The sequence below is a fragment of the Streptomyces sp. NPDC043876 genome, from assembly GCF_056435825.1.
Genome location: NZ_JBWKDV010000003.1, coordinates 785,930 through 899,312, shown reverse-complemented (window position 1 = coordinate 899,312; position 113,383 = coordinate 785,930). Strand labels below are relative to the sequence as shown.

General features: G+C 70.7%; 107 protein-coding genes and 1 pseudogene (2 of these 108 cut by a window edge). 51 read left to right on the top strand and 57 right to left on the bottom strand.

The window, feature by feature from the left end; genetic code table 11:
• A protein-coding gene (locus tag AC0693_RS13575) for a carbohydrate binding domain-containing protein (protein WP_478801815.1) crosses the window boundary here: on the bottom strand, positions 1–653 show its start. Its footprint begins 2,776 nt before the window's first position; 653 of the gene's 3,429 nt are visible here — the first part of the coding sequence; it begins with the start codon at positions 651–653; its stop codon lies off the left edge, out of view.
• 431 nt (positions 654–1,084) lie between these two features.
• On the opposite strand from AC0693_RS13575, the gene AC0693_RS13570 reads away from it, so the two are divergent.
• Positions 1,085–1,912: a class I SAM-dependent methyltransferase gene (locus AC0693_RS13570; RefSeq protein WP_478801814.1), complete on the top strand. Its 828-nt coding sequence runs from the start codon at positions 1,085–1,087 to the stop codon at positions 1,910–1,912.
• Between the two features lie 55 nt (positions 1,913–1,967).
• Here AC0693_RS13570 and AC0693_RS13565 read toward each other — a convergent pair whose 3' ends face one another.
• From AC0693_RS13565 to AC0693_RS13530, 8 genes are all read right to left on the bottom strand, one after another.
• Positions 1,968–2,387, bottom strand: a complete 420-nt coding sequence (locus AC0693_RS13565; RefSeq protein WP_478801813.1) for a gas vesicle protein K — start codon at positions 2,385–2,387, stop codon at positions 1,968–1,970.
• The gene (locus tag AC0693_RS13560) at positions 2,377–2,595 is read right to left on the bottom strand and encodes a gas vesicle protein (RefSeq protein ID WP_469334512.1); all 219 of its coding nucleotides are present in this window, start codon (positions 2,593–2,595) and stop codon (positions 2,377–2,379) included. The genes AC0693_RS13565 and AC0693_RS13560 overlap by 11 nt, the downstream gene beginning before the upstream one ends.
• Positions 2,592–3,437: a GvpL/GvpF family gas vesicle protein gene (locus AC0693_RS13555; RefSeq protein WP_478801812.1), complete on the bottom strand. Its 846-nt coding sequence runs from the start codon at positions 3,435–3,437 to the stop codon at positions 2,592–2,594. Before AC0693_RS13555 ends, AC0693_RS13560 begins: the two co-directional genes overlap by 4 nt.
• Positions 3,434–3,838 (bottom strand): gas vesicle protein, encoded by a 405-nt coding sequence (locus tag AC0693_RS13550; protein WP_468469353.1) that lies wholly within the window; start codon positions 3,836–3,838, stop codon positions 3,434–3,436. Before AC0693_RS13550 ends, AC0693_RS13555 begins: the two co-directional genes overlap by 4 nt.
• The gene (locus AC0693_RS13545) at positions 3,835–4,107 is read right to left on the bottom strand and encodes a gas vesicle protein GvpG (RefSeq protein ID WP_478801811.1); all 273 of its coding nucleotides are present in this window, start codon (positions 4,105–4,107) and stop codon (positions 3,835–3,837) included. Before AC0693_RS13545 ends, AC0693_RS13550 begins: the two co-directional genes overlap by 4 nt.
• 94 nt (positions 4,108–4,201) lie before the next feature.
• Positions 4,202–4,918, bottom strand: a complete 717-nt coding sequence (locus AC0693_RS13540; RefSeq protein WP_478801810.1) for a GvpL/GvpF family gas vesicle protein — start codon at positions 4,916–4,918, stop codon at positions 4,202–4,204.
• A gap of 3 nt (positions 4,919–4,921) precedes the next feature.
• A complete protein-coding gene (locus AC0693_RS13535; protein WP_468469359.1) occupies positions 4,922–5,392 on the bottom strand; it encodes a gas vesicle structural protein GvpA in 471 nt (156 codons plus the stop codon).
• 29 nt (positions 5,393–5,421) lie between these two features.
• The gene (locus tag AC0693_RS13530) at positions 5,422–5,796 is read right to left on the bottom strand and encodes a gas vesicle protein GvpO (RefSeq protein WP_478801809.1); all 375 of its coding nucleotides are present in this window, start codon (positions 5,794–5,796) and stop codon (positions 5,422–5,424) included.
• 196 nt (positions 5,797–5,992) lie between these two features.
• Here AC0693_RS13530 and AC0693_RS13525 point away from each other — a divergent pair, with 196 nt between their 5' ends.
• A complete protein-coding gene (locus AC0693_RS13525; protein WP_478801808.1) occupies positions 5,993–7,243 on the top strand; it encodes a histone protein in 1,251 nt (416 codons plus the stop codon).
• 3 nt (positions 7,244–7,246) lie between these two features.
• Positions 7,247–8,302 carry an SRPBCC family protein gene (locus tag AC0693_RS13520; protein WP_478739280.1) on the top strand — a complete coding sequence of 352 codons (1,056 nt, stop codon included), beginning with the start codon at positions 7,247–7,249 and terminating at the stop codon, positions 8,300–8,302.
• Between the two features lie 101 nt (positions 8,303–8,403).
• On the opposite strand, the gene AC0693_RS13515 is transcribed toward AC0693_RS13520, so the two are convergent.
• Both AC0693_RS13515 and AC0693_RS13510 read right to left on the bottom strand, forming a co-directional pair.
• Positions 8,404–8,577, bottom strand: a complete 174-nt coding sequence (locus AC0693_RS13515) for a CsbD family protein (RefSeq protein WP_468469367.1) — start codon at positions 8,575–8,577, stop codon at positions 8,404–8,406.
• A 243-nt stretch (positions 8,578–8,820) separates the two neighbouring features.
• Positions 8,821–9,021, bottom strand: coding sequence for a hypothetical protein (locus AC0693_RS13510; protein WP_469318402.1), 201 nt, complete (start codon positions 9,019–9,021; stop codon positions 8,821–8,823).
• 126 nt (positions 9,022–9,147) lie between these two features.
• Here AC0693_RS13510 and AC0693_RS13505 point away from each other — a divergent pair, with 126 nt between their 5' ends.
• Positions 9,148–11,973 (top strand): tetratricopeptide repeat protein, encoded by a 2,826-nt coding sequence (locus tag AC0693_RS13505; RefSeq protein WP_478801807.1) that lies wholly within the window; start codon positions 9,148–9,150, stop codon positions 11,971–11,973.
• Between the two features lie 109 nt (positions 11,974–12,082).
• Here AC0693_RS13505 and AC0693_RS13500 read toward each other — a convergent pair whose 3' ends face one another.
• Both AC0693_RS13500 and AC0693_RS13495 read right to left on the bottom strand, forming a co-directional pair.
• On the bottom strand, positions 12,083–12,487 hold the full coding sequence (locus AC0693_RS13500; RefSeq protein WP_468469373.1) for a PPOX class F420-dependent oxidoreductase: 405 nt from the start codon (positions 12,485–12,487) through the stop codon (positions 12,083–12,085).
• Positions 12,488–12,678: 191 nt separating this feature from the next.
• Complete coding sequence (locus tag AC0693_RS13495) at positions 12,679–13,905, bottom strand: serine hydrolase domain-containing protein (protein WP_478801806.1); 1,227 nt, start codon at positions 13,903–13,905, stop codon at positions 12,679–12,681.
• A 217-nt stretch (positions 13,906–14,122) separates the two neighbouring features.
• Between AC0693_RS13495 and AC0693_RS13490 the strand changes: the two genes are divergently transcribed.
• Positions 14,123–14,893 carry a MerR family transcriptional regulator gene (locus tag AC0693_RS13490; RefSeq protein WP_478801805.1) on the top strand — a complete coding sequence of 257 codons (771 nt, stop codon included), beginning with the start codon at positions 14,123–14,125 and terminating at the stop codon, positions 14,891–14,893.
• A 70-nt stretch (positions 14,894–14,963) separates the two neighbouring features.
• Here AC0693_RS13490 and AC0693_RS13485 read toward each other — a convergent pair whose 3' ends face one another.
• Entirely contained in the window at positions 14,964–15,734 is a 771-nt protein-coding gene (locus tag AC0693_RS13485) for a TetR/AcrR family transcriptional regulator (protein ID WP_478801804.1), read from the bottom strand.
• Between the two features lie 87 nt (positions 15,735–15,821).
• Here AC0693_RS13485 and AC0693_RS13480 point away from each other — a divergent pair, with 87 nt between their 5' ends.
• Positions 15,822–16,211, top strand: coding sequence for a VOC family protein (locus AC0693_RS13480; protein WP_468469381.1), 390 nt, complete (start codon positions 15,822–15,824; stop codon positions 16,209–16,211).
• 109 nt (positions 16,212–16,320) lie between these two features.
• On the opposite strand, the gene AC0693_RS13475 is transcribed toward AC0693_RS13480, so the two are convergent.
• The 4 genes and pseudogenes from AC0693_RS13475 to AC0693_RS13460 form a co-directional block, all read right to left on the bottom strand.
• Positions 16,321–16,599 carry a hypothetical protein gene (locus AC0693_RS13475; RefSeq protein WP_478801803.1) on the bottom strand — a complete coding sequence of 93 codons (279 nt, stop codon included), beginning with the start codon at positions 16,597–16,599 and terminating at the stop codon, positions 16,321–16,323.
• Complete coding sequence (locus AC0693_RS13470; RefSeq protein ID WP_478801802.1) at positions 16,596–17,081, bottom strand: hypothetical protein; 486 nt, start codon at positions 17,079–17,081, stop codon at positions 16,596–16,598. The genes AC0693_RS13475 and AC0693_RS13470 overlap by 4 nt, the downstream gene beginning before the upstream one ends.
• A 16-nt stretch (positions 17,082–17,097) precedes the next feature.
• A complete protein-coding gene (locus AC0693_RS13465) occupies positions 17,098–17,880 on the bottom strand; it encodes a DUF4328 domain-containing protein (protein WP_478801801.1) in 783 nt (260 codons plus the stop codon).
• Between the two features lie 693 nt (positions 17,881–18,573).
• Positions 18,574–18,964 (bottom strand): annotated as a pseudogene (locus AC0693_RS13460) (GNAT family N-acetyltransferase); the annotation flags it as partial.
• A gap of 336 nt (positions 18,965–19,300) precedes the next feature.
• Here AC0693_RS13460 and AC0693_RS13455 point away from each other — a divergent pair.
• Positions 19,301–20,332, top strand: coding sequence for a serine hydrolase domain-containing protein (locus tag AC0693_RS13455; protein ID WP_478801800.1), 1,032 nt, complete (start codon positions 19,301–19,303; stop codon positions 20,330–20,332).
• A 196-nt stretch (positions 20,333–20,528) separates the two neighbouring features.
• On the opposite strand, the gene AC0693_RS13450 is transcribed toward AC0693_RS13455, so the two are convergent.
• On the bottom strand, positions 20,529–20,720 hold the full coding sequence (locus AC0693_RS13450; protein WP_478801799.1) for a hypothetical protein: 192 nt from the start codon (positions 20,718–20,720) through the stop codon (positions 20,529–20,531).
• A gap of 173 nt (positions 20,721–20,893) precedes the next feature.
• Between AC0693_RS13450 and AC0693_RS13445 the strand changes: the two genes are divergently transcribed.
• Positions 20,894–21,040: a hypothetical protein gene (locus tag AC0693_RS13445; RefSeq protein ID WP_468469393.1), complete on the top strand. Its 147-nt coding sequence runs from the start codon at positions 20,894–20,896 to the stop codon at positions 21,038–21,040.
• Between the two features lie 361 nt (positions 21,041–21,401).
• Here AC0693_RS13445 and AC0693_RS13440 read toward each other — a convergent pair whose 3' ends face one another.
• The 3 genes from AC0693_RS13440 to AC0693_RS13430 all read right to left on the bottom strand — a co-directional run bounded on the left by AC0693_RS13440 (position 21,402) and on the right by AC0693_RS13430 (position 24,700).
• Positions 21,402–22,412 carry an HTTM domain-containing protein gene (locus tag AC0693_RS13440; RefSeq protein WP_478801798.1) on the bottom strand — a complete coding sequence of 337 codons (1,011 nt, stop codon included), beginning with the start codon at positions 22,410–22,412 and terminating at the stop codon, positions 21,402–21,404.
• A 55-nt stretch (positions 22,413–22,467) separates the two neighbouring features.
• Entirely contained in the window at positions 22,468–23,235 is a 768-nt protein-coding gene (locus AC0693_RS13435; protein WP_478801797.1) for a DUF5819 family protein, read from the bottom strand.
• Positions 23,236–23,389: 154 nt separating this feature from the next.
• The gene (locus AC0693_RS13430) at positions 23,390–24,700 is read right to left on the bottom strand and encodes an ice-binding family protein (protein ID WP_478801796.1); all 1,311 of its coding nucleotides are present in this window, start codon (positions 24,698–24,700) and stop codon (positions 23,390–23,392) included.
• Positions 24,701–25,066: 366 nt separating this feature from the next.
• Between AC0693_RS13430 and AC0693_RS13425 the strand changes: the two genes are divergently transcribed.
• Both AC0693_RS13425 and AC0693_RS13420 read left to right on the top strand, forming a co-directional pair.
• Positions 25,067–25,927 (top strand): helix-turn-helix domain-containing protein, encoded by an 861-nt coding sequence (locus AC0693_RS13425; RefSeq protein WP_478801795.1) that lies wholly within the window; start codon positions 25,067–25,069, stop codon positions 25,925–25,927.
• Between the two features lie 997 nt (positions 25,928–26,924).
• A complete protein-coding gene (locus AC0693_RS13420; protein ID WP_469318388.1) occupies positions 26,925–27,083 on the top strand; it encodes a hypothetical protein in 159 nt (52 codons plus the stop codon).
• Positions 27,084–27,380: 297 nt separating this feature from the next.
• Here AC0693_RS13420 and AC0693_RS13415 read toward each other — a convergent pair whose 3' ends face one another.
• Complete coding sequence (locus tag AC0693_RS13415) at positions 27,381–27,674, bottom strand: STAS domain-containing protein (protein WP_478801794.1); 294 nt, start codon at positions 27,672–27,674, stop codon at positions 27,381–27,383.
• A 365-nt stretch (positions 27,675–28,039) separates the two neighbouring features.
• Here AC0693_RS13415 and AC0693_RS13410 point away from each other — a divergent pair, with 365 nt between their 5' ends.
• Together AC0693_RS13410 and AC0693_RS13405 are read left to right on the top strand one after the other, a co-directional pair.
• Positions 28,040–28,468 carry an ATP-binding protein gene (locus AC0693_RS13410; protein ID WP_468469407.1) on the top strand — a complete coding sequence of 143 codons (429 nt, stop codon included), beginning with the start codon at positions 28,040–28,042 and terminating at the stop codon, positions 28,466–28,468.
• Between the two features lie 162 nt (positions 28,469–28,630).
• Positions 28,631–29,092, top strand: a complete 462-nt coding sequence (locus AC0693_RS13405) for a hypothetical protein (RefSeq protein WP_478801793.1) — start codon at positions 28,631–28,633, stop codon at positions 29,090–29,092.
• Between the two features lie 60 nt (positions 29,093–29,152).
• Here the strand turns inward: AC0693_RS13405 and AC0693_RS13400 are convergent, their stop codons facing one another.
• Together AC0693_RS13400 and AC0693_RS13395 are read right to left on the bottom strand one after the other, a co-directional pair.
• Complete coding sequence (locus AC0693_RS13400; protein ID WP_469318385.1) at positions 29,153–29,524, bottom strand: STAS domain-containing protein; 372 nt, start codon at positions 29,522–29,524, stop codon at positions 29,153–29,155.
• On the bottom strand, positions 29,521–30,891 hold the full coding sequence (locus AC0693_RS13395) for a PP2C family protein-serine/threonine phosphatase (protein ID WP_478801792.1): 1,371 nt from the start codon (positions 30,889–30,891) through the stop codon (positions 29,521–29,523). The genes AC0693_RS13400 and AC0693_RS13395 overlap by 4 nt, the downstream gene beginning before the upstream one ends.
• Positions 30,892–31,400: 509 nt before the next feature.
• Here AC0693_RS13395 and AC0693_RS13390 point away from each other — a divergent pair.
• The 3 genes from AC0693_RS13390 (at position 31,401) to AC0693_RS13380 (ending at position 34,579) form a co-directional block, all read left to right on the top strand.
• The gene (locus tag AC0693_RS13390) at positions 31,401–31,586 is read left to right on the top strand and encodes a hypothetical protein (protein WP_478801791.1); all 186 of its coding nucleotides are present in this window, start codon (positions 31,401–31,403) and stop codon (positions 31,584–31,586) included.
• 76 nt (positions 31,587–31,662) lie between these two features.
• Entirely contained in the window at positions 31,663–32,817 is a 1,155-nt protein-coding gene (locus AC0693_RS13385; protein ID WP_478801790.1) for a hypothetical protein, read from the top strand.
• Between the two features lie 526 nt (positions 32,818–33,343).
• Entirely contained in the window at positions 33,344–34,579 is a 1,236-nt protein-coding gene (locus AC0693_RS13380; RefSeq protein WP_478801789.1) for a PP2C family protein-serine/threonine phosphatase, read from the top strand.
• Here AC0693_RS13380 and AC0693_RS13375 read toward each other — a convergent pair.
• The gene (locus tag AC0693_RS13375) at positions 34,576–35,142 is read right to left on the bottom strand and encodes a VanZ family protein (RefSeq protein ID WP_478801788.1); all 567 of its coding nucleotides are present in this window, start codon (positions 35,140–35,142) and stop codon (positions 34,576–34,578) included. The two genes, AC0693_RS13380 and AC0693_RS13375, sit on opposite strands and share 4 nt — an antisense overlap.
• 484 nt (positions 35,143–35,626) lie before the next feature.
• Here AC0693_RS13375 and AC0693_RS13370 point away from each other — a divergent pair, with 484 nt between their 5' ends.
• Entirely contained in the window at positions 35,627–36,664 is a 1,038-nt protein-coding gene (locus AC0693_RS13370) for an RICIN domain-containing protein (protein WP_478801787.1), read from the top strand.
• A 294-nt stretch (positions 36,665–36,958) separates the two neighbouring features.
• Entirely contained in the window at positions 36,959–38,152 is a 1,194-nt protein-coding gene (locus tag AC0693_RS13365) for a tetratricopeptide repeat protein (RefSeq protein WP_478801786.1), read from the top strand.
• Between the two features lie 46 nt (positions 38,153–38,198).
• Here AC0693_RS13365 and AC0693_RS13360 read toward each other — a convergent pair whose 3' ends face one another.
• The 7 genes from AC0693_RS13360 to AC0693_RS13330 form a co-directional block, all read right to left on the bottom strand.
• On the bottom strand, positions 38,199–41,804 hold the full coding sequence (locus tag AC0693_RS13360) for a CHAT domain-containing protein (RefSeq protein WP_478801785.1): 3,606 nt from the start codon (positions 41,802–41,804) through the stop codon (positions 38,199–38,201).
• 49 nt (positions 41,805–41,853) lie between these two features.
• Positions 41,854–42,801, bottom strand: a complete 948-nt coding sequence (locus AC0693_RS13355) for a hypothetical protein (protein ID WP_469334444.1) — start codon at positions 42,799–42,801, stop codon at positions 41,854–41,856.
• Positions 42,802–42,808: 7 nt separating this feature from the next.
• Positions 42,809–43,219, bottom strand: a complete 411-nt coding sequence (locus AC0693_RS13350) for a hypothetical protein (RefSeq protein WP_469318374.1) — start codon at positions 43,217–43,219, stop codon at positions 42,809–42,811.
• Between the two features lie 385 nt (positions 43,220–43,604).
• Positions 43,605–44,432, bottom strand: coding sequence for a DUF3626 domain-containing protein (locus AC0693_RS13345; protein WP_478801784.1), 828 nt, complete (start codon positions 44,430–44,432; stop codon positions 43,605–43,607).
• Positions 44,433–44,686: 254 nt separating this feature from the next.
• Positions 44,687–44,890 (bottom strand): cold-shock protein, encoded by a 204-nt coding sequence (locus AC0693_RS13340; RefSeq protein WP_283453811.1) that lies wholly within the window; start codon positions 44,888–44,890, stop codon positions 44,687–44,689.
• 250 nt (positions 44,891–45,140) lie between these two features.
• On the bottom strand, positions 45,141–45,479 hold the full coding sequence (locus AC0693_RS13335; RefSeq protein ID WP_469318372.1) for a helix-turn-helix domain-containing protein: 339 nt from the start codon (positions 45,477–45,479) through the stop codon (positions 45,141–45,143).
• An 889-nt stretch (positions 45,480–46,368) separates the two neighbouring features.
• Entirely contained in the window at positions 46,369–47,166 is a 798-nt protein-coding gene (locus AC0693_RS13330) for a maleylpyruvate isomerase family mycothiol-dependent enzyme (RefSeq protein ID WP_478801783.1), read from the bottom strand.
• Positions 47,167–47,345: 179 nt separating this feature from the next.
• Here AC0693_RS13330 and AC0693_RS13325 point away from each other — a divergent pair, with 179 nt between their 5' ends.
• The 3 genes from AC0693_RS13325 (at position 47,346) to AC0693_RS13315 (ending at position 49,312) form a co-directional block, all read left to right on the top strand.
• On the top strand, positions 47,346–47,882 hold the full coding sequence (locus tag AC0693_RS13325) for a GNAT family N-acetyltransferase (protein ID WP_469318371.1): 537 nt from the start codon (positions 47,346–47,348) through the stop codon (positions 47,880–47,882).
• Positions 47,883–47,986: 104 nt separating this feature from the next.
• Entirely contained in the window at positions 47,987–48,478 is a 492-nt protein-coding gene (locus tag AC0693_RS13320) for a MarR family winged helix-turn-helix transcriptional regulator (protein ID WP_469318370.1), read from the top strand.
• A 486-nt stretch (positions 48,479–48,964) separates the two neighbouring features.
• Positions 48,965–49,312 carry a transglycosylase family protein gene (locus tag AC0693_RS13315; protein WP_478801782.1) on the top strand — a complete coding sequence of 116 codons (348 nt, stop codon included), beginning with the start codon at positions 48,965–48,967 and terminating at the stop codon, positions 49,310–49,312.
• Positions 49,313–49,485: 173 nt separating this feature from the next.
• Here AC0693_RS13315 and AC0693_RS13310 read toward each other — a convergent pair whose 3' ends face one another.
• Complete coding sequence (locus AC0693_RS13310) at positions 49,486–50,355, bottom strand: alpha/beta fold hydrolase (protein WP_478801781.1); 870 nt, start codon at positions 50,353–50,355, stop codon at positions 49,486–49,488.
• 329 nt (positions 50,356–50,684) lie between these two features.
• Between AC0693_RS13310 and AC0693_RS13305 the strand changes: the two genes are divergently transcribed.
• Positions 50,685–51,623 (top strand): helix-turn-helix domain-containing protein, encoded by a 939-nt coding sequence (locus tag AC0693_RS13305; protein ID WP_478801780.1) that lies wholly within the window; start codon positions 50,685–50,687, stop codon positions 51,621–51,623.
• A gap of 151 nt (positions 51,624–51,774) precedes the next feature.
• Here the strand turns inward: AC0693_RS13305 and AC0693_RS13300 are convergent, their stop codons facing one another.
• Both AC0693_RS13300 and AC0693_RS13295 read right to left on the bottom strand, forming a co-directional pair.
• Positions 51,775–52,425 carry a fasciclin domain-containing protein gene (locus tag AC0693_RS13300; protein ID WP_469318366.1) on the bottom strand — a complete coding sequence of 217 codons (651 nt, stop codon included), beginning with the start codon at positions 52,423–52,425 and terminating at the stop codon, positions 51,775–51,777.
• 93 nt (positions 52,426–52,518) lie between these two features.
• A complete protein-coding gene (locus AC0693_RS13295) occupies positions 52,519–54,123 on the bottom strand; it encodes a molybdopterin-dependent oxidoreductase (RefSeq protein WP_478801866.1) in 1,605 nt (534 codons plus the stop codon).
• An 828-nt stretch (positions 54,124–54,951) separates the two neighbouring features.
• On the opposite strand from AC0693_RS13295, the gene sigK reads away from it, so the two are divergent.
• From sigK to AC0693_RS13250, 9 genes are all read left to right on the top strand, one after another.
• The gene (sigK, locus tag AC0693_RS13290; protein WP_478739225.1) at positions 54,952–55,539 is read left to right on the top strand and encodes an ECF RNA polymerase sigma factor SigK; all 588 of its coding nucleotides are present in this window, start codon (positions 54,952–54,954) and stop codon (positions 55,537–55,539) included.
• Positions 55,536–56,285, top strand: a complete 750-nt coding sequence (locus AC0693_RS13285) for an anti-sigma factor (RefSeq protein ID WP_478801779.1) — start codon at positions 55,536–55,538, stop codon at positions 56,283–56,285. Before sigK ends, AC0693_RS13285 begins: the two co-directional genes overlap by 4 nt.
• 168 nt (positions 56,286–56,453) lie before the next feature.
• Positions 56,454–57,713 (top strand): NAD(P)/FAD-dependent oxidoreductase, encoded by a 1,260-nt coding sequence (locus tag AC0693_RS13280; protein WP_478801778.1) that lies wholly within the window; start codon positions 56,454–56,456, stop codon positions 57,711–57,713.
• Between the two features lie 59 nt (positions 57,714–57,772).
• Complete coding sequence (locus tag AC0693_RS13275) at positions 57,773–58,456, top strand: DUF1365 domain-containing protein (RefSeq protein ID WP_469318484.1); 684 nt, start codon at positions 57,773–57,775, stop codon at positions 58,454–58,456.
• 89 nt (positions 58,457–58,545) lie between these two features.
• On the top strand, positions 58,546–59,787 hold the full coding sequence (locus AC0693_RS13270) for a class I SAM-dependent methyltransferase (RefSeq protein ID WP_469318362.1): 1,242 nt from the start codon (positions 58,546–58,548) through the stop codon (positions 59,785–59,787).
• Complete coding sequence (locus tag AC0693_RS13265; RefSeq protein ID WP_478801777.1) at positions 59,784–61,070, top strand: class I SAM-dependent methyltransferase; 1,287 nt, start codon at positions 59,784–59,786, stop codon at positions 61,068–61,070. The genes AC0693_RS13270 and AC0693_RS13265 overlap by 4 nt, the downstream gene beginning before the upstream one ends.
• Positions 61,067–61,888 (top strand): DUF1295 domain-containing protein, encoded by an 822-nt coding sequence (locus AC0693_RS13260; RefSeq protein WP_469318360.1) that lies wholly within the window; start codon positions 61,067–61,069, stop codon positions 61,886–61,888. The genes AC0693_RS13265 and AC0693_RS13260 overlap by 4 nt, the downstream gene beginning before the upstream one ends.
• A gap of 2 nt (positions 61,889–61,890) precedes the next feature.
• On the top strand, positions 61,891–62,619 hold the full coding sequence (locus AC0693_RS13255) for an alpha/beta fold hydrolase (protein WP_478801776.1): 729 nt from the start codon (positions 61,891–61,893) through the stop codon (positions 62,617–62,619).
• A gap of 45 nt (positions 62,620–62,664) precedes the next feature.
• Positions 62,665–62,970, top strand: a complete 306-nt coding sequence (locus AC0693_RS13250; protein WP_478801775.1) for a cupin domain-containing protein — start codon at positions 62,665–62,667, stop codon at positions 62,968–62,970.
• Between the two features lie 25 nt (positions 62,971–62,995).
• Here AC0693_RS13250 and AC0693_RS13245 read toward each other — a convergent pair whose 3' ends face one another.
• The 7 genes from AC0693_RS13245 to AC0693_RS13215 all read right to left on the bottom strand — a co-directional run bounded on the left by AC0693_RS13245 (position 62,996) and on the right by AC0693_RS13215 (position 73,148).
• Positions 62,996–64,759, bottom strand: a complete 1,764-nt coding sequence (locus AC0693_RS13245; protein WP_478801774.1) for a glycoside hydrolase family 35 protein — start codon at positions 64,757–64,759, stop codon at positions 62,996–62,998.
• A gap of 54 nt (positions 64,760–64,813) precedes the next feature.
• Positions 64,814–66,766: a glycoside hydrolase family 5 protein gene (locus AC0693_RS13240; protein WP_478801773.1), complete on the bottom strand. Its 1,953-nt coding sequence runs from the start codon at positions 66,764–66,766 to the stop codon at positions 64,814–64,816.
• A gap of 410 nt (positions 66,767–67,176) precedes the next feature.
• Complete coding sequence (locus tag AC0693_RS13235) at positions 67,177–68,184, bottom strand: LacI family DNA-binding transcriptional regulator (protein WP_478801772.1); 1,008 nt, start codon at positions 68,182–68,184, stop codon at positions 67,177–67,179.
• Positions 68,181–70,013 (bottom strand): glycoside hydrolase family 36 protein, encoded by a 1,833-nt coding sequence (locus tag AC0693_RS13230; protein WP_478801771.1) that lies wholly within the window; start codon positions 70,011–70,013, stop codon positions 68,181–68,183. The genes AC0693_RS13235 and AC0693_RS13230 overlap by 4 nt, the downstream gene beginning before the upstream one ends.
• 2 nt (positions 70,014–70,015) lie before the next feature.
• Positions 70,016–70,846: a carbohydrate ABC transporter permease gene (locus AC0693_RS13225; protein ID WP_478801770.1), complete on the bottom strand. Its 831-nt coding sequence runs from the start codon at positions 70,844–70,846 to the stop codon at positions 70,016–70,018.
• Positions 70,843–71,793: a carbohydrate ABC transporter permease gene (locus AC0693_RS13220; RefSeq protein WP_478801769.1), complete on the bottom strand. Its 951-nt coding sequence runs from the start codon at positions 71,791–71,793 to the stop codon at positions 70,843–70,845. The genes AC0693_RS13225 and AC0693_RS13220 overlap by 4 nt, the downstream gene beginning before the upstream one ends.
• Positions 71,790–73,148, bottom strand: a complete 1,359-nt coding sequence (locus tag AC0693_RS13215) for an ABC transporter substrate-binding protein (protein ID WP_478801768.1) — start codon at positions 73,146–73,148, stop codon at positions 71,790–71,792. Before AC0693_RS13215 ends, AC0693_RS13220 begins: the two co-directional genes overlap by 4 nt.
• 215 nt (positions 73,149–73,363) lie before the next feature.
• On the opposite strand from AC0693_RS13215, the gene AC0693_RS13210 reads away from it, so the two are divergent.
• The 6 genes from AC0693_RS13210 to AC0693_RS13185 all read left to right on the top strand — a co-directional run bounded on the left by AC0693_RS13210 (position 73,364) and on the right by AC0693_RS13185 (position 78,433).
• The gene (locus AC0693_RS13210; protein WP_478801767.1) at positions 73,364–75,388 is read left to right on the top strand and encodes a hypothetical protein; all 2,025 of its coding nucleotides are present in this window, start codon (positions 73,364–73,366) and stop codon (positions 75,386–75,388) included.
• Between the two features lie 144 nt (positions 75,389–75,532).
• A complete protein-coding gene (locus AC0693_RS13205) occupies positions 75,533–76,294 on the top strand; it encodes a MerR family transcriptional regulator (protein ID WP_478801766.1) in 762 nt (253 codons plus the stop codon).
• 109 nt (positions 76,295–76,403) lie between these two features.
• Positions 76,404–76,652, top strand: coding sequence for a hypothetical protein (locus AC0693_RS13200; RefSeq protein ID WP_469318353.1), 249 nt, complete (start codon positions 76,404–76,406; stop codon positions 76,650–76,652).
• 101 nt (positions 76,653–76,753) lie between these two features.
• Positions 76,754–77,491 carry a dienelactone hydrolase family protein gene (locus AC0693_RS13195; protein WP_478801765.1) on the top strand — a complete coding sequence of 246 codons (738 nt, stop codon included), beginning with the start codon at positions 76,754–76,756 and terminating at the stop codon, positions 77,489–77,491.
• Between the two features lie 153 nt (positions 77,492–77,644).
• Positions 77,645–78,106 carry a hypothetical protein gene (locus AC0693_RS13190; protein ID WP_469318351.1) on the top strand — a complete coding sequence of 154 codons (462 nt, stop codon included), beginning with the start codon at positions 77,645–77,647 and terminating at the stop codon, positions 78,104–78,106.
• A gap of 48 nt (positions 78,107–78,154) precedes the next feature.
• The gene (locus AC0693_RS13185) at positions 78,155–78,433 is read left to right on the top strand and encodes a hypothetical protein (protein WP_478801867.1); all 279 of its coding nucleotides are present in this window, start codon (positions 78,155–78,157) and stop codon (positions 78,431–78,433) included.
• Between the two features lie 89 nt (positions 78,434–78,522).
• Here the strand turns inward: AC0693_RS13185 and AC0693_RS13180 are convergent, their stop codons facing one another.
• On the bottom strand, positions 78,523–79,593 hold the full coding sequence (locus AC0693_RS13180; RefSeq protein ID WP_478801764.1) for a hypothetical protein: 1,071 nt from the start codon (positions 79,591–79,593) through the stop codon (positions 78,523–78,525).
• A 212-nt stretch (positions 79,594–79,805) separates the two neighbouring features.
• Between AC0693_RS13180 and AC0693_RS13175 the strand changes: the two genes are divergently transcribed.
• The 3 genes from AC0693_RS13175 to AC0693_RS13165 all read left to right on the top strand — a co-directional run bounded on the left by AC0693_RS13175 (position 79,806) and on the right by AC0693_RS13165 (position 83,231).
• Positions 79,806–80,237 (top strand): MarR family winged helix-turn-helix transcriptional regulator, encoded by a 432-nt coding sequence (locus tag AC0693_RS13175; RefSeq protein WP_469318483.1) that lies wholly within the window; start codon positions 79,806–79,808, stop codon positions 80,235–80,237.
• 64 nt (positions 80,238–80,301) lie between these two features.
• Positions 80,302–81,621, top strand: coding sequence for an aldehyde dehydrogenase family protein (locus AC0693_RS13170; RefSeq protein ID WP_478739200.1), 1,320 nt, complete (start codon positions 80,302–80,304; stop codon positions 81,619–81,621).
• A gap of 353 nt (positions 81,622–81,974) precedes the next feature.
• The gene (locus tag AC0693_RS13165; protein WP_478801763.1) at positions 81,975–83,231 is read left to right on the top strand and encodes a phospholipase D-like domain-containing protein; all 1,257 of its coding nucleotides are present in this window, start codon (positions 81,975–81,977) and stop codon (positions 83,229–83,231) included.
• Positions 83,232–83,241: 10 nt separating this feature from the next.
• On the opposite strand, the gene AC0693_RS13160 is transcribed toward AC0693_RS13165, so the two are convergent.
• Positions 83,242–84,483 (bottom strand): FAD-dependent monooxygenase, encoded by a 1,242-nt coding sequence (locus AC0693_RS13160; RefSeq protein WP_478801762.1) that lies wholly within the window; start codon positions 84,481–84,483, stop codon positions 83,242–83,244.
• A gap of 123 nt (positions 84,484–84,606) precedes the next feature.
• Here AC0693_RS13160 and AC0693_RS13155 point away from each other — a divergent pair, with 123 nt between their 5' ends.
• From AC0693_RS13155 to AC0693_RS13145, 3 genes are all read left to right on the top strand, one after another.
• Entirely contained in the window at positions 84,607–85,311 is a 705-nt protein-coding gene (locus tag AC0693_RS13155) for a TetR/AcrR family transcriptional regulator C-terminal domain-containing protein (RefSeq protein WP_478801761.1), read from the top strand.
• 444 nt (positions 85,312–85,755) lie between these two features.
• Positions 85,756–86,319: a PadR family transcriptional regulator gene (locus AC0693_RS13150; RefSeq protein ID WP_478801865.1), complete on the top strand. Its 564-nt coding sequence runs from the start codon at positions 85,756–85,758 to the stop codon at positions 86,317–86,319.
• Positions 86,320–86,340: 21 nt separating this feature from the next.
• Positions 86,341–87,321: an NADPH:quinone reductase gene (locus AC0693_RS13145; RefSeq protein WP_478801760.1), complete on the top strand. Its 981-nt coding sequence runs from the start codon at positions 86,341–86,343 to the stop codon at positions 87,319–87,321.
• 89 nt (positions 87,322–87,410) lie between these two features.
• Here the strand turns inward: AC0693_RS13145 and AC0693_RS13140 are convergent, their stop codons facing one another.
• Positions 87,411–89,123 (bottom strand): carboxylesterase/lipase family protein, encoded by a 1,713-nt coding sequence (locus AC0693_RS13140; RefSeq protein WP_478801759.1) that lies wholly within the window; start codon positions 89,121–89,123, stop codon positions 87,411–87,413.
• 106 nt (positions 89,124–89,229) lie between these two features.
• On the opposite strand from AC0693_RS13140, the gene AC0693_RS13135 reads away from it, so the two are divergent.
• Entirely contained in the window at positions 89,230–90,165 is a 936-nt protein-coding gene (locus AC0693_RS13135; RefSeq protein WP_478801758.1) for a MerR family transcriptional regulator, read from the top strand.
• A gap of 333 nt (positions 90,166–90,498) precedes the next feature.
• Here AC0693_RS13135 and AC0693_RS13130 read toward each other — a convergent pair whose 3' ends face one another.
• Positions 90,499–92,004 carry a cryptochrome/photolyase family protein gene (locus AC0693_RS13130; protein WP_478801757.1) on the bottom strand — a complete coding sequence of 502 codons (1,506 nt, stop codon included), beginning with the start codon at positions 92,002–92,004 and terminating at the stop codon, positions 90,499–90,501.
• Between the two features lie 34 nt (positions 92,005–92,038).
• Positions 92,039–94,078 carry a glycosyltransferase family 4 protein gene (locus tag AC0693_RS13125; protein WP_478801756.1) on the bottom strand — a complete coding sequence of 680 codons (2,040 nt, stop codon included), beginning with the start codon at positions 94,076–94,078 and terminating at the stop codon, positions 92,039–92,041.
• A 156-nt stretch (positions 94,079–94,234) separates the two neighbouring features.
• Here AC0693_RS13125 and AC0693_RS13120 point away from each other — a divergent pair, with 156 nt between their 5' ends.
• The 6 genes from AC0693_RS13120 to AC0693_RS13095 all read left to right on the top strand — a co-directional run bounded on the left by AC0693_RS13120 (position 94,235) and on the right by AC0693_RS13095 (position 102,510).
• Positions 94,235–95,557: a glycosyltransferase gene (locus tag AC0693_RS13120; protein WP_478801755.1), complete on the top strand. Its 1,323-nt coding sequence runs from the start codon at positions 94,235–94,237 to the stop codon at positions 95,555–95,557.
• 423 nt (positions 95,558–95,980) lie between these two features.
• Entirely contained in the window at positions 95,981–97,534 is a 1,554-nt protein-coding gene (locus tag AC0693_RS13115; protein ID WP_478801754.1) for an alpha-L-arabinofuranosidase B, read from the top strand.
• Between the two features lie 250 nt (positions 97,535–97,784).
• A complete protein-coding gene (locus AC0693_RS13110; RefSeq protein WP_469316923.1) occupies positions 97,785–98,729 on the top strand; it encodes a helix-turn-helix transcriptional regulator in 945 nt (314 codons plus the stop codon).
• Between the two features lie 125 nt (positions 98,730–98,854).
• Positions 98,855–99,748, top strand: coding sequence for a dioxygenase family protein (locus AC0693_RS13105; protein ID WP_478801753.1), 894 nt, complete (start codon positions 98,855–98,857; stop codon positions 99,746–99,748).
• Positions 99,749–100,085: 337 nt separating this feature from the next.
• Positions 100,086–100,721, top strand: coding sequence for a VOC family protein (locus tag AC0693_RS13100; RefSeq protein ID WP_478739178.1), 636 nt, complete (start codon positions 100,086–100,088; stop codon positions 100,719–100,721).
• Between the two features lie 1,090 nt (positions 100,722–101,811).
• Entirely contained in the window at positions 101,812–102,510 is a 699-nt protein-coding gene (locus AC0693_RS13095) for an alpha/beta fold hydrolase (protein ID WP_468469526.1), read from the top strand.
• An 80-nt stretch (positions 102,511–102,590) separates the two neighbouring features.
• Here the strand turns inward: AC0693_RS13095 and AC0693_RS13090 are convergent, their stop codons facing one another.
• Positions 102,591–102,785, bottom strand: a complete 195-nt coding sequence (locus AC0693_RS13090) for a DUF5708 family protein (protein ID WP_478801752.1) — start codon at positions 102,783–102,785, stop codon at positions 102,591–102,593.
• Positions 102,786–103,397: 612 nt separating this feature from the next.
• On the bottom strand, positions 103,398–103,991 hold the full coding sequence (locus AC0693_RS13085) for an MBL fold metallo-hydrolase (RefSeq protein WP_469316916.1): 594 nt from the start codon (positions 103,989–103,991) through the stop codon (positions 103,398–103,400).
• A gap of 92 nt (positions 103,992–104,083) precedes the next feature.
• Between AC0693_RS13085 and AC0693_RS13080 the strand changes: the two genes are divergently transcribed.
• Together AC0693_RS13080 and AC0693_RS13075 are read left to right on the top strand one after the other, a co-directional pair.
• The gene (locus tag AC0693_RS13080; RefSeq protein WP_478801751.1) at positions 104,084–105,040 is read left to right on the top strand and encodes a GlxA family transcriptional regulator; all 957 of its coding nucleotides are present in this window, start codon (positions 104,084–104,086) and stop codon (positions 105,038–105,040) included.
• Positions 105,041–105,095: 55 nt separating this feature from the next.
• Complete coding sequence (locus tag AC0693_RS13075) at positions 105,096–105,560, top strand: hypothetical protein (protein WP_478801750.1); 465 nt, start codon at positions 105,096–105,098, stop codon at positions 105,558–105,560.
• A gap of 201 nt (positions 105,561–105,761) precedes the next feature.
• On the opposite strand, the gene AC0693_RS13070 is transcribed toward AC0693_RS13075, so the two are convergent.
• The 7 genes from AC0693_RS13070 to AC0693_RS13040 all read right to left on the bottom strand — a co-directional run.
• The gene (locus AC0693_RS13070; RefSeq protein ID WP_478801749.1) at positions 105,762–106,289 is read right to left on the bottom strand and encodes a hypothetical protein; all 528 of its coding nucleotides are present in this window, start codon (positions 106,287–106,289) and stop codon (positions 105,762–105,764) included.
• Between the two features lie 121 nt (positions 106,290–106,410).
• A complete protein-coding gene (locus AC0693_RS13065; RefSeq protein ID WP_478801748.1) occupies positions 106,411–107,979 on the bottom strand; it encodes an RICIN domain-containing protein in 1,569 nt (522 codons plus the stop codon).
• A 181-nt stretch (positions 107,980–108,160) separates the two neighbouring features.
• The gene (locus tag AC0693_RS13060) at positions 108,161–109,039 is read right to left on the bottom strand and encodes a MurR/RpiR family transcriptional regulator (protein WP_478739164.1); all 879 of its coding nucleotides are present in this window, start codon (positions 109,037–109,039) and stop codon (positions 108,161–108,163) included.
• A gap of 112 nt (positions 109,040–109,151) precedes the next feature.
• Positions 109,152–110,468 carry a cyanophycinase gene (locus AC0693_RS13055; protein ID WP_478801747.1) on the bottom strand — a complete coding sequence of 439 codons (1,317 nt, stop codon included), beginning with the start codon at positions 110,466–110,468 and terminating at the stop codon, positions 109,152–109,154.
• Positions 110,469–110,544: 76 nt separating this feature from the next.
• Entirely contained in the window at positions 110,545–111,762 is a 1,218-nt protein-coding gene (locus AC0693_RS13050) for a M20 family metallopeptidase (RefSeq protein ID WP_478801746.1), read from the bottom strand.
• Positions 111,759–112,520 (bottom strand): amino acid ABC transporter ATP-binding protein, encoded by a 762-nt coding sequence (locus tag AC0693_RS13045; RefSeq protein WP_469316944.1) that lies wholly within the window; start codon positions 112,518–112,520, stop codon positions 111,759–111,761. The genes AC0693_RS13050 and AC0693_RS13045 overlap by 4 nt, the downstream gene beginning before the upstream one ends.
• Positions 112,520–113,383 carry the 3' portion of an amino acid ABC transporter permease gene (locus tag AC0693_RS13040; RefSeq protein ID WP_478801745.1) on the bottom strand. Its footprint extends 96 nt past the window's final position, so the window shows 864 of its 960 coding nt (coding positions 97–960); its start codon lies off the right edge, out of view; the stop codon is at positions 112,520–112,522. The genes AC0693_RS13045 and AC0693_RS13040 overlap by 1 nt, the downstream gene beginning before the upstream one ends.

The window sequence follows — 113,383 nt, the reverse complement described above, 5'->3', positions numbered from 1 at the left end:
GTGCCGATGCTGACGGTCTTCTTCACCCAGTCGGTACAGGCGGCTTCCATCGCGACGCCGGGCACGGTGGTCCAGGTGCCGCCGTTGGGCGCGTAGTGCAGGTCGTAGGCCGACCAGTTGCGGGTCTTGGTGAAGTAGTAGACCGTGGCGCTCGCGCCCGTGTCGCTGCCGCCGTTGTCGCTCGGGCCGAGACCGGGGCTCGAACTTGGCTTGCCGGTAAAGCCGTTGCCCACTCCGCAAGGATCACTGTGGGCGACCACGCCGTCCTTGACCAGCACGGTGCCGGTGCCCAGGTCGTAGTTCTTGCCGCCGTTGTTGTCCCAGGTCCCGGAGCCGTTGTTGAAGGTGGCCTTCAGCCCCGTGGCGGAGCCCAGGTCGACGGTCTTCTTCACCCAGTCCCTGCACGCCGGCACCATTGCGGTGCCCGGCACGGTGGACCAACTGCCGCCGTCCGGCGACCAGTGCAGGTTGTACGCAGACCAGTTGTGGGTCTTGGTGTAGTAGAAGACGGTGGCCGTGTTGTCGCCGGCCGTGGCCGCCGCGGTCGCGGTGGTGCCGAGCGGGGAGGTGCTCAGCAGACCGGCGGTGAGCGCCGCAGCCGCGGTCACCACGACGACTATGGGGCGGCGCCGGGGGCGTGTTCGTCTGGTCAAGGGACTGTCCCTCGGTCATGCCGCAGGCGGTGGGGAACTGCCTCGCGGCAGGAGTGGGTGGGGGGAGCCTTGCGCAAGTTCACGAAAGAACTTCCAGGAGGTTACTGACGCATGAGAAGGCTGTAAAGACTCCGCGACGACGGTCCCTCCTGCCGCCACGGGCCCCCCGGAGCAAGGGACTTGGTGGCCTTCACCCTCCCGCACTCTCCGCTTCCGCGCCGAAGGTGAAGGGCGGGGCAGGCCGAGAGGGTGGCACCAAGGAAAGCCGTCGACCGGCCCGGCTGCGTCCGTGGCCACTCCATGTCTGACCCGGCCGACAGGAGTGGGTGCGTGCATCAGCTTGCCGCCCGCATCGGGTGAGCACGAGTGCGATGGGAAGGGGCGCTACGGGGAGCCCGGCCGATCCGGCGGGACGGGGGGGTGAGCAACGCTTGTGGCACCGGATCAACGAGGGCGCGCAGTGGGCCCGCAGCAAGCAACGGTGGGACGCCGTCAACGACGGGTTCAACCAGCCCCTCCTGGACGCCGAGGCCATCTCGGAAACCGACACCGTCCTGGACGTCGGGTGCGGGGCCGGCCGCACCACCCGCCTCGCAGCCCGCCGCGCCGCCCTTGGCCGGGCGCTCGGGCTCGACCTGTCGGGATCCATGCTGGCCAAAGCTCGCGAGAGCGCCCTTCACGAAGGGGTGGAGAACGCCTCCTTCGTACAAGGCGACGCCCAGACCCACCCCCTGGAGTTCAAGGGGTTCGATGCGGTCATCAGCCGGTACGGCATGACCTTCTTCAGCGATCCCGTCGCGGCCTTCACCAACCTCCACCGCGCGCTGCGCCCCGCCGGCCGACTGGCCTTCATCTGCGCGGCTGGGGCCGAGAGCAACGAATGGCTGGCGGTGCCGGCCTCGCTCAAGGGCATCCTGCCGCTCGGCGACCTCGGGAAGCCCGGGGGTCCCGGCATGTTCTCCCTCACCGATCCCGACCGCATCCGCGAGCTGCTCGACACCAGCGGATTCGCCGATGCCGACGCACGGCGCATCGAGGCACCGGGGAGGTGGGGCATCGACGCCGCGGACGCCGCGGCGTTCCTGCTGGACTCCGGACCCGGACGGCACCTGCTCGACCAGGTGCCCCAGCCCAAGCAGGACGAGGCCCGCCAGGCACTGACGGCCGCCCTGCAACGCCATGAAGCGGACGGCGCGGTGCGGCTGCGAAGCAGCGCCTGGCTGGTCACCGCTACGCGCCGTGGGGCCGCGCCGCGCTGACACCGGCGGCGGGCTGCTGCCGGTCGAAGGAGCCGCCGGCGTGGCGGTCGCGCGGTCAGTCACGGGGTGGAAGGAGCGGGCCCAGGGGGCCGAGGTCGAGGTTGAGGTCTTCCAGGGCGTAGCCGTGCTCGGCGCACAGGTCGGAGAGACGGTCGTGGAGCGCCAGCAGGGTGGCACCGAGTTCTTCTTCCTGTTCGTCGGTGAGGTCGCCGGCGTCCACGCGCCGCAGGGCTTGGCGTTCGATGAGCTGGCGCAGGAGCTCGACGACGGTGAGCACGAGCTTGAGGAGGTCCTCGCCTACCGTGTCGGGGCTGGTGTGGAGGCGCCGCGCAGGGCTGGGCGGCGCTCCTGATGGGGTGGCGGGTGCCTGGACGAGGCGGAAGGCCTGGTCGAGGTGGTCGCCGATGTCGTGGACGCGTCCGGCCGGCGGCGGTGCCGGGTCTGGGCCCGGGGCTGGGTCAGGGTCAGAGGTCATCACGGTGACCGGCCGGCTCGGGGGCGGGTGTTTCGGAGCTGACGGAGACGATGAGGGCGCGCAGGGAGATGCGGACCAGATCGATGTCGGCGATGGACAGGACGATGTCGCCGGTCAGGACGACTCCGCCGCTGAGGAGCCGGTCGAGGAGGTCCACGAGGGCGACCTGGCGGCCGGGCAGGGGCTCGTCGTATCCGCTGAGGGTCATGGGGGCGGCACCTGGGCGCCGGCCGGGTCGGGGGCATCGGGCGGTGCGGCGAAGGAGTAGGGGGCCCATGGTCCGGTGACCTCGATACGCAGGCCGGGGAAGTCGCGGGCGAGGTCCGCGATGGCCCTCCTGAACTGCTGGGCCTCGCTGTCGGGTATGAGGTAGGCGTCGTTGAGGACGTTCTCCTGGGTACCGGTGAGGGCGCCCCGCTGGGGTGCGTGGCGCACGCGCCGGGTGGTGTGGTGCGCGGCGATGGCTTCGATGGCAGCGGCGGCGTCCTGTGCTTGCTGGTAGGCGGCTTCGCGGCTGTGGTGCTGGCTTCGTCGGGCCCGGAGGTACGCCTTGCCCGGGCCGGTGGGCGGGGTGCCCTCGGGCGGCCGGGCGGGTCCGGGAGACGCGGGGGGCAGCAGGTAGACCTTCACGCCGTACTCGGTGTGGGCGCGCAGCTGGTCCAGGCGCTGGGCGAAGGCGGGCTGCCGGGTGGTGAGGGCTTGGCGGGCGCGGTGGTCGTCCTGGTAGACGGTGGCCAGGCGCAGGGGCAGGACGGTCGCCCGCGCGGCGACGGCCTGGACGACCTCGTGGTGGGTACGGGCGACGTGCTCCAGCCACTCCAGGTCCTCGAAGTGATCTTTGAGGGCCGTTTCGTTGAAGTCGCGTTCGGGAACGTCGCCCACGACGAACGCGACCGGCCGGGGCCCGGTGGCGGGGCTCGCGCCGGGCTCGGGGGGCAGGAGGCGCAGCGGTGTTCCGCCGATGCCGTGCAGAGCGGGGAGCGCGGCTTGGAGGGCGTCGGTGGGATGCGCGGCGGCGTAGACGTAGGTGAGGGTGCCCGGGGTGTTCACGGCGCGCTCCCCCGTCGCCGGCCGGCCGGTGGTTCTTCGTCCGGGGCGGCTGTGTCCTCGGCGGGGTCGAGCCGCCCGCGCAGGGCGTCGAGTTCGGCGCGCAGTCGCTTGTTTTCCTGTTCCAGAGGGCTGCCGGTGTGGCGGGAGGAGAGGGAGGGGTCGTGTTCCCACCAGTCGATGCCCATCTCTTTCGCCTTGTCCACGGAAGCGATCAGGATCCGGAGTTTGATGGTCAGCAACTCGATGTCGAGGAGGTTGATGCGGATGTCCCCGGCGATGACGATGCCCTTGTCCAGGACCCGCTCCAGGATGTCGGCGAGGCTGGAGGACGCGTTCTGCCCGTACGGCATCGGCGCGCGGGAGGCGAAGGATCCGGGTCGGCCGGGCAGCGGGTCGGTCATGGTGGCACCTCCTCGTCGCGCTCAGTCAGCTGCCTGCGGAACTGCGAGATCTCCGTCAGCCGGTTGATGAGTTCGTCCTCCTCCCGGTCGAAGGTCTCCTCGTCGATTTCGCCGCTGAGCAGTTGCTGCTCCAGCTCGGCGAGACGGCGCCGGATCGGTGCGGGGTCGTAGTACTCCTCCTCGGCCTGCTCCACGACGCGCTGGGCGACCCAGGTGACGGCGCGCACGGGCGCTACGGGGAGCGTCAGCAGGTAGGTCAGCAGTCCCATGGGTCTGGCCTCCCTTCCCGCCCGGTGGACGGCTCGGCCCAGTGGACGGCTTGGCCCGGTGGACGGCTCGGCTCGGTGGACGGCTCGGCTCGGGCTATACGAAGCTGTAGGGCGGCAGCGGCCCGGAGAAACGCAGGTCGATGCCGTCGGCGACCTCCCGGGCGATGTCGGCTTCGGCGGTGCGCAGGCGGTCCTCGTTCTCGTCGGGGACGAGCAGCGAGAGGTTGAGGAAGTCGCTGCCGGAGGGCGCGCGGACGAGGTGTTCGCGGGCCAGCGGGGCGAAGGCTTCGGTCAGGCCGGCGGCCAGGGCCTCCTGGCGGCTCTGGACCTCGCGGGCCACCATTTCACCCAGGGCGAGCTGTGTGCCCGGATCGCGGTCTCCGCCGCGGATGCGTTCGTTGAGGTCACGCGCCTGGGGCAGGTCTTCGAGGATGTCCCGCAGCAGGGGCGCCTCGTCGCTCTGGGAGGCCCGGACGTGGTACTCGGCGCAGCCGTCGAGTCGCGCGAGGGCCGCCAGGTAGCCGTCGGCGTCCTCTCGGAGGGCCTGGGAGACGGCGAGGTCGTCGGGGGCGGTGTACCCGAACTGCAGGGGCAGGACGGCGCCGTCCGCCATCAGCCGTTCCTGGACTTCCTGGTGTGCCATGAGGTCGCGGCGTTTGGGCCGGATCTCCTCGGTGATGTCACTGACCACCGCGCACAGCGGGCCTGCGGTGACCGTCCGCAACGGGGACGGCTCCGCGCCGACGCTGTGGGCGCCGTCGAGGCGGCGGGGGTGGTCCTCGGCGATGATCGAGTACACGTAGAGGGGCATCCGTCACTCCTTTTCCCGCCGTGCCGTGCGCCGGACGGGGGGACGCCGTCGCCGGGGCGCCTCCTCTCTCTCCTCTTCCTCTTCCTCTTCCTGGTCAGCCGCTCGCGAGGAGGACTTGCCGGTCAGGGAATCGCTCACGGCTTCCACGGCCCCGCTGAGGGCTCCCTTGCTCTTGCCGTGAGCGCCGCCCTCCATGACTTTGCCCATGACGTCGGGCAGCTGGGCGGGGGCCTTTCGGCCCGCTTCGAGGTCGAGACGGTTACAGGCCTCGGCGAAGCGGAGGTAGGTATCGACGCTGGCCACCACGATCCGGGCGTCGATCTTGATGAGTTCGATGCCCACCAGGGAAATGCGGACGAAGACGTCGATGACCAGCCCGCGGTCGAGTATGAGTTCCAGGACGTCGTAGAGGGTTCCCGTGCCTCCCCCCTGCCCCCGTGCGACGGGGCTGCCGCCCTGCGGCACCATGGTCATGGCGTCTCCTTCCGCCGGCCGGACCGAGGTCAGGTCAGCCGGTCGATCATGCCGCGGCTGTAGCGGCGGGTCCGTTCGTAGGAGATCAGCTCGCCTTCCTCGTCCAGAGCGACCCGATAGCTGGCCATCACGCTGGTCGTGTCCGGGATGCGCTCCAGCTCCACGACCTCCACCTGCGCCACCCAGCCGTCGTCGGTCGGTTTGAGCGAGGAGACCGAGTCGGGGAAGCGGCCCAGGAGTTCGGCGAGCTGCTCGGCGGCCGCACGCATGGCCACGGCCGCTCCTCGCGTACCCGCGGGACGCCGGGGCGCACCGCGCCGGGGCGAGTTGCCGTCCTGCTCCCTGCCTTCGCCGACACCTCGCGAGGAGGCCCGCCGGGGGCGTGTGGGTTCCGCTGCGGCCATATGCCCCTCCCTTGGGGAGACGGCCTCACAGAAACTAGAATGTCACCAAATCAAGGTATTAGTCCCATATCGGGGGCAGGAGCTTTCCGAGGCGGCCCCGGTTGGACCCCTTTCTCTTGGCGGGCGGCGAGACCGTCGCGATCCGCTGTCCGCGGGCGACCCATCAGTCCGTATGCGCCCTGCAAAGGGGATGATCATGGAGGACACCAGCAAGATCGCGCTGGCCGCCGCCGTCGCCGGAGGCTATCTGCTCGGCCGTACGAAAAAGGGCCGCCTCGCGTTCAGTGTGGCGACCTACCTCGCCGGCCGGCGGTTCGGGCTCGAGCCCGGCCAGCTGCTGAAGGAAGGCGTTTCCCGGCTCAAGGAAATGCCCCAGTTCGCCGAAGTCGGCGAGCAGCTGCGCGGCGAAGCCCTCGACGCGGGCCGCCAGGCACTCGCCACCGCGGCCAACCGCAAGCTCGCCGACCTCGCCGGCAGCCTGCACGAGCGCACCCTCGGCCTCTCGCGCGGCGGCGACGGCGGACGGGGGGACGACGAGGAAGACGAGCAGGACGAAGACCAGGAGCCTTACGAGGACGAGGACGAGGACGAGGAGCCTTACGAGGGCGAGGGCGAGGGCGAGGACCCGGAGGCGGACGAGGAGCCGTACGAGGCCGAAGAGGCCGGGGATTACGAGGACGAGGGCGGCTACGAAACCGAAGAGGAGGACGCGGACGAGGAGGAGGGCGAGGAGGAGCCTCCCCCGCCCACGCGTCGGACGCGTTCGGCAGCCCGTACCCGCGCCGCGGAGGAAGGACCGGAGGACGAGGAAGAAGCCGAACCGGAAGACGAGGAGGAACCGGTCGACGACGACGAGGAACCGGAGGAGGACGAGGACGAAGAGCCTCCCCCGCCGCCGCGCCGCACCCCTCCCGCCTCCCGTAGACACGACGGCGAGAGCGCCGCCCCCGCCCGCAGGGCCGCGTCGAGGCCTTCTCCGGGAAAGAAGGCCGCCGCTGAGAAGAAGCCCTCCGAGCCCGCGAAGAAGGCGACGCCCGCCCGGCGGACCGGGACGAAGAAAGCGGCTCCCGCGAAGAAGGCACCGGCGAAAAGTGCGGCCCCGCCCGCGAGGAAGACGCCCGCGAGGAAGACGTCCGCGAAGAAGACCGCGCCGCCACCGGCGAAGAAGGCGGCCACGAAGAAGACCGCGGCCAAGAAGGCGACCGCAGAGCGGCCCGCGTCGAAGGCCGCGCCCGCCAAGAAGGGTTCCGCCTCCAGAAGCGCTCCGTCCAAGGCGGCCGCGAAGAAGGCCCCCAGCAGCCCGCCGCGTAAGAAGGCCTCAGGCCAGAGCCCTGCGCGTAAGAGTGCTGCTGCCAAGACCGGCGCCAAGAAGACCGCCGGCCGCAGCCAGGCCCGTCCGGCGGCCGCCAAGAAGACCACGGCCCGCAAGCCGTCCACGCGGAGGTAGGTCATGGCAACCTCAGACCGCAGCAAGTCACCGGAGCCGCCCTCCGGGATGGACCAGCTGATGAAGGAGCTGGGCGGGTTCCTCGCCGCCCAGGCCGACCAGTTGGCGGACAAGGCCACGGACAAGCTCTCCGGCCTCACCGACCAGCTCTACGACGTCGCCGACAACGGTGGCACCCTCTCCGACGTCGCCGGCATCGGCGGCCGTCTCGTGCAGGGCGACTCGCCCCTGAAGGCCATCGCCGGACAGAAACTCGGCAAGCTCAAGGACAAGGTCACCGAGGCCTTCGGCGGCGGCAAGGGCAAGGGCCGCAAGAGCGGCGGCGGCAAACTGATGAACATCGCCGAGGTGCTCGACGTCGGCCTCCCCTTGCGTACGGTCTACGACCACTGGACCCAGTACGAGGACTTCAGCGGGTTCGCCAAGGGCGTTCGCAGCGTGTCTCGCGGAGACGACACCACCAGCGACTGGAAGGTCAAGGTCGGCCCCTCCACCCGTAGTTGGAAGGCCACTGTCCAGGAACAGATCCCCGACGACCGCATCGTGTGGTCGTCCGAGGGGGCCAAGGGCACCACCCGCGGCTGCGTCACCTTCCACGAGCTCGCCCCGTCTCTGACCCGCATCGTCATCGTCGTGGAGTACTACCCGTCCGGCTTGTTCGAGAAGACCGGGAACCTCTGGCGCGCCCAGGGTCGTCGTCTGCGCCTGGACCTGAAGAACTTCCTGCGTCACGTCATGCTCACCAACGACGAACCGGAAGGCTGGCGCGGCGAGATCCGTGACGGCGAAGTCGTCCAGACCCACGAAGAAGCCCTGGAGGAGGAACAGTCCGAAGAGGGAGAGGACGGGGACGAGGACGAGGACGGGGAGTACGAGGGCGAGGACGGCGACGCCGAACAAGACGACGATGAGTACACGGACGAGGAAGAGGACGAGGAACCGCCCGAAGAGGGTGAGGAAGACGAGGCCCGGTACGACGACGCGGAGGACGAGGACGAAGAGGAGGACGAAGAGCAAGAGCCGCCGCCCCGGCGACGCCGACACCGCGCGCCCGCTTAGCGCGCACGCAGAGGCACCGCGTGCATGAGGGCCGGCGGAGCGCTCCCGCCGGCCCTCAATCCTGTGTCACCTGACCACCAGGTCGTACGGCGAACCTCGCATTAGTGCTTGAGTGCATCCTTGCCCTTTTGCACTGCCTGCTTGGCGTCGCCCAGCGCCTGCTCTCCGCGCCCCTTGGCTTCCAGGCTCTCGTTGCCCACCGCCTTGCCCGTCGTTTCCTTCACCTTGCCCTTGGTCGCCTTCGCGGCGTTCTTGACCTTCTTGCCTGCGCTCATGCCCTCTCACCTCCGCGCTTGATCACGCGTGGCATACGACCCTGCCGGGCACCTGCCCGGCCGCTTGCCCCATGCACATAGCGGGCTAATTCTACTCAAAGCGCGCCGACTACGCAGCTCTCTCGGCCGCTGGACCCGGGCAGCGACCGCAGAGCGAGCAGGGTGACGATCACCGGCGACGCGCCGACTGCCTCGGCCCGTACGGGTCGAGCCGGGGGCACGTTCGCCGTTCCTCAGGTCAGTTCACGTCATGACCGCGGCCAGGGCGCCGGTGACGGCGGCGGCCAGGGTCAGGAACGCCGCGAACGCAGCGGCGGCGCGCAGGCAGGCGGCCGGGTAGGTCGCACCGTCCAAGCGGGCCAGTTTCCCCGCCGCCGCGGCGACGGCGAGGGCGCCGATCAAGATCAGGCAGATCGTGAAGAGCACCACCGTCAGAGCAGACATATCGAACTCCTCGCAAAGACACACCGGTTGATGGCCCGACCCTCTCGAATCGGGTGTGCGACGGGGTTCGGCCAGGCAATGATGAACACCGCTGAACAAGGGCGTGCACATCGGCCGGGGGAAAACATGAGCGTCGCCGACGAGATGCCGGAGCCAGTCGAGGGGGCCGGCACGGCGCTGTCCCGCTTGCAGGCGCAGCTGAGGAGGGCGTTGGCCTCGACGGGCCAGACGGTGGCCTGGCTGGCGCGGCGGTCCGGGCTGGGGCGTACGAGCGTGAGCAACGCCCTGAACAAGCCTTTCGTTCCGACCGAGCGGACCGTGGCGGGCATGGCAGGCGCGTTGCGGCTCGACGTGGACGGGCTGCTGGACCTCAGACAGCAGGCCGAGGAGGCCCTGTCGGGCGCCCGGGCGGTGCCTTTCGGGCGGGTCACGGGGGCCCGGCGGTCAGCGGGTGGCGGGGGCGCGGCGGCCACCACCCCGGGTCTGCTGGTGGGGGCGCCGCCGCGGGCCGCATCGGCGTTCCAGCCGCGCGAGGGGCTCCGGGCACGCATCGATGCTGCCCGTGCGGGGGGCTCGGTGGTGTTGACGCAGGCCAGGCGGGCGTCAGCGGGGGTGCTGTCGGGGATGGGTGGGGTCGGAAAGTCCCAGCTCGCCGCCCAGTACGCCCACGAAGCCGTCGCCGAGGGAACCGGGCTGGTGGTGTGGGTCCCGGCCGGCGAGAGCGCTCAGATCATCGCCCTCTATGCACAGGCTGCCCTGCGGGTCGGGGCACCCGGGGCGGGCGGGGAGGACCCCGAGCAGGACGCGCGGGCGTTCCTGGAGTGGCTGGCGACCACGGACCGGTCCTGGCTCGTCGTACTGGACGACGTCAGTGACCCGGGCGTCGTCGGCCCGTGGTGGCCGCCGGCCCGACCCGGCACCGGGTGGACGCTGGCCACGACCCGCCTGCACGACCCGCGCCTGACCGGCGGCGGACGCAACCGCATCGACATCGACGTATACACCCCCCAGGAAGCCACCGACTACCTCCGGGAACGGGTCACCACTGACGGTGGAAGGCACCTTCTGGACGGGCGGGAGGACGAGATCGCCCGCGTGCTCGGCCACCTCCCGCTCGCACTGGGCCACGCCGCCGCCTACCTCCTCGCCGAGGAACTCAGCTGCTCCCAGTACCTGACCCGCCTGGCCGACCGGGCGCTGCGGCTGGACGACGTCCTGCCGGAGTGGGCGGACACCGAGGGCTATCAGCGGCAGGTCGCCGCGGCCCTGCTCCTCTCCCTGGACGCAGCCGAACAAGCCGGCCCCGATGGCCTGGTCCTTCCCCTCGTCCGGTTGCTCGCGCTTCTCGATCCCAACGGCCACCCGGAAGCCCTCTGGACGACCCCGCCCGTCACCTCGTTCCTCACCGCGACCCCGGGTCAGGGCGACAAGACGCCGACCACGGCGGAAGACGTGGTGCGCGCCCTGCGGGTTTTGCGCCGGTACGCGCTGATCACCACCGACCCGCACGCCACCCACCGTCAGATCCGCATGCACGCCCTCACCGGCCGCGCCGTCCGCGAAGCCACCCCCACCAGCAGGCAACCCGACCTCGCCCTCACCGCCGCCGATGCCCTGGTCGCGCTCTGGCCACCCACCGATCAGCCGCGGGAGCTCGCGCAAGCACTGCGCGCCAACGCCACCACGCTGCTCCAGCACGCCGGGAATCAGCTCTGGCAGGGCGGCATGCACCCGGTGATCCTCGTCAACGGAAGCAGCCTCAGCTCCGGCGGCCTGCACCATGACGCCCACAGTTACTGGACGTCCATCACGGAAACGGCCACGCGAGTACTCACCACGGACCACCCCGACACCATCAGCGCCCGCGCCCACCTGGCCACCACCTACAGCGACCTCGGGCGCCACCGCGACGCACTCACTCTCAAGGAGGCCGTCCACGCGGCCTGCGAACGCCGCTTCGGGCCCGCCCACCCCGACACCATGAACGCCCGCATCAATCTCGCGACCGCCTACCACCGACTCGGGCGCCACCACGACGCACTCGGCCTCCAAGAAGCCGTCCGCATCGACTCCGAACACCTCTTCGGGCCCGACCACCCCACCACCCTGCACGCCCGCGCCAACCTCGCCGACACCTACCGCAGCCTCGGGCGCCACCACGACGCACTCGCCCTCGAAGAAGCCGTCCACGCCGCCTTCGAGCGCCGCCTCGGACCGGACCACCCCACCACCCTCCACGCCCGCGCCAACCTCGCCGCCGGATACCACCACCTCGGGCGCAGCCACGAAGCGCTCGCTCTCCTGCAAGCACTCCTCGCCGACCGCGAACGTCTCCTCGGGCCCGACCACCCCGACACCATCAGCACCCGCGCCAACCTCGCCGCCACGTACAGCGGCCTCGGACGCCACCACGACGCACTCGCCCTCCAGGAAGCCGTCCACGCGGACCTCCAACGTCTCCTCGGGCCCGACCACCCCGACACCATCAGCGCCGGCGCCAACCTCGCGGTCACCTACAGCGGTCTCGGACGCCACCACGAAGCGCTCGCTCTACTGGAATCCGTCCACGCCGACTCAGAGCGCCTGCTCGGACCCGACCACCCCGACACCCTCCACAGCCGTGCCAATCTCGCCGCCGCCCATCACCAGCTCGGGCACCACCACGAAGCACTCGCCCTGCTGGAAGTCGTGCACGCCGACTCAGAGCGCCTCCGCGGGCCCGACCACCCCGACACCCTCCTGGCCCGTGCCAACCTCGCCGTCGTTCTCAGCAGCCACGGGCGTCACCATGACGCGCTCGCACTCCTGGAATCCGTCCACGCCGACTTCGAACGCCTTCTCGGCCCCGGCCACCCCCACACCGTCAACGCCCGTGCCAACCTCGCCACCGCTCATCACCAGCTCGGGCGCCACCACGAAGCTGCCCGCCTGCGGGGGAAGCCGGCTCCTTAGCACCCGTGGGAGGGCGTGCACTCGCCGAAGCCATCGCGGGCCTACCGGTCAGCTGGGGGCAGGGCTGCCGCCAGCCGAGCACTGGCAGCAACCCACCCGCACTAAACCGTCAGAGGCCTCCCACGACCTTGTGCGGCTTGATCCTCACGATCACGCGGTCCGCATCGTTGGCCGAAGCCGGGTTGAACTCCGCGTACCTCTTGCCGGTGTACTTGAGCGACAACGCGTCGATCAACTCACGGCCGGGATCGGCGGTCACTTCCGCGATACCGCGGATCTCGGCATAGGTGTACGGCGCATCGGCGGGCTGCGCCACGACACTGACCCGGGGGTCGCGGGTGAGGTTCTTGTACTTCTGGCGGTCGACAGTCGTGGAGAACAGAACATCGCCACCGTCCCGCATGACCCACACAGGGGACACCTGAGGACTGCCGTCCGGCTGGAGGGTGGCAACGGTGATGAAGACGGGCGAGTCCAGGAGCGTCTTCAGCTGGTCGGACAGTTCTGCAGGCATGGTGCTCTCTCCCTGATGTCAGGATGACCCCTGAACGGGCCCGGGCGGTACGCGTACCCGATTCTGCGCCAGCGCACCATCCACCACCGCCATTCCCCCACCCGCGCGTCGCCGCCCAAGACTGGGATGAACGCGCTGGGCGTCGCTACCGTTGCGGCGAACGGCACGCCGAGGACCGGTCGAGCTCGTTGTCAGTCGATGGCCTGGTAGAGGGTGGTCCAGAAGTCGCTCATGGCACGCGGGGAATCCGGGGTGGACAGTCCGACCTGGGTGAGGAGGACTCCGGTGAGTTGGTTGGTCCTGTCTGCGTAGGCGGTGGTGCCGGTGCCGCCGAACCAGCCGAACTGGCCGATGGGCGTGTAGTCCCCGCGGTAGGTGCGCACCGCCATCCCGAAGCCCCAGCCGCCGTTCGCCCCCTGGCCGGACGACAGGTGGGCCACGTTGCTGAACATGGCGTCCCGGGCGGCCATCTGCTGGGGTGTGAGGCGGTTGGTGGTCATCAGCTCGACGGCGGCCCGGGACAGGATCCGTTCGCTGCCGTGCATCCCGTGGTTCAGCAGCATCTGGAAGTAGGCGTGGTAGTCGTCAGCGGTGGAGACCAGTCCGCCGCCGGCGCCCTGGAACGCGGGAGGCGTGCTGGACCTGCCCCCTGCCGCCTCGTCCCAGACGAGGAACTCGCCGGTCCGCGGGTCGGGCCCGTACAGCGGCGGCAGGCGGTCGATCTTTTGGGCGGGAACGTGGAAGGCGGTGTCCTTCATCCCCAGCGGGTCGAGAATGCGTGTGCGCAGGAACGTCTCCAGCGACTGTCCTGTGACCCTGGAGACGAGCACCCCGACGACCTCGTTGCTGAGGTCGTACTGCCATCGCACTCCGGGCTGGTACTGCAGCGGCAGTTCGCCGAGGCGGCGCATCCATTCGTCCGGTTCGGGGGCCGGCCCGGATGCCACGCTGTAGTCGAGACGCTCGAAGGTCGCGGCCCTGATCGGGGAAGTCATCGACTCGAAGTCGACCCCGAGGCCGAACGTGGAGTTCAGCAGGTCCCGTACGGTGATCGGCCGGTGGGCCGGCACGGTGTCGTCCAGGGGGCCGTCGGGCCGCTTCAGCACCTGTCGGTCGGCGAGTTCGGGCAGCCACGGGTCGACGGGGTCGTCCAGTCGCAGCCGGCACTCGTCGAGCAGGATCATCGCCGCCGCCATGGTGACCGGCTTGGACGTGGATGCCATCCGGAAGATCGTGTCGCGGCGCATCGGCGCGCCACCGTCATGACGCATCGTCCCGATCGCTTCGACGTGCGTCTGACCGCCGCGGCTGACGAGGGCGACGAGGCCGGGAATCCGTTGGGACTCGACGTGCTGTGCCAGCACGTCGCGCAATCGGCGCAGCCCTGCGTCGGAGAAGCCGCTGTTGCCTGTTTCCATGATGAATCTCCTGTTCAGGGGGTGGTTCTCACGGCGGCCCGGTGGCTGCCCGGCCCTTCGAAAGGCCTTGAGCAGAGCCTGCAGCCTTGACCCAAGGTCAAGGTCAAGGTCAACCCCGCGCGCTATCCTCAATCCGGTGATCATCCGGACCTCTGGGCGGTCACCGACGCGGTGCACCAGACCGCTGCCACCCGCGACCCGGAGGTGTGCCGAGCCGATGACAGACGGACTCACGATCGGTCAGGCGGCAACGTTCGTCGGTGTCACGATCAAAACGGTGCGGCACTATCACCGGCTCGGCCTGGTCGCCGAGCCTGAGCGCGACCGCTCCGGGTACCGTCGTTACCGGTCGGATGCTCTGTACCGGCTGGTCCAGGTCCGGACCCTGGCCGCGGCAGGCGTGCCGCTGGCCGAAATCGGTGGCCTTCTCGACGCCGATCCCACGACGTTCGCCGCCACCCTGGACAACGTCCACCAGCAACTGACCGAACGGATCGACGACTTGCTCGCGCGTCGCGACAGGCTCCACCGTCTCGACCACGGTGACCGCGCCCTGTTGCCCGACCGCGCCTGCGCGGTCCTGGAACGGCTCGCCGAACTCGACTTCGATCCCGCCTACGTGGCCGGCCAACGCGAGGCTCTGGTGCTGGCCCGGGCACTGGTCCCGGAGATCTTCGACAGCTTCCTCACCCTGCTCGAACACTCCCTGGCCGACCCCGAGTCCGTCGAGCTGACCAAGCGCGGTTGGGATGCGAGGGCCTGGGATCCGGACGACCCCCGGATCGCGGAGCTGGCGTCCACGCTTGCCGACAAACTCCTGACCCGACGGGCGCTGCTGACCATGCCGGCCGGGTTTCACCACCAGTCCGACATCACCTCTCGGTACGCACTGGTCAACCAACACGGGCAGTCACCGTCCATCGCCCGGTTGAACGCACTGGTAGAGGCGAAGCTGCGCGTGGCCGGTATCACCGTTCCGGGTCGGTGAAGGCCGCCGGCAGACCAGGGTGACGTCGATAACCGGGCCGTCCAGGGCGCCGCTGCGTTGAACTCGATTTCTACGCGTCTTCGCTTCGGTCGATCAGGGCGGCGAGGGCGTCGAGGACGCGTTGCAGGCCGAAGGAGTAGGCGTGGGCGGGGTCGTAGGCACTGTTGTGTGCGGCGCCTGCGGCTGCACCGACGCGGACGGCGGTGGGGTAGACGTTCTCGTCGAGGACCCGGGTGAGGAGCGGGGCGTTCAGCTCCCACCATTGCTGGTCGTTCAGGGCGCTGTCGTGCTGTGCGGCTCGGGCGTCGCCGGCGGCGCGGGCGCAGGCCTGCACGAAGGTCAGCAGGTGGGTGAGGCAGTCGTCCATCTCCACGTCAGTGAGGCCGAGACCGTCGAGCCCGGAGAGTTCGTGCTCGTACTTCGCCATCTGCCCCGGTCCCAGCGGCGGGCGGACGGTGGAGACGGCCGCGGCCCACGGGTGGCGTTCGAAGAGGGCTTTGTTCTCCTCGGCGATGGCGGTGACGCGCCGGCGCCAGGGCTGTCCCGTGGTGTCGGCGCGCGGCATGCGGGCGTAGGCGGCGTCGAGCATGAGGTCGAGGAGTTCGGCCTTGCCGGGGACGTAGGTATACAGCGTCATGGGCACGACGCCGAGTTCCTTGGCCACCCGGCGCATGGTCACCGCGTCGAGGTCTTCGGCGTCGGCGACGGCCGTGGCGGCCTCGACCACCGCGTCGATGCTCAGCGCCCGCCTCGGTCCTCGGCGGGGGTCGGCGGAGGTGTCGCGCCACAGCAGCTGCAGGGTGCGGGCTGGGTCGCCTGAGCTCGTTCGTTCCGTTGGCACGGGGCCATCCTCTCGCATCACTACTCTGTACGGTGTACATTGTACGACGTACAGAGAATGTGCTCAGTGGATCTCGGAGGAGCTTTGATGAAGATCACCTCAAGTGCCGTGTCGCTCAACGTCGACGATGTCCCCGCATCCAGCGCCTTCCTCATCGAGCACTTCGGGTTCCGCGAGGAGATGGCCGCCGACGGCTTCGCGTCCCTGACGCGCGACGACGCCGGCATGAATGTCATCTTTCTGCGGCGGGGGCTGGACAGCCTCCCGGCCGACCAGCGCGACGAGCACGCCGCCGGTCTGATCCTCGCCTTCGTCGTGGAGGACCTCGAAGGCGAGCTGGCGCGCCTGCGCTCCGAAGGCGTCGCGATCACCATGCCGCTGACCGACGAGGAGTGGGGCGAGCGCGCCTTCCAGGTCCGCGACCCCAACGGCGTCATCGTCCAACTCGTCGACTGGAACGCACCCACCAGCAGCTGAGCTTGCCGTTGCCACACTGACCGGACATGTCGGCCTCGGGGTACGGACGCCGCCGCGCGCCCGGACCCCGTTCGTCCCGGTCGGGTCGTGCTCGACTCGCCGGACGCACTCAGCCGAAGCGCTTGATCCTGGGGAACGTCGCGGTGGTGTCGACGTAGTACTTGCGGACCAGCGGGCCGAAGCCGCCCTCCTCGTCACCGAGGACCATCGACGTGACGACCCCCGGGCTCTTCGCCGCGGTGAACTCCTCCGGCTTCGTCTCGGGCTCCCCCGCGACCAGCGCCTTCCACGCCGCCCGGGACTCAGCTGTGGCGCTGACATCCGGGTCGAGGCCCAGGTAGTAGACCCGGTCGTCGGCGTCCTTCCCGACGGCCAGGAAGACGATCACGTGGAATCCGCTGGTGAACTTGCTCTTGGCCCGCCCACGCGCTCGGCCGGACCGTTGACGTACACGGCGCGCCCGGACTTGAGGGCCCTGTCGATGCCGGTCCACGCAGCGGAGGCACTGAGCACCGAGCCGAGGTCGGCGGGCATGAAGAGCCCGCCCTCCCCCGGGCTCAGCAGAGCGCCGACCTGCTTGGCGCGCCCCTGGCAGTTGCTGTCGGCCCCACCTGAAACCCACGGTGATGCACGGAACGTACCCACGAAGACGCGGAGCATGAAGAGCCCGTGGCGAACAAGTCCGCGCCCGCGGGCCGCCGAGACCACACGGCGTGACCGCCCGGGTTGTGCGCGGCTGTTGGCTTGGGTGGCGGAGCCGTGGGCGACGGCGGCCGACTTCACCGCCTTGCAGGCGTCCCCGTAGGCGGGGACTGAGACCTGGCCGGCGACGGCGAGAGCCGTGCCGCTCTGGTCGCGAATCTGGTCCACGCGGTGGGCCAGCAGGTCACGCTCGCGCGTACGGGCCCTCGGTCGCCATCGTGTTCTGCATCGCCGTCAGCCTGCGGACGAAGAGGACGGCCAGTACGCCGGCGATCACGGTGACCATATCAGCGGCGATCCCGAGCGCTCCTGCCGACAGCAGCTCGTCCACGGTATCGGCCGCCGCGTAGATCTTACTGAAGACGCGGCCCACGATCGCCGCGAGAACCCAGACAAGCCACCAGGACGTCAGCAGGGCGGCGGGCGCCGTGCGGTCGGAACCGTCGGGGCCGCGCTGGGTGCTGGCCCGCCAGGTCTGCCGCGCGATCCGGTGGGGCAGGAACAAGTTCGCCACGGGGACGAACCAGGCGCCTACGGCCCAGCCGCGGCCCAGGGTGAAGCCGTCAGGGCGAAAGACGCTGCCGTTGCTGCGCACACGGTGGAACCAGATGATGAAGACGACGACCGTGGGCAGCATGATCAGAACCTGGAGCACCCCGGCCAGGATGGTGAGCGCCGGAGACAGGCCCAGTTCGAGGTCGTCGAAGTGGGTGTCTCCGTCGAACCCCTGCAACCACAACTGTTCGTAAGCGCCCGCGCCGGCGGAGAAGAGGTGCACCGCCGCTGCGGCCCCGAGCAGCCAAGTCAGGGCCGTCGCAAGGCCCTTCGGGGAGCGCAGCACAGCCTGGGGGACCGGCGGAGCCGCGTAGAAAGGGCCGCCCGGGTAGGGGTGGCCCTGCTGAGGAGCCCCGTATGGGTCCAGGCCCGGCTGCGGAGGCGGCTGTGAGCTGGGCGCGCTGAAGGACATGACGGTGGACCCCCCAAGGGAATGGATGACATGCAGACGGCCCCCACCCGGCAGGCGGGGGTCCCGGCGAAAATATGCCGGTCCTCTACCCGGCGTCCACAGGATATCCGCTGGTCAAAGCTGGTGGAGGTCCGCGGTCCGGCCGCCCCCGCGCAGAGGGGGACCCGGTTCGCCTCGGTCGCCTTCACCCCGGCACGCACCTGGTGACTGCAGAGCCCGCGTGATGGGCTCCCCCGTTGCACACAACTCCTGGTTGCGGCACAGGCAGGAGCTGCGGCGTGCTGCCGCGGCTCGTGTGCGCCCAGAAGCACGGGTCTGCCAGGGGAGAGCTCAAGTCGCGCGCCCGGTAGGCACGACAAGGCGCGGGTGGTGCTTCGCTCAGTACGGGAGGGTGCTGCTCCAAAACACTGTCGCCGCACTTTTCACGCGTCGCCGACCCAAGGGGTCCTGCTGTCAAGCGCCGTACGGGACCGGATGCGGCGGAGTAAACAGAGCCGGATTCGAACCGGCGTCAGACCCCCTTGTAGGGGAGCGCGTCGACCACTGCTCCACCTGCCCCCGCCATCAGGCTCATGAGGCGGCTAGCCGACCTGTACCAGTCCTCACTCGACTGGAACCACCCGGCAGGGGGCGAGGGCTGGACGGTCGAGGGCCGGAGGGCTGAGTTCGGTGTCAGTCAGGACTGACACCGGTTCAGCAAGGGCACGTCACATCGGGAGAGAGAACAAACGCACGCACTGGCCCTTGAGGCCAGCAGGCGTTGGCGTGCAGGGGCGTCACCATGGTCCGCAGCGGCATGGTCACCAACCGGTTTTCGGGCTGTTCGACGTGCACCTCCTGGTCGAGCGGGGTGCCATCCGAGGCGCTGGTACAAGGGCGCGAGCGCAGGCCGGCAGAACAGGAGTGCGTGGTGAGGACCCATGGCACGAGCATGGGCGAGTACAGCTGCGACGACGCGTCGTGCCAGCCCCCGGCCTTGCATGTCGGGTGCGACGGCCACTCCGCCGACGCCCACCACTTCTGCCTTGACCGCGCCGATCGCGACGGGCAGCCGTAGCAGGCCGGCGTGTGCCACAAGCCGCCCGGCCATCATGGAAGTCTGTAGACGCCGTCGAACCCGCCCCGAGCAGCTCGTACATGATCACCACCGCATCGAGCACCTCAACGCGCGACGGGTGGTCATCAAAATAGGTTGGTTGGCGGTTGGCCAGGCTTTGATCCGACCCCCACCGCGGTACCCCGAGGGAGATTGGCGCTGCGTTCAGGGGTGGTTCAGGGTGATCACCCATGATCGGCAGGAGGTGCGGAGGCGAAGGTTGGTCCAGCGCGGGTACCGCGCTGATCCGAGCGCCCGCCCCGTACTCAGGAGCCACCGATGACCACTCGTCCCCGCGCTGCCCGCCGTCTCAGCGTCACTTGCATGGCCTTGGCCGCACTCGCCACCGGTCTGGCTGCCGCCCCCCATGCCACGGCCTCGACCACCACGCACACCTCCCCCAAGGACACCCGCGGCGCGACCGCGGTCCGGGCGTTGCTGGCCACCCTGCCGGACGAGGTGACGGACGCGGCCGTGGTGCGGGTGGCCGGCGGGGGCACGCGTAGCCTCTACACCGGGACGGCCGGAGAGGTGCAGGCGGGCGGCCGCTTCCCGGTGGGCAGCATCACCAAGGTCTTCACCGACGCCGTGGTGCTTCAGCTCGTCGCCGAGCACCGGATCGGCATCGACGAGCCCGTCCGCCGTCACCTGCCCGAGCTGCTTCCGGCGAGCTACGCCGCCGTGACGGTACGCCAGCTCCTGGACCACACCAGCGACCTCCCCCGTCCGGCCCGGGTGCCGCTCGGCCCCCGCGAAGTGGTGGCCGCCTCCTTCGCGGAGGACGCGGCGAGCCACCCCGGACGCGTCCCGGCTCCGGGAACCATCCAGCAGTACAACGGGCTGAACAGCTTCGTCGCCGGGCTGCTCGTGGAGGCGGTCACCGGGCGCTCCTACGCCGATGAGCTCGACCGCCGGATCCTGCGCCCGCTGACCCTGCGCAGCACCGGGCTCTCCGAGGACCCGACCATCGCCTGGGCCTGGTCGGAGGGCGGCCTGACGTCCACCCCCGGTGACCTCGACGCGTTCCTCAAAGCCGTGCTCGGCGGGCGGCTCCTGCCTCCGGCCCAGCAGCGGCACCTCTTCGAGGTACCCGCCGTCCCCGGCGCCGCAGAGAACACCAGCTGCCCCACCAGCGCGGCCTGTTTCAGTGCCGGCGGCCTGATGGGAATCGAGCTGAACGGAACGAAGATCTGGGGCAAGACCGGCTCCAGTGGCGGCTGGACGAGCGGCGTCTTCGCAAGCACCGATGACCATCGCCGGACGGTCTACACCCTGCGGCCCAACGCCCAGGCCACACCGAAGCAACAGCGCGCCCGTGTCGTGGAAGTGGTCAAGGCGGCCCTCACCACCCACTGAGGATCTCCGCCTGCTGTCACCCCAGGCGGAATCCCGGTCACAAAATTCGCACCGCACAGCAAGCGGACCCTGACCGGTGGGCACGTGCGCTGCCCGGACGCCTACTCCTGCGCACCTTCCAGCGGCCCGCGCCCGCCTGGAACCTCGTTGCCATCGGCGTCGGAGACCGTAGCGAACCACGAGGTGGCCCAGATGGTTATCCGGTTCGGCTCATGGGCCGTCCCGAAGGGGTGGTCGTCCCAGTCACCAGCATCGGCACGGGGTTGCCCAGCTTCTGAATGGCCTCATGGCTGAAGTCCCCGGCCTCGGGCATGTTCTTCACCAACGGCGCAGTGAACCGCTCGGCCGGGGTGGGATCGGGCTCGTCCTGCTTCTTTCTCCTCCACATGGCCCCCATTGTGCTCCCGACCCCCACGGCACCCAGGGGTTGGTTCACCCTGCGACCGGCAGGTCACTGGTGCACTCCCCCGCCGGGGGCGAACGCTTCGTCAGGTAGCAGCTGAGGCGCACATGCCGGCTGCCGAGCGGGGTATGCGAGGCTCACGACCCCAAGGAGGCACCATGTCCGCGTTGTTGACCCGCATCAAGCAGTTCGCACGCAGCCCGCAAGGCCAGCGTATGACCGCCTCGGCCCGGCGGGCCGCCGCCGACCCCCGCAAACGAGCCCAGGCCGGACGACTGCTCAACCGCCTGCGCGGACGCCGCTAACGGACCGGCCGCCGACGGCTCCGCCGGTCGACGCTTCCTGAGCCGACAGTGGCCTTGGGAGTTCGGGTCGGGCATTGCACCACCTGGCATTGAACCACCCAAGCGCCTTGGCGTACGTCGGCCCTGGAGACCGCCCGAGCCGAGTAGCGCTCTGGCCCTCCGCCAGTGGGCAGTTCGGTCACGGTGCGCGTCCTCGTCCTTCAGGCAGAGACCGGTCTGCACGACGCCGTCGGCACGCGCGATCTCCAGGAGGCGCTGCCGCCGCAACCGGTCCCAGGCCGAACGCGATGGTCTCCGTGAGGACGGCCGCCGCAGTGTCTCGTGCCTCTCGGGCTTCGACCCGGGGAGGGGGAGGTGGCTTTCAGCTGGTCGGGCCGGGCTGGGGCGGCAGGAGCGGGGTTTCCCTCCGCGTCGGAGGCCGGGTCTTCCCGAACCCGGTCGGGCGGGGGATCCGCTGCCACAGGCGGCCCAGGGACCGGTAGAAGCGGTCCGGAAGGAACACGGCGTCCGCGACGATCATCACTCCGGAGAAGAGCGGTAGTCCCAGAAGGACCGCGATTCCGAGATGCAAGCCCAACAGCATCGTCAACACAGGGTATTTGAGTCTGCCGAACAGGACGAACGGGAACGCGACCTGTAGCAGCACGGTCAGGTAGCCGACGACGGCGACCGCGATGAAGTGCTCGTCCAGCATGAGGGACAGCGTGGGCCATGGCCGGAACAGTGCGAGGTTCATAACGTAGTGGAGAGCGGTCCCGTTGCCCCAGGAGCCGCCTTGCACCTTGTAAAGACCCGCGGACCCGTAGAGCAAGCAGACCTGGGCGGCGATGACGAACATGCCGCAGTTGTGCAGCACGGTAACCACGGTCCGACGGAAATCGTGGGACATGCGCCGGAGTTGGCCACCGTCCCCTGCCGAATCCCTGTTCCTTAGCGCGTCCAGGGACCAGCGTCGGCCGCACGCGGTGAAGACGAGGTAGACCGACATGAGGAGGATGAGGTTGTCACCCCCGTCCGTCATGTAGATCGCCCGGGCGTGGAACGACGCCACGACGACAGCGAACAGGGCGGACACGGCCCTGGTGTGCCAACCCAGCATGAAGAGCGCGGAGGTGATCAGAGCGACCGCGTAGCAAAATTCGAAGTACGCGCGGCTGTCGGAGAGGGTGAGGACGCTGACCCATCCGGTCTGGTCGAACAGCTGCTTCGCCAGTGAGGGTGTCCACGGCGAACCGGGACCCCAGATCTGGTCGCGATGCGGGAACTCGCGCAACAGGAAGACGAAGTAGAGCAGCCCGTATCCGATGCGCAGGACCGCGGCGCCGTACAGGGAGACGGGCCGATCGGTCAACAGGGCAAGGAGCCTGCCCATGCGGTCGAGGATGGGTTCTCCCGCCGGACGGGTGGGCGCGACTGCTGGGGCCGGTTCAGTGTGTTGCATGGGGAGTCACTTTCCACCAGGGCAGGTAACGGGTCTGAACGGGCGCGGCGCCGGCCGCGGGCGAGTGCGTACCCCCCGCTGGGTTCGGGGCTGCGACGGGGACCGTGACCACCCGCAGCTGGATGGAGTCGAAGCTGCCGCGCCAGTGGTCGGCGATGCGGGACGCCGCGATGTTGCGTAGATACGTCCGCATCATCACGGCTCGTTCCGAACGCGGTTCGTCGTCACCGCCGAACGCTTCAAGGTAGGAACTCCAGGCCCGGCGCAGCATGTTCTGTGCCGTGTGGCTGGGGAAGGGGTTGTGCTCGACCGCGGAGGCGTCCACGGCGCTCAGGTCGAACCACCCGCTCACCTGGACCGTGCCGTCGGGTGCCGTCCTCTTGGTCCTCGCGGAGATCTGCCGGTTGACCGACTCCGGGTCCGGGGCGAACAGCCGCCAATTCTGCTCGAACAGGGGATAGACCCAGGCGTTGATCGGCCGGCTGTACAGCTGCGAGACCGCGTTCGTCGGTGCTACATGCAGAAAGACGAGGAGGACATGAGTCAGCGCTGCTGCCAGACACAGGACGACGGTGATCGCGACCCCCACCGTCAGCGGGCCCCGCGGCGCTGGAGCATTCTCGTCCGCGTGAGGTCCCCCACCGCGGTCCTCCGACCCGGTCCTGCCCGCTTCGGCTTGCTTGGGCTCCGTCGCATTCGCTGACGTCGGGCTGCCCAGCACCGCTCCACCCAGCTTCCCGTCGAGATTGCTCATCCATCCGTTCCTTCGGGCTTCGCGGGCGGCGTGCGAGGTAACGGAAGTTCCGTCGCACGCCGCCGTCCCCTGCAGCGGGCCCTGCCCCGGCAGTCAGCCCGCTGCGGGATCTACGTGCGGTCCGCTGCTGCGGCCCGCATGGTGTGGCGAGCACTCACTCGTGGTCACCGGATCCGCCGTGTCCACCCTGCTCGTCATGCCCACCAGGCTTGCCGTGGTCGTGTTCGTGTCCGTGTTCGCCAGGCTTGCCATGGTCGTGTTCGCCAGGCTTGCCGTGTTCGTGGTCGCCAGGCTTACCGTGGTCGTGGTCGTGGTCGCCAGGCTTACCGTGGTCGTGGTCGTGGTCGCCAGGCTTACCGTGGTCGTGGTCGTGGTGGCCTGGCATGTGGTGACCAGGCATACCGGGCGGCTGGCCGCCGGTTGCGCCGCCCAGCGTTCCGCCCGTGATCGGTCCCGCAGTGCCGCCTGTGGTGCCGCTCGTGGTGGTACCGGCGATGAGGCCGCCCGTCGCTCCACCCAGCACGCCGCCCAGAAGGCCGCCGCCCGTCGTCTGGCCGCCGAGGACGCCACCGAGGACGCCTCCCGTCGGCGCGCCACCGGTCGCGGTGCCACCGGTACCGCCCGTGGTACCGGTACCGCCCGTGGTACCGGTACCGCCCGTGGTACCGGCGATGAGACCGCCGGTGACCAGACCGCCCGTGGTTCCGCCCGTGGTGCCGGCGGCACAGGTCCCGCGGTTGATCGTGTTGGTGTCCATCGTCACCGCGCCGTTACGGGCCAGCGCCCGACCGTCGATGTCCGCGCCCGTGGTCAGAGAGATCGAGGTCAGGGCCATGATGGTGCCGACGAAGTTGGTCTCGGTGCCGAGGGTGGCCGAACTTCCCACCTGCCAGAACACATTGCAGGGTGAAGCCCCGTTGATGAGGGACACGTTGCTGGAGCTTGCCGTGGTCAGACCCGAACCGACCTGGAACACCCACACCGCGTTGGGGTTGCCCTGGGCGTCGAGGGTGAGGGTGCCCGTGAGCCCGAGAGTGGAGGGGGCGGTGTACACGCCCGGAACCAACGTCAGGCCCCCGACGTCCGGGGGAAGAGTCGCGTCCGTCGCCTGTCCTGCGGCATTGTTGTACGCCGCGACCAGGTCGCTCTTGGCCTGGAGACCCACGGGGTCAACCGGGCCGGAGTGCACGGTACCGTTCACGGTCCCGGGCGGGAATCCGCTGATGGCTGTTCCCGGACTCACTCCGAGGTCGCCGGTGATGACGGTGGGGCCGGTGTTGGTGATCTCGGAGCCGGCCAGCACGGCAAGGCTGGTGGCCGTGCCCAAAGGTACGGGTGTTGCGATCGCATATGCCCGGGTGGGCGTCACCGCGATCACGGCAGAGGCGATCACCGTGGCGAGTACGGTCGCGATCCAGACCGGCGTTGTGCGCCTGAGCGCGTCGCCAGAGATATTCAGGGTCATCGAATGGCCAACTCCTGTGAGGGGATGGTGGCATGTCGGCAGGTAGCGGTCACACAGAACCGTCGCACCGTGGATGGCATATTACGCAGAAACTTGCCATGGGCCGGGATTTCCCCGGCGGTTCCTCTGCGCACCATTCGCACCGAGAGACAAACAATAAAAAACAACGAATGACCTAATGGGCCACATGGGGGGAACTGGGCACCCCTCGAAGCCTCTTTTCCTGCGTGGGGAGAATTCTGTCGACCGACGGAACCGAACAGGATTAGGGCAGTGCACGACACAACGCCAAGACTGGCCCAACTCCCCCCGGTTCGTGGCACTCTGCTGCTCTGAAATGGTTCTCGGAGCGGAGGAACGCACCCCGTGGTCGTCGACATCAATCCCACCGTCAGCAGGCGCCGGCTGGGATCGGAGCTTCGCCGGCTCCGACAAGTCAGCGGTATGACGACACAGCAGGTAGCAGAGCGACTGTTCATCTCCCAACCCAAAATCAGCCTTCTGGAAAACGGTCGCCGCCTCATTAAGCCCCGTGACGTCCGCGATCTCTGTCACCTGTACGCGGTGCAGGACCAGCAACTCGTCGACGCCCTGATGCGGCTGGCTCAGGAATCGGGTCGTCTGGGCTGGTGGAACGCCTACGGCGAGGTGCCGTACGGCGCCTACATCGGCCTGGAGGCCGAGGCGGCCACGATCCATACCTATGAGCCCCTGGTGATCCCAGGCCTGCTACAGACCCCGGCCTACGCCCGAGCGGTCATTGCAGGAACGATCCCCCACGCCACCGACGACCAGGCCACAACCCGACTCCAGGTGCGGCTGCGGCGCCAGGGCCGGCTGAGCGCCCCCGAGGACCCACTGCGTTTATGGGCAGTATTGGACGAATCAGCGCTGCGGCGCGTCGTAGGCAGCCCAGAGGTCATGCGCGAGCAACTGGAACATCTCAACAACCTCGGCGCCCAGCCGCACATCACCGTGCAGGTCCTCCCGCACGAGGTGGGGGCCCACCCCGGTGTCGCAGGACAGTTCTCCCTGCTCGAGTTCGCCGACACCACCGATGTGAGCGTGGTCTATCTGGAGAGGTTCACCAGCGACCTCTACTTGGAGAAACGATCCGACGTTCGGCTCTACCGCGACATGTATGCGCATATGCAAGCCCAGGCCCTGAGCCCAGAGGACACGGGGAACTTCATCACCGAAACAATCAAGGCATACGTCGGCACGTAATTCCTCGCCCTGGGCCGGGCTCGACGGAGGCGAGGGGGCCGGGGCGGCAAAGCCAGACTTCCGGCAGGAGGCCCCAGACGGAGTCCGCGGGCGCTGGTGCAGGCGTCGAACTTGTCGCCCTTCCTGTCGCCAGCGGCGTGCTGGTTGGTCTCCAGGAAGCCGCCGTTGTCGTCGTAGATGTTCCACGGGCGGACGACATCCGCCACCCGGACGGTCTGGTCGGTTGGCGTGGAGGGCTGGGCGAAGATCCGCCACTGCCCGGGGCTCGGTCCTTGGACTCCGAAGTCGGAGCCGACGGCCGCCAGGTGTTCGGCGACCTGGCGAGACTGCTCCGGGCGCAGCGGGACGGTCCGGCCCAACGCGCGCAGCCGCCCCGGCGTGTCGTAGCGGGCCCAGGACGACGCCGTTCTCGGATGGACGCCCTGGAGTGCACCGGCGAGGCCGACGGCTTAGCTTCGCAGTGCGATCCCGTTGTCCTCCGGCCGCGGCGCGTCCAGGCGGTCGAGAGGGCAGTCCCATGGCAGCCGTGATGACGTCTTCCTGGCTTGAGATCACACCCGATGTGCACGACGCTTGTGCGCCAGAAGTGGGATGGGAAGACGATGCCCCGGACGGATACGTGCTGCAGGCGCCCGCTCCTGACGGACGCCTGCCACCCGGGGGCCGGCTCAGCGCTGTCGGCGCCGCCAGACTGGATCGCGGCGAGGCGAGAGGCTGGAGGCGGCCCCGCAGGTCTGCCCCGACCGCTGGTAAGCGGGGCACGCCGCCGCACTACGAACGAAGCGAGGCAGTCATGACAGCGACAAACCGACAGGACACGCCAGTCGCAATGGAGGGCGGAGGCGTCGAACTCCGTACCCGAGCGGTCGGCGGGGACCTCTCCGTGGCCTTCGTACAGCTGCCTCAGGGTACGGACCTGCGGCCGGCCCTGAAGGGACTGACCGATGACCTCTGTCAGTGTCCTCATTGGGGGTACATGCTCAAAGGCCGACTGAAAATGGTGACGAAGGACGGCGAGGAGGTCTACGAGGCGGGACAGGCCTTCTACTGGCCGCCCGGCCACGCCCCCGTGGCCATTGAGGACTGCGAATACGTGGACTTTTCACCGACCGACGAATTCACCACGGTCATCAACCACCTCACCTCGCAGGGCTGAGCCCCAGCTGTCAGCAAGAAGTCCGGCCCGGATCGGGTCGGGTCGGCGGGGGCGGACGCTGGGCATGCACCGACCTGGCATCCGCCTCGGCCTACGGACACGGCGGCGCGAATGATCAATCGCCGGAAAGCCGTGACGGCCGCGAACGGACCGGTCGTCATCCGCCCCACCCGGGCAGATTCAGTTGACACCGCCGGTAGCGAGGGAATGCCGTACATGTCGCGCAGCCCGCAATGCGCACGGGCGCCGACTGCTCAGCCTGGGAGATCATCCCGAACAGCTCGCCAGACTGGGCAGTCAGGCGTGATCGCGGACTTCGAAGAGCTCCAGCACGCCGGTGATCTCCAGCAAGAGATGCAACTGGGACGGCAGCGGACCGACGAGCACCACCGGAAGCCTGTTACGCCACGTGATCAAGACGTTGAGGAACGAGGAGTCCGCGAACGTCACGCCGGTGACATCGAGGACCAGCATGCGGGCAGACTCGGCTTCCCGCTCACAGGCGGCCGACAGAGGGCCGATGGTGTCTATGTCGAAGTCCCCCGAGCACACGATCACCCGCGTGTCGCCCGCTTCGGTCCGAACGCTCACCCTCGACGACTCCACCGACCTCACCCCCTCGTGCGCTGACACCGATACTGACCGTACCCCGCAGCAGGGCGATGCTGCACCGGCGCCTCTTCCCTGCCCGTACGAGCGGCCGGGGAAGCAGCCGACGCCGGTCGGGTAAGCAGTCCCGCGCTGGAAGACCGCGAACGGGCACGGGCCAGGCATGACACCGCTCCTGCTCTTCTTCGTGCCCCTGGGTTCTGGCCCTGGTCCTGGTGACCAGCGACCCGCCACACGACCACCGGCGCCGTGACCGCTGACCGAACGACGTAGCACGCCGACGAGCCGAGGCCGTACACCTGCCCTTCGGGCTGCATGGCCGGTGCGGCCTTGGGCAGGCGGACGGTGTGAAGCAGCCGACAACCGGCCCCAGCGACTGCGCCCATGGACACGCACCCAGCTCCAGCGGCGTAGCTCAGCCTGAGCCACCCGCCACCGCAGCCGCCGCCCGCGAGCAGGTCAGCGCCCTCTTGCGGAGTGCGGGCATCAGCCTCGACAGTGTCAGCGCCGCGGACGCGCTCCTGGTCACCACCGAACTCGTGGTCAACGCCATCCGGCACGGCGGCGGCATCACCGCCTTCCACATCGACATCACCGACGACTGCTTCCACCTCAGCATCGACGACAGGAACCCGCGCGCACCCGCCACCCCCGACGGTGATCCCTACCGTGAGGGCGGATTCGGCTGGGCGCTCATCCAACGCCTCACCCACCACATCGACATCACCACCCGCCCTCAGGGCAAGACCATCACCATCACGCTGCGTCTGACCTGAACCGCCCGTCGCGCAGCAGCCCCAACCCACCCCCGGCAGCCGCGACCCGCCAGCTGTGCTGAGGCGCTCGACCCGCGCGGCCGGACGGGGGCCGGTCCCGCAGCCCCGGCCGGCAAACCGGCCAGCCTGCCGCGGCGTAACTCCTTCGTTAGGGTGAATGGCATGGACATGCGAAGAATTGTCGCCGTGCTGGCCGAAGAAGCCGAGCAGCAGATCCGCGACCGGATGTGGGCACTGGCACCGAGCGAACGCGCTCTCGCACTTCAAACCGAGGCGGGCCTGCACGAGGCCGTGGGCCCACCCGACGTCCAGGAGGCACTGCCGCCGATCGACCGGCTCGGACAGCTACGGGACACCCTGGCCGTCCTGGCGGTCTCCCTCGCCCGGACCCACGGTCGCCTGGCCTGGTTCCTCTCCGGCGCCATCGACGCCCTCGAGCCCGTCCTACGCTGGCGCGCCCTGCCGGCCGACCGCGGCGGCACCTTCGGAACCATCCTCCCCACCCCCGAGCAGTACACAGAAGCCGAAGAAGCCGTCCGTCGACTCCGCAGCACCCTCGCCCAGATCGCAGCCGCCGCCGACCCGGGCAGCGTTGCCCCGCCTGAGGAAGGAAACGGCGCCTGAGTCTTCCTGCTGGCAGTGAGAGAGGGCCGCTGCCGGCCGGCTCGGTGGTCCCCGGCGGGGCTACGCGGTGGCCGTGTCCTGGGTGCGGGTGTGCGCGACGAGAGCGTGGGCGGCGGTGGGGTGGGCCGGTAGCAGGGTGCTCAGGCCGGTGAGGTCCAGCATCCGCGCGAGGCGGTCGGGTACGGCGGCCAGGACCAGGGTGCCGCCGGTGGTCGTGGCGCAGCGGAGGATGCCCAGGAGGGCGTTGAAGCCGGAGGAGTCGCAGAAGGTGACGGCTTCGAGGTCCAGGATGAGGTGCCGGTGGCCTTGTTCGATCAGGGCGAGTGCCTGGGAGCGCAGGTGGGGGGCGGTGGCTATGTCGAGTTCCCCGGCGATGTGGGCCAGGGCGAGATCGCCGTCGGTGTGGTGTGTGGTGAGGCGGAAGTCGGTCACGGTCGGCTCTCCGGCGTCTGGACGGCGGGGGCGATGGTATGGGCGGTGGCGGCGACGGTGAGGGCAGCTGCGGTGTCGGTCAGGGGGACGGACAGGGCCAGCAGGGCGACGTCGTCTCCGGCCCCGTGGGGTGTGGCGTCGAGGAGGTCGACGGTGTCCTCTATGACCGCGGTCGCGCCGACGGGACCGGTGCGGGCGGAGAGGAAACGGGTCAGGCCGTCTTCTCCGATCATTTCTCCGCCCAGGGTGCGGGCTTCGGTCAGCCCGTCGGTGTAGAGGAGCAGGCCTTCGCCGGGCGCGAGGTGGAGGGTGTGGGAGGCGAAGCGCGCCTCGGGGAGGGCACCGATGAGCATGCCGCCCTTGAGCTGGACCGCTTCCACGTCCCCCTGGCCGCGCAGGTGGTAGGCCGGCGGGTGCCCGCCGGTGGCCACCGTGACGGTGAACCCGGCTTTCTCGTGTGGTTCCAGGGTGCCGAAGACCGCGGTGCAGAACCGGGTGCCGACGGCCGGGTCGAGGAGCAGCGCGGTGTTCAGGGACGTGAGGACCTTGTCGGGGTCCGGGTCGATCTGGGCGGCGGCACGCAGGGTGTAGCGGGTCAGGGAGGTGACGGCGGCGGCTTCGGGGCCCTTGCCGCACACGTCTCCGAGGAAGAAGGCCCACCGTGTGCCGTCGAGGGGGAAGACGTCGTAGAAGTCGCCGCCCACGTCCTGCGGGGAGGCGGTGGCGTAATGGCACGCCAGCTCCAGCCCCGGTACGACCGGCAGTGCCGGCGGGAGCAGGGTGCGCTGGAGGGTGGAGGCGAACGCCTGGATGGCGGCCGTGTCGCGCTCCGCGCGCTCGCGGGCCTCCTCCTGCTCGACGCGTCGCTCCTGCTCGGCGCGCAGGGCGTTCAAGGCCGCCAGGCGCATCTCCAGCTCATCCAGCACGATCGCGGCCAGGTCCGCGAGGGTGGCGGTGTCGTCCTCGGTGATCAGGCGCGGTTTGGTGTCGAGGATGTTGACCGTGCCCAGCCGGTGCCCGTCGCCGGTGATGATGGGCGCGGCGGCGTAGAAGCGGACCGCCATCGGCCCGGTGACCAGGCCGTTGCTGAAGGCGACGGGGTCGGTGAGCGTGTCCGGGATCACCAGTGTGTCGTCGGCGAGGATGGCCGAGCCGCACAGGCCCGGCTCGCGGCTGATCTCGCTCACGCCCTCCAGGCCGTGGGCGGCCTTGAACCAGATCCGGTCCTCGTCCACGATCGTCACGGTTGCCACCGGCACCTTGAACAGCCGCGCCGCCATCGCCGCGACGCGGTTGAACGCACCGTCCGGCGGGGTGTCGAGGATGTCGTAGCGGCGCACGGCGTCCATCCGGGCCGCTTCTTCCACCGCACTGAGCGTTCGCCGGCCTGGCGTACCCCCCGGGCCGGTCGCATGTCCCGCTTGCGGCATCGTCTGCCTCTCCCTGCCCCGTCGGCCTGGACGGCCGGCAACGGCGGCAGCCTAGACCAGCCTCCTGCCGTCAAGAAACCGGAGGTGAGGTCCAGGCCGATCCACTCGGTGATCTCGTCCAGCAAAGCGCAAGGGTGCGGCCAGGTCGAAGGGAGGTGAACTTCGCGCAGGGCGTCGATGTCGATCGGGCCGGGGAAGCATCCTCAGCGACGACCTGGGCGAGGCGGGAGGGCAGGTGCCAGTGCCCTATTTCACCCGTTGAGCGATCCGATGGGCACGTCCAGCCTGCTGCCCTGAGTACCGATACGGCCACGTCCGTGACGGAGTCTCCTGGTGGTGCACGAACGCGGCGCGCACCACGTACACCATCCAGGAGATCGCCCAGCAGGCCGTCGACCGCATCATCGCGGACCACTTCACCACAGTGAGGGAAGTCCCTGGGCAAGATGTACCGCCCAGACGGCGTCACGGTGACCGGCGCCGGTAGCAGCGACCGTCCGACGTATTACCAGCTCGGCTACGGAGAGGACTTCGGTCTGACCACCCTGACCGAACGCCTGAGCAGCCGAGGCTCCGGCACCGGGCCAGCCGGGGTCCTGGGGCGTGCGGAAGAGATCGCCGACGGGTCCTAGGGTGAGGAGGCCGTCGAACTGGGTAAGGACGCTCGCCGGCTGCGCTTCCGCGCTCCCGGAACGAATCCTCCGCACGGTGTGGCTGGCCTCCACCGGCAACGCCTTCGACCCGGCCGACCACCGTATGACCTGCCGTGGCTGGCTGGAGCGGATCTCGGAGGTGTCCACAGCACGGCTCCGGCAGAACAAGCGCTCCTACACCCCGCCGCCGGTGCGGCCGGTGCGGGACGTGGGGCTGTGTCAGGCGGTCGTGGCGGAACTCCGTATCACGGCGCCAGCCCTTGCCGGCGCGTCGGCGCTGCCGGACCTCGTCGATGCCCTGGAGCGGGTGGTGCGCGGCGCCGACGGTGACCTCGGCATGCGGCTGTTCCTCCGCGCGCTCAAAGCCCACGCCGTGCCCGTCCCGTATGAGCAGTACCGCCGCCTGCTGGCACTTGGCCGACAGCTCGGCCTCCCCGCAGGCACCGTCCACGACGGCCATCACATCGTCTGGCCGCAGGTCAGCACCACCAGGCAGGGCCTCTCCGGGGATTTCGGCCTCTCCCGACTCGCCCGACGGTTCACGGCGGGGTGGCACTACCGCACTCCCCGCGCGACCGTTGAGAACGCCGTGGCATACGACGGCTACGAGAGGCCTCCGGGCTCCGAGGCGGCCCTCTTGTGGGAGGACACGCGCCGGATGCTCGACTCCGGACTGTCCGACGGCACCATCACCGTGCTGTGGCTGTCCGCGACGAACCGGGGCCACACCATCGACGAACTCGGCGTCGGCGGCCGGGAATGGCTGCAGCAGGTCGTGGAAGTGTGCGAGGAGCACCTGACCGCAGTCGCTCCCGCCTACCTCCCGGTGGCCCCGGCCGATCACACCGATACCGATGACGCGGTCCTCCGCGAAATCGGGACATGGCACCCCTCGCCGCGGGCAAGGCGATCAGCCCTGCATTCCGTCCCCTGGAGGGCCCCACGGTGGTGGAAGCACTGGAACAGGTCGTCACCCGGATCGACTCCGACCTCGGATTCCGCCTGTTCCTGCGGCTACTGGAAGTCCTGCACCTGCCGCTCACCGAGGAGCGTTACGCCCGGTATCAGGCCCTCAGTAGCCGTTATGAGTACGGCGAGGACCATCTCCTCTTCTCGATCGACCACCTGGTGCAGCGCAGCTGATCCACCTGCCGCTATCGGTGTAGATCAAACCGAGCGCCCTCCCTGGCAGAGGGGGCTCGGCTTATAGTCGGCGTCGCGTCGGGTTTGGCTAGCAGCCGGGTTCGGGTCGGTACGCGGATCACACCCCCGGTGGAGGTGTGATCCGTGCAGTGCCGGGAACACCGATCAGCCCCGCCAGTCCCGAACTGCAGCCCGATGGGCATGCCGATGTGGGATGGCAGCGGTGAGACCGCTGCTGCCGGTGCGGTCGACGCGGCCGATGGCAGTGCCGGCGGTGATCCCTGCTTCCCGCTCGGGGCGTACGAGGGCCACCTTCGGAATATCGCGGATGTCCCACGCCGTGGCGAAGTGTCCCTTGAAGGTGACGGGTCAGGGCACCTCGGCCGGGGGCCGGCCGCGCTGCCCGTCTGCCGGGCCCGGGACCGCCATGGTGCAATGGTGCCTGTCCGGTGCCGCCTCGGCGCGCATCCTCGCGCATCCGGGTCGAAACCCCCGGCGGCATCGAACTGTGGAGGGTCGCTGTGACCGCAGGAGCACCAGGAGACGGCGGAACGTCTCGTGCCGGCGGGGACGCAAGCCGCCGGGGTGAGGCGATGACGTTGGCGGGGGCGTTGGAGGCTGCCGAGGTCGCCGCGCCGGTGGAGTCGCTGGACGTCGTCGCACGCATGCTCAAGGAGCATCTCCAGGCGGCGTCGGTGTCGTTCCTGATCACCGACTTCACCGGTAGTTCAGTCGTACGCCTCGGAGCGGCCGACAGCGTCCACACCGGCGAGCCGCCCCAGCGGATCCGGCTGCGCGACACCCTGTACGAAGGCGTCATCCGCACCCAGCAGCCGCAGATCGAACACCGGGGCGAGGGCCAGTACGTGCGCGTGATCGCCCCGGTGACCAACCGCGGAGACGCCCTCGGACTCCTCGAACTGTTCCTCCCCGCCGTGCCGGACGCGCAAGTGATGCGGGAGATCGGCGAGGCGGCACACGCGCTGGCCTACATCGTCATCGCGAACCGGTCCCACACCGATGTGTACCAGTGGGGCCGGCGCACCAAGCCGCTGAGCCTGGCCGCCGAGATCCAGCACCGCCTGCTCCCCGCTTCCCTGGCGTGCGAGGCGGCGCAGTTCGCGGTCGCGGGTGCCCTGGAGCCCGCCGAACACGTCGGAGGCGACACCTTCGACTACGTCATCGACCGTGACACCGTCCAGCTGTCGGTGACCGACGCCATGGGCCACGACGTCGACGCCTCGCTGCTCGCCACCCTGGTGGTCGGCGCCCTGCGACGGGCCCGGCGGGCGGGCGCCGACCTCGCCGAACAGGCCCGCCAAGCCGACCGGGCCATGCGCGAACACGGCCGCAGCGGCTTCGTCACCGGCCAGCTGCTGCGCATCAGCCTCCTGGACGGCAGTACCGAGTTCGTCAACGCGGGACATCCCTGGCCGATGCGCATGCGCGACGGAAAGGTCGAGGAGATCGTGCCGAAAGTCGACCGGGCGTTCGGCCTCGGCACCCGTCCCTCCGAGGCCAACGACTACCGCGTGCAAAAGCTGGACCTGCGTCCCGGTGACCGGCTGATCATGCTGACCGACGGCATGCTGGAGCGTCGCGCCGAGGGCTTCGACCTCGCGGATCTCATCGCGCGCACCCGCGAACTCCATCCCCGCGAAGCCGCCCGTACCCTCATCAAAGCGATCGTCGACGCGTGCCACGGCCACCTCGACGACGACGCGACGGTCATGTGCCTGGACTGGCACGGCGTCCACAACTCCGAACGTGACGCCGTCCACGGCGCGGACCTCACCGACGCCTCACCACCGGCAGCGGCCGCCCCCTAAGCCGGGTCCTCGGCGGTCACCTGGCGCTTGGTGAACCGGTGCCACCAGTGGTGGCGCCGGGGATGCACGGCGCGACCCAGCCGGAGGCCTATCAACAGGTAACCGAGGAGAGCGCCCGCGGTGTTGAGCAGAACATCATCGACGTCGAAGGCGCGCCCGGTGATGAGAGCGCCTTGGACGAGTTCGACGAGGAGCATCACGAGGGCGGTGGCCGCCGCCACCCGGACCAGACCGCGCGTTCGGGGTACCAGTACCGGCAGCAGCACACCGAACGGGATCCCCATCACGATATTGCCGCCGAGCTGCTTGACCGTGTCAGCGGCCGCGGGATGCACGAGATAGGCACGGATCGAGTCGCCAGGGCGCAGGTTCGTGTGCGTCAACGGCACGGATGCTGCCGAGGATTCCAGCGTCAGCCGGGCCAGAACAACCGCGAATGCGACTGTTCCGGCGAAGGCCAGCATCATGGCCAGTACGCGGCCGAGCGCAGACAGGGGAGGTTCTCCTGGCACCCGCTCCCCCGGGTTTTTCGCGGTCTTGTCACGCAGGACTGTCCGCGTCATGACGAGCTCCCAGCCGTGGGTAGTTTGCTTGGACGTTCCGATACCCGCGTTGTGGGGTGCGATTCACGCCGGTTCAACGCAAGGGCCCGCAAGGGCCCTATGTGTCCGTACGGACAGGCTCGCCCAGGAGATGGTGAGCGAGCATGCGGCGCAACAGCGTGTCATCGGACGCTGTATGGACCGTGGTGGCCATCGACCACCGATGGATCACCTTTCATTGTGTCATGGCCGGGTGCGCTGTGGTGATGCTCGGGCGGGCTTGGGGGCAGAGGTGCCTGTGCGACGGGCACCGCGGCCATGGAGCTGTGACGACCGCTCCCTTCGGTTGCAGCCCCCCGTCGTTGTGGCCGGATGACGGTTGTCCGGAACCGGCTGTACCGCGACGCCCCTTTCACGGCTCTTGGCGCACGGAGCTGTGCCCGCCATCCCTTGAGGAGAAGCCGTGCGTTCGAGAAGGCAACTGTCGGCCCTGGCCGCTGTCTGTGTGAGTGCCCTGGCAGTCGGGGGGCTGGCACAGCCCGCACTCGCGGACGGCTCGGTCAACGGGCCCGTCGAGAACTGCAACGCCGCGGCCGCCGTGTCACCGGGGTCTTTCGGCACCGGCGCGCTGTCGTGGTGCATCCTGGCGGCCCAGCAGAGCGGTGAAGTCAAGAAGCTGGCCCGCGAGGGGTTCGTCAAAGGCCTGCTCGAGATGCTGACGAACCACACCGGCGGCAATTACAACATCATGATTTTCGACGTCAAGGGCAAGAACGCCTTCGGGGACCCCTGGTTCGTCCACCCCTACAGCGCGAACCTCAAGGACGTGGCCTACCAGGGCGACGTCGACTACCACGACGAGACCTCGCGCGAGGACCAGACCTACCGGATCTGGATCTTCTCCGGCGGCGGCAGTTTCACCAACCCCGGCGACGGCGGATGGATCAACTGGGGCTTCTACGGCCTGTGGGACCGCAACGGCTCCACCGTCGACTTCCGCCCCACCATGGAGCCGGTGACGACCCCCGGTGTCCCCAAGGGCGAGACGCCCGGTCCCGGCGACACCCCCATGACGCCGGGCGTACCGGCCCAGCCCGGCCCCCGTCCCGGCTTCCGCGCCGACACCGCGGCGACCACGCCCTCCGGATCAGGCCGCCCGCCCGTCGGAGTCCCGGTGCGCCTGAAGACCGTCAACAGCCTCGGCGCTGCCGCGACGAACGCCGCCTCCGGCTCGACGGTGGTCGCCGGGAAGCTGGGTGACACCAACTCCACCTGGACGTTCAAGGAGGCGGGCGGCGGCCGCTACGAGATCGCCAACGGCCTCGGTCCTGCCCTCACCGAGAACACGAGCACCTACTTCGCCTCCATCACCACCTGGAAGGGCGGCGCCACCCAGAAGTGGGAGGTCATCCCCATCAAGGGCGACACGTACCAGATCAGGATCAGTGACCAGGACTGCCTGACCTACAACGAGGACTACAAGAAGCTCGGCGTGTGGACCTGCGACGGTTCCCAGGGCCAGCAGTGGGCCATCACCCGCTGAGCGGCACCTAGGGGGTGTCTGATGGATCTCCGTGGCGTCGCGACGCCCGGCACGCGCTCTCGCCGCACCGGCCGAAAGCCCAAGTACGTCCAGTACGCGAGCTTCCGGCCGGCACACCGAGAGCACGCACCGGACGCCACTCCTTACCCACGGAGATCCATCAGACACCCCCTAGGCCTGGAGGAAGCCGACGCCCCCAGTGCTGCGGGAGGCGTAGTGGCCCTGTTCCGGCGGCGGTCGTTGCGCAACCATGGAAGGACGGACCGGGGGCCGTGCGACGGTGGGGAGCGGACGATGAGCGGTGGATGGCGTTCGATGCGGCGGCGTCTGGGGCTGGAGCCGCGCTCCGCGGAGGAAGGCGGGCAGACCGGGACTGCCGGCCGGGACGCCCAACCTGCGCCGCAGACGGGGGAACTGGGCGAGGGCGCCTCGTACAGCATGACGACCTACGACGGGCCCGACGGGATTCCCGTGGTGGACGTCAAGGTCCGGATGACACCGGAGGCGATGGCGCGCTGGACGCTGAACGACGCCCGGGAGCAGAAGGGCGACAGCCACCCCGAAACCCTGACCGCGGCTTACGGACTGGCCGAAGTACTGTGGCGGCAGGCTTGCGCGGACGAGGCGGTGGACCTGCTGCGCCACGTCGTGACCGGTCGCCGGACCGTCCTCGGGCACGGCCATCCGGACACCCTGGCCGCCACGTCCTACCTGGCCCGGGCGCTGGAGACACTGGGTGAACTGGCGGAGGCGGACGCACTGGAGCGCACGGTGTGGACGGAGTACGCGCGCACCTCGGGAGAGGACCATCCGCAGGCCTTGCGGAGCCTCGCCCACCAGGCCCGACTGGCGCTCCGCCGCAACCGGCCCGAGGAGGCCCAGCGCCTCGCCCGCCAGGCACTGGCCGGACGCGAGCGGGTCCTGGGGCCGGAGCACCGCGACACCCTGGGGAGCCGCAACGACCTGGCGGCCACCTGCCGCGCGCTGCGGCTGCCGGAGGAGGCGGAGCGCCTGTACGGGCAGGTGGTAAGGGACGCCACCCGGCTGTACGGCCCGACCGACCCGCTGAGCCTGGACGCACGGGCCAATCACGCCGCCGTACTGTCCGACCTGGGGCGGTGGGACGAGGCGGAGCGGAGCTACCGCCGGCTGGTGGAGGAGCGGATGCGTACCGGCCCGGGGCACGCGGACACCTTGCTGGCGCAGAACAACCTGGCCTCGGTCCTGTTCGGCGCGGGCAGGACGGCGGAGGCCGAGGCGCTCATGCGCACCGTGGTGGAGAGTCGTACGGACCTCTTCGGCCCCGACCACCCCGATACCCTGCAGAGCCTCAGCAGCCTCGCGGCGATGTTGCACCGTCAGGACCGCCGGGAGGAGGCGGAGGTCCTGTGCCGAAGGGTCGTCGCCGCGGCCGAGCGCCGGTACGGCCCCGGTGACCCGCGCACGGCCAAGGCCCGGGAGAACTTGCGGACGGTGCGCGGAGCCTAGGTGTATCGCTCCCCAGCTCGGATCGGCCCCGGGTAACCGGTCCTCGTCAGATCCCTACGTGGACGTGCGCGGCCCACAGGGACGGGAACCAGGCGTACCGGTCGTGCAGAGCGGTCACGGCCGCGTGCAGGGCGAGGGCCACCTCGTCGTCGCCGGACTCCGGCCGGGCGAGCGCCGCGTAGAAGGACTCGGCCATTTCCGGGGCCAGTTCGTCGGCGACGGGCCACAGGGTGCCCACCACGTGCCGGAATCCGGCGAGTTGGAAGGCGCCGGTGATGTGGATGGCCTCGTCCACCAGGTCCTGTCGGGTGGAGGAGGTCGCGCAGGCCGACAGGAACGCCAGGTGCGCATGGTCCAGTTGCAGCCCCGCCACGTCGGTGACGGTCAGGGGGCGTGTCGCGTGGTCGTGCGTCAGGATCCGGCAGGCCGAGGGATCCTGCGGGTCGGTGACGGCATGGCAGGCGAAGTGCGCGGACCGGGCGTGGCGCAGCGCCGCCAGCACGCTGGTCCGGGTCACCGCTTCGTCGGCAAGGGTGAGGGGGCCGCCCGGTCCCGTCAGATGCCGCCCGACGGCATGGGCCTCGGCCTCCGCGTTCGGCAGCGCCGCCTCTCCTGGCGTACGGGACATGGTGACGATGAGGGGGCGGGTGGCGGTCCGGGACGTGTGCACCCTCCTGGTCCGCGCGTGGTGGAGGGCGGTGACGGTCGGGGTGTACGAGGACACCGCGCGGGCCAGGGCGCAGCGCGGCCGGCCCGGGGTGGCGCGGGGGCCGTGGTACCCGGCCGCGTGCAGCGGGAGGAAAGCCAAGGGCCCCTGGGGGCACCACCAGACGCGCCGCGGCGGAGCGTCCGCCCCGGTGGGCGCCGGGGCGGGGTCCAGGCGGTCGAGCACCGGTCCGGTCACCGTGTCCCAGAGCCATTCGAGCAGTTCGGCCACGCTCTCCTGGCGCGCCACCCGCTCGGCCACGCCCCAGCCCGCCGTCCCGGAGGGCGGCGCGTTGACGGTGGCGAGGAATTGGGCGACGCGGCGGTGGACCTCCTCGATCGTGGTCCTGAGCGGCACCACCTCGATCCCGCCTTCGGTCACGATCAGCGCGTCGCAGCGGATGCTGATGTTGACCACCACCACGGGGCCGCCGCCCTCTCCCGTCCGCGTTCCGGCCCGGCTCACGATCTCCGCGGCCGTCGGCGGACGCAGGAAATCGGCGAGGCCGGGCAGGGCCCGGATCTGCGCCACGAGCAGGTCCCATTCGACTTCGCGGACCCGGATCCGCTCGGTCGCCTCCGCCGCCCGTTCCGCGGGCGGGGCGTCGCCGGCGGGCTGCGGGTCTTGGGCGTCGCGCAGCCGGACGAAGCGTTCGGCGAGCTCGGGCGCGCGTTCCCGCAGCTGGGCCACGTCGGTCTCCCTGGACCGCAGGAGCCGGCCGAGCAGCACTCCGCGCCCGTGTTCGAGCACTTCGAGGGCCCGGTCGGGCCGCCCCGCCTGGAGGGCGTAGGCGGCGGCCTCGGCAGCCAAACCCTGCTCCCGGGCCAGGACGTACTGCTGGTCGGTGCGGGTCAGTTCGCGGGAAGCCAGCCGCGGCAGCAAGCGGACCGCCTCCGTCAGCCAGTGCCCGGCCTCCTCCCAGTCGTGTCTCGTTCCGCAGACCTGCCCGAGCGTTGCGCGGGCGCGCAGCCGCGCCTGCACGGGCACGCTGTCCACCGCCACGGCCCCGCGGGCCACCTCGTAGGCCTCGTCGAGCAGTCCGGTGTCCTCCGTGGCCCGGGACAGTGTGAAAAGGGCCTCCGCGAGTGCGCTGCGTGCGGAGATCTGACCTGGGTGGCCGGCCGGGAAGCTGTCGACCACGGTGCGCAGGAGTTCGACGCATTCCTCCAGGTCCGCCGAGTACCCCAGGGTGTGGGCCCGGGAGCGCAGGGCTTCCGCCAGTTGGTGCGCGGTCGTCCGGTGGGATTCCGAAGGCTCCGGCCGCAGGGCGAGCGCCCGGCGCAGCAGCCCCACGGCTTCGTCCACGTCGGCGGGGCCGCTACCACCGCCGGCGTCGTGACGCAGGCGCAGCAGGAGGGCGAGGTTCCCCAGCAGGGCAGGGCGCTCGAGTGCCCCGGCCGTGGTCGCGTCGAGGGACTCGCGCTGTACGGCGACCGCCTCGTCGAGGTGTGGGCGGTATGCGGTGTGCTGGTACCGGGCGACGTGGGCGCTGCTGAGGACGGCCAGGATCGCGGCACGGATCGGGGCCCCTGCGGGCAGGACCGCCAGGGCGCGCAGCAGGTGGTCTTCGCCTCGGTCGAGGTCGTCGAGGTCGTGCCGGGTGCGGAAGCGTTCCAGCAGGCTCTCACCGAGGGCCGCGTTCATCCCGGGGAAGTTCTCCTCGTCCGGCCGGGCGCCGCGTACGGCCTCCTCTTGGAGGGACACGGCCTCGTCCAGGTCGGCCGAGGAGCCGGTCCGGGCGTGGCGTCGGATCAGGTGGGTGGCGAGTTCGGAGGAGGCGGCCCTTCGGTTGGCGGCGTTGTGGGGGCTCATGCCCAACGCGGTGAGGGCGCTACGGAGGCGGGCGACGGCCGTCTCCAGGTCGGCCGGGTCGTCCGTGAGGTGGTAGCGCTCGGCGTGCGCCCTGCCCAGTTCGAACAGGACCACGCCGTGGTTGATGTCCTCGTACGGGAGGGCGCGGGCGGCCTGCACCAGGTTGTGCACGGCCCAGTCCGCCCAGCGGACCTGCCCGCTGTGCGCGGCGCGCTGCAGCGCGAGTTCCGAGACCCGGACCGTCATCGCGAGCCGGTGCGTCCCGTCGAAGTCCTCCTGCGTGTCGGCCTCGGATTCCAGGACGCGACGCAGCAGGGCGACGGCCTCGTCCAGTTCGCCGAGGCTGCCGTCCGTGCGGAACCTGTCCGCCAGCCACTCGGCGAGGGTGGACGTCGGCCGCCAAAGCGGGATTCCGCCGTTGCGCAGGACCTCTTCGCGCATCCTGCGCAGCAGGTCCACCGCCTCGTCCCGGGCCGACCGGTCCCGGGTGAGGCGGTACCAGCTGTCGAGATACGCGGCGAGGTTCGTCCGCCGCAGTACTGCCCGCGCGCTGCCGGGCGGGGTGTGGACCAGGGCTGCGCGCAGCACGGCGATCGCTTCCCGGAGGTTTTCGGGGTCACCGCTGATGACGTGCAGATCGTCCAGGGTCTCGGCGAGTCCGGCCAGCCGGTCGGCTCGTTCGGCGGGCTCCGCCGGTGGCGACTGCGCGCACCTGCGGAGCAGGTCGACGGCCTCCTCCAGCAGGCCTGGTTCTCCGGTGTGCTGGTGCAGCAGTCGCAGGGCGCGACCCAGCCCGTACCGGTAGCCTTCGATGTCCGTCCTGCCCTCGGGAGCGGCGTCGATTGCGCGCCGGTAGAGGTCGATGGCCCGCAGGAGCGGCGGCAAGTCGCCTGTGTGACTGTGCAGTTGGTCTTCCGCGTTGGCGAGATTCCTCAGGTGCACGTCCCGCCGGTGGGTCCGGGCCGAGCCGGCGTCCACGACCCGCTGGTGGAGGTCGCGGGCCCGTTGCAGGGCGGAAAGGTCTCCGGTACGGAGGTAGAGCTCGGTCTCGTGCAGACCGCGGCGGTGCAGTTCCTCGACCGATGCATCCACGGATCGGTCGGGTCGTTGCGAGCGGAACGCCTCGTCACCCATGCTCTCCACGGTACGGCCCTGCCGGCCGGGCAGGGCCCGCTTCGCGCACTCAACTCCCCTGTGCGGAAGGTGATTCGGGAGGATGTTCGTACCGGGAGGGCGGCGGCACGCCTTGGCGCCAGTGCAGGCACAGCGCGTGCGCCAGGGCCCTCTCCGCCTCCAGGCTGTCGGGCAGCGGCAGGTGCAGGGCCTCCAGCAGATCGAAGCGGTGCAACTCCACCGCGGCGCGGACGGCGTCTGCGTACCCGAGGGCGGACTGGACCGCCCCGTGGTAGGCGAGCGCCGCCACCGCGGCCGGCACCAGTGCGAGCAGCAGCCACCAGCCCGAGCGCAGCAGCAGCGCGGCGCTGACCAGCGCGGTCGCCCCGCCGGTGACGCAGAGCCGGGCCGCGCCGTCGAGCGAGTCGCGGCAGTCGTCGACCACCGCGCGCGCCCGGTCGCCGAGCACCGGGTACAAGCGCGGCCAGGCGACGGTCGCGTCCCACCCGTACTCCCGGCCCGCCGTGTCCCGCAGCGCAGCCAGTACGTTGCCCAGCGCCGTCGGCCGCAACAGGTGCTCGGGGAGCGGGTAGCGCTGCCGCAGCCGGGCCGCCGCGGCGCCCGCCCGCTGCACCTGACCGGGCGAGGCGTCGTGCGCCAGGCCGGCCGATTCGGCGCGCGCGGCCAGCCGTTCCTTCCTGCGCCGTTGCAGCGCCCGGCATGGCCCGGCGCCGAGCGCATCGGGCCATCCGCCTTCCAGCAGCCGTATCACGGCAAGCTGGAAGGGCTGCAGGACGAGGGCGACCAGGGTCGTGCCGACGGCGATCCACACCGCCTGCCCGGCCCCGACGCCGGTGGCAGTACGCCAGGCACGCCGCAGGGAGACGTCCGCCCCTGGTGCGCCCGCCCAGATGAGCAGGAGGACGAACAGCGTGGCAGCGTAGGTCGGCAGGTAGGCCACCGAGAAGAAGCGTACGGAGCCGTCGAGGGGCTTGGGGACCACCGGGGCGAGACTCACGCCGGGATCACCCCCGTTCCCCGCGGGGTGCACAGGACAGTTCCATGGACCCGTGGTCGCCCACCCGGCACACCGGCCGGTACCGGTCGTCGTAGAAGGCGGTGTAGGCGCGGCTCCCGCAGGCGTCGCAACGGAAGGCGATGACGCTGAACCGGGTGGATTCCCCCGGCACCGCCGCACGGGCCTCGTCGCCGGGGCCGCGGGAGGTGCCCCCGAGGACGACGCGGACGTAGGAGCGGGAGGTGGCGCCGGCTTCCTCGCCACCGACGACGAGGACGACCCGGTCCAGCCGCTCGTCCCCGGCGAGCAGCCCGGCCAGGGCCGCGGCCGCGTCGTCCATGGAGGTCCCGGCGGGCAGTTCCAGCCGCGGGGCGCCCTCGCCGTCTGCCCTCGGATCCACCAACATGCCGTAGCTCATGCGCCGTTGTCACCCTCCGCCGATGCCGGTGTCCGTCCGCAGGTCCACCGACTCTACCGCTCGCGGGTTCCGTGCTGGAGGCTTGCGCTCACCCGGCTGCGTGCATCGGTCCCGGCATGGACGACCGCGGCGAACTGGCCCGCGAGGCTTTACTCGCGCCCCGCCACGGGAACCACCCGTCGGCCCCTGGGGCGCCCGGGGTTGCGCCGGTCCGTCCGGGGCGAGGGTGATTCCGCTGAACACGTACGCCGGCACGGTCGCGACGCGCCTGAACAGCCGCAGTTGTCGCCTGCCCCCAAAGGTCACCCGGCGACTCGCACCTGATCGCGTGGCAGGCTGCCCGGTCGACGCCTGCAATCCCCACAGCCCCTCCGGCACCAGCCCCTCAGCGAAGGCCGTCGAGTACAGCCCCCTCCATCGGTGCCGGAGTCACCGATGTGTCCGTGGTCTGGCAGGGAGACCCGAATCGTGCCAGGTAGTGCCACACCTTCTTGAGCGCCTGTGGGTCGCACAGGCCGGCGCGTGCAGCGTCTCCGACGATCCGGGGATCGAGCACGCCGTCGACCGCGATCTGCGCACCCAAGTCGACATACTCCTGGCCGCGGTAGTCGGGGTGACGTCGAAGTTCCTCAACGCCGAGTCGGAAGCCGGGGTGCCACTCCACCGGGCAGCCAAGACGCAAACCAGCCTCCTCGACCACCGTGCCCCGGTAGCAGGGGTCCAGCACCAGCGCCTCCACATCGCATCTCAGCCGGACCGACCCGTGCACCTGCGCCTCGATGTAGTCGTCAAGCTCGTCCTGACGATCGGCGCATGCAAGCTCGGTCAGCCCCATGCGGGCCGCGACACCGAAATCCGACGGTTCCAGAAAGCTGTCCGGATAGCAGAACGTGCTCCGTGTCAGCGTCTGGGCCGTCAGCCGGAAGTGGGCCGAGCCGAACCGCGGCGCCCCGCCAACCGGCTTGCGGCGGAAGTTCAACGCCCCGTAGACGGGCCGCTCATGAGCGGTCGCTTCGTCGTACGCCCCGCCGAAGATCCGGCTCTCCCAGCGCCACCGGTCGCCGCCCGGATGCGCGGTCAGGCCGCCGTTGCTGGTTCCCGTGACGAACTGCGAGTGGTAGACGCCGTCCTCGGCCATAGCCGCCAGGATCGGCCGACCGTCCAGCAGACGGTCCGGGTGGAAGTTCAAGGTCACCCGCAATGCCGGGTTCATCGGAGGGCCCGACGCTAGTTCCGCGACATGCCGAAGGGCGCGTTCCTGCGCTGTCCGGGAGGCTGTAGCACTCATCAGCACAGTGTTGCCCATCGTGATCAACCGGTGCACGGGGATTCTCCACCGATAGCCCGTTCCAGCGGGACGGAGCGTTGATGGATCACGGGCAGGGCCCGGACCGGATGCTTGAACCGGTACGGACCACCGTGCGTATCGTGCACCCGCCCGCCGGTCCGGCGGGCGGGTGCAGGAGGTCAGGCCGGGCTGATGTTCTCGGCCTGGGGGCCCTTCTGGCCCTGGGTCACGTCGAACGTGACGACCTGGCCCTCCTGGAGCTCACGAAAGCCCGAGGAGTTGATCGCGGAGTAGTGGGCGAAGACGTCCGGGCCGCCGCCCTCCTGGGCGATGAAGCCGAAGCCCTTCTCCGCGTTGAACCACTTCACAGTTCCCGTAGCCATGTCTCATGCCTTCCAGTCGAAGAACGCCTCCCACACCATGAGGAAGGCGGAGGTGATCGCCCTGGTTCCTGCGGCACAGCACAGCAAAACGCCCACGCCGGAAAGCGTGGGCAAAGGGAACTTCCGAACCACGACAGCTGACGCAAACGCTACACCCTCGCAACGAGCTGTCACCAGCGGAACGGCCCACGCCACGCCGTGGACCGGATACGCGCAGAGCCGCTGCCAGGGCCGGCGGGGTTGGCCAGGCTCAGGCAGCGGCCGTGGTCTTCGGCGCCTGGGTGGCGCGGCGCTGTTCGGCGTTGATGCGCTGGGCTTCTTCGAGCTGGTCTTCGAGGATGACGATGCGGCAGGCGGCTTCGATGGGCGTGCCCTGGTCGACGAGCTCGCGGGCGCGGGCCGCGATGCGCAGCTGGTAGCGGGAGTAGCGGCGGTGTCCGCCCGGGGAACGGAGCGGGGTGATCAGGCGGGCCTCGCCGATGGCGCGGAGGAAGGACTGGGTGGTGCCGAGCAGTTCGGCGGCCCGGCCCATGGTGTAGGCGGGGAAATCGTCGTCGTCGAGACGGCCGAGCGTGTCCTCTGCGGTCATCACACCTCTCTGTGGAGCACGTGGAGGGGCCCGGGCCGCCTGCTGGCACCCGGGCCCCGAAGGAACTGCTACACCATCTGCCGACCCTGAGACTGCGTCGGCCTTTTGTTTCCGACCACCCGACCGATACGGCGTCGGGGGTACGGGGATCGCTGCTGCGTGACCGGAGACCACCTCACTATCGATGTCCTGCGGCACCCGGACCCGTGTAGCGCCCGGGCGATCCTGATGGCGCTTCCGCTCCTCCGTTCATCCCTCTGGGATCACTTACTTACCTGCTGGTGATGCGTACTGCTTGCGGCCTGCTCAAGCGCCACACTTCGACAGCCAGCCCCGTCGCCCATCCTGCATCTGCTCTGGCTTGGAACCCCACTGCCGAACTTCCCGGTGCGCGCGCCCGCAGCCGACGCCTTCACCGAGGTACCACTCCACTGGACTCCGCTGCGAGATACCACTCACGGCGGCCCCTCATCACTGCGGGCCACCCGGTCCGGTCGTCAGCCCCGTCGCCGTGCTGCAACTGCCCTGGCTTCGACACTCCACCACCGCACCGCACTGCTGTACTGCAACTACCTGTACTGCTGATACTTCTTGCCGGGCAGTTCGTGTCTGCCCGGCCCTGCGATCTCTCTGGCTACGAGAGAAACCATAACCATCCCACCGACAGATGTCTACTCTCACCACGACAGATTTCCGCGGGACTGTCCGGCAGATATTCGGCCCTGCGGCTGCGGGGGCGCGTTCGGACCCCGAGGCGGTTGCCGCCGTGGCGCGCGTGCGCCCCCGGGCCAGTTCAGCGCAGCCGAAGCTGCCACCAGGGTCCACTCCACCACCGGCACGGCCGAGCTCGGCTCCGTCGGCGCAGGCACCATCGGGACCGGACCGCGTCCTACTCCTCCGGCTCCCAGGCGCGGAGGAGGTCGAGCAGCCCTGCGTCTCCGTCGACGTGCAAGGAGTCGGTGGGGATGCGGTCGTACATGTAGAGGAGCAAATCACTGGCCGTTCCGTGGACGGAGACGCCGGCCGGGTCCGAGTGCTCGTCAATCGCGGCAGCGGGCGCGGGGATGCGGGTGGAGCGTGCGCCGTCACCGTCGACCGTCAGGCGCCAGGAGCGGCCCTCCGCGACGTGGAAGTCGAAGGCCGTCGGCTTGTGCGGCCAGGCGCTGGGCGTCGCGACGCAGGTGAACAGGAACTCCTCGACGCCGTCGAGTGCGACCTCGGTCGGCAGCGGCTGCGGGGCACCCGCGGCGAGTTGGGCGTCGTAGGTGTGCACCGCGGTCTCCTGGACCCGGTGGCGGGCGACTCCGCCGGAGGACCGCGGCGTCTGCAGGGCACTCCACCACGCCCAGCAGCCGACGTCCGGTCCCGCCTCCCGCAGGGCGCTCAGCAGAAGCTGCGTCGACGCGGCCAGCCACGCCAGCAGAGCCTCGCGTTCCCGGGGCACTTCCAGAGCGGCACGCGCAGCGATGGCCTCGGACGGGGGAGCGTCGGCAGGCCCCGCACCGACGATGGCGGCCCAGAAACCGTCTCCCCCACCGAGGTGCTTCACCAGATCGAACAGCGTCCACTCGGGGCAGGTCGGCACCTGTACGTCGAGACCGGGTGCGGCGGCAACCGCAGCGCGGAAGGCGGTCGACCGTTCATCGATCAGCCGCAGCAGGCCAGGGAATTCAAGATTCTTTTCCACGCCGGATGTCTATCACCGTGCTCCGATCATCGGACAGCGAATTTCACCCTAGCCGCCGGTTGCCCATGGCGGACGCCACCAGGGTGTCGCCGCACCAGGCCTGTTTTCGAAGGACGCCCGCCGGCGCCCGCCACCGAAGGTAATGGTCTAAAGTATCTTTCGCTCCTATACTTCGACGCATGCAGCTTGCGGAGATCAGACGTGCCACCGAAGAGGACGCGGCAGCCCTGACCGGGCTGGTACAGGAATCCAGTGCCTACCGGGGGCAGTACGCCACGGTGATCGCCGGGTACCAGGTCACGCCTGACTACATCGACAGGCACCTGGTCTTCGCGGCAGTGGGATCTACGGGTCAGGCGCTGGGCTTCTACGCCCTGGTGGTGGATCCGCCCGAACTGGACCTCGCGTTCGTAGCGGATGAGGCGCAGGGGCTGGGTATCGGTCGCCTCCTGGTGGAGCACATGCTTGACCAAGCCGGAAGAGCGGGCCTGACGCAGGTGCGTGTCGTGTCGAACCCTCCCGCCGAGCAGTTCTACCGGCGCCTGGGTGCCGAGCCGGTAGGGATGGTTCCTCCCTCGCCACCGAAGGTGACGTGGGAGCGACCCGAGCTGCTGTTCTCCGTCGTCCACGATGCAGAGGTCACAGCCATTCATGTCAACGGACAGCAGGCCGTCCGGGTGAGTCGACATCTCAGATCCTTGTGTGCGGACAGTTGACCTCCCTGCCCGGTACGCCTATTCGTCCTCGGATGGGGACGTGTGAGCGTTGGGGGCGGGCCCGGTGCGCTGGCGGTGTGATGGGGGGATATAGCGTCGCGATCATGAGACCGCCGACTGACACCACCACCGACCAGGCGCCAGCTGATCCGGCCGCCACCGACGACATGCTGGCCACCCAGCCCGTCGGCTACTGGAGTGGCCTCGCCCACGCGGCCGTCACCCGGCATCTGCGTGACGCTATGGCCAGGATCGACGTCACGCAGCCGCAGTATTGGGTGCTCAATCGGGTGAACGGCGAGCCCGCGGCGCCAAGCCGCGAGGAGGTCGTCGTCCAGCTGACGCCCCTCGCGGACGGGCCGCACGAGATCGCTCGTGTCATCGACCAGCTGTTCCACCGCGGCTGGCTCCGAGTCGACGCCGGGCAGCGTCTGCAGCTCACCGACGCCGGGGAGGCTGCCAGGGTGCGGCTGCGCGAGCTGGCGACCGAGCTGCGCGCCGTGGTCCACGAGGGCATCAGCGACGAAGAGTACGTGGCCGCGCTCAAGGTGCTGCGCAGGATGGTCGCCAACGTCGAGGACAACGGGGACTCCTAGGTTCTGCCTCTTTGGCCAGCCGCCGCAGCCATCAAGGAGACACGCTCCACGCCGCCCGGGCCCCGAGCTGCTGGACGTGGGTGGCTCGCTGCCGGGCTGCGGCCTCTGCGCGACTGCGTGCCGTAACTCCACATGCTCCGGGACACGAAGGTCTTCTCCTTCCGGGCGGGGTGGCCGCCGGGCCGCAAGGCGTCTCGGGGCCGCGATCTCACCATCCCTGCCCGCTGTGCCCCGGGGCACGGCACAGCGCTACGCCAACCAGCTCAGTTGCCACCCGTGGCGGGTGAGGGCCAGGGGGCCGGGTGAGCGGCCAGGGGGGCGGCGAGGCGCCCGCCGTACGGGTGGCGTCGCCCGTTCGCACCGGTGAGAAGGGCAGGGAGAGACGGACAGGCGTGCTGTGCTGCGTAGAAGGCCACGAGGGCCGTAACCGACGTGCGCGGATGTCCGGGCCGGTCTCACGGACGACGCGCAGGACATGGAGGATGTATGTCTCGTTTGCAGGGCAGCCGCCGAACCGGAGCCACCCTCACCACCTTTGTGGGCGCAGTGCTCCTCGCGCAGTCGATACTGTGCGGTGCCGAGGCCGCCGCTCTGGCGAAACCTCGCGTGGACTGGGATGCGATCGCCCGGTGCGAGTCCGGTGGCAACTGGCGGGCCAATACCGGCAACGGGCATTACGGCGGCCTGCAGTTCACCCGGTCGAGCTGGAAGGCCGCGGGCGGTCACAGATACGCGGCCAGAGCAGACCTCGCGACCAAGCCACAGCAGATCACCGTCGCCAAGAGACTGGCCCGCATGCAGGGCATGAACGCATGGACCTGCGCCCGCCATTAGAAACCGGGCCGCGCAGGGGGCCTCTCACACCGGTGCCATCACACACCACCGGCAAGCCCCCGCGACCGGCATAACTGAGCTGGGCGCGCCGTCCCGGCCCGGCAGGCGCCGGCCCTGCCGCCCGGGACACGGCGGCCGGCGCCCCTTAGATGAAACCGAAGTGCTTCCCCCGGTCACGCTCGCGGGGACGGCGCGGGGAGGGTGGCCAGTGCGCCCAGGATGCGGGCCGCCGGCGCGGGGTCGACCAGCCATTTCAGGTGGCTGCCCTCCAGTGTGTGGACGTCGTACGGGTTCTCGGGTGTCAACTGGTTGCCTTCGCGGATCAGGCGGTCCTGTAGGGCGAGGGGCAGGCTCGTGTCGTCGGCGAGGCGGATGTAGGTCTTGGGGATGCGGCCCCAGGTCGAGGCCTGCGCCCGGTCGGCGCGGCCCCCGACGTCCAGGTTCTCGTCCGGCTGGAAGGTGTTGAGGAAGGTGAGGAACTGCTCGTCGGTCCCGTCGGCGAAGAAGGCCGCCTTGAACGCCGCGAGCGCATCCCTGTCTCCGGTACGGAAGTTGATGCGGAGCAGGCCGAGGTCGGCGGGGTTCCCGGCCAGCGCCGTGGCGAAGGCGGTGGGGTCGACCGTGGCCATCTCCGGCTCGGCGTAGTAGTCGTTGACGTCGAGTTCGACCGGGGCCCAGGCCGAGACGTAGACGAGGCGGTCGATCAGATCAGGGCGCGCGTTGGCCGCGGCCGTGACGGTGGCCCCGCCGCGGCTGTGGGCGACGAGTATCACGGGGCCGTTCTGCTTGGCCCGTTCGAGGATCCCGATCAGGTGCGCGACGTTGTCGGTGAGCGTGACGCCCCTGATCGAGCCGGGCGCGCTCGCGAGTTCCGCCGGGTCCTGCGGCGTCTGATAGGCGTGGACGAAGGTCGCCTGGAACCCGTGGCCGGGCAGGTCGACGGCGACTGAGCGGTGTCCCAGGAGGCCCAGTTCGGCCTGAAGGGGCGCGAAGGAGAAGGAGTTCGCGAATGCTCCGTGCACGAGTACGAACGTGGGCTGCATTGTGTCTCACTTCCTGGCCGCCGAGAAGGGCGGCCATGCCTGGGTGCGGGTGGGTCCCTGTTTACGCCGCTCAGGCGGCGTATGGGTGGTCCCGGCAAACGGTGGAGTCGCCGTTACGCGCGGGCACGTCGCGCCATGGGGCACCGGGGCGCGTCCGCCACCCTATGCCGTCGATCGGCTGTCGCCGCGTCCACACCTTCTGTTGATCCTGGCGGTCAGCGGAGATCACGCGACACTCATGCTTCAGTAACTCGGAGAACGTCCCGGTCGGGGCGCCGCTGGGGATTGGCCTTGAGTCTCCAGTGACTGGAGACAGCAGAGTGGGCGACATGGACGTTACGACCCTCTACTCGATCGGGGAGCTATCCCGGCGGACCGGCTTGTCTGTGAGGACCATCCGGTTCTACTCCGATGCGGGGGTGGTAGCGCCGACCACCCGTAGTCCCGCCGGCTATCGGCTCTACGACCTCGACGCACTGCTTCGTCTGGAACTCGTCCGCACACTCCGCGAGTTGGGCATGGACCTGCCCACGGTTCGGCGGGTACTGGACAGCGAGCTCTCGGTGGCGGAAGTCGCCGCGGCGCACGCCGACGCCATGGACGTCCAGATCCGCATGCTGCAAATGCGGCGGAGCGTTCTGCGAGTCGTGGCCAGCCGCGGGTCCAGTCCCGAGGAGACCAAGCTCATGCACAGGCTCACGCAGTTGTCCGGCGAGCAACGCCGGCGATTGATCGACGATTTCATGGATGACACCTTCGGCACAGTGGATGCCGACCCGGGCGCAGTGGCCATGGTTCGCGCTGCAACCCCCGACCTCCCCGATGATCCGACCGGCGAGCAGATCGCCGCGTGGGTGGAACTCGCCGAGCTGGTCGGCGACGAGGATTTCCGTGCCCGGATGCGCCGGACGGCCGTACGCCAGGCCGCCGGGCACCCGCTCGACATCGAGCGCGATGCCGGCGAGGAGCTGATGGAGTTCACCCGTCAGAAGGTGGCTGAGGCCAGGACGTCGGGCATCGACCCGCTCAGCACCAGAGCCGCACCCGTCATCGACGACCTCGTGCACCGCTTCGCCGAGGTGTTCGCGCGCACCCCTGACACGGAATTCCGGGACTGGATGGCGCAGCGCTTCGAAGAGGCGCACGATCCCGGGGTGGACCGGTACTGGCAGCTGGTGTGGATCGTCAACGGCTGGCAGGTCGTACCGAACCTGGTCCCGGTGTACCCGTGGCTCACCCAGGCCCTGCGAGCTGACCGCGCCGCATAGTCCTCCCCTGAAGCGGTACAGCGGCACGGATCGGGCACGTGCCGGAGGGCGGTCGGGCCGAGGCTTCGGCCCTGCACCCTGGATTGCCTGGGTGCAGGGCCGTCGGCCGTACAGGGCTTCGCGGATCTCGTGGGTCTCGTGGGCCCCGTGGCTACTTGGGCATCAGGACGGTGTCGACGATGTAGACGTTGGCGTTGGCGGTCTTGACGTTTCCGCACACCACGTTCGACGTGTCGTTGACCTTGTAGGCCTCGCCGGAGCCCTTGGTGGTGACCGTTCCCTTCTCCAGCGTTTCGAAGGAGCCGTTCTCCAGCTGCCCGGGGGTGAGTTTCTGCGCGACCACGTGGTAGGTGAGGATCTTGGTCAGCGTGGCCTTGTCGGCGAGGACCTTGTCGAGGTCGGCCTTCGGAATCTTGGCGAATGCGTCGTTGGTGGGCGCGAAGACGGTGATGTCCTTGGCGTTGTTCAGGGTGTCCACCAGGCCGGCCTGCTTGACGGCGGCGACCAGGGTGGACAGGGCCGGGTTGTTGGAGGCCGCGGTGGCGACCGGGTCCTTGGCCATCCCGTCGAAGGAGCCGGCGCCCTCTGCCGGAACTCCGGCGCAAGCCGCGCCGAACGGCTTGTCCATGGCCGTCGAGGCGGCCGGCGTGGCGGGCTGCGAGGCGGACACGTCAGCGCTCTTGTCCGCCGAGGGCCCGGCGGCGGCGTCACTGCCCGAGTCGGAGCACGCGGCCAGGGAGAAGGGCAGCAGGGCTGCCGCGGCGACGGCGATGGCGGTACGGCGGATCTGCATGCTGTTCATGATCTGTGTACTCCTTGGATGTTTTCGACTGTCAGGTGGTGCAGGGGTCGTGAGGGTGCTGCTCCGGGGCGGCCTGCGGCCGTGCCGGTGGTCTCAGGGGACGGTGACGAAGACGCTGTGCCAGCCGCTCGCTCCGTCGGGGATGGTGCGAGCGCGGTCCTCGGTCTGCACCTGGCCGGTACCGTCGGTGGCGCGAACGGCGATGTTGTGTCCGCCCGGGCCGGCGTTCCAGCGGTAGGACCACTGGCGCCAGGTGTCGACGGTGTCCTGGACGGCGAGGTCGGCGTCCTGCCACGGCCCGTCATCGATGCGGACCTCCACGCGTGTGATGCCGCGGTGTTGGGCCCACGCGACGCCGGCGACGGTAACGGGGCCGGCGGCGGGGCGGCCGAACGGCTTGGGCGTGTCGATGCGGGCCTGCGTCTTGATCGGTGCCTTCCGAGCCCACTTGCGCTTGACCCAGTAGGGGTCGTACGCGTCGTAGGTGGTCAGCTCGATGTCGGTGATCCATTTGCAGGCGGAGACGTAGCCGTACAGGCCGGGGACGAGCATGCGGACGGGGAAGCCGTGGTCGAAGGGCAGGGGTTCGCCGTTCATGCCGACGGCGAGCATGGCGTCCCGGCCGTCCATGACGTCCTCGACCGGGGAGCCGAGGGTCATGCCGTCCACGGAGCGGGCCACGAGCTGGTCGGCCTTACCGCCCCGGGAGGGCGGCCGCACCCCGGCTTCCCGCAGGAGCTCCGCGAGGGGGACCCCGAGCCAGCGGGCGTTGCCGACGTAGGGGCCGCCGACCTCGTTGGACACGCAGGTCAGCGTGACGTCGCGTTCGATGAGCGGTCGGGCCAGGAGCTGTTCGAGGGTGTAGCTGCGGGACCGGGTGACGCCCTTGCCGTGCACACGCAGCCGCCAGGTTCCGGCATCCACCTTCGGCACGGTCAGCGCGGTGTCGACACGGTAGAAGTCGCGGTTGGGGGTGGTGAAGGCACTGATGCCGGACGCCTTCAGCTGCGCACCGGCCGGAACCGTGGGCGCGGGTGAGGCGGGGGCGGGCAGGACGAGAGTGTCGCGGGAGGCGACGGCGCCGTCGCCTTGACGGCCGGTGAGGTACCGGCCGAGGGCGCCGGCCGAGGCGGCGCCTGCGGCGGTGATGGCTGCAGCGGTGAGGAAGCCCCGCCTGCTCCAGCCGGACGCTCCGTCCTCTGGCCGAGTGCCGGCGCCGGCCCCGGCCCCGGCGGTGGCACGTGCGGCCTTGCCCACCAGGAAGTAGAGGAAGAGCGCTCCGGCGAGGGCCCCGGCGAACGAGGGGAGCACATCGGCAGCTCCCGCGGAATCGGGCCGACTGAGGGCTGCGGCGGCGCCGACGATCCCGAACAGCAGCACTCCGGCAGACCCGGTACGCCGGTAGCGCAGGCTGAACATCCCCAGGGCGGCGGCGATCAAGGCGAGGACGGCGAGGATCCCGAGCTGCAGGACGGTCTTGTCGTTCTCCCCGAAGGTGCGGATCGCGAAGTCCTTCGCGGCCGCAGGGGTGCGGTCGATCACCGCACCGCCCACGACCGTCACCGGTCCGGCGGCCGGGCGCACCAGGCCTGCGACCAGCTCTGCCACGGCCAGTGCCGTGAAAGCGGCCAGAAGCCCGGACAGCGCGCCGAGCGCGGCGCGGGAGAGGGTGGTGCGGAAGTTGCTCACATCCCGGATTCGGCGGCACCGGCCCGGCGGATTGGTCGGAAACCCGAACGAGTAAAAATTGCCCGCCCGGCGCGGTTCCTTCAGTGCTTGGCCGCCGACGCTGCGGGCAGCTCCGTGTCCCTCGGCCCCCCGCCCGCTCAGAGCTGGGCGGGCCGGCCAGAAGGAGGGATAGAGGTCCATCCCCCATCCATCGGGCCCTTCGTTCCGAACCCTTGGTACGGCTCCGGAATCGATGAGGAGCCGGAACATCCGTGACCGTCACGAGCAGTGCACCCGGGTCTGGGGGCACCGCGTGCCCGGACACCATGGCAACTACTGGGTTCCGGGCCACGGGGACTTCCCGGCCGAGTGCTGGCTTCCTGCCGGTCGAAGGTTCCGCGGGCCGGCGTAGCCGTCAGCGACTCCTCCACCGCGCTGCCGCCCCGGCCCGCCCGTCACGGGCGGCTCCGACAGGACGGCCGCGGGCTGAAGATCATCCAATCCTTGGGCGCGGACGTCTTCGTCAGCCGGTCGGATCGCGGCAAGCAGGTCATGGCCGTTCTCACCTGGTAACCCGAACTCCTGTGGCCGTGGGTGCTGGGGGGCTGGGCCGACTGGTCCTGTTTCCCTCGAACGGGGTAACCGCCGGTGGTGCGGGTGACGAAGTAGCCTCCCATCCGCGCGGCCGTCCGCTACGAAGAACTGCTGACACACCACACGCTTCAGCGGCCGGACCGCCCCCGGGGGCGGTCCGGCCCCGCTCCAGCCATTAAGGACCGGCATGCGATGGACGCCCCGCCCCCCGACGGCCGCCCCCGGCCGTCCCTTCGCCTTCACGTCACGGCCGGAGCGGTGCCGGTGAATCAACCGCTCCCCTTCGGCGCCGGCCGCTCCTCGCACCACAACGATCTCGCCGAGGTCATGGACAACGTCGCCCACGGCGACAAGCAGGCGTTCTCCACTCTGTACGACGCCTTGGCTCCCATGGTCTTCGGCATCGTCATCAAGGTCGTACGCGATCGGGCACAGTCCGAGGAAGTGGCCCAGGAGGTCATGATCGACCTGTGGCGCCAAGCCGCCCGGTACCGGAGCGATGCCGGGAGCGTGACCACGTGGGCAGCGACGATCGCACACCGGCGGGCAGTGGACCGCGTCCGCTCGGCCCAGGCCGCCACCGACCGCGAGTACACCCAGGCGGCCCGCGAACACCACACCGCCTTCGACGAGGTCGCCGAACAGGTCGAGACCCGCTTGGACAGCGAGCAGGTCCGCCGGTGTCTGCGCGGCCTCACCGAACTGCAGCGCCAAGCCGTGACCCTGGCCTACTACCAGGGGCTGACCTACCGTGAAGTCGCCGAAACCCTGCGCACACCGCTTCCGACCATCAAGACACGCATGCGCGACGGGCTGATCCGGCTCCGCGACTGCATGGGGGTGACCACATGAAACACCAAGATTCCGATACCCACACCCTCGCCGCCGCCTACGCCCTGGGCGCCCTCGACCCCGGCGAACGGCAGGAGTTCACTGCCCACCTGCGCGAGTGCGAGGCGTGCCGGCAGGAGGTCGCCGAGTTCCAGGCGACCACGGCACGCCTGGCCGCAGCCGTCACCCAGGCACCGCCGACATCGGTCAAGCCGAAGGTCATGGCCGCCATCGACGGTGTCCGCCAACTGCCGCCGCGCATCCCCGCGCCTCCCGCCGCCACCGCCCGCACCAGCGCTGTGCGGCGCCGCGCGGTGCCGCTCGCCCTGGCCGCCAGCGTCGCCGCCGCCGCACTCGGCGGGGTGGCTCTGTGGCAGGCCCGGCAGGGCCAGGAGTTCGAGCAGCAGGCCCGCCGGGCCGAGCAGCGCCTGGACGCCGTCAGCGCCGTCCTGGCCGCACCCGACGCCCGTACTGTTCACGGCAAGGCCGCCAACGGAGCGCTGACCACGGTCGTTTCCTCCGGCCGTCAGCACAAGGCCGTCTTCAGCGCCGCCAACCTGCCCGCGCCCGGGACGGGAAAGACCTACCAGCTGTGGCTCGCCCACGACGGCGCCATGCGCCCGGCCGGACTCATCCACGGTGACGGCACCGTCCTTCTGAACGGCGATCCCGCCGAGGCATCGGCCGTCGGCCTCACCCTCGAACCCGCAGGAGGCTCCGCGCAGCCCACCACCGCCCCGCTGCTCCTGCTGACCCTGCCCGCCTGACCCCGCCACTCCGTACTGCCGACGCCACCGTGTGAGGCATCGGCCATTTGATGAGAAGCCCCGTGTGAAGCCCCGCTCGACGCCCGTACCAATCCGTACGCCCAACGGCCGCGAAGTACGGGTGAAGCACCGCCGACCGGCGGCGTGTCGAGTGGCGGGAGCGCTGTTGTGGAATACCGAAGCGTGGCGGTGGTCGGCGCAGGGGTGGCGGGCCTGACCGCCGCCCACATCCTGGCCGCCTCGTGCGAGGTCACCCTCTACGAAGCGGACGGGCGCCTCGGCGGCCACGCCCACACCCGCGAGCTGACCGGCCCCGGCGGCCGGCCGGTGGCGGTCGATTCGGGGTTCATCGTGCACAACGAGCGCACCTACCCCCATCTGCTGCGTCTCTTGCGCGAGCTGGGCGTCGCCACCCAGGACGCCGAGATGAGCATGTCGGTGCGCTGCGACGGCTGCTCCCTGGAATACGCCGGCGCCCGCGGACCCGGCGCACTGTTCACCTCCCGGGCGGCGCTGCGAGGCCGTTACCTGCGGCTGCTGGCCGAGGTGCCGTTCTTCCACCGCGGCGCCCGGCGGTTGCTGGCCCGCGCGGAGCAGCCGGACCTCACGTTCGGTGACTTCCTGCGCGACGGCGGCTTCTCGCCCTACTTCGTCAGCCACTTCGCCCTCCCGCTGGTGGCGGCAGTGTGGTCCTGCCCCGCCCATACCGCCCTGTCGTATCCGGCGGCCTACCTGTTCACCTTCCTGCACCACCACGGGCTGCTGTCCCTCACCGGCTCCCCCCAGTGGAAAACCATCACCGGCGGCTCCGCCGCATACGTCAGCGCCGCTGCCCGGCGCATCCAGAACATCCGCACCACCAGCGCGGTCTCCGCCGTCCGACGCACCGATGCGGGTGTGCTGATCACCACCCGCGAGGACGCCACCGAGGCGTACGACGCCGTCGTCATCGCCACGCACCCCGATCAGGCGCTGCGCCTGCTCGCCGACCCCACCGGGGACGAGAAACGCCTGCTGGGGGCCTTCACGTACTCCCGCAACCCGACCGTGCTGCACACCGACACCTCCCTCCTGCCCCGCTCGCGGAAGGCCCGGGCCAGCTGGAACTACCACCTCACCGGCTGCGGGTCCGGGACCGATCCCGTCCGCGTCAGCTACGACATGCAGCGCCTCCAGAAACTGCCGGCCGGGAGCGACTACGTCGTCACCCTCGGCGCGGACGACCTGATCGCTCCCGACCGGGTGGTGGAGCGGATGGTGTACGAGCACCCGGTCTACACCCCCGCGTCCGTCGCCGCGCAAAGGGAGTTGCCGCGGCTGAACACCGGGGTGACCGCCTATGCGGGGGCCTGGCACGGGTGGGGCTTCCACGAGGACGGCTGCCGCTCCGGCGTCGAAGCCGCCCGCTCGCTGGGTGTGCGCTGGTGAGCGGCGCGCAGGAGGTGGGCGCGTCCCTGTACGAGTGCGTGGTGGCCCATGCGCGCACCATGCCGCTCCACCACTCCTTCCGGCACCGTACCTACATGTGGTGCGTCGACCTCGACCACCTGCCGGTCCTGCCGCTGCCGCTCCGCCCGCTCGCCCGTTTCGATGCGCGCGACCACTTCACCGGCCGGGCCGGCAGCATCCGCGCCGGCCTGGAGGCCTTTCTCTCCTCCCGTGATGTCGCGTTGGGCGGCGGGCGCGTGGTGATGCTGGCGCACGCCCGTGTCTTCGGTTACGTCTTCAACCCGCTGAGCGTGTACTGGTGCCACGACGCCACCGGCGTTCTGGTGTGCGTGGTGGCGGAAGTCCACAACACCTACGGTCAGCGTCACTGCTACCTGCTGCGCCCCGACGCAGACGGGAGGGCCGAAGCGGACAAGACCTTCCACGTATCACCGTTCTTCCCCGTCGAAGGCCACTACAGGATGCGGTTGCCGGCGCCCGGCGACGACCTCCGGCTCGCCGTCCAGCTGCAGACCGGAGCGGGCCGTCCCTTCACCGCCACCGTCCGCGGCCGCCGCCGTCCGGCCACCGCCCTGAACCTCCTGGCCGCGGCCGCGCGCAGACCCTGGTCGACCGTCGCCGTGTGGGCCGGTATCCGCCGCCACGGCATCCACCTCCTGCTGCGCGGCCTGCCCGTCCAGCCCCGCCCCCGGGCCACTCTGCAGAAAGGCATGCTGCCTTGATCCAGCCCACCACCACGTCCCACGGCCGCACGCGGGCACCGGAGCAGGGCGCCCCGGTTCCGCCCCGGATGCGCCCGACGCCGCATGCGATGGCGACGGCCGATCGCCGTGGCGCCATCGACCCGGTGAAGTGGCCGGATGTCGCCCGTTTGCCGACGGCCCGGCCCGCCCGTACCGCGATCGCCAGACACCTGGTGGGCCGCGTTCTGCAGCGGCTCTCGCTGCTCGAACGCGGGCGCCCCCTGCCCGGAGTCACCACCCCGCCGGGACTCACCCTTCACGACCCGGAAGCCTTCTACCGCCGCATCGCGTGCCACGGTCTGATCGGCTTCGGCGAGTCCTACATGGCCGGAGAGTGGGACAGCAACGACCTTCCCGGTGCGCTGACCGCCCTCGCCTCCCACGCCGACACCCTCGTCCCCCCGCCACTGCACCGACTGCGGCCCCTGTGGGTTTCCACCCGGCCCACCGGCGACCGCAACACCCCCCACGGCGCGCGCCGCAACATCCAGCGGCACTACGACCTCTCCAACGACCTGTTCGCCGCGTTCCTGGACCCCACCCTCACCTACTCCTCCGCCGTCTTCACGGCCTTCCCCGCCCGATGGGAATCCCTGGCCCCCGCCCAGCACCGCAAGATCGACCGCTTGCTCGATCTCGCCGAAGTCGGGAGCGGCACGAAGCTGCTGGAGATCGGCACCGGCTGGGGCGAACTCGCCCTGCGCGCGGCCGCCCGGGGCGCCGACGTGACCACCGTGACGCTCTCCGCCGAACAGGCCGAGGCGGCCCGCGCACGGATCCGCACGGCCGGCCTCACCGACCGTGTGACGGTTCAGCTGTGCGATTACCGGGACGTCCGGGGACGCTACGACGCCGTGGTCAGCGTGGAGATGATCGAAGCGGTGGGCGCCGAATACTGGCCCGCCTACTTCGACGCGCTGCGCGCCGCCCTCGCCCCCGGGGGCAGGATCGCCCTGCAGGCGATCACCATGGGACATCAGCAGATGCTGAACACCGCCGCCACGCACACCTTCATCAGCAAGTACGTCTTCCCCGGAGGACTGATCCCCTCGCGCCGGGCCATCGCCGAGCACGCCGGTGCGGCCGGACTGCACACGGCCGCCGACCACGGCTACGGCCTGCACTACGCGGAAACCCTGCGGCTGTGGCGAGAGCGGTTCATGACGGAGCGAGCGGCCGTGACCGGTCTGGGTTTCGATGCGGTCTTCCAGCGCATGTGGGAGTTCTACCTGGCCTATTGCGAAGCCGGCTTCCGCTCCCGCTACCTCGACGTACGCCAGCTGCTCCTGACCGAAGGAACCTCCCGATGAAGACCGTTGCCGACCGCCTCGCCGAACTCGGGGGCCACCTCTTCACCGGGCCGCTCCCCGTACGCGTGCGCGCCTGGGACGGCAGCGAGGCCGGCCCCGCCGACGCCCCTCTGATCATGCTGCGCTCCCCCCAGGCGCTGCGCCGCTTGCTCTGGCAGCCGAGCGAACTCGGGCTCGCCGAGGCCTACATCGCCGGCGATCTGGACGTCGACGGCGATCTCGCGAGCGCCCTGTCCCAGGCCGGCCGGTCCGTGCGCGACCAGCCCGTCGGCCGCCCCCAGCCGGCGGCGGTCGCCGCCGCCGCGGTACTGGCCGCGCGCCTGGGCGTCCTCGGCCCGCCTCCGGCCCGCCCGGACGGACGAGCCCGCCTCAGCGGCCGACTGCACAGCGCAGGGCGCGACCGGGCCGCCATCAGCCACCACTACGACGTGTCCGCCGACTTCTACGCCCTGCTCCTCGATCCGTCGATGGCGTACTCCTGCGCTTACTGGACCCGTCCGGCCGACCCCGCCTACACCCTGGCCGAAGCACAACAGGACAAGCTGGAACTGATCTGCCGCACACTCGGCCTCCGGTCCGGCGACCGGCTCCTGGACGTCGGCTGCGGCTGGGGCTCCCTCGCCGTCCACGCGGCCCGCGAGCACAAGGCGCACGTCACCGCGGTCACCCTGTCCCGGGCCCAGCGGGACTTCGTCACCGAACGGTGCGTCCGCGAAGGAGTCGCGGACCGCGTGGACGTCCAGCTGCGGCACTGGCGGCACATCGACGGCGCCGGCTACGACGCCGTCGGCGCCATCGAGATGGGCGAACACGTCGGCGACGCCGAATACCCCCACTTCGCCCGGCACCTGTACGGCGCGCTGCGCCCCGAGGGCCGGCTGCTGATCCAGCAGATGTCCCGAGGAGCGAACGCACCGGGCGGCGGCGCGTTCATCGAAACCTACATCGCCCCCGACATGCACATGCGTCCCGTCGGCCGGACCACCGACCTGCTGGAGGGCGCCGGCCTGGAGGTCAGGTCGGTGCAGTCGCTGCGCGAGCACTACACGGCCACCATCGACGCCTGGCGCACCAACCTCGAACACCACTGGAGCACGATCGAGGACCTCGTCGGGGAAACCACCGGCCGGGTGTGGCGCCTGTACCTGGCCGGGGCTTCCCTCGCCTTCGCCGAACGCCGCATGGGCGTCGACCAGATCCTCGCCGTACGGCCCACCCGCGAAGGCCGCTCCGGCATGTCCACCACCGCGGCTTCCCGCTACGCACCCGTACGGCAGTCATGAGCAGCACCGACTGGGGCCCTCTCGCCACCAACCTCGCTGCCACCGCGGGCACCGCCCTCACGGTGCTGCTGGCCACGTTCGCCCTCGCCGCACGCCGCGACCTGCACCGCCTCGTCGACATCGCCTGGGGCCTCGCCTTCAGCGCCGTCGCCGCCGTCACCTGCCTGCTGTCCGCGGGACACGGTGACGACGGCCGACGGCTGGTGGTGGCCGGCGCGACCGCCTTGTGGGGGTTGCGCCTGTCGGCGCACATCGCCCACCGCTCCCGCGGCCACGGCGAGGACCCGCGCTACACCGCCCTCCTGGGCCGGGCTCCGGGAAGCCGGGCCTGGTACGCGCTGCGCACCGTCTACCTCCTCCAGGCCGCGCTGGTGTGGCTCGTCTCCCTGCCCGTCCAGGTCGCCTCCTACAGCACGGAGCCCTTGAACTTCCTCGCCGTCTGCGGGATCGCCGCATGGGCGGCCGGCCTCTCCTTCGAGGCCGTCGGCGACCACCAGCTGGCCCGCTTCAAGGCCGACCCGGCCAACCGCGGCCGTATCATGGACCGCGGACTGTGGTCCTGGACCCGCCACCCCAACTACTTCGGAGACAGCCTCATCTGGTGGGGCCTGTACCTGCTCGCCTGCACCACTTGGCCCGCCGCTCTCGCCGCCCTCGTCTCCCCACTGGCCATGACCCTGCTGCTCACCGTCGGCAGCGGCAAACGCCTCCTGGAGAACCACATGGCACACCGCCCCGGCTACAGCGACTACGCGGCACGCACCAGCGGTTTCCTGCCGCTTCCCCCACGCCGCTCCCCCGACCAGCACAGGAGCTGAGGATGCCGCAGCCCACCGGCAGCACGGACGAGGCAAGCCGCCCCACCCTGCTGCCCGTCTTCACCGGCCTGCCGGCGCACCGCGCGAAAGGCGCCGTCCTACTGATGCACGGCGGCCGCTCCGAGGCCCTCCAGGCTCCGCCGCGGCTGAACCTGCCCGCGCTGCGCATGCGGCCCTTCGGCAGCGCGATCATGCGGGCCACCCTCCACGACGACATCCTCGTCGCGCACATCCGCTACACCCACCGCGGCTGGAACGGCCACCACGCACACCCCCTCACCGACGCCCGCCGCGCGCTGGACGAACTGCGCGAGCAGGCCGGAGCCGTGCCCGTCGTCCTCGTCGGACACTCCCTCGGAGGCCGGGCAGCGCTGCGGGCCGCAGCGGACCCGCAGGTCAAGGGCGTCATCGCGCTCGCGCCCTGGTGCCCGCCCGACGAACCGACCACCCACGTGCGCGGACGTACGGTCATCGCCCTGCACGACGAGGCCGACCGCGTCACCCGCGCGGCGGACACCTGGGCCTACCTCACCGGCGCCCACCGCTCCGGCGCCCACGTGGCAGGGATCCGGATGCCCCTCGGCGGCCACAGCATGATCCGGGCCGCACGACAGTGGCACCGCTTCACCGCCCACGCCGCCTCCGCCCTCCTCGGACTCGGCCCGTACCCGGACCCGATCACCGGGGCCTTCCCCTGGACCGGCCGCCCCAGCACCCTCCAGCCCCGCTAGCCTGCCACCAGGGATGTTCCGCCGACGACAGCAAGGAAACAGGCCATGACGAGCACGGCCCGCGCCAGCGTGCAGCACGAGGACGAGCGGGTGCGGGTCACCCGCTGGGACTTCGAACCCGGCCAGAGCACCGGCCTCCACGTGCACGAGCACGATTACGTCGTCGTCCCCGTCACCGACGGCCGGACCGACGTGATCACCCCCGACGGCACGGTCGCCTCCTCGCAGCTGCGGGCGGGCCAGTCCTACGCCCGCCCGGCCGGCGGCGAACACGAGGTCGTCAACGCGGGCACCGCACCGCTGGCCTTCGTCGAGGTCGAGATGAAGCGTCGGGGGGCGTCGGCGGGGTAGCCGTCGGTGGCCGCGCCCGGGCGGGTCAGTGCTCGGGGCCGCCCGGGTCGGGGCGGTCGCGCAGCTCTACCGTGCGGGTGGCCGAGGCGTGCAGTTCGAGGACGGTGATCTCGTTGCGGCCCGCCCGGAGCACCGGGGCCGGGACGTACAGGGTGGTCTGGGGGCCTCGGGACCAGTACCGGCCCAGGGCGAAACCGTTGACCCAGACACAGCCCTTGGTCCAGCCGGGCAGCGCGAGGAACGTGTCGGCCGGCTCGTCCACCTCCGCGTACCCGCGGTGGAAGGCGGGACCCACCGGCGGCGCGGCCGGGTCGAGGGGGCGGAAGGGCAGGTCCGCGAAGGCGGCGGGGTCGTCCAGGGGCAGGGCCCGGCTGGTCCACCGGTCCGGGGCCCGGCCGTTGACGAGAACGCGGCCGGTCAGTCCCTTGCGGTCGTGGATGCCCTGCCCGTAGTTGACCCGCCCCTGGTTCTCGACGACTACGGACAGCAGGGCGCCCGGGCGGGGGACGGTGAAGGCGAGGGCGTGCTCGTGGCCCTCGCGTTCGAGTACCCCGACGGGCTGCCCGTCCACGAAGACCTGGGCCCGGTCGCGGACGTCCTCGGCGTACAGCACGGCCGGGCCGGGGGCCGTCTGCCGGGTCTCGTACAGCACGAAACCGCAGCCCTGTCCCAGTTCCTCCATCGTGAGCGGCCGGTCGCCCTCCACCGCTCGGCCGACCAGGTCGGCGTACTCCGACAAGGACGCCCATTCGGTGAGTTCGACGGGGCCGTGCGCGAGCTTCGGGCCGGGTGCGGGCACCGGGGCGTCGGGGACGGGGCCGTGCTTCGCGAGGACCTCCCGGAAGGCGGCGTACTTGGCCGTGGGATCGCCGGCCTCGTCCAGGAGCGCGTCGTAGTCGTACGAGGTGACTGTGGGCCGGTACGTTCCCTTGTCGTTCGCGCCGTTGGTGAAGCCAAAGTTCGTTCCGCCGTGAAACATGTAGATGTTCACGGAGGCTCCGGCCGAGAGCAGCCGGTCCAGGTCGGCCGCGGCGTCCTCGGCCCCGCGCACCGCGTGGGGTCCGCCCCAGCGGTCGAACCAGCCGATCCAGAACTCCGAGCACATCAAAGGGCCTTCGCTCCGGTGCTCGCGCAGCTGCGCGAGCCCGGCCTCCACCTTGCTGCCGAAGTTGACCGTGCTCAGCACCCCTTCGACGCTGCCGCGGGTGAGGTCCCCGGGCTGATCGCAGGTGAACAGGGGCACGTCCACACCGTGCCGGCGCAGCAGAGCGGCCAGTTCGGTGAGGTAGCCCGAGTCCTGCCCGTAGGCCCCGTACTCGTTTTCGAGCTGGACGGCGAGCACCGGGCCGCCCCTGCTGCCCAGCCGGGACAGCAGGGGTGGCAGGAGCGCACCGAGGTACTCGTCCACGGCCCGCAGGAAGCGCGTATCGCGGCTGCGCAGGGCGATGCCCTCCTCGGCGAGGAGCCACGACGGCAGACCGCCGCCCTCCCATTCCGCGCAGATGTACGGGCCCGGGCGCAGCAGGACGTACAGGCCCTCGGCGGCGGCGAGATCGAGGAACCGGGGCAGGTCGAGGCCTCCGTCGAGCCGGAACTCCCCGCGCCGCGGGGCGTGGAGGTTCCACGGGACGTAGGTCTCGACCGTGTTCAGCCCCAGCAGGCGGGCCTTGTGGAGCCGGTCGGCCCATTGCTCCGGATGGACGCGGAAGTAGTGCAGCGCGCCCGAGACGATCCGGAACGGCCGGTCGTCGAGACGCAATCCATCGGCGGCGATCTCCAGTCGGGGCATGCCGTGCGCTCCTGGGGAAGAGGGAGGTGGAGGGGAGGGAAGGGAAGGGACGGGCTACTTCAGGGGGCGGCACAGGAGGGCGTCGGGGACCCCGCCGTGGTTCCACTTCCACGTGTAGGCGATGCCCGCGAGGTATTCGGTGTCGGCGCACTGGCCCTTGTAGTTGCCGGGGGCCCAGTCACTGGCGTTCGAGCCGCCGGTGGCGGGCCGGTTGTCCCCGCGGTCGAACCAGAGCGTGCGGCCGGAGGCGGGCAGGCTCGCGGCGGCGGGGGCGCACAGCAGCGCCGACATCGCGTTGCCGCGGACGGCGTAGCCGACGGCGAAGGCCTGCGCGGGGCACTGGAGCTTGTTGTACCCGCCGGCCCAGTCGTCCCCCGTGACGTACCGCTCGTCCGTGACCACGGTCCAGGCTCCGCCGGCCTTCGGCGGGCCGCCCGCGTCGGTGCACAGGCCCCGGCTGCTGCTGCGGCCGAGTCCGGTGAGCCGCTGGGAGTCGGGGCAGTTGCCCTTGCGGTTGCCCGGGGACCAGTCGGGCTGGGTGAGCATCGTGGCGGAGACGTCGTAGTCGGTGTGGTCGAGGTCGAGCATGTTCCAGTGGCCGACCTGGGCGACCGGACCGGTACGGCCGGGGGTGGAGACCAGCCGGGTCCAGTCGTCGGCGCGCCAGTCCCCGCCGTCCCGGACGCCCTGGCGTGCACCGTTCGCCGCGTAGGAGAGCAGGGCCCAGTTGTCCATCGGGGCGCCTGCGGCGTCGGTCCAGCCGACGAGCGGCCAGACCGCGAAGTCGGTGTCGTTGGCGACGAGGATGTCGGTGAAGCGGTGCAGCCAGGTCTGCTCCTTGGCGTCGTCGGAGCCGCGGCCGCCGGCGCCGAATTCGCTGATCCATACCGGGGCGGTGAAGTGCTGCCCCTCCTGGGAGACGAACAGCGCCTGGGAGTTCACCACTTGGGCGAGCTGTTCGGGGGTGAAGTCCTGGTAGCGGGGGTCGTTCGTGGAGCCGGGGCCGCTGCCGGCGCCGGTGTTGGCCGGGCCGGTGTAGGCGTAGAAGTGGGCGGCGTAGACGAGCTTGCCCGAGGTGATCAGCGTGTGGGAGAGATTGGCCACCGGCGTCAGAACGGGGCGCCCGTGCGGAAGGCCGGCGAGCGGGATCCCGTACCAGTTGATGCCCTCCATGACGACCAGCACGTCGGGTGCCGCCTGCAGGATCCGGTTCCCGGCCTCCTCGAAGGCGGCGTAGGCGTCGTGGCTGTCGTACCAGCCCCAGTTGGGGTCGTCCCAGGTGTCGCGGCGCACCTCGTTGCGCAGGTCGGCCCCCACCACCCGCTTGTCCGCCTTGTAGCGGTTCACCATGAACACCCAGTCGTCCACCCACTGCTGGGCGCTCTGGCTGCTGTTCCAGCGCTCGTTGCCGTCCAGGCCGCAGCAGAAGCGGGAGGTGGTGGTGTGGTTGTTGAGGATGACCGCGAATCCGTCGGCGGTGAGCGCCGCGATGACCGCGTCGAGCACCTGGAGCGGGGTCTTGCCCTTCAGCTGCGGGTTCGCGGCGACCGCGGTGTCCGGCACGGGTGCGGTGTCGTGGACGAGGGCGTTGGAGAACGGCAGCCGGATGCTGTTGAGGCCCAGGCCGTGGAAGTCGGCCAGGATGGCGGCCATCGGTGCCCGGTCCAGGCCCAGCGGCATGTCGTGGGCCGGTATGCCGTGCATGTGGTTGGCGGGGTCGTTGGTGTCCCCACTTCCGGTCCATGTCCCCTGGGCGCCCGCCCAGTTGCCCGCCTTGAGCTTGAAGCGGTTCCCCGCGGCGTCCACGATCCAGCGGCCACGGGTGCTGAGCGGTGCGGTCCACGAAGCGGCGAGCTGGGGACCGGTCAGGACCTCGGGCGCGGCCGGGGCGCTTGCCGCGGCGGGGACGGCGGCCGTCGCACCGGCCGCGGAGGTGGTGGCGAGGAGCAGCGCGGACAGCACGGCGAGTGCCGAGGCCGCGCGTCGGAGCAGTGGTGTAGCTGTCACGTTGGATCCTTCGGAGAGGGAGGATGTGCCGTGCCGTGATGCCTCGTGCTGTGCTGCTGCGCCGTGCCCTTGTCATGTCTAGCCCTTGAGGCCGCTGGTGGCGATGCCCGTCACGATGTGGCGCTGGGCGACCAGGAACATGACGACCAGGGGGACGATCGTCACGCCCGCTCCGGCGAACAGGCCGGCAGCTTGATGGTCTGCGCGGTGAGGAACGTCTGGGCGGCCGCGTGCGGGCCCGGTCTGAGCGCCGGCGTGACCCTGCGGTGGTCCGGCACACCTATGTGGCGGCCCATGTCTACGCGGCCCCGGGCATCGGGCTGGGCAGCCGGGGTGCCGGGACCGGGCTCCGGGCACGGACCTCGTCCAAGCCGTGACCCCTTGACCCCGCCCCGGCGCCCCGCCCCGGATCAGGCCCCGGGCGCCGCGGGGGCCGGTCCCGTGGTCGCCCGGATGACCAGCTCGGGGTCGAACAGCAGCTCCCCCGTGGGCACGTCCCGATTGCTGACCAGGGCCAGTACGCTCCGCCCGACCTCCAGGGCCAGCCTGTCGGCGGGCTGGCGCACCGTGGTCAGGGGAGGGTCGGTGAACTCGGTGATGGACGAGCCGTCGTACCCCACGACCGAGACGTCGCCCGGCACCGCGCGTCCCTGCCGACGGATGCCCCGGATCGCCCCGAGGGCCATGTAGTCGCTGGCGGCCACGATCGCGGTGGCACCCAGAGCGAGGAGCGGTGCGACGGCGGCCTGGCCGCCCTCCACCGTGTAGGACTGCCGGATCACCCAGCGCTCCGGCTCCTCGATGCCCCGCTTGGCCATGGCCTCCAGGAAGCCCCGCACGCGCCGGTCCGCGGGCTGGTTGCCGGCCGGGCCGGAGGCCATCCCGATCCTGCGGTGGCCCAGGCGGTGGAGGTGGTCGACGGCCAGCTCCGCGGCGAGCGCGTCATCGGTGGAGAAGACCGGGGTCGCCACCCCGTCCGCGAACTCGCCGTTGATGCCGACGTAGGGCACCCGGCGCTGGCGCAGCAGTTCGTACGTCTCGGTGTCGGCGCCCTCGACGGTGTTGGACGCGGAGAGGAAGACGACGGCCGCGACACCCTTGTCGACGAGCGCGGAGATGAAGTCCCGCTCCTGGACCCCGCCCGGGAAGGCCGGGCACAGAATGGTCTTGAGTCCGTGCGGGGCGAGCGCCGACTCGATGCGCTCGGCGACATCGGCGAAGAACGGATTGGACACGAACTCGGTTATCACAGCGACCAGTTGGCCCTGGGTCTGCCGTTCGTAACCGAGGTCCGCCATGGCCTGTTCGACCGCGTCGCGGGTCTTCTTCGACACTCCCTGGCGTCGGTTGATCACCCGGCTGACGGTCGCCTCGCTGACCTGGGCGCGAGCGGCGACCTCGGTGATCCCGACCTTCATCGTGGTCCTTCCGTGATCGTGAGCGAAACCAGACCGCCGCGCGGCACCGCCAGCGAGCGAGCTCCCTCCGGCAGGTACGACGGCGGACCGTCCATGATACGGCCGTCCGGCCCGTGGACCACTCCCCTGACCGCGCCGCCGCCGAGCACCTCGACCATCACCCGGTCCCGGTCCGAGCCGTTGACCAGGTCGAAACGGCGGTACGCGGAGAAGTCCAGAGGGACGACCCGGTCCCCGTGCACGCTCAGCAGGCAGTGGTCCCCGGCGCTCACCCGCACCAGCGGGTACAGCTCGTCGGGCCGGCCCGGCTCCACCTCCCCGTCCAGCAGCAGTTCCCGGTGCAGCCGCCACCGTCCCAGCCAGAACCCGACCGCTTCCCGGTGGGCGGCCGGCAGCCGGTCCAGCCGTACGGAGATCTGCGGCACCGAGTGGAGGGCCCCGATCAGCTGCCGGGCCACCGCCGCCACGGGCGCCCCGGGCGACCACAGGAGCATGTCGCTGTGGACGGCCCCGCCGACGGCGAGCAGTGCGGTGTCCAGGGTCCGGACCCGGTTCGCGGTGGCGTCGGCCGGGCAGTCGACGGAGCGGAGCATGTTGCCGAAGGGGGCCATCCCGGGGCCGGTGTAGGGCTGGCGCAGTTCCAGCAGTACGCCGGGGCGTACGGATTCCAGGGAGGCGCGCAGTTCCGTCAGCAGGGCCACCATGGCCACGCCGACGTCCCCCGCGCCGTCGCCGACGTAGACCATGGCCTGTTCCAGGAAGTCGAGCTTCAGTCCGTCGAGCCCGTACGCGCGGACCAGCCGGACGCAGAACCCGACGACGTGCGCGCGCACCTCCGGGCGGCGGGGGTCGAGCACGTGCGCCCCGGGCACGGTGGCGGGGACGGGGGCGCAGGCGGCCCAGCGGCCGTGGCAGGCCGCGCCGGGGCCGAGCAGCAGGGGTGCGACCCACGCGAGGTAGCTCAGCCCGTGCCTTCGGACCCGGGCCACGTGTGCGGCGAAGTCGGGGAACTTGGCCCGGTCCGGCTCCCAGTCCCCGCAGCCGGCGTACCCGCGCCCGTGGCCCTGCTCCTGCCAGCCGTCGTCGAGGATCAGCGCTCCGCAGCCGAGTCCGGCGGCCAGTTCGGCCTGGGTTTCGACGGCCGCGGCGCTGACGTCCTGGTTGAAGGCGTACCAGGTGGAGTAGACGGGGGTGCGGGCCGCGTCGGGCACCGGCGCGGGAGCGAGCTCGGCGTCGAACCAGCCGCGCAGGGCACTCATGGCCCGTGCCACCGAGGGTGCGCGGGGGACGAGCAGGATCCGGTGAGCGTGCGGTGCGGCGGGCAGCCGGAGGTGGACGACGTGGGTGTCGTTCTCCTCGGAGACCCCGAAGCGGAGCTCCGCCTCGGGCACCGGGTCGGTGGCGCCGAAGGTGAGCAGGGTCGCGCCGTCGTGGTCGTAGAGGCAGCCTGCGGCGTGGCCGTCGACCAGCGAGACGCGGGAGCGGCCCTCCCAGTCTGCGAGGAGGGTGCGCCGCCATCCGCCCTGCGGGTGCCAGTATCCGGCGGCGTCGCCGAGGGGCACGGAGAAGCGGATCTCGACGGGGGCGCCGTCGGCCCGCACCTCCAGCATCCGCAGCCCGTCGGGGAGTTCGGCCAGCGTCCAGACCGGGTGGACGCCCCGGGCGTGTGCGAGGACGGCGAACGAGACCTCATCGAGCAGCGGTTGCTCGGCGGCGGGCGCCAGCCCCGCGGTGGTGACGGGCTCGGTGGTGGGCGCCGCGGTGGGCACGGCGCTCGTCGCGTCTCCGGCTACGGCACCGGTCGCGTCGCTGGTCAGGGCACTGGTCACGGTCACTCCTTCACGGCGCCGGCGAGCAGGCCGGACACGAACTGGCGCTGGAGCGCGAGGAATACGAGGGCCATCGGAATCGCGGCGGCCGCGGTTCCGGCGAGGATCGCTCCGTAGTCGGTCTCGTCGAGGCCCTGGAGGGAGGCGAGCGCCACCGGAACGGTGAAGGTGGCGCTGTCGCGCAGGACGATCAGCGGCCAGATGAAATCGTTCCACTGGTACAGGAAGAGGAAGATCGCCAGGGCGGCCAGCGCCGGTCTCATGGGCGGGAGCACCACCTTCCAGAACAGCCGCAGTTCGCCGCAGCCGTCCATGCGCCCCGAGTCGAGCAGTTCGTCGGGGAGCGCGGCCATTGACTGGCGCATCAGGAAGATGCCGAAGGGCAGGGCCAGATTGGGCATGATCACGGCCTGGTAGGTGCCCAGCCAGCGGAGTTCCGCCATCAGCTGGAAGAGCGGTACGAGGGTGACCTGGGCGGGAACCACGAGCCCGAGCATGAGCAGTCCGAAGAGCGGTTCGCGGCCGCGGAAGCGGTACTTGGCGAAGCCGTACCCGGCCAGCGTGCAGACGGCGCCCGCGCACAGGGTGTAGATCAAGGCGATGCCGAGGGAGTTGAGGACCACCCGGCCGAAGTGCGCGGTGTCCTGGAGGGTCCGGAGGTTCTCCGTCAGGTGGCCGCCGGGCAGCAGGGGCGGCGGGCTGTCGAAGATCTCCCCGGAGCTGTGCGTCGCGGCGACCACGAGCCAGTAGAAGGGGACCAGGACGGCGGCCAGCGCGATGGCGAGTCCGGAGGTGAGCAGGATGCTGCTGCCGCGGTGGCGGGCGGCGGTCATGCTTTCTCCCCCAGGAAACGGAACTGGATCACGCCGAGGATGCCGATGAGGACGGCCAGGGCGTAGGCGATGGCCGAGGCGTAGCCGAAGTCGAAGTACTTGAAGGCGTTCTGGTAGACGTACACGCCGATGGTCAGGGTGGCGTTGTCCGGGCCGCCGCCGGTGAGCACGTACGGCTCGTCGAAGATCTGCAGGGTGCCGATGGTGGAGAGCACGGTGGTGAGCAGCAGCGCGGGGCGCAGGCCCGGCAGGGTGACGTGGCGGAAGGAGTGCCAGGGCCCGGCCCCGTCCACGGCCGCGGCGTCGTAGAGCTCGGCGGGCACGGTCTGCAGCCGGGCGAGCAGGATCACCGCGTTGTAGCCGGTGTAATGCCAGGTCAGGGCGAGGCCGAGGGAGACCTTCGCCCACAGGGGGTCGGTCAGCCACGGCGACGGGTCCAGACCGACGAGTCCGGTCAGCCAGTTGACCAGGCCGTAGTCCTTGTTGAGCAGGACGGAGAAGACGATCCCGTAGGCGACCAGGCCGGTGACCATCGGCAGGAAGAAGCCGAGCCGGAAGACGGCGCGGGCGCGCAGGGCGGTGGAGTCGAGGGCCACGGCGAGTCCGGTGGCGAGGGCGAGCATGACCGGTACCTGGACGGCGAGGATCACCGCGGTGTTCTTCAGGGCGGTCCAGAACAGCGGATCGTGGAGCAGCCGCGCGTAGTTGTCCGCGCCGACGAACCGGTCGGTCCCGCCGACGGTCTTGTGGAGGCTGATCACGAAGGACCGGCCGATGGGGTAGAGCTTGAAGGCGCCGAAGAGGAGCAGCGCGGGCAGGACGAAGAGGTACGGGGCCACGCGCCGGCCCGCCCGCGGGCGCCGGATGGTCCCCCGCGCGGGAACGGCCGGTGCAGCGCGGCCGACGAGCCGGGCGGCCGGGGCGGACTCCGTAGACGGGGTGGTCACCGGGAGACCTTGCGTCCGGTCTGCCGGCCGAGCTGGTCGGCGGCCTCCTTGAGCACCTTCGCCGGGTCGGCGCCGCTCAGCAGCACCTTGGACTGGGCGTCGGTGACCAGCTTGAGGGCCCGCGCGTAGTCGGCGGTGTAATTGAACGCGGGCGAGGGTGCCTTGAGTGCCTCCAGGAATACCTCACCCTTCTTCTGGCCGCCGAAGAAGGGCGACGGCTCGTGGAAGACGGCGTCCTCGTAGGCCTGCATCAGGGCGGGGGCGATCCCCTTGCCCCGGTAGATCCGCACCTGGGAGGCCGGCCGGGTGAGCACGAACTCGACGAACGACCAGGCGGCGGCCCGGTGCTTACTGCCGCCCGCCACCGCGAGGTGGGTGGAGTTGACCGTGGCCGCGGTGGCTCCGCCCCGGCGCACGGCCGGGGGCAGCCGAACCTTCCACTTGCCCGCTTCCCGGGGCACCTGCTCCTCGATGATGCCGCCGAACCAGGTGGGCATGGGCAGGACGGCCGCGGTCCCCTGCTTGAGCGAGCTCATCAGGGCGTTCCAGCCGCCGGCGAGATCGCTGACCAGGCCGGCGTCGTTCATCGTCTTGATGAGCGTCATGGCCTTGACCGCCTCCGGGGAATCCAGGGTGATGTTCCCGGCGAGGTCGAAGTAGAAGGCGCCCTGGAGCTGGAGCAGCATCTGGAAGAAGTTGGCGGCGTCGGCCTGGGAGGCGGGCTTGTCGATGCCGAGCAAGTGGGCGCCGGTCTTCGCCTTGATCTGCTTGCCGGCCTCGATGGTCTCCTCCCAGGTCTGCAGGGCTCCGGCGTCGACCCCGGCCTTCTCGAAGAGGTCGGCCCGATAATAGAAGCCCCCCGAATTGGCCTCCCAAGGAAGGGCGTTGACCCGCTTTCCGTCGGGGGACACGGTCTGCCACAGGCCTTGGGCGAAAGCGTCCCGGTAGGCGTCCGCGCCGAGCGGGGCGAGATCGGCGAGACCGCCGGGGAACTTCTCCACGTAGCCGGGCAGGTAGTCGACTCCGATGTGCAGGACGTCGGCGAGTCCCTGGCCGCCGGCCGCGAGTCCGGTGGTGATCTTGTCCCAGATGGCCGGGTTGCCTATGTCCTCGACCCTCACCTCGATGCCGGGGTACTTCTTGTTGAACTCCGGTACGAGGGCCTTCATTTCTGCGGCGGGGCCCTGCCAGGACCAGACCGTGATCCGGCCCTTGCCCTTCTCCCCCGGGGCCCCGCCCTCACCGCCGGCGCCCTCGGCTCCGGTGCCCGAGCAAGCGGTCAGGCCGACGAGCGGCCCGGCCCCCACGGCGATGGCTCCCACCGTCCGCAGCACTCTCCGACGTTCCAGTTCCATACCTGACCCACCCCTGCTCGCACCGTTGCGGAAGCCGACTGGCCAGGACTGTAGCCAGGCGTCACGAGTACTTGCAAGACTCCAATGAAATCTTTCAGTTAGATCCAACAGCAGGTTCTGACAAGACCGTTGCAAATTCTGCGAACCGGTTGCTAGCGTGCCGCCCGCTCCGCCATGCCCGTCCGCCGCGCCCAGCCCACACCAGGGAGTACCCGATGACGCGTTCCCGTGTGCCACTCCTGTCCGCTCTCGCCCTGCTCCTGCCGCTCGCCCCGCTCACCCTCGGCGTCCCGGCCTCGGCGGCGGAACCGGTGGAACCGACGGGCACGGCCGTCGGATCCGCACCCGCCTTCGCCCCCGCCTCCGTCCTCGCCCCCGCCTTGCTGACCGTCACCAACGCCGGCTTCGAACAGGGGCGCACCGGCTGGCGGTTCACCTCCGGCACCGGCGTCGCCACCAACTACCCGCACGGCGCGGCGCGGCTGGTCTACCTCGACGGCGGGGCGGGGAAGAAGGTCTCCCAGACGGTGAAGGCCACCGGCGGGGGCACGTACGACATATCCGCCTGGATCGCGACGGGCGGGCCGAACGGCCGCTACGTAGCCCGCGTGAACGGCGCGGTCGCCGCCGCGCTCGCGCTACCCAGCGCCTCCAACTACCGTCGCTACACGCTCAGTCGGATCGCGCTCGCCCCCGGCGACGTCCTGGAGATCGCCTTCGAATCCGGGGACGGCTGGGTCAACGCCGACGACGTGATGCTCTCCCCCTCGTCCCCCGCGGACCCCCGGGTCAGCTCCTCGGACCCGAAGATCGTCGAAATGTTCGACTGGTCCAAGCGCAAGGCCAACAGCTGGGTCCACCTGCCCGGCACCAAGGGCCCGCTCAACGTGGACGAGAACCGCACCGGCGGCAGCGGCACGGGCACCTACGCCGCCTCCTACTGGGCGGGCTACGCCAACCGCAGCGGCTACTACTCGCGCGACATGGCCCACCAGTCGTCCGGCGCGGGAGTCCTCGCCCTGCACGCCGAGAACAAGTCGATGCTCCGCTCCTTCGCCGCGTCCGCCACTGCGGCGCACGCGTACTACCCGGCGTGGGCCATCAACTTCGACACCTCGACCTACCTGTCGATCGACTACAAGGGCCCGACCGACTTCGTCCGCGAAGTGCCCGCCACCTTCGAGCTGGTGCAGAAGTCCGAGGAGGCGTACCGCTGGAGCGGAGACCGCGCCTACCTCGACGATCCCGCCCTGTGGGAGTTCTACCGCCACGCCACCGACGAATTCGTCGCCCTGCACGACGGGCTCAAGGACAACGGCGCCGTCAAGGTGGCCGAAGGCACGGGCCAGGGCATCTTCCAGGGCACCGCCAGCTACAACGAGCAGAGCGGCGAACCGCTCGCCGAGGCCGGCGACGCGATCGGCTCCCAATACCAGGCCTACCTGGCGATGGTCTCGCTCGCCCGCTCCAAGGGGGACGGCCCCCTCGCCGACCGGTACGAGGCCAAGGCCCGGGATCTCAAGGCCTACTTCAACTCCACCTGGTCCGGCACCGGTTCGGGCGCGGCGATGGTGCGCGGCTACACCACGGACGGGCGCGCCCTGACCGGCTGGGGCAAGGAGAACAGCTGGTTCATGCCGATGAAGCGGATCATCGACCCCGGTCCCCGCCGGGAGGCCTACCTGGACTACATCGACCAGCAGGCCTCGGGCACGGGCCGCCCCTCGAACATCGAGGCCCTCACGTACCTCCCCGACACGTTCTTCCGGAACAACCGCAACGACACCGGCTGGAAGTGGATGAAGGACGTCTACGACCACAAGGACATCCAGCACGTGAACACCAAGCAGGGCGCCAACGGGGACTACCCCGAGGTCTCCTTCACCCTGCTCGGCCAGACCGTCGAAGGGCTGCTGGGCGTCACCCCCGACGCACCCTCACACACCCTGAGCACGGGGTCCCGGCTGCCCTCGGGCATGGACTGGCTGCGGATCGACGACCTCCGGATCGGCGACTCGACCTTCGCCCTCCGCCACGACGGGGCGACGAAGTCCACCCTGACCCACACCTCGGGCACCGCCCCGTACACCTGGGAGGCCCGCTTCCCCGGCACCTACGCCACGCTCACGATCGACGGAGTGCCCCAGCCCGCGCGCACCAAGGTCGTGGACGGGGTCACGTACACCTACGCGACCCCGACCGTCACCCCGGGCCGCACGATCACCGTCCAGGCGGGCTGACCCGGGGGCGACGGGGGTCGAGGGCCAGGTGGTCCGGCAGGGGCCCGGGCGCGCCCGCCATCGGCGCTTGACTTTGCCGCTACGTCAACTTCTACCGTCGTGTGTGGCCGGACAGTCCGGTCGGGTTCGGGACAGGAGACGGCAATGGCCTGGTCGATCGCGGAAGTGGCCCGGATGTCGGGTGTGACGTCGCGGACGCTGCGCCATTACGACGAGATCGGCCTGTTGCCTCCGGCATTGGTGGGGAACAACGGCTACCGCTACTACGAGGAGGGGCAGTTGCTGCGACTGCAGCAGATCCTCGTACTGCGGGAGCTGGGCCTGGGACTCGTGGAGATCGGGGCGGTGCTGGCCGAGCAGGTCGACCAGGTGGAGGCCCTGCGGGCGCACCACCTGCGGCTCGTGGCCGAACGGGACCGCCTGGACACGCTGGCTCGCACCGTCGCCCGCACCATCGCCGAACTCGAGGAAGCAAAGGACGGAAGCGACATGCCGAAGATCAACAGGCCGGAGAATCTGTTCGAGGGGTTCGACGGCACACGCCAGTCGGACCAGGCGCGCGAGCGGTGGCCGCAAGCCTGGGAGCAGTCCCGGCAGGTCATCGAGACGCTCACCGCCGAGGACACGGAGCAGTGGCAGCGTGAGGTGACGGCACAGATGATCCGCATCGCCGAGTTCATGGCGGCCGGCACCCCGGTGGCCGATCCCACGGTGCAGGCGGAGATCGACGCCCATTATCAGGGCGTCTGCCGGTTCTGGACGCCCAACGCAACGGCTTACAAGGGGCTGGGCCAGACCTACGTCGACGACCCGCAGTTCCGCCCGAACTTCGACAAGATCGCCGAGGGTCTTGCCGTCTACCAGCGCGACGCGATGGCCGTGTACGCCGACACCCGCCTGAGCTGACCAGCGGGCTCCACGTGTTCGTTCCGTTGTCAGCGGGAGGTTGCGGCAGCACAGGGGACCGCCGCAACGTCCCGCTGTCAGCGACGGATTCGACCGCGAACCGCGATCCGTGCCGCGGCTGCCGTCGATCGACTGGGACGTCTTCAGCTGGCCGGCCGTTGCCCAACTCGGCCTGGGAATTCGCGACAAGGACGGGTACGTCCAGATCGCCATCAACAGCCGCGACGTATACCGCGATGTACTCGCCACCGACCACACGGTCCTCATCCATTTCCGCGAAGGTGACGTGGAGCGTGCCGAAGGGCTCGCCCAGCAGGCTGGGCTGCAGCCGATCGGGCCGGTGGAGGTCGGCTGGTAGCTGCCGATGACGTCCAGGATCCCCGGATCGGGGGGTCCCTGTGTTTCGCCGACCGCAGAACCCGGACGGGACGGGCTCGCCGATCACTACAGTCCGGCCTCATGACGGCGATGACGACACGTACGGTCGAGTACCCGGCAGACGGTCTGACGATGATCGGGCACCTCGCGCTCCCGGCGGGGATCGACCGCCGGCCCGCGGTGTTGCTCGGACCGGAGGGAATGGGGCTCAGCGACGTCGAGCGCCGCCGAGCGGATGCTCTCGCCGAGCTGGGATACGTAGCGCTGGCCTTCGACCTCCACGGCGGGCGCTATCTGGGCGACCCCGCGGAGATGCTGGCCCGTTGCCTGCCGCTGCTCGCTGATCCCGACCGGATGCGGGGCATCGGCCATGCGGCGCTCGACGTGTTGCGCGCCGAACCGCGGACCCACCCCGACCGGATCGCCGCCATCGGCTATGGCACCGGGGGCGCCATCGCCCTGGAACTCGGGCGCAGCGGCGTCGACCTGCGAGCGATCGGGACGGTCAACGCGACGACCACGGGCCGGCCGGGCGAGGCAGCGCGCATTCGCTGCCCGGTGTGGGCCGGGGTCGGGTCGGAAGACCCGATCATGGCGCCCGCGCAGCGGAACGCGTTCACCGACGAGATGCAGGCCGCGGGCGTCGACTGGCGCCTCACGGTGTACGGCGGCTCCTTGCACGCCTTCCACCACCCGCCGGTCGATCACCCCACGGTCCCCGGCGTCGGCTACCACCCACAGCACGCACGGCGAGCCTGGAGCGACGTCGTCAACCTGCTCGCCGAGTGCCTACCCCTGACGGGGGATCCGGAAGCATGACCCGGGCGAACAGCCCGGCGCCGGGCCTGGTCCGCGTCGTGCACTGACAGTCCCTCCCCTCGCTGCCGTGGGTCCCGCGAGAAGCACTCGCGGGAGCGACGCTCCCACCCCGCTGCTGGATAGCCTCGGATCCCCGGCAGACAAGGACACGCCATGCGCCTGCGACAGATCGCAGCCCTCACCGCCGCCACCGCCCTCGCCGTCCTCATCCCCTCCGCCGACGCCCATGCCGCCGCCGTCGCCTGCGGCGGCTCCGTCGCCACCCAGGGCATCGGCGCCAACGGCTGCATCAGCGCCGAGAAGTTCAAGGAAGGAAAGCTCTTCTTCCGCGACATCAAGGCCCACACCGTCATCACCAACACCCGCGCCCACGCCACCTACGTGGAGTACGAAGCCTTCCTCCACGTCGCCGGCGACGGCGACGACTGGACCAAGATGGGCAGCGGCCGCACCCTCGTCCAGCGCCGCTCGACCGTCGGCCCCGTCGAAATCGCCAGCTCCACCCGCGTCTGCTTCGTCGTCAACGCGAAGATCACGATCCGCGTCCACGTCCGGCCGGCGGGAGGTGCCTGGAGCAACTGGTCCAGCGCCGCCACCTCCCAGTGCCAGACCTGACCTGCCGTACCAGCGCCCGGCCCTCCCCGACCCGGTTCGACGGTCGCGGTGGCGGTGACGGTGGCGGTGGCGGTGGCGGTGGCGGTGGCCGATCCTGCATGCAATCGGGATGCCGGGGCAGAAGGAGCTCACCTTCTGGAAGGAGCAGTAATGCTTGGTATTGCCGCCGCCGTCTTGTTCTTCATCAGCTTCCTGATCAACGCGGCAGAAATCTCGACGAACCACGTCTTCTCGTCCGGCAATGTCATGCTCCTCGGCCTGATGCTGCTCGCCCTTCACGTGGCCGGCGTCGCCAGCGCCCTGCCGACCCGTCGCCGGCGTCGCTGAGCAGCCGCGTAGCCGAAGGAGCCGTCACGCATGGCGGCGCCGCGGTGGAACTGCCGGTCGGCTCGCGGTACGAGCCGACCGGCCCGGCGTCAGACGCCGACCGCCTCCTCCATTTCCTCCTCCACCGTCGCGTCCCGCCTCCTCGCGTCCTCTTCTCCGCTGGAGCGGCGGCGTTCGACGAGTCCGGCCGTGGCGGTGAGCAGGAGACCGAGGAGCAGCCAGAGGGCAAGGGTGGCTACCGGCCGGGCGAGGTCGTCGCTGCCGAAGTAGAGGAGGCTGCGCAGCCCTCCGATGTATCCCGCGCCGTTCCAGAAGGCGTTGAGGGCGCCGAAGAACCCGTTCTGCAGTTCCGGCCGGAACAGTCCGCCGGAGCTCGTGAAGTTGAGCATGACGAACAGCACCATCATGGCCAGCGTCGTCCAGCGCTTCAGGAAGGTGTGCAGGCCGACTCCGATGAACAGGATGCCCGCGGAGTAGAGCCAGCTCAGGCCCCAGACTCCCGCCAGTCCGTGATGGGCGAGATGGAAGACCGGTCCGGCGAGCAGGGCGCCGATCGCGCTGACGACACCTGATACGCCGACCACGAGCAGGGCCCGGCTGCGCATGCGCAGGGTGGCGCCCGCACCGCCGAGTACCGCCACCGAGGCGTAGGAGCCGATGCTGACCGCGACGAGCAGGAAGAACAGCCCCTGGCCGGTCGGGTCGTCGTCGACGTTCGGGACGGCGTCGGTCACGGTGAGCGCAACGCCCTGCCGGGCGGCGACCGGGGTGAAGATCTTCTCCGCGACGGTGGCGCCCGTGTCGGAGGCCGCCGTGGCGACGATCAGCTCGGGTGCGGTGTCGCTCGGCACGTAGGCGCCGGTGATGCGGCGGTCCTTGAGCTGCTCCACCGCGTCGGCGCGACGGGCCACCGTGCGCACGTCGAGCGAGTCACCGGCCCGGTCCTTCACGGTCTGGGCGATGACCATGGTGCGCGGCCCCTCGCCGACCACGGCGATCGGCAGGTGGTGGGGCTCCGGCTGCACGAAGGCGCCCATGTAGGCGAGGCCCATCCCGAGGCACATCAGCAGGGGGGTCAGCAGGTGGGTGAGCACGTGCCGGAGCTCTGGGTTGCGGGCTGACTTTCCCGGGTGGCGGGGGGCGGTCGTGTGGCCGGGCATGAGACGGAACCTCCGATGTCGGCTCGGGCTGCGGAACACCCCACCGGCAGATAGTTGGCATATACAACTGCTCTATGGTTGTACTATACAACTACAAGCCGGAAGGGGCGACCATGACCAACGAAACGCCGGGTAACCGGGCCCCGTCGGAGGGCGCGGGCGGTCCGGCCGGCACACGCCGCGACGCGGCCGTCGAGACGATCCAGCGCGAGATGACCTCGTTCGCCCGGCGGGCCCGGTCGGTGGCCGCGCGGATGCATCCCGAGCTCTCACTGGTCTCCTTCACCCTGCTGGGCCACCTGGAGGAGCATCCGGGCGCAGGGGTTTCCGATCTCGCCGCCCACTACGCGCTGGACAAGTCGACCGTCAGCCGCCAGGTCGCGGCGCTGGAGCGGGCGGGGCTGATCGAGCGGAGCGCCGACCCGGACGACCAGCGGGCGTCCGTACTGGCGCTCACCCCCGCGGGAGCCGCGACCCTCGCGCGGGCGACGGGAAACCGGCGGACGATGTTCCATGACCGCCTCGCGGACTGGAACCCCGATGACCTCGACCGCTTCGCCGCCTACCTACTGCGTTACAACGGCAGATCCGGGCCGCGCCAGGGTGGCCCTGACCCCGGCGGCGGAATACCCCCGACCCTTTAGTTGCTATGTACACCGAACTGCGCGGGGCGACACCGTGCCCCGCGCGACCTCCAGGAGATGCGCCATGTCGGACCGCACACCCGAACAGCCCGCAGACGTCGTCGCACGCCTTCGGACCACCTTCGCCACCGGCCGGACGAAGCCGCTGAGCTGGCGCACCGGCCAGCTCGAAGCGCTGCGGACGCTGCTGACCGAGCGGGGCGAGGAGCTGGCCGCCGCGCTCCGGAGCGACCTGGGCAAGAGTCGGTCGGAGGCTTTCCGCACCGAGATCGACTTCACGGTGCGCGAGATCGACCACACCCTGGACCACTTGGCCGACTGGTTGCGTCCCCGGCCCGCTCCGGTACCGGAGCGACTGAGCCCGGCGACCGCGCACACCGTGCAGGACCCGCTCGGCGTCGTCCTCGTCATCGCCCCGTGGAACTACCCCCTCCAGCTGCTGCTCGCTCCGGTCGTCGGCGCGCTGGCGGCGGGCAACTGCGTCGTGGCCAAGCCCAGCGAGCTGTCGCCCGCCACCTCGCGCGCGGTCGCCGACCTCCTGCCGCGTTACCTCGACCGTGACGCCGTGGCCGTGGTGGAGGGCGCGGTGCCCGAAACCACCGAGCTGCTGGCGCAGCGGTTCGACCACATCTTCTACACGGGCAACGGGCAGGTCGGCCGGATCGTCATGCGGGCCGCCGCCGAGAACCTCACGCCCGTCACGCTCGAACTCGGCGGCAAATCACCGGCGTTCGTGGACCGTGGTACGGACATCGGCGCTGTCGCAGCCCGGCTGGCGGCCACCAAGTTCATGAACGCGGGCCAGACCTGCGTCGCGCCCGACTACGTGCTGACCGATCCCGGCACCGCCAAGGAGCTGGAGCAGGCCCTCGCCGAGGCCCTGCGCGGCCTCTACGGCGAGGACCCCGCGGCGGCCCCCGACTACGGCCGGATCATCAACGAGCGTCACTTCGACCGCCTCACCGGCCTGCTCGACTCCGGGCGCACCGTCGTCGGCGGAACGCACGACCGGGCCGACCGCTACATCGCTCCGACCGTCCTGGCGGGGGTGTCGCCCGATTCCCCGGTCATGCAGGAGGAGATCTTCGGCCCGATCCTGCCCGTGGTGGAGGTGGCCGACCTCGACGAGGCCATCGCCTTCATCGGTGACCGTGACAAGCCCCTGGCGCTGTACGCCTTCACCGAGTCGGACGACACCCGCGAGCGCCTGAGCCGGGAGACCTCCTCGGGCGGCCTGACGTTCAACCTGCCGGTCGCCCACCTCACCGTCTCCGACCTGCCCTTCGGCGGCGTGGGAGAAAGTGGCATGGGCAACTACCACGGCCGCTATTCCCTGGACACCTTCAGCCACCGCAAGGCCGTACTGGACAAGCCCTTGCGGTAGCGCTGTGAGCGGGCCGAGCCTCCTCGGGGGTTTAGGACCGGAAAAAGCGGCCATACGGCGTCGCAGAGTGTTCGGTGTCCGCCGCGGTCCCCGACCCCCAGCGGGTCGGGGACCGCGGCGCGCGTGGAGGGGAGGGGACTCGTATGACCACGCCGCAGGAGGAGGGGCGCGCGTCCGTGACGGGCGTCGGACCGGTGGCGCGCGAAGCGGTGCTCGTGCCCGGGCCGGGCCATCGGTGAGGGCGGCGCGATCGTCTGCCTGAAGACCGCCCTGACCCGCAGCGCAGGGTTACCGGTGGCGCCGATCGTCAGGCCCGTACCGCATCCGCCGTCCCCGACCCAAGGATCCTCGTCATGACCCGCACCGACGCCCCTCGCACCGCCGTCCGCCCCCTGGGCGCGGCCGGCACCTCCGGCCTCACGGTCACCGCCACGGCCGCCGCTGCCCGCGGCACCGACGAGCGGATACACCGCATCCGCCGTCGGCTGGAACGCCTGATCGGCATCGCCGCGACCGAGGGGAACTCCGTACGCCCCCTGCGCAACGGCGACGAGATATTCACCGCGATGCTCGACACCATCGCCTCCGCCCGCCACACGATCGACCTGATGACGTTCGTCTACTGGAAGGGCGACATCGCCCGCCGGTTCGCCCAGGCCCTCGCGGAGCGCGCCCTTGACGGGGTCCGCGTACGGCTGCTGCTGGACGGCTTCGGCAGCCGCCTGATCGAACAGGAACTGCTGGACCGGATGAGCGAGGCCGGGGTGGACGTCGCCTGGTTCCGCAGACCGGTCTTCCTCTCCCCGCTCAAGCAGAACCACCGCTGCCACCGCAAGGTCCTCGTCGTCGACGAGCGGACCGCCTTCACCGGCGGCGTCGGCATCGCCGAGGAATGGTGCGGTGACGCGCGCAACCCGAGCGAATGGCGCGACACGCACGCCGAGGTCCGGGGGCCGGCCGTTGACGGGATCGCGGCGGCCTTCGCCCAGAACTGGGCGGAGTGCCATCCCGAACTCTTCGACGAGCGGGACCGGTTCGTGCCCCACGAGCCCGCGGGCTCCGCCATCGTCCAGGTGGTCCGCGGATCGGCCGCCTTCGGCTGGCAGGACATGCAGACGCTGATGCGGGTGATCCTCGAATCGGCCGAGGAGCGCGTGCGCCTGGCGACCGCCTACTTCGCCCCCGACGACTACTTCGTGGGCCTGCTGAGCGCGACCGCCCGCCGGGGCGTCACGGTGGAGATCGTGCTGCCGGGGCCGCACACCGACAAGCGGGTGTGCCAGCTGGCGGGCCGGCACCACTACGAGACGCTCACCGCCGCCGGGGTGCGCATCCACGAGTACCAGCCGACGATGATGCACGCCAAGATCATCACCATGGACGGCGTGGTCTCCCTCATCGGCTCCTCGAACTTCAACCGCCGCTCCCTCGACCACGACGAGGAGGTCATGCTCGCCGTCATGGACCCGGAATTCACCCGCACCCTGGACGAGCACTACGACCAGGATCTCGCGGACAGCACGCTGATCAGCGGGGAGCGCTGGAAGCGGCGCTCCCCACTGGAGCGCGCCCGTGAACTCTCGGTACTGCCGCTACGGCGATTCCTGTGAACCTCCGCCCTTACCGCGACCGGCGTGCTGCGCGTGGGCCGACCGGTGCGTCCGTGACGTTGCACGCAGCCGCAGTGGTCGACCCGGCCGCGTAGTCGGGCAGGTCGAGGCCACTGATCTGCTTGCCCATCTGCAGCATCTTGTCCAGGATCCAGCGCCGGTTCAGCAGCCCGTTGCGCACTCGCAGACCGGTCGCGGTGCCGGGCGCCAGGAACGGGCCGGTACGGTCGCCGCCCTTCTGGCAGCCCTGGGCGTAGTCGCGCAGCGCGTGCTCGTAGCGGGCGAAGGCGGTGCGGTGGTCGCCGCGGGCCCGGGCCAGCTCACCGGCCAGGACGTACGCCGCCACAACGGCGGTGCCGGTGCCCATCCCGCCGATGGTGGCCCCACAGGCCGCGTCGCCGAGCAAGGCGATCCGGCCGGCGGACCAGGTGGGGACATCGGCCCGGCTGATCGAGTCGAAGTACAGCTCGGGGGCCTGCCCCAGGCTCTCCAACAGCCTGGGCACCTCCCAGCCGAGGCCTGCGAAGGCGTCCCGGATCAAGGTCTTCTGCTGCGCCACGTCGCGGCGGTCATACCGGAGTTCGGGTGAGGCGAAGAGGAAGAAGGCACCGGCCCGAGTCGGGTCGCGATGGTCGGCGCCCACCGCGGCAAGCCGGCCCGGGACGTTGAGGCCGACCGAACCGGGCGGCAGGCCCAGGTGGTTGGGCAGCTGCCAGGTGGCCGCGTAGTAGCCGAGGTGGCGGACGTAGTGCTCCTCCGGGCCGAAGGCGAGCCGACGGACGTTGGAGTGCAGCCCGTCGGCACCGATCACCAGGTCGAACTCGCGTGGTGAGCCGTGCTGGAAGGCCACCCGGACGCCGGTGGGCGTCTCCTCCAGGGCGGTGATCGTGTCGCCGAAGAGGTACTCGGTGCGTGGGAGGCTGCGCCGGTGCAGCACCTGGGCGAGCTCCCCGCGCGGAACCTCGACGTCGCCGCCCGCGAAGTCTGCCGGCAGGTGCAGGAGTTGACGGCCGTGCCGGTCGATGAAGGTCATCGGACTGCCGCCGGTACCGAGCGCCCGCAGCTCGTCGAGCACCTCCATCCGTTCCAGCACGGTCAGGTGGGTCGTGCCCCGGAAGTCGACCGCCTGACCGCCGCCTCGCAGGGCGGGGGCCAGCTCGACGACGGTGACCTCGAAGCCGTACCGGCCCAGCCAGTAGGCGAGTGCGGGGCCTGCGATGCTCGCGCCCGAGATCAGGACCTTGGTGCTCACGTGAATCACTCCATCCGAGGCCGCGAAAAACTGTGTCCAGTGGAAACTATTTGTCGCTGTGTACGGTAGACACAGTTGGGCCGCCCCGCAAGGGCAGTCGGAAAACACGGGACGGAGCGCGAAGTGGCGGAGGAAGCGAACGAGGCGGTGCGGCTGCTCTGGGGACCGCCCGCCAAGCCGTCGCGAGGGCCGAAGCCCGCGTTGAGCCTGGCGCGGATCGCCGCGGCGGGCGTCGAGATCGCGGACGCGGAGGGTCTCGGCGCCGTCTCGATGCAGAAGGTGGCCGGACTGCTCGACTTCACCAAGATGGCGCTGTACCGCTATGTGCCCGGCAAGGCCGAGCTGGTCGCACTCATGGTGGAGGCTGCGGTCAGCGAACCGCCGCAGGCCGGGGACGAGCTCGGATGGCGCGAGCAACTAACAGCCTGGGCGATGCAGTTGACCAGGTCGTTCACCGAGCACCCGTGGCTCCTCGACGCCACCGTCGGACCGCGGGCGATCGGCCCCAGAGAACTCGGCTGGCTGGAGCGGGTGGTCGCGGTCCTGGACGGCCACGGGCTGACCGGCCCCGAGCGGATGGACGCGGCGGTGTTGCTGGCCGGACACGTCCGGAGCATCGCCGAGCAGGCCCGTGCGGCACGGCCGGGCAGCCCACCCGAGGCTGAACTCCTGGTCTCGATCGGCGCCTTGGTGCACCGGCACGCCGACCGCTTCCCCGCGCTCGCCGCAGCCATGGTCGCGCAGGACGGTCGGGATCAGGCATTGGGCTTCGGCCTGGAGCGCATCCTCGACGGCCTCGAAGCCTTGATCACACGCCGCACCGGGTGACTCCAGGAGGTGGGCCACCCACGCGCGGGCGCGCCGGGATTCCACCTCGGCCGACAGCCGATTCTCACGCTGAAGCTGCGCCCGGTGCGTCTCGGCTGGGGGGACGGCGCGGTGTGGTCGCGGGGCCACCCGCGGGGCCGGGAGAACCGTTGGGACGGGAGGGGTTGCCATGGGCACCCGCGACGCCCGCGGTGCAGGCGAGAGCGGAGGCCGCGGCGGGAGAGCAGCGACCAGAGGAGGACCACACGTCCCCCTAACCGGCCTTCGCGTCGAGTTCCGGCAGAGCAGCCGGCGAGAATCCGGACCGATTCCCGTGGGGATTGTCGGGCCCACCGACGCCCCCCGCTCCGGCGCGGGGCCCTCGCAGTAATTCCGGGTGGCTCGGCGCGTGGAACACCGCGTCGGGAGAAATGACCTCGCGGCAGAGATCGTCGTGAACTCGCGATACTTGGCTTCCTCGCCGAGGGACCCCTGCCCGGACACGAGCTGCGCCGCCGCGTCTCACAGCTCACCGGCTATACGCGGCCGGTCAGTGACGGCAGCCTGTATCCGGCGATCAACCGTCTGACCAAGGCGGGCCTGATCGAGCGGCGCGCCGACCCGGCCGCCGGGGCGGCGCGGTACGTACTCAGCCTGACCGCGGCGGGTCGGGCCGACATGCTTCAGCGCCTGCGCGAGCCCGCCGATCACGAGATCACCGACTTCACCCGGTTCTACATCGTCCTGGCCTTCCTCTCCCACCTGCCCGACGCGGCCGAACAGCACGCGGTGCTGCGCAGACGGCTGGAGTTCCTGGAAGAACCGGCGAGCTTCTTCTACGACGACGAGCGGCCCCTGCGTGCCGAGGAGATTTCCGACCCCTACCGGCGGGGCATGCTGCTCACCGCCCGCGCCACCAGCCGCGCCGAGCGGATCTGGCTGCGCGAGGCCCTCGGGGAGATGCCGCCCGCATTCGACACCGCATGCACCGACAGCGATCCGCGTGCACCCGCCGCTCCCGCGGTCTGAACCGCCCACGGAGGTACCCCCATGCTTGCTTCCTGGTACGACGGACAGGGCCCCGCCGCCGATGTCCTGCACGTCGGCGAACTCCCCGATCCCGTCCCCGGCCCCGATGAGGTCCGCGTCCGCGTCACCGCCTCGGGCGTCAACCCCGGCGACACCAAGAAACGGCGCGGCTGGCTCGGCTCGTCCATGCCCCACCCGCGGGTGATCCCGCATAGCGACGCCGCCGGGATCATCGACGCCGTGGGCACCGATGTCGACGCCCGGCGCGTCGGACAGCGGGTCTGGGTGTACGGCGCCCAGTCGTACCGCCCCTTCGGCACGGCTGCTCAGTACACCGTCGTACCCGACCACCAGGCCGTACCTCTGCCGGATCACCTGAGAGATGAGCTGGGGGCGAGTCTCGGCATCCCCGGCATCACCGCCCACCGCGCCGTCTTCGCAGACGGCCCGGTCGACGGACGGCTGGTCCTGGTCCACGGAGTACTCGGCGGCGTCGGCTCGCTGGCCGCCCAGCTCGCGCACTGGGCCGGCGCCACCGTGATCGCCACCGTCCGCCGCACCGCGGACCTCGACCGCCTCGACCCGGCCGTCGTCTCCCACGCCGTCGCCCTGGACGCCGGCGACCCCGCCGCGGCCATCCGCTCGTACGCGACGCGGGGCGTCGACCGGATCATCGAGGTCGCGCTGTCCGACAACGCCGACCTCGACCACGCCGTCGCCGCCCAGGGAGCCGTCATCGCCGCCTACGGCACCCGCACGGACCGCACCGAGATCCCCTTCTGGCCGCTGCTGTTCAACAACGTCACCCTGCGTCTGCTCGGCAGCGACGACTTCCCACCCGAGGCCAAGCGCCAGGCCGCCCGCGACCTCACCTCCGCGGCCGCCGTCGGCGCCCTCACCGTCGCCGTCGGCGACCGTCACCCACTGGAGGACGTCGCCAAGGCCCACGACCAGGTCGACGCCGGAGGCCACGGCCGCATCCTGCTCACCATCCCCCACTAGCGCGGACACGGAGCACTTCCCCTGCTCGCGGCGTTCACCGGAACGCTTGCCCCGCCCGCGGCGTTCAGCCGCCCGGCTCCCCCGGCGGCTCACTTCGCCAGGCGGTCCCACAAGGAGCATCCGTGCGCGGCGAACGCATCGACGGGACGAATCCCGCCCGGTCCCGGGGCAAGCGACTGCACCGACGGCCCCAGCGGGGACGACGTGCGGAAAGCCGGCCAGCGCGGTGCGCCGGCGGTGTTCGGGTTGCCGGTACGCGCGAAGTTCGTCCAGTAGCCGATCATGCGGCCGGACAACGCGGACTGCTCATCGGTCAGCGGTCGTTCGGTGGGGAATGAGGGGAACAGGAACGGCATCTCGAAGCCGTGCGCCGCGCCGTAGGGGAAGCCCGGGTTCGCCGGCAGACCGGCCAGGACGGGAGCCTCCCGGTCGCTGAACTCGTAGGCGTACAGCGGCAGGCCCGGGGCGCGGGCGGCGATGGCGCGGCCGGCCGCCAGCGTGGTGCACGTGAAGGACCGGTCGGTCAGCGCCGCGGCCCAGGCCAGCGCGGGAGAGCCATGGCGGGCTGCCGGGTACTGTGCCTCGACGGCCGCGGCCGCGGGCCCGAAGGCCTCCGCCAGTCGGGCGCGATAGTCGCTCTCGGTGCGGATGGGGAACGCGGCGAGGGACACGCCGACGAACATCCGCATCTCGTCGTGGTTGGTGCCCAGCACGACCGGCAAGCGGTGGAAGCGTCCCGATCGCAACGCCTCGTCCGGTGCGAGCGGCAGCAGTCCGTTGCCGTAGGCGGGACGGTTGAACGACTGCATCAGCTGCGCGGTGGCGAGGCGTCCGGTGCTCTGCCCGCGCAGGCACGCGAGCACCGCGTCGGCGCCGCCCTCCGTGCAGCCCAGTTGCCGGGCGGCTTCCGCGCCGGCCGTCTGGACGTCGGCCTGCGGGGCGAACGGCTCGTACGCCGGGGTTCCGGGCGCGAGAGCTCCCCGCGGGAAGGACGTCAGGCAGGAACCGCTCTGGAGGACGGCGCGCTGGAAGAGGCCCGCGGCCGTCGGTGAGGTGAGGTGTGCGCAGATGCCGAGGGCGCCCGCGGACTCGCCGAACAGCGTGACGTTGCCGGGGTCGCCGCCGAACCGCGCGGCGTTGGTACGGACCCAGCGCAGGGCGGCCTGCTGGTCGGCCAGGCCGAACGGCGGGGCGGTGCCCAGGGCGGCGTGTCCGAAGTAACCGAAGATCCCCAGGCGGTAGTTGACCGTCACGACGACGGCGTCGCCCTGGACAGCCAGGCGTTCCGCGCCGTAGTCGCTGCCGGAACCGCCCAGGAACGCCCCGCCGTGCATCCACACCAGCACGGGCCGCTTCTTCCCCGCCGGCTTCGCCGCGGGCACCGTGACGTTGAGGTAGAGGCAGTCCTCCGACCCGACGACAGCGCCCGCATCCGAGGGCCCGTCCGGGCCCGAGCCCGGTGGCGGCATCTGCACACAGCGCTGCGCCGGCTGTGTCGCGTCCCGGACGCCCTGCCATGCGGCGGCGGGCACGGGTGCCTGCCAGCGCAGCGTTCCGGTCGGGGGCGCGGCGTACGGCAGGCCCCCGAAGGTGGCGTACGCACCGTGCGACACGCCACGCACCAGGCCCTGCTCGGTGCGGACGACGGGACCGCCCTGCCCCGCGGAGTCGAAGGGCCCGGCCAGTGCGTCGGCCGGTGTGACGGCGGCCGTGAGCAGGGCCGCCGCGCCCAGCAAGGGGAGGAACGTCCTGCGAAGGCCGCCTCTGCGGCCGGAACTCGGAACGGTCGTGGTCGGGGACATGCGCTTCCACCATTCTTGGGTCGGGACGGCACGGGACGAGGGCGCGGACGGGCGCCGCCGGTGATCAATACGCTAGGACCTCCCCCGCACTGGAGGTTCAAGAGCTGTGACGCAAGACACGTGGAGCATCGGCGAGCTCGCGGCAGGAACAGGCCTTCCTGTCAAGACGGTTCGCTACTACTCGGACAGCGGCCTGCTGCCCGTCGCCTCCCGTAGCAGCGGTGGCCATCGCCGCTATGGCCCCGATGCATGGGAGCGGATCCGGCTCATCAGACGTCTGCGGGCGCTGGACACCCCCATCGCGACGATCACCCACGTGGTCACGGGCGAGCGCACGCTCGACGATCTGGTGTCGTCCGAGCTCGGAGCGGTGCAGGAGCGTCTGGCCGAACTGCGGTGGCGCGAAGCCACGCTCAAGGCTCTGGACGACTGCGCAGGGGAAGAGCGCCTTCGGCGGCTGGAGATACTCGCACGGGTGCAGAAGCTGCCGGAGGCGCAGCACGCGCTCACCGGGCACTGGCACCGGGAGCTGTCGGCTGCCATGCCTCGACGCCGACTCGATATCATGATCGCCATGTTGGCCCCAGAGCCACCGCAAGACCCCTCCCCGGGCACCGCGTTGGCTTACGCGGAGCTGCATCTACTCGTCGCCACGCCGCACTTCACCCGCTGGACCCGGGACCACGACGAGGAGATGCGCGACGGCCCGGCCTTCTACGCGGAGATCGACGAAGCCGCGGCCCTGACGGCCGCCGCCCTCGCCCGGGGGCTGCCGCCCGGGGCGGGGCCGGTGGTGGACGCGTTCGTATCGGCCCACGCCCGCGCTCGCCGCGAGTCGGACACCCCGGCCTTCCGCGCCCACCTGCACGAGCTGGTGTCACGGTCCTCGGCCTTCGACCCCCGTCTGGAGCGGTACTGGTCCCTGGTCGGCACCGTCACGGGCGGCCGCGTGCTGAACATGACGGTCGCTCACCGATGGCTGACCGACGGCCTGCACCTCTCGATCACCGGCACCGGCACCGGCGCCCTGGGGGTCGATTAAAAGGGCTGCGGACAAGAGGGGTGCGGATCCGCCGTTCGCTATCAGCGGGTGTGATTCCGGATTCCGCGTTGTTCGGGCACGGTCCGCCGAGATGAAGGGCAGTGCGTCCCTTTGGTCCGGCCCGGGAAGGGATTGCGGCGTGCGGGAATGCCTGGGGCCAGAGCCAGGAGAAGCGTGAGTACGAGGGGCACGACAAGAATGAAAACGGTCATGGGGGTCACTTTCCTGCCTTCCGTCCGATGACCAACTCTGGTTATTTGGTGTAACCGGAATACCCACAGCTAAACACGTTGAGTAAAGGGCCGGACACGGAATGTGTTGTGGACTCGCCTCTCACGGTGGTGTGTTGCCCGCGGCGCGGTGCGCACGGGTGACCTGCTCGATGTCGCCGAGCCGGTCCAGGCCCTTGACGGCCTGGGCCAAGCGGGGATTGCCCTCCAGCCGTGCGCGGTGCCGGTTCAGGAAGGACCAGTAGCCGACGGTATAGGGGCAGGCCCGTTCACCGCTGCGGTCCGTGGGCCGGTACCGGCAGCCCTCGCACAGGTCGCTCATGCGGTGGATGTAGGCGCCACCCGATGTGTAGGGCTTGGTGGTCATCAGCCCGCCGTCGGCGTACTGGGACATGCCCACCACATTGGGCAGCATCACCCAGTCGTAGCCGTCCACGAAGCTCCGGTGGAACCAGTCCGTCACCTCCGCCGGGTCCCAGCCCCGTTGCAGGGCGTGGCTGCCGAGGACCATCAGGCGGGGGATGTGGTGCGCCCACCCCGTGTCCCGCACCTGTGCCAGCACGGTGGACAGGCAGCGGGCGCCCACCGCGTCCGCGTCCAGTTCGGCGAACCACGCGGGAACGGGCCTGGTGTGACCGAGTTCGTTGCGGTGCCGGTAGTCCTCGCCGAGATGCCAGTAGAGGTTCCAGACGTACTCGCGCCAGCCACAGATCTGCCGGATGAACCCCTCGGCGCTGTTGAGGGGTACCAGCCCGGCCCTCCAGGCCGCCTCCGCGCGGCTCACGCACTCCCACGGATCGAGGAGCCCGAGGTTGAGCGAGGAGGACAGCAGGCTGTGGCTCATGACCGGATCAGCGGCCAGCATGGCGTCCTCGTGCGCGCCGAAGTCCGCGAGCCGGTGGGTGATGAAGGAGTCGAGCGCGGCCAGCGCCTCGCGGCGGCTCGCGGGGAAGAGGCGGGGGCCGTCGCGGCCCACGAAGGTGACGCCCTCCTCGCGTTCCCAGCGGTCGAGGTCCCGTCTGACCCCTTCGTCGATCTCGTCCTCGCGGGGACGGTACGGAGGCGGCGCGCCGAGCGTGGTCCGGCCCCGGGGCGGTGGTTCGCGGTTGTCGTGGTCCAGGTTCCACCGTCCTCCCGCCGGCCCGTCCCCTTCCATGAGGATGTCGTGGGTGCGCCGGGTGTGCTGGTAGAGGTTCTCCTGCAGGAGCCGCCGGCCGTTCTGCCGGGCGGCCCAGTCGGCGAACTCCCGGTGTCCGACCAGGAAACCGCGGGGTGGATGGACGGTGACCTGCGGGAGCGACGTCACCAGGGCGAGGGCGGCTCGGGACGTGGGGTGGTGGACGGAGACGGGTGCGTCACCGACGGCCCGCATCAGCCCTTCCCGGTAGGTCTGCGCCTGTACGTACAGGGCTCGCTCCCCCAGGTCCGCCGCCCGGTGCCGCATGGCGCTGAGCACGAGATGGGCCTTGGCCCGGTGGAACCGGCGCCGCCGCAGCACCGCCAGGGACTCGATCAGCAGCCACCGGACGTTTCGCGGCGTCCCGCCCCCGGCGGTGGCGGTGAAGTGCGGGCCGAGTTGGTCACCGAACAACCAGTGCACTGAACTCATGACCACAACCGACCAATCCTGCGCTGCGGGCCGCTCATGATCCGGGAGCGGTGGCGTTGATGCCGGGCAACTCCGCATAGACGGAAGCGAAGGCGGAAGCCGCGGCGTCGATCGAGTAGTGCGCGCGCACCGTTGACCGGGCCCGGTGGGCCATGGCATCGAGGACCGCGGGCTTCAGGGACAGCAACTCCTCCAGCCCCTCGCCCAAGGTTTTGGACGACGAGGTGTCCAGGAGCAGACCGTTGACCCGGTCCTCCATGTAGTGCGGAATTCCGCCGCGCCGGGTGGCCGCGACCGGCAGCCCCGCGTCCATGGCTTCGAGCACGGCGATCCCGAACTCCTCCTTCGCGCTCGGGCAGATGTAATAGGCGCGGCCCGTGGTGTCCGAGCGGGCCAGTGCCCGCTCCAGGCAGCGGACTTCGGCGTTGGGCATCGCCGGCACCATGGCCAGCCGCGAAGCTGCCTCCGGGGTCGCCGCGATGAGATCGGCGATCGCGTTGCGCACGTCCCGCTCTTCCGGGTCGGCCCGGTCCCCGCGAGGGGATCCGCCGACGATCACGAGCGTCGAGCGGAGATGGAGTCCGGACTCGGTCCATGCCCGCACCAGGACGTCCTGCTGTTTGAGCGGGTGCAGGCGCCCCACGGTGAGCAGGATGGGCTGCCCGCGCTCCTCGGCGTCCAGCGCGGAAGGCAGCCAGGTCTCGAAGAGCCGTCCCAGCAGGTGCTCGTAACGCCGGGGCTCGTCGGCGGCGGGCCGATAGGCCGTGATTCCTTCCGGTGGCGCGCTCGGTCCTCGTCCACCCCGTGCGGCCGCGAGTTGGGGCAGGTAGCGGACCAGCTCGGCCGTTCCCCCGCGGCCCGGGATGCCGATGACGGCATCGGCGCGCTCGACGAGCCGGTCGGCGGCGAACACGCGGTGCAGGTCCTGGCGCAGGGCCTCCGTGGGAGAGCCGTCGGCGCCCGTGCGGCCGGCGTGCCGCTCGCTGACGCGGCGGTGCGGGTCGGGTGTGGCGGTGAAGACCAGTCGGGTGCCGAGCGCGCGCGCCGCTTCGGCGACTGCCAGGGATCCGTCGTCGGCATACCTGACGTGGACCAGGTCGGGCCGCCGTTCCAGCCCTTCGAGGAGCGTGCGCGTCCACCAGGTGAGCGCGCTCGCGTCGCCCGCCGGTCCTTCGCCGGGAGTGGCGAGGGGGCGGGGGTCGGTCGGCAGGCTGAGCGTCCAGTGCCCCGGTCCGCGAGCGCGCAGGAGGGTCGGCTCGTCCACCAGTTCCCGCGCGTCCTTCGTCACGAGGGTGATGACGGCGCCGATGCCCTCCGTGCGGGCGAGCGCGTCCCCCAGGCCGGCGAGGAGGACTCCGAGACCGCCGCTGTTCGCCTCTCCCGGTGCGTCCATCTCCCCGAGCAGCATCGACTGGACCACGAGCAGGCCGGCTCCGTGCGGGAAGGAGGGCGAGGCGAACAGCCGCTCCCCGGTGGCGGCCGTGAGCAGCAGTCGTTCGTAGGCCTCGGTGGCGGAGCGGGGTTCCGGGAGCAGATGCCGGCACTCGGGCCGGCCCGCGAGGTGGCGCCACAGGGCCAACCGGGCCGGTCTCTCGCTCAAGGGGTTCTGCCGGGCGCGGGCAGCCCACTGGTCCGCGTCCATGACGGGGAACCGTCCCGCGGTGGCGAGGTCGATCAGGTGGGCCAAGGCCTCGGGGTCGGTGCAGTGCCGGATCTCCCGGGCGAGGGCCCGGCGGACGGACCCGGTTCCGTGGCGGCGCAGCGCCAGTGGCCAGGCTTCCCTGACGGTGCTGCGCAGGCGCCGGTCCGCGTGCAGGGTCGCGGCCAGGAGTTCTTCGGGGTCGGCGGACCCGCGAAGGCGCAGGGTGCGACGCAGGGAGGCCGTTTTCCTGTCGCAGGGATCCGGCAAGCGGTCGGCCGGAGCGTCATCGTGCCACGGGCGGTACTCGGCGTTCAGGAAGGAGGCCAGTGTGCCGAACGCCGCGGGGGTCCGTGGCGCCTCTCGGGCGTCCCAGAAGCCCTGGCGGGCGGCGACGAAGGGGTCGAGCCCTTCCTGCGGGGTGGTTGCGTCCATGGGGCGCTGCTCTCGCTCGGGCGGATGGTCACCACTTTTTCCACCGCGCCCGCGGCTTCGGATGCGGGAGAAGGGAAAACCGTCGCCCCGCTGCCTCCGGATCGCCGCCGGGCGGCGAATGAGGAAGGACAGTCCTCTGCCGGAAGTGGGTCCCTCGTGCCGCGTGTCACCGTGATCGCTCCGCCGTTCCACTCGCACGCGGCCCCGCTGTCCGTGCTGGCGGGCGAGCTGCGGGCCGCGGGGGCGGAGGTCACGTTCGCCTGCGCCGAGGCGTTCGCGCCGCTGGCCGAGGCTGCGGGGGTGGATTTCACCCCGTTGACGGTCACGCGCAACGCGAATACCGGCATCGCGCGGAGCACCGTGCAGGGGCTGGACGAAACGCGGCGCCTGGAGGAGTTCCTCGATGCCACGCGCGCGGGGGCCGTGCCCGCTCTGCTGGTGCAGGCCCGTCATCGCGGGGCCGACATGCTGGCCGAACCGGAGCGGGTGCTGGAGGAGCTGCGGTCGTTGCACGCTCGCCGGCCAGCGGACTGGTACGTGGTGGACCAGCTGAGCTACTCCGTGACCCTCGCCCTGCACTGCCTGGACCTGCCGTACGCGACCTTCTGCCCCGGCCACCCCAGCTATCTGCCGGGCGCCCCGGACGCGCTGTTCGGCGTCCCGTACGCCTGGCCGGGCGCAGTGCGGCCGACGGCCGCGGGGCTGGACGCGCTGCGCCGGGAAGCACGGGCGAACGACCGCTCCTTCACCGCGCTCTTCGCCCGGTTCGTCGCACGTCACGCCCCGCACCGGCCGGTGCCGGGCCGGGCGTTCGCTCTCTGTTCGCCCCGAGCGGTGGTGCTGCACTATCCGCGTCTGAACTGGCTTCCTCCGCGCCCCGAAGGCCCGCAGTACGTCTTCAGCGGGCACTTCACCCGCGCCGAGCCGGACGGGCCGGGTCCCTTCTGGGAATCCGAACTGCGCAGGCTGCGGCAGGGGGGTCGGCGTGTGGTGCTGGTGGCACTGGGAACGTTCCTCTCGGCCCGGCAGGACGTACTGGAGGTGGTGACCCGGGGGATCCTGGCCGAGCGCGCGGACACCTCGGTGATCCTCGCGGCCGGGGACCGGGCCGGCGCGCTGGCTTCCCTGGCGGGGAGCCGGGTCTCGGTCGCGGCGACCGTACCGCAGCAGGCGCTGCTGGGACGCGTGGACGCGATGGTCCACCACGGGGGCAACAACTCCTTCACGGAGTGCCTGGCCGCCGGGGTCCCCGCCCTCCTCCTCCCCTTCTCCAGCGACCAGTTCTCCATCGCCCACGATGCCGAGAGGGCCGGGGCGGGCCTGTGCCTCGACCCGCACGGGCTGGACGCCGCGGGCGCGGGCCGCGCCGTATCGACGCTCCTGGACGCACCCCGGCACGCCCTCGATGAACTACGCCGTCACGTGCGCTCGCGCGGCCCCGCGCGAGCGGCCGGGGCACTGCTGCGTCTGATGACCTGAACCGCAGGGCACCCGGCCACACCGGGGTACACACACCACGGGCGGCGGGGCCGTCTGCCGGAGGCCGATGCGATGCGACGCGATGTGACGCGATGAGCTGAGCTGAGCTGAAGTACCAGCACGCCACGAACACGGCCCGGCCCGGCCCGGCCAGGGAAGGACTCCGGCGCCGCCCCTCGCCGCAGCAAGTGCGAAGCTCCTGCGACCAGGGGCGAGCCGCCCGGACACGCTGTGATCGCGGCCGCGGTCTCGCGCGGCATGCAAGCGTGTCACATCTCTTGACGCCGCATCAGCGGCTGGCGATAGTGAGTGCCACTTGGCGTCGGCAGTCGCGCACCTCCCTTGAAATTCAGCTCTGCCCTCGCCCGTACCGGAAATTGTTAGCGCTAACAAGCCCTCCTCCCACCCGTGCAGGAGCTCTTCATGGCTTTCATGCAGTTGATCGGCCGCGCGCGGCGCACCCTTCTCGCCGTCGGAGCGACGGTCGCACTCACCGCCGGTGTCATCACCGGCACAGCCGCCACGTCGCACGCCGCCACGCAGGCGGCGTGCGACATCTACGGTGCGGGCGGTACGCCCTGTGTGGCGGCGCACAGCACTACGCGGGCGCTGTACGGCTCGTACGGTGGCGCCCTCTACCAGGTCAAACGCGCCACGGACGGCGCCGTCAAGGACATCGGCCTGCTCAGTCCCGGCGGCTACGCCAACGCCGCCGCACAGGACGCCTTCTGCGCCGGAACCAGCTGCCTGATCACCCTCATCTACGACCAGTCCGGCAAGGGCAACCACCTCTCCCAGGCACCGGCCGGCGGGGCGGCCGGCGGGCCGGACAACCTCGCCAACGCGGTCGAGGCCCCGGTCACGGTGGGCGGCCACAAGGCGTACGGCGTCTACATCGCGCCCGGAACCGGCTACCGCAACAACCACACCAACGGCATCGCGGTCGGCGACCAGCCCGAGGGCATGTACGCGGTCCTGGACGGAACGCACTACAACAACGGCTGCTGCTTCGACTACGGCAACGCCGAGACCAGCAACAACGACACCGGCAACGGCCACATGGAGGCGATCTACTTCGGCAGCAACACGGTCTGGGGCTACGGCGCCGGCGCCGGACCGTGGGTGATGGCGGACCTGGAGAACGGCCTGTTCTCCGGCATCAACACCCGGTACAACGCCAACGACCCGAGCGTCAGCCACCGCTTCCTGACCGCGGTCGTCAAGGGGGCGCCGAACCAGTGGGCGATCCGCGCGGGCGACGCCCGGACGAGCGGTCTTTCCACCTACTACAGCGGGCCCCGGCCCAACGCGGCCGGCTACAACCCGATGCACAAGGAGGGCGCGATCGTCCTCGGCATCGGCGGCGACAACAGCAAGGGCGCGGCGGGCACCTTCTACGAGGGCGTCATGACCTCCGGCTACCCCTCGGACGCCACCGAGAACGCCGTCCAGGCCAACATCGCCGCCGCCGGGTACAGCAGCGCCGCCACCCAGACCGGCAGCCTGACGCCCGGTTCACGCGTGTCACTCCGGGCCACGACGTCGTGCTGCGACCGCGACTTCCTCACCCATGCCGACGCGGACGACAAGGTCACCATCTCGCCCGTCGACTCCGCGAGCACGCCCGCCCTCAAAGCCGATGCGACGTGGATCGTCCGCGCGGGCCTGGCGAACAGCTCCTGCCTCACCTTCGAGTCGCTCGACAGGCCCGGCCGCTTCCTGCGGCACTACAACTTCGAGCTGCGCCTCGGCGCGGACGACGGGGGAGGTCTCTTCGCCCAGGACGCCACGTTCTGTCCCGGCACCGGTAACAGCGGGACGGGGTATTCCTTCCAGTCGGTGAACTACCCGGCGAAGTATCTGCGCCACTACAACTACTCGCTGTACGTCGCCGGGAACGGGGGGACGAACAGCTGGGACAGCAGCACCAGTTGGAGTGCCGATACCAGCTGGCTGGTCGCCCAGCCCTGGAGCTGAGCGGTCCCGTCCGGCGGATGGTGGGGGCGGGAGCCGGGGGGCTCCCGCCCCCGCCATCGCGTCGACCCGGCCGTGCGGCCCTACCGGTTCAGATAGTCCTGCCGCAGCGCGTCGAGGATCTCGGCCGCCTCGACGAGGGCCGCCTCGCGACAGCGCCCGCTGCCGTCGCGAGCCGGGCGGCGGACTTTGGTCTGGACCAATCAGTGAGCCGGTCGCAGACTGGTCCGATGAACCCGTTACGGATCACCTCGTGAGCGCGCACCGGACCGGCGAGCTGCCGCTGCACCGGCTGGAGGTCCCGTTCCCGCACCTCCTGCCCTTCGCCATCGGGTCCTTCGACTCCATCGGACCGCTCTCCCGCGCGAACTTCCCGCACCGGCACGCGTTCTACGAGATCGTCCACGTCACCGGCGGTCGCGGCGTGCACGTGCTCGACCTCGCCCGCCGGCGCCTGGACCCGCCGCACCTGTGCGTGATCACCCCCGGCCAGGTCCACCACTGGGAGGACGCCGAGGGGCTCACCGGCCGGGTGATGCTCTTCAACGAGGACTTCCTCCTCTCCCACCCCGACGACGCCGCCGCCCTGGACCTGCTGGCCGACCGGCCGTGGATGCGCCTGCGGGACCACCAGGACGGGATCCCGGATCTGCTGGCGGAGATGGAACAGGAGTACCGGGCCCTGCGCACGGGGTACGCCGGGGTGCTGCGCGCCTACTTGCACATCCTGATCGTCCGGACCCTGCGCAACCGCGAGCCGGGTCCGGGGCGGGGAGCCGCGGCGCCGGGGCGTGCCGCCGAGCTGGCCGCCGCGTTCACCCGTCTGATCGCGTCCACGGGCGGTACGGATTCCTCCGTGGCCTCCTGCGCGAAGGAGCTGGGCGTGTCCGCCGGGCACCTGCACGCGCTGGTGAAGGAGGCCACCGGCCAGACCCCCGGCCGGCTGATCCGCCGCCGGCAGCTGTTGGAGGCCAAGCGGCTGCTGGCCCGTACCGACCTCACGATCCGGCAGGTGGCACGGGACACGGGCTTCGCCGACCCGGCGTACTTCTGCCGCTTCTTCCGGCGCGAGACCGGCCTGACCCCGGGGGACTACCGGGCGGCGATCGGCTCGGGGAGCAGCTCGCAGGGCGGAGGAATTCACCATGATCCCCGGATCCCGTCCATCGCGGCCGCCGCGGAGGGAACCGTAGGTTGACGCCGGGTGGTCCGGGCGAGCGGGTGCGCGCCGCCCGTCCCCGGGCCGCGCCCCACCGCGGCCCGGGGGCCCGGATCAGCCCACCACCCCCTTCCCCGCCCCACGAGTGAGAAGGAGTCCGACCCGTGCCCAGCCCCGGAGAACACACCACCGACCCGTCACGGTCCGCACCGCCGAACGGCGCCCCCGCCCCCACCGGCCGGCCGAGCCGGCTGAGCCGCAAGACCTTCCTCAAGGCCGCCGCCCTCGCCGCCGGCACGCCGCTGCTCATCGGCGGTGGAGCGGCCCTGGCCCGTGACCAGCGCGGCGCCGCTGCCGCGCCCGGACTGACCCCCGCCTGCGACGACGGCGACCACCCCACGGTGCCCCAGACGGAAGGCCCCTATTTCAAACCCAACTCCCCGCTGCGCACCTCCCTGGTGACGGCGTCCACCCCGGGCACCCGGCTCACCGTCAGCGGATACGTCTTCGGCCGGGCCTGCCTGCCCGTCGCGGGGGCCCTGCTCGACTTCTGGCAAGCCGACGCGAACGGCGCATACGACAACACCGGGTTCGCCTTCCGGGGCCACCAGTTCACCGATGCCCAGGGGGCGTTCCGGCTGGCGACCATCGTGCCGGGGCTCTACCCGGGGCGCACCCGGCACATCCACGTCAAGGTGCAGGCACCGGGCCGGCCGGTGCTGACCACCCAGCTGTACTTCCCGGGGGAGCCGCGCAACAGCACGGACTCGATCTTCGACGCCCGCCTGCTCATGAACGTACGTGAGAACGGCCCGGGGAGGGAAGGCACCTTCGACTTCGTCCTGGACGTACCGCAGACGCCGTCACCGTCACCGTCCCCCACGAGCACGTCCCCCGGCCCGAGCACACCGCCCGGGGGCACCTGGGCGCCGGGAACCGCGTACCGGACCGGCGACCGGGTCACCTACGGAGGGGCGGCGTACACCTGCGTCCAGGCCCACACCGCCACCACCGGCTGGGAGCCGCCGAACGTCCCGGCCCTGTGGCGCCGCGATTGAACCACCCGCGGCCCGCGCTCCCGGGCAGGCCGGCGCGGAGGGAACTCCTCCGCGCCGGCCACGGCGGGGGTGACGACGGGGCACGGGCGGCCTACTCGCACACGTCGGCCGCCGTCTGGGCCCTGTGAGGGCCCCAGCTCCAGGAAGTGAGCGGCAGCCACTGCCCGGGCAGGTTGCGGGTTTCGACAAGGCGGCAGCACTGCTACCTGGCCCCGACCTGGCCCCCGCCCGGATGACGATGACCGGGAACCCTCCGTGGCTGAATCCACGGCGGACGGGACCGGAGCGGCGGGCGTGGCGTCGGGATGTGTACGGGTGGTCGGGCGATGATGTCGGAGTGCGACTTGATCACGTGTCCTACGCGGTAGCCCGCGACAGCTTCGTCTCGACCGTCCAGTGGATCGGATCGGCTCTCGGCGCCGGGTTCGTCGACGGGGGCGTGCACCCGCGGTTCGGCACCCGCAATTTCATTCTCCCGCTGAGCGGCGGCACCTACGTCGAGGTCGTCACCACGCTCGACCACCCCGCCGCAGACCGCGCGCCCTTCGGCCAGGCGGTCGCGCGCCGCGCCGCCGAGGGCGGCGGCTGGCTCGGTTGGGTGGTCTCCGTCGACGACATCACCCCCGTCGAGGCCCGCCTCGGCCGCACCGCGGCCGAGGGCCATCGTGTCCGCCCCGACGGGTTCGACCTGAGATGGAAGCAGACCGGCCTGCTGGAACTGCTGGAAGACCCGCAACTTCCCTACTTTTTGCAGTGGTTGGTCCCCTGCGAGGAGCGCCCGAGCGCCGACCCGCGCACCTCCAGCACCATCCACGGGCTCTCCATCGCCGGCGACGCCGCCTCCATCGCCGAGTTCCTCGGTGAACCGGCCGACCACCCCCTCGACCAGATCGACGTCACCTGGGTCGAGGATGAGGAGCCGGGCCTCGTCTCGGTCGAGTTCGCCACCGCCCACGGCCCGGTCACCATCTGACCGCCGGGTCCGACGGGCTGATCGGGGCGCGGCTGCCACAGGTCGAACTCGGCGTGCTCGATGTCCGTGAACCGGACCCCGTCCAGCACGTCGGCCCTGCCCTGACGCTGCGCCCTCACCAGCAAAACTACGCGGCTCTCGATCACACCCCCGATCCCGGGCCGCCCTTCTCCCCTGAAGGGCGGCCCGGGATCGTTGCCGTTGCCCTTGCCCTCGACGGCGCGTTCTCGAGGCCCGGGACCTCTACGCTGCCTCCGCCGATCACCGGGCTGAGCGCCTGGCGAAGCAAGCAGGTACTTGAAGCCGCCACGCCGACGGTTGTCAGCCGGGCATCGTTCGATTCTGCAGCAGAGGCAGTGAGACGCCTGAACGCTGTCGGCGCCCGAGCCGGCTTGCTTTGCAGGTGGTGCGAGCGAGTGATCTCCCTCGAGGACTGCCCGGTGGACGCCGCCCCCTGCTCGTCGCCCTTCTTGTCCCCGGGCGGATGCCCCGCAAGCCGACCGAAGGCGTGACTTCTGCTGGTTCGGGGCTGCTTTCCGGGCACCGTCTCAGCCTGCACAGTGGCCGAAGGACGGTGCCAAGGGGCGATCCCTGTGCGGCCCGCCGTCCTGGCCGGACCTGGTCTGCGGGCCCCCCGACGGATCGTTCCGGGCCGACTCGGGGTCCTTCCAGCACATGCTGGCCCGCTTGCCGGCCGTCCGTAGCCGTGGCTGCGCGGGATACCCGCGAACATCACACACCACATGCGCAGCGGCCCCTACCAGCGCGTTGCGCCCCTGCCAATGCGCTTCCTGCTGGTCGCCGCGGCGGCGAGCAAGCTCGACCGCCTCGACGGCAGTGGCTGGGTTCGCGGTTTTCCACGATGCTGAGCATGACGGCGCCGTGACCGTCTGGCGCCACGCCCCAGTCCCACCGCATGGCTGCGTCGGCACCGACTCCCGCAGGTGCCAGGGCTGTTGACGTCAGTGGCCCAGGAAGAACATTTTCCGCTGTCGAGACCGCGCCCAGCGCTCCGTCTGTCACCTCGGGCACGCTCGCACCCAGCCGTGCTGTGGGAGCGGCAGTCGGACCGCACGGCTAGGGTGCGGCCATGGTGAATTTCGTACTGGTTGCAGGAGTGTGGCTCGGATCGTGGGCGTGGGACGACGTCGTCCCGGAGCTGCAGGCGGCCGGGCATGGTGCGCACGCGCTGACGTTGTCCGGGCTCGCTGAGCGGCGGGCCGTGGCCGCCGGACAGCAGGCACATGTGCAGGACATCGTGGGAGAGGTCGACCGGCTCGGGCTGAGGGACGTCGTCCTGGTCGGTCACAGTTACGCGGGCATCCCCGTCGGGCAGGCCGCCGAGCGGATAGGTGACCGGCTGACCCGGGTCGTCTTCGTCGACGCCTGCGTGCCGACGCACGGCGAGTCCTTCGCCTCCGCCTGGTGGCAGGGGCAGGCGGCCTTCGAGGCGACGCTCGCCGAGGAGGACGGGTTCTGGGCCCCGCGGAGCGCGCCCGATTACGAGGGGCAGGGGCTCACCGACGAGCAGATCGCCCGGATCGTCGGCGGCTCCACGCCGCACCCGGGCGCGACGCTCACGGAGCCGGCCGTCCTGGGGAGGCCGCTGGGAGAGCTCCCGGCGACGTACGTCAAGTGCCTGCTCGACGGGGCCGAGCCGAGCGACGACGTCGCGGAGCTGCTCAAGAGCGAGCACTGGCGGCTGGTCGAGATGGACACCGGCCACTGGCCGATGTTCTCCCAGCCGCGCGAACTGGCGCGGCTCATCCTGGAAGCCACCGGGGGGTAACGGCTGTTCCTTGCAAGCGTGTTGGTCGCAGTCATGGCACATGCGCCTGACCAGACACCGGGCCGCTGCCCGGCCGTCCGCTATTCCACACGCTGCGCGCTGAACGCCTGGTACACGCCGTAGAGCAGCTGTACGCCACCGATGGCGATCAGAACGATGCCCACCTTCGTGAGCGTGAAGACAGGAATGTGAACACCCTCGGTGAACAGGCCCAGCGCAACTCCTATGACGGCGCAGACCGCACCCTCAACGATGTTCTTCGTGGCGGGAGCCATGGCGGCTGATCTCCTTGAGGTCGCTACGTCCCTGACGCCCAGGGCTGTTGTTCGCTCACAACCCTAGGCGGGGACGCGGGGCGTGACCTCGGCCCGCCGGAGGAGATGCGCACTACACACTTCGGTGGACCGGAAGCCACGGCCTTCGCCATGTCGCTCCGCCCCACGAGCGCTACCGGTGGGCTTACCCCGGAACCGTCCGTCGGACGATCCGGGGTGCCGGGTCGGCGAGGTGAAGGAGCCGGTTCGTCAAGGCCGCCGATGCCCGTAGTCGTTCCACACGAAGGGCACAGTCTGATTGTGGGCCAGTGCGCTGTAGAAACTCCGCTCGCGCAAAGCCTCGTGGCGCCTCCCCGCTTCGATCAGCAGTCCTTCTGCGTTCTCTGTCGCCCCGTTGCCGCGCCTTCGTAGGACCCAGACGAGGATGGCCACCGCACCGGCAAGCGGTCCGAAGAGCAACGCTATCGTCACCACGGCAAGCCCCTTCGAGAATCCACCCCTGGCCGTTCGCCTCTCACGGTATCCGCTGGTGTTCGCAGAAAGCCTCCGTTTCCCACACGGGCGGCCAGAAGGCGCTCTGTGTCGGCAGCCACCCGCGAGAGGACGCAACGGTCAGCGCGCAGTGGTGTCATCGGCCACGAAGGGGCCGCCGTGGCCGGGCACGATCAGGTCCGCCGCGGCCAGCACCCGCAGCCGGGAGGCGCGCAGTAGTTCGCGGTCCGGGGACACGGGGTCGTCCGCCGGACCATCGGCGTGCCACCACAGGTCGCCCGCGAAGGCCACCACGCCCGAGGCCGTGCCCGCCAGCAGCGTGATGTCCTCGAGGCTGTGGCCCGGGGTGCGGATCAGCCGCAGCGAAGGGGTGAGTTCGTAGCCCTCCGCGTCCCGGTTCGTCCAGCGGTCGTCCACGTACTCCACCTTGTGGTCGTGCACCCGGGCGCGACCGAAGAGGCCCACGTTCATGGTGTTGTCCGGATGGTGGTGGCTGAGCACCACATCGGTGATGTCATCGGGGCCGAGCCCCAGCTCCGCGAGCGGGGCGAGGATGTGATCGCGGCTCGCCACCATGCCAGGGTCGAAGATCACATGCCGTCCCGCGTCGGAGATGTAGGAGACCGTGGCGGCGACCCCGGGGCCGGTGGAACCCACGTAGCCGGTGGTCAGAACCTTGAAGGTGGCGTTGCGGCCGAGCGGTGCGTTTGTCATGCCTCGATCCTGCCGAGTGCGGCCGACCTCTACGAGTGGCACAGATGCCCCTCACCGCAGGATTCCTGCCAACCGTGTGCCACGCTGTGCCCATGCCGCCTTTCAAGACCGTCGCCGCCTACGTCCCTCCCGGCGTCGGCATGCTCGCCGTCGGCATCGTCACCGAGGTGTTCGGTCCCCACGGGGCCGCGCTGCCCGGTTTCGACTTCGCCCTGTGCACCGACCGGCCGGGGCCGGTGCCGACCGACTGTGGCGTACCGCTGTCCATCGCGCACGGGCTGGACCGGCTCGCCGACGCCGATCTGCTCATCGCCCTGCCCGGGGCCGGGTTCCGCACGCCCCCGACCCCCGCCGTACTCGACGCGCTGAGGGCCGCACACGGGCGCGGTGCCGTCATCGCGGCGCACTGCGTGGGCACGTTCGCCCTCGCCGCCGCCGGACTCCTCGACGGCCGACGGGCGACCACGCACTGGCGGTTCGCCGAACTGCTCGCCGGCCGGCACCCGCAGGTCACCGTGGAACCCGACGCGCTCTACATCGACGAGGGAGACATCGTCACGGGCGCGGGCGCCGCCGCGGGCTTCGACCTGTGCCTCCACCTGATGAGGCGGGAGTACGGCTCGGCGCTGGCCAACACCGTCGCCCGGGACGTGGTGTTGCCCTCCCACCGCGACGGAGGGCAGGCTCAGTACCTGGCTGCACCCGTCCCCGAAAACGGCCAGGACGAGCGGCTCGCCGAGGTCCTCGGCTGGGCCCGCGAGCACCTCCACGAGCCGCTGCCCGTCTCGGAGTTGGCCCGGCGCGCCCTGATGAGCAAACGCTCCTTCGCCCGCCGCTTCACCGCCGCGACCGGCACCACCCCGCACGCCTGGCTCCGGAGCCTGCGGCTGAGCAGAGCCGAGGAACTCCTGGAAACCACGGACCTCCCCGTCGAGGAGATCGCCCACCGGGTCGGCTACGCGAGCGCGGCCGTGCTGCGCGAACAGTTCGTACGCCGCCGGGGAGTCCCACCCCGCTCCTACCGCCGGACCTTCACCAGCACGCCGTAGAACCAGCCGGCCGGTATGCCGCGGAGCTGCGCCCCCGCCGGGATGTGACTGCAGGATGTTTGACGAGGCCAGGGCAGCCGAGCGGCGCCTGGGCTTGGTTCTGCCCGCAGCGCTTCGCGAGGCTTACCTCCTGCTCGGACGCCGGACTGACCTCACCAGCAATCACGACGCCCTGCTCAGCCCTGACGAGTTGCATGTGGTTGACGGCGCTCTCGTGTACCGGGTGGAGAATCAAGGCGCCGCCTCCTGGGGCGTCCTGCTGACGGACCTGGACGACGATGATCCCGGCACCGTGATCCGTTCGGATCTCGCCGACAAGTCGCAGGAGCGATGGGACCCCTGGGAGTCGAGCCTGACGGTGGCTTGCATCGCGATGGTCATGTCCGAGGTGGTGCTGTTTGACGGCGGGTTGAGCGACTTCCTGGAGCTGGGCGCTGACGAGGCCGGCGTGGTAGGGCATTTTGGGGAGCTTCTGGCTGTGGGCGCGACATCCGGTGGTTCGCCGGCCCTGATGTCCTGATCCGCGAGTTCGATGGCTTCTGCCTTGACGTGCGGGCCCGGACCGAAGAGGCACTGGAGCAGTTGCGTGAGTCGGTGCCCGGCGACTGGCTGGCGGGCTGATCGCTCGAACGGCACCCCAAGGTCCGGTGCCCCCCACGCCGCTGAAACTCCGGAGCCCGAACCAGGCTGTGGCGGTCGCCGTCTTGCCCAGGAGGTTGCGCTACGCCCCGCGGCCCTCGGACCGGCCGACCCAGGTCTCCAGGAGCACGCCCATCAGCTCAACCTCGCCGGCCCCGGTGAGCAACCGCTTGGGCACGATCAGCAGGCCCGCCTTCCAGCCGACGCGGCCGGTCACGGCGTACACCCGCTCCGTCTCGTAGGAGCGGTGCACGCTGCGCCACGGCACCCGCATCAGTTCCTCGCCGCCGCGGGCGATGACGAAGCCGGCGGCGTCGATGGTGGCCTGCTTCTCCCCCTTGGCCTGGTCGGCGCGGAACGCGCGGCCCGTGAGCAGCGGGGGCAGGAACACGCCGAGCACCCCGTAGACCACCGCGAAGGTGAGCATGACGCCGTTGACCGGGCCGCCGCCGGCGAGAGGTTGCAGGCTCAAGGCCGCCATCAGCACGGCAGCCACCCCGATGAGCCACCGGATGCGCCGGAACATCCCGGTGGCTGCAACCGCCTCGTCGAACTCCTCCCGCCTCAGGGTCCCGCTGAAGGTGATCCTCGCCTGGCGTATGTCGTCCACGAGCGCGGATCCTATCGCTCCGCCCGCAGCGGGGCGATCGTCCTCGAACCGGCGCGAGAGAGCCGTGTCCCCCCGCCGGCTGGGCAGCGGAGGGACACGGTGGTTCGTTCGGCGGGGCGGGCTACTTCTTCGGGCAGGTCACCGTTCCTATGACGATGCCACTGAAGGCGCCCGTCATCATCCCTACGGCAACCCCGGGGGGACCGCCGAGGAGGCCGGAGACTCCTCCGCTGACGATGCTGGTGCCGATCTTCGCGGCCATGCACTTGTCGTACGCGTCGCTGTTCTGGGAGACGCTGAAGGATGCCGTTGCCATCGTCCGGGTGTTCTTCATGGCGGAGGCGTAGCCGGCGGGAGCGCCGGAGCCCAGGGAGAAGGTCGGGGGCGACAGGGTTCCGGTGATGGTGTCGCCGGTGACGCCTTCGATGGTCTGAGTGACGGTGGCGCCCTGCACTGCCAGAGCGGCCTTGTGGATGACGCCGTTGGTGTCGGTGACTGCGCCGGGCATGACCGTCGCAATGGTCGCGCCGTCCGCGTCACTGACCCTGACGCCGCCCTGTACGGCGCTCAGCTTGCCGCCCGCGGGCACGTCCATGACGGCGGACGCGGTCTTCGCGATGACGGTGGGCTTGACGTCGTCGCTGGTGGAGCCAGTACCGGGAGGGTTCGCGCTCGTGCGGGCCACGTACATCGTCGTGCCGGCCGTGGAGTTGATGACCGGGACCGTGATGGTCGCGTCGGCCGTCCACGGCTGGTTGTCGGTGTCGAACGTCCAGGTTCCGGTGACCTTCTTGCCGACGGCGGCGAAGTCGACCCAGGCGTAACTCTTGGGCGGGACGGTCACGGAGATGCCGTTGATCGTCGACTCGTCCGAGGTGTACGTCTGCGTCGCGGTCAGCTGGTTGCTGATCATGGCCTGGACCGGGGTGGAGACTCCGACCGAGGTCGACAGGCCGGCAGAGAAGGACTGGGCCCAGCCGGAGTGGTAGATCGTGGTGAAGATCTGGGTCATCGTGGCACTGGTGTCGTTGAACCAGACCGAAGAAGCGGGACGCCTGGGCAGTACCTCGGGCTGCCCTTCGGAGCGCTGCTTCCACGAGCAGGTGGAAATCTTCTTGGAACACAGGTCGCTGTAGTAGTCCAGGGCGAGGCTCCTGGCTTCCGCTGCCTTGTACTCGGGCAGCGTCCACTGCTGGCTCGCGCTGCCGTTGCAGACGTTGGGCTGGGCCAGGATGCCCCACAGGTGGAGACCGCCACGGTTGTCCATGCAGTACTCCGTGCCCGCTTCGGCACGGCGGATGATGCCGAAGGTGTTCGGCTTGCCGTCGACCGGGCGGAAGTGCCACTGCTCACCGTCTTGGCCGCACGACATCTGAGTGGCGGGCTGGCTCGCATAGATGCACTTCCCGGAGGACGTGCTGGCGATGTTGAACTGGCCGGGAGCGCTGAGCTTGATGAGGCGCCACTGCGTGTAGTTCATCCCGTCGGGGGTGACGGAGATCTGGTTCCCGTCGTTGTTGCCCGTGGAGTTGAGGATGCCGTCGGGGTTGGTGAAGGTGTACGCCTCGTCCGCCGCCGCGCCGGCCGGGGCCGCCCCCGCCGGGGCCGCGGCCAGGACCGGGGCGAACAGCCCCAGAACGACTGCGGGCGCGAGGAGAAGCCTCGCGGTTCTGCTCCTGATTGTCTTCATCGTCGCTCCCTGAGCTTCGGCTGTGCCGCTTCATGGCCGCGCCGCGGTGTGCGCTGCGGGCCGGACATCCGGAAGCTAGGTGCTAGAGGTGCAGGTCGGACAGGCCAGGAGACCGGCCATTGCTGGCCGGTCACCAGCGCAGGGGCAATGGCCGGGTCGCGGCCGGCGGGAGACCCACCGGTCAGACCAGCCCGATGCGGCGGGCCGTGTCCTCGGATTGCCGGAGGTGTTGGTGGGCGTCCTGGCCGAGGGCCTGCATCACGCCGGCGATGACCGTCTCCACCACCGCCAGGGTGGGCACGAGGCTGTCGTACGGGGAGAGGGTGGCGACCTGGCTGGGGAGGACGACATCGGCCTGGGACGTCGCCGGGGAGAGCCAGGCGTCGGTGAAGACGATGACCTTGCCGCCGGCCTCACGCGTCATCTGGGCGATCGCCGCCTTGTCCGCCTCGTAGCGGCGGAAGTCGAAGAGGATGACGGCGTCGCGGCGGGACAGGTGCGTGAGGTGGGCGGTGCGTTGCACCGCGCCTTCGGGCAGGACGCGGACGTCATCGCGCAGTTGCATGAGGTGCATGGCCAGGTACTGGGCCAGGAGGTGCGTGAAGCGGCCTCCGGTCAGGGTGATCCGGCGTTTGCGGTCGCTGAGGATCCTGATGGTCTGATCGAGGTCGTGCGGGGGGATCTCGGCGAGGGTGTTCCCGACCGCGGCGGTGATCAGGGCGCTGCCGCGTGACAGGAGGCTGTCGTCTCCGGCATCGGTCTGCGGGCCGGTCTGCCGGCCGTAGTCGGTGGACTCGTACAACGACAGCGGGGAGGCGTTGCGTTCGTCGAGTTCCGCGCGCAGGGCCGCCTGGAAATCCGGAAAGCCGCGGTAGCCGAGGCGGCCGGCGAAGCGCAGGACGGTGGGGGCGGAGACGGCGGCTCTCTCGGCGATGGTGGCGATGGTCTCGAAGCCCGAGGCGGGGTAGCCGGCCAGGAGCACTCGGGCGACCTTGCGTTCGGCCGGGCTGAGGTCACCCAGTTTGCTGCGGATGTCGTCGGCGAGTGAGCCGGCTGCCATGTTTTTCCTTTCGAGGGGGTGCGGACCGCATCCGCCGAGCCTATCGGCTGGTCCGGCGGATGCGGCAGCGCGCCCGGCCGCGCTCCGGCGGGATGCGCCGGAGCCGGTGGGATCAGGGGCGTCGTTGTTCGGGCCGGATGGAGACGGCGAGCGAGAGGATGCTCTGCGCGCTGCCGGGCACGGTGGTCCAGCTCGTCGTGGCGGGCGTTTTGGCCAGTGTCACGGTGAAGCGGGGACCGCTTTCGAAGGTGGTCGCGGCAGCGGTGCGCCGGGCCCGGGTTTCGAGAAGTGCACGGGCGGTGGAGCGCAGGGAGTACGGGGATCCGTCGGGATTGGCCGCGGAGTGGAAGACGTCGTTGTTGGCGGCTACGGGCTGATCACCTCGCGGGACGAGGAGCCGCTTGTCCGGCGCGGGGGTGGCGTACCGACGGTGAGCGTCGTAGCGGTCGCCGTCGGTGAGGTAGCTGTAGCCGGCTCCGTCGAGGGACCATCCGCCGTCGCTCTGCCGGGTGCGGGCGTGGCGTAGATCGAGTACGGCCACTCCGTTCGGGCCGAGGACGGTGAGGGCCTCGCGGGTGGTGCCCGGATGGTCGACGACGAGGGCGGTGTTCTCTTCCAGCGCGTAGACGCGGTCGTGGCCCGTGTCCGCGGCCAGGCGCACGGCGCGGCCCTCTCTCCCGTTGGCGCCGGTGTGGGTGTCGATGAGTCCGGAGCGCAGGAAGCCGAAGCCGCCTTCGGGGAGGTAGCCGAGGCGCGTGGGGTCCTCGAAGTAGCCGGGGGTGCTGCCGTCGCGCAGGGCCTGGTAGGAATCGCCTCCCGTGACCATGTCGGCACCCGCTGCGATCTGGGCGCCGGCCGAGGAGCCCGAGACGACCGCGCCGGTCGCTAGCTTGGCCCGGATCGCGGCGAGGACCTTGGAGTCGGTGTGGGCGGCGCCGTGCAGGAGGGTGGTGACGTAGCGGTACTGGTCGCCGCCGCCGAAGAAGAAGCCGGTCATGGAGTTGACCTGGTCGACGACTGCCGGAGAGTCGGCGTTGGCGATGTGGTCGAGGTCGATGGGGATCCATTGGGCTTCGGCCGCGCCGTGCCGCTTGAAGAGCTCCGCGTAATAGGCGCCGTTGCAGGCGGAGTTGCTGCAGTTCTGCGGGTCGTCGGCGTTCGGGTCCCGGCTCGCCGGGACCGAGGAGGCGGTGAGGACGCCTATGCGGGCCTTGGCTCCGCCCGCCCGCCTGATGATCTCGCCGTAGATCCGGGTGTTGTCGTCCTGGAGGCCGCCACCGACCAGGACGAGGGACCCCGGACGGTTCGGCGTGGGGGCGGTGGCGCCGGCGGGGGCGGCGGTGAGGGCGATGACGAGGGCGGTGCTGCCGGCCAGGACGGCGCGACGACTGAGGGGGCTGGGAGGGCTGAGGGGATGGGGGATGCGCATGTGCCTTGTACCTCCGTGGCGAAAGGGGTGTGGATGGCTGCCGGCCGGAGACCGTCGCGCGGGAGCTCCGGGGGTCTCAGTGCGTACGGGCGTCGCCCAGGGCCGCGATGAGGGAGGCGAGCAGGGCGATGCGCGGGGCGACGGTGGCGGTGTCGAGCCATTCGAGCGGGCTGTGGTCGGCGCCGCCCACGGGACCGAGGCCGTCGAGTACCGGCACGCCGGCACCGGCGATGAGGTTTCCGTCGCCCGCTCCCCCGGTGGCCACGGCGTCGACGTCGAAGCCGAGGGCGCGGGCGGCTGCTTGGGCGTGGTGGAGCATGGTGCGCGAGGCGGGCGTGTCTTCCATGGGGGCGCAGAGGTCGAGTTGTTCGACGCGTACGCGGGTTCCCGGTACGGCGGGCTGCTGGGCCGCTTGGGTGATGGCGTCCTTGACGCGCCGGATGTCCGTGAGGGTCGCCGCGCGTACCTCGACGTGGAGTTCGGCATCGGGGCAGACGATGTTGGCTCGGGTGCCGGCGCGGATGACGCCGACGTTGACGGTGACGTCGTCCCAGTGTCCGTTGAGGTTCTGCAGGGCGACGACGAGGTGGGCGGCGGTGAGGGCCGCGTTGGCGCCGCGTTCCGGTTCGATGCCGGCGTGGGCGGCGCGGCCCGTGACGGTGAGGCGGAAGTCCGCGACCCCCTTGCGGGCGATGACCAGGTCACCGTTCTCCCGGGCGCATTCCAGGGCGAGGGCGTAGTGCATGCCGCGGGCTGTCGCTTCGGTGACCTCGCGGCTGGCGGGTGCTCCGATCTCCTCGTCGGGGGTGGCCAGGAAGACGATCTCCGCGTATTCCTCGATCCCCTGGTCCCGGAGGATGTCCAACGCGGTCAGTCCGGCCAGCAGGCCGCCCTTGTCATCGCTGACCCCAGGGCCGTGGGCTTTCGACCCGGACAGGGAGAAGGGGCGTGCGGCGGCGGTGCCGTCCTCGAAGACGGTGTCCATGTGGGCCGCGAGGAGGATGCGGCGACCGCCTCCGGCTGCGTTCAGTCGTCCTGACCGGCGGGCGACGAGGGTGTCTCCTGTGGCGGGACGTCCCCCCGCGCCGGTCGCGAATCGCTGGACCGCGAAACCGAGCCGTTCGAGCCGCTCCTGGACCCAGTCCGCGACGCGGTTGACGCCGAGGGGGCTGTGGGAGCCGGAGTCGATGGAGACCAGGTGGGCCAAGTCCCTTAGATAGAGGGGCAAGTGGCGCTGTGCGTGGGGCAGGAGCGTCCGGGCGAGCGCGGCCTGCTGCCGGGCGGGGGCGGTCACAGGACCTTGGAGAGGAAGGCGCGGGTGCGTTCCTGCTCGGGGTCGACGAGGACCTGGCGGGGATCTCCGGCTTCGACGACCACCCCGTCGTCCATGAAGACGGCCGTGTCACCCACCTCGCGGGCGAAGCCGATCTCGTGGGTGACGACGATCATCGTCATGCCGTCGTCGGCGAGTTGGCGCATCACGTCCAGGACGTCGCCCACCAGCTCGGGGTCGAGCGCGGAGGTGGGCTCGTCGAAGAGCATGAGTTTCGGCTTCATCGCCAGGGCGCGGGCGATGGCGACGCGCTGCTGCTGCCCTCCGGAGAGCTGAGCGGGGTAGTGGCCGGCCCGGTCGGCCAGTCCGACCTGCTCGAGGAGCCGCTGTGCGTCCTGGCGGGCCTCCGGCCGGGAGGTGCCGGCGACGTTGAGCGGGGCCTCCATCACGTTGTCGAGAGCGGTCATGTGCGGGAAGAGGTTGAAGCGTTGGAAGACCATGCCGATGTCGCGGCGGCGGTCGGCGACCTCCTTCTCCCGGAGTTCCAGGAGGCGGTTGCCCTGCCTGCGGTATCCGACGAGGTCGCCCTCGACGGCGAGCATGCCGCCGTCGATCTTCTCCAGGTGGTTGATGCAGCGCAGGAAGGTGGACTTGCCCGAGCCGGAGGGTCCGAGCAGGCAGCACACCTGGCCGCGCTCGACGGTGAGGTCGATGCCCTTGAGGACCTCGAGCCGGCCGAAGTGCTTGCGTACGCCCTGGGCTTGGAGCATGGGGGTGATCACCGGGTGACCTCCTTCGAGTCCGTACGGAACAGGCTCACCGCGCCGCCGAGCATGCGCCGCAGCGGCGAGACATGACCGGCGCGGGAGGTGCCGCGGCCGTACCGGCGTTCGAGCCACGCCTGTGGAATGCCGAGCAGGGTGACCAGTGCGAGATACCAGACGCTGGCCACCACGAGCATGGGGATGACCTGGTAGTTCTGGGCGTAGACGTCCTGGATGTTGGACATCAGGTCATGCGCGGAGATGACGGAGACCAGGGCTGTCATCTTCAGCATGTTGATGGTCTCGTTGCCCATCGGCGGGATGATGACGCGCATGGCCTGCGGCAGGACGACCCGCCGCATGGTCAGGGCCGGACGCATGCCCAGCGAGTGGGCCGCCTCGGCCTGCCCGGGGTCGACGGACTGGATACCGGCTCTCACGATCTCCGAGGCGTAGGCGGCCTCGTTGAGCCCGAGGGCCAGAAGCGCCGCGACGGCGGGGGTGAGGAGCGTATTGGTCTCGACGCTGAGGAAAGTGATGTCGGTGAAGGGGATCCCGATCATCACGTACTTGTAGAGCGCGCCGGCGTAGCCCCAGAAGATGATCTGGACCAGGAGCGGTGTGCCGCGGAAGACCCACACGAAGAGGGTCGCCAGACCGTGGAGGACGGGACTCGAGGAGAGCCGCATCACCGCGATGAGCGTGCCGAGACCGAGGCCGAGGGCCATGGCGGCGGCGGTCAGCCACAGGGTGGTGGCGAGACCGTCGAAGATCAGGTCGGCGAAGAGGTAGTGGCCCACGACGTCCCAGTGCAGGTTGTCGTTCTTCGCCAGGGAGCCGGCCAGGCCGACGAGGGCGGTCACGGCGGCAACCGCGGC

Bases quoted from the DNA above. Each gene is read 5' to 3' on its own strand.
- AC0693_RS13525 (WP_478801808.1), top strand. From the start codon at position 5,993: ATGGAGGACACCAGCAAGATCGCGCTGGCCGCCGCCGTCGCCGGAGGC.
- AC0693_RS13055 (WP_478801747.1), bottom strand. From the start codon at position 110,468: ATGCGCATCCCCCATCCCCTCAGCCCTCCCAGCCCCCTCAGTCGTCGC.
- AC0693_RS13380 (WP_478801789.1), top strand. From the start codon at position 33,344: ATGACGTTGGCGGGGGCGTTGGAGGCTGCCGAGGTCGCCGCGCCGGTG.
- AC0693_RS13270 (WP_469318362.1), top strand. From the start codon at position 58,546: ATGGCGACGGCCGATCGCCGTGGCGCCATCGACCCGGTGAAGTGGCCG.
- AC0693_RS13085 (WP_469316916.1), bottom strand. From the start codon at position 103,991: ATGACAAACGCACCGCTCGGCCGCAACGCCACCTTCAAGGTTCTGACC.
- AC0693_RS13350 (WP_469318374.1), bottom strand. From the start codon at position 43,219: ATGAGCTACGGCATGTTGGTGGATCCGAGGGCAGACGGCGAGGGCGCC.
- AC0693_RS13345 (WP_478801784.1), bottom strand. From the start codon at position 44,432: ATGAACCCGGCATTGCGGGTGACCTTGAACTTCCACCCGGACCGTCTG.
- AC0693_RS13505 (WP_478801807.1), top strand. From the start codon at position 9,148: ATGAGCGTCGCCGACGAGATGCCGGAGCCAGTCGAGGGGGCCGGCACG.
- AC0693_RS13300 (WP_469318366.1), bottom strand. From the start codon at position 52,425: ATGAACAGCATGCAGATCCGCCGTACCGCCATCGCCGTCGCCGCGGCA.
- AC0693_RS13235 (WP_478801772.1), bottom strand. From the start codon at position 68,184: ATGAAGGTCGGGATCACCGAGGTCGCCGCTCGCGCCCAGGTCAGCGAG.
- AC0693_RS13520 (WP_478739280.1), top strand. From the start codon at position 7,247: ATGGCAACCTCAGACCGCAGCAAGTCACCGGAGCCGCCCTCCGGGATG.
- AC0693_RS13145 (WP_478801760.1), top strand. From the start codon at position 86,341: ATGCTTGCTTCCTGGTACGACGGACAGGGCCCCGCCGCCGATGTCCTG.
- AC0693_RS13360 (WP_478801785.1), bottom strand. From the start codon at position 41,804: ATGGGTGACGAGGCGTTCCGCTCGCAACGACCCGACCGATCCGTGGAT.
- AC0693_RS13340 (WP_283453811.1), bottom strand. From the start codon at position 44,890: ATGGCTACGGGAACTGTGAAGTGGTTCAACGCGGAGAAGGGCTTCGGC.
- AC0693_RS13545 (WP_478801811.1), bottom strand. From the start codon at position 4,107: ATGGGACTGCTGACCTACCTGCTGACGCTCCCCGTAGCGCCCGTGCGC.
- AC0693_RS13245 (WP_478801774.1), bottom strand. From the start codon at position 64,759: ATGCCCCGACTGGAGATCGCCGCCGATGGATTGCGTCTCGACGACCGG.
- AC0693_RS13550 (WP_468469353.1), bottom strand. From the start codon at position 3,838: ATGACCGACCCGCTGCCCGGCCGACCCGGATCCTTCGCCTCCCGCGCG.
- AC0693_RS13265 (WP_478801777.1), top strand. From the start codon at position 59,784: ATGAAGACCGTTGCCGACCGCCTCGCCGAACTCGGGGGCCACCTCTTC.
- AC0693_RS13190 (WP_469318351.1), top strand. From the start codon at position 77,645: ATGCGCCTGCGACAGATCGCAGCCCTCACCGCCGCCACCGCCCTCGCC.
- AC0693_RS13445 (WP_468469393.1), top strand. From the start codon at position 20,894: ATGTCCGCGTTGTTGACCCGCATCAAGCAGTTCGCACGCAGCCCGCAA.
- AC0693_RS13125 (WP_478801756.1), bottom strand. From the start codon at position 94,078: ATGGACGCAACCACCCCGCAGGAAGGGCTCGACCCCTTCGTCGCCGCC.
- AC0693_RS13260 (WP_469318360.1), top strand. From the start codon at position 61,067: ATGAGCAGCACCGACTGGGGCCCTCTCGCCACCAACCTCGCTGCCACC.
- AC0693_RS13515 (WP_468469367.1), bottom strand. From the start codon at position 8,577: ATGAGCGCAGGCAAGAAGGTCAAGAACGCCGCGAAGGCGACCAAGGGC.
- AC0693_RS13090 (WP_478801752.1), bottom strand. From the start codon at position 102,785: ATGGCTCCCGCCACGAAGAACATCGTTGAGGGTGCGGTCTGCGCCGTC.
- AC0693_RS13170 (WP_478739200.1), top strand. From the start codon at position 80,302: ATGTCGGACCGCACACCCGAACAGCCCGCAGACGTCGTCGCACGCCTT.
- AC0693_RS13140 (WP_478801759.1), bottom strand. From the start codon at position 89,123: ATGTCCCCGACCACGACCGTTCCGAGTTCCGGCCGCAGAGGCGGCCTT.
- AC0693_RS13060 (WP_478739164.1), bottom strand. From the start codon at position 109,039: ATGGCAGCCGGCTCACTCGCCGACGACATCCGCAGCAAACTGGGTGAC.
- AC0693_RS13275 (WP_469318484.1), top strand. From the start codon at position 57,773: ATGCCGCTCCACCACTCCTTCCGGCACCGTACCTACATGTGGTGCGTC.
- AC0693_RS13435 (WP_478801797.1), bottom strand. From the start codon at position 23,235: ATGAGCAATCTCGACGGGAAGCTGGGTGGAGCGGTGCTGGGCAGCCCG.
- AC0693_RS13180 (WP_478801764.1), bottom strand. From the start codon at position 79,593: ATGCCCGGCCACACGACCGCCCCCCGCCACCCGGGAAAGTCAGCCCGC.
- AC0693_RS13500 (WP_468469373.1), bottom strand. From the start codon at position 12,487: ATGCCTGCAGAACTGTCCGACCAGCTGAAGACGCTCCTGGACTCGCCC.
- AC0693_RS13175 (WP_469318483.1), top strand. From the start codon at position 79,806: ATGACCTCGTTCGCCCGGCGGGCCCGGTCGGTGGCCGCGCGGATGCAT.
- AC0693_RS13080 (WP_478801751.1), top strand. From the start codon at position 104,084: ATGCCGCCTTTCAAGACCGTCGCCGCCTACGTCCCTCCCGGCGTCGGC.
- AC0693_RS13095 (WP_468469526.1), top strand. From the start codon at position 101,812: ATGGTGAATTTCGTACTGGTTGCAGGAGTGTGGCTCGGATCGTGGGCG.
- AC0693_RS13285 (WP_478801779.1), top strand. From the start codon at position 55,536: ATGAAACACCAAGATTCCGATACCCACACCCTCGCCGCCGCCTACGCC.
- AC0693_RS13490 (WP_478801805.1), top strand. From the start codon at position 14,123: ATGACAGACGGACTCACGATCGGTCAGGCGGCAACGTTCGTCGGTGTC.
- AC0693_RS13535 (WP_468469359.1), bottom strand. From the start codon at position 5,392: ATGACCATGGTGCCGCAGGGCGGCAGCCCCGTCGCACGGGGGCAGGGG.
- AC0693_RS13450 (WP_478801799.1), bottom strand. From the start codon at position 20,720: ATGTGGAGGAGAAAGAAGCAGGACGAGCCCGATCCCACCCCGGCCGAG.
- AC0693_RS13205 (WP_478801766.1), top strand. From the start codon at position 75,533: ATGGCCTGGTCGATCGCGGAAGTGGCCCGGATGTCGGGTGTGACGTCG.
- AC0693_RS13210 (WP_478801767.1), top strand. From the start codon at position 73,364: ATGACGCGTTCCCGTGTGCCACTCCTGTCCGCTCTCGCCCTGCTCCTG.
- AC0693_RS13540 (WP_478801810.1), bottom strand. From the start codon at position 4,918: ATGCCCCTCTACGTGTACTCGATCATCGCCGAGGACCACCCCCGCCGC.
- AC0693_RS13510 (WP_469318402.1), bottom strand. From the start codon at position 9,021: ATGTCTGCTCTGACGGTGGTGCTCTTCACGATCTGCCTGATCTTGATC.
- AC0693_RS13255 (WP_478801776.1), top strand. From the start codon at position 61,891: ATGCCGCAGCCCACCGGCAGCACGGACGAGGCAAGCCGCCCCACCCTG.
- AC0693_RS13065 (WP_478801748.1), bottom strand. From the start codon at position 107,979: ATGAAGACAATCAGGAGCAGAACCGCGAGGCTTCTCCTCGCGCCCGCA.
- AC0693_RS13165 (WP_478801763.1), top strand. From the start codon at position 81,975: ATGACCCGCACCGACGCCCCTCGCACCGCCGTCCGCCCCCTGGGCGCG.
- AC0693_RS13335 (WP_469318372.1), bottom strand. From the start codon at position 45,479: ATGACCGCAGAGGACACGCTCGGCCGTCTCGACGACGACGATTTCCCC.
- AC0693_RS13375 (WP_478801788.1), bottom strand. From the start codon at position 35,142: ATGACGCGGACAGTCCTGCGTGACAAGACCGCGAAAAACCCGGGGGAG.
- AC0693_RS13495 (WP_478801806.1), bottom strand. From the start codon at position 13,905: ATGGAAACAGGCAACAGCGGCTTCTCCGACGCAGGGCTGCGCCGATTG.
- AC0693_RS13115 (WP_478801754.1), top strand. From the start codon at position 95,981: ATGGCTTTCATGCAGTTGATCGGCCGCGCGCGGCGCACCCTTCTCGCC.
- AC0693_RS13325 (WP_469318371.1), top strand. From the start codon at position 47,346: ATGCAGCTTGCGGAGATCAGACGTGCCACCGAAGAGGACGCGGCAGCC.
- AC0693_RS13405 (WP_478801793.1), top strand. From the start codon at position 28,631: ATGGACATGCGAAGAATTGTCGCCGTGCTGGCCGAAGAAGCCGAGCAG.
- AC0693_RS13420 (WP_469318388.1), top strand. From the start codon at position 26,925: ATGGTGACGAAGGACGGCGAGGAGGTCTACGAGGCGGGACAGGCCTTC.
- AC0693_RS13315 (WP_478801782.1), top strand. From the start codon at position 48,965: ATGTCTCGTTTGCAGGGCAGCCGCCGAACCGGAGCCACCCTCACCACC.
- AC0693_RS13365 (WP_478801786.1), top strand. From the start codon at position 36,959: ATGAGCGGTGGATGGCGTTCGATGCGGCGGCGTCTGGGGCTGGAGCCG.
- AC0693_RS13465 (WP_478801801.1), bottom strand. From the start codon at position 17,880: ATGTCCTTCAGCGCGCCCAGCTCACAGCCGCCTCCGCAGCCGGGCCTG.
- AC0693_RS13480 (WP_468469381.1), top strand. From the start codon at position 15,822: ATGAAGATCACCTCAAGTGCCGTGTCGCTCAACGTCGACGATGTCCCC.
- AC0693_RS13390 (WP_478801791.1), top strand. From the start codon at position 31,401: ATGTACCGCCCAGACGGCGTCACGGTGACCGGCGCCGGTAGCAGCGAC.
- AC0693_RS13440 (WP_478801798.1), bottom strand. From the start codon at position 22,412: ATGGGCAGGCTCCTTGCCCTGTTGACCGATCGGCCCGTCTCCCTGTAC.
- AC0693_RS13455 (WP_478801800.1), top strand. From the start codon at position 19,301: ATGGCCTTGGCCGCACTCGCCACCGGTCTGGCTGCCGCCCCCCATGCC.
- AC0693_RS13530 (WP_478801809.1), bottom strand. From the start codon at position 5,796: ATGGCCGCAGCGGAACCCACACGCCCCCGGCGGGCCTCCTCGCGAGGT.
- AC0693_RS13075 (WP_478801750.1), top strand. From the start codon at position 105,096: ATGTTTGACGAGGCCAGGGCAGCCGAGCGGCGCCTGGGCTTGGTTCTG.
- AC0693_RS13215 (WP_478801768.1), bottom strand. From the start codon at position 73,148: ATGGAACTGGAACGTCGGAGAGTGCTGCGGACGGTGGGAGCCATCGCC.
- AC0693_RS13560 (WP_469334512.1), bottom strand. From the start codon at position 2,595: ATGACCCTCAGCGGATACGACGAGCCCCTGCCCGGCCGCCAGGTCGCC.
- AC0693_RS13320 (WP_469318370.1), top strand. From the start codon at position 47,987: ATGAGACCGCCGACTGACACCACCACCGACCAGGCGCCAGCTGATCCG.
- AC0693_RS13305 (WP_478801780.1), top strand. From the start codon at position 50,685: ATGGACGTTACGACCCTCTACTCGATCGGGGAGCTATCCCGGCGGACC.
- AC0693_RS13310 (WP_478801781.1), bottom strand. From the start codon at position 50,355: ATGCAGCCCACGTTCGTACTCGTGCACGGAGCATTCGCGAACTCCTTC.
- AC0693_RS13225 (WP_478801770.1), bottom strand. From the start codon at position 70,846: ATGACCGCCGCCCGCCACCGCGGCAGCAGCATCCTGCTCACCTCCGGA.
- AC0693_RS13130 (WP_478801757.1), bottom strand. From the start codon at position 92,004: ATGAGTTCAGTGCACTGGTTGTTCGGTGACCAACTCGGCCCGCACTTC.
- AC0693_RS13565 (WP_478801813.1), bottom strand. From the start codon at position 2,387: ATGACCTCTGACCCTGACCCAGCCCCGGGCCCAGACCCGGCACCGCCG.
- AC0693_RS13195 (WP_478801765.1), top strand. From the start codon at position 76,754: ATGACGGCGATGACGACACGTACGGTCGAGTACCCGGCAGACGGTCTG.
- AC0693_RS13250 (WP_478801775.1), top strand. From the start codon at position 62,665: ATGACGAGCACGGCCCGCGCCAGCGTGCAGCACGAGGACGAGCGGGTG.
- AC0693_RS13430 (WP_478801796.1), bottom strand. From the start codon at position 24,700: ATGACCCTGAATATCTCTGGCGACGCGCTCAGGCGCACAACGCCGGTC.